This window comes from Rhizobium mesoamericanum STM3625 (assembly GCF_000312665.1).
GTDB classification, from domain to species: domain Bacteria; phylum Pseudomonadota; class Alphaproteobacteria; order Rhizobiales; family Rhizobiaceae; genus Rhizobium; species Rhizobium mesoamericanum.
In genome coordinates this window covers 2,425,554-2,523,930 of record NZ_HF536772.1, presented here as the reverse complement: position 1 = coordinate 2,523,930, position 98,377 = coordinate 2,425,554, and the positions used below count along the sequence as shown (strand labels likewise).

Sequence of the window (98,377 nt, the reverse complement as noted above, 5' to 3'; positions counted from 1 at the left end):
CGGGCGATCTTCGCAAGGAAGGTCGGCAGCATGCCGATGGTGGCCGGATAGACGGTGCCGATCCTGATCTGGCGCATGCGGCTGCCGCCGGCCGCCCGCGTCAGCTCGGTGGTCAGATCGACCTCGCTGAGGATGCGCACACAGCGATCGTAGAAGGTTTCCCCTGCCCTGGTCAGCTCCACCCGCCTCGTCGAGCGGATGAAGAGCGCACAGCCAAGCTCCCTTTCCAGTGCCATCACATGATTGCTGAGCGCCGGCTGGGCAATCCGCACCCTCGCTGCCGCCCGGCCGAAGTGCAGTTCCTCGGCCACCGCCTTGAAATAGGAGAGCTGACGCAATTCCATTCTGATCCTACCTGACAGGTGACTCAGATACTTTAACGTGCACGTGTATCCACAGGACGCAATACGCCCAGTGAGCAACATTGATGACACCAAGGATACAGTGTATTTATATTGAGACAGCGCATTCGTCAATACCCTGTATCGAAATAAATACGAGGTCACGTTTTTTGAACTCCACTCAAGCGCGGGCGGCTCGTGCAATACTGAAGCTTGGCGTACGGGAAGTAGCCGAGTTAGCTAAAGTGACCGCCAACACCGTAAGCCGGGTTGAACAAGACGATCCCGGTCCCCGCGGGCCACAACCGGTCACCATCGAGGCGATCAAACGGGTATACGAAGCACGAGGAGTCATTTTCTTCGATGAAGGCCCCGCTCCTAACGGAGGAGCGGGTGTCCGCCTCGCAACATAGAGCTATTTGGGTCGCCCTGAAGGGATGTGAACTCTCGGCCACTTCCAAAACACGCTTCACCGCTTGCGCGTACGGACCGCACCTACGAGAGTGAGAGTGATCGTGACGCCTCATGTGCAAGGCGATCGTGGCGTTCGGTTTTCAGGCTGCCTACTTGCTTTGCGCAGCTGATTCCGAAGTATGCAAATGAATGCAGACGATCTAGGCTGACCACGACCGTTTGAATTCTTTAGATACGACGAGACGCACGGCTCGACCAGACAAATCCTTCTCAGCGGGCAGACAAATACCTGCAAGGCCCGTGCCCGCAGATGATCTTATCTATTCCGGCATACGCCATGGTGAGCGGCAGTCGAGTGGCGATTCTGCACTGGCTGTGGCTTTCGCATCAGCCAGGCGCAGAACGCCTTATGCCCTAAATATGATCGCGAAGCGTATCGGCGATCATTACATTCAGGCTCTGCGCCTTAACTCCAAGGGTAGCTTCAGAATCGAAGGAATCGACAAGCAACGGGTTTTCGAACAGGTAGCTCATCTCGACCAGCTCATGCAAACCGAATGCTTCCATCTGGGCGTGCGAGTATGTGCTGACAGCGAACGGATTGAGTACCTCGCTCGCGCGCTTGAAAATGATTTCCGGGCGGGTTCGCCGAGTGGATCGCTGTTTGCCGACAGCATCGGCATTGCGCTAGCGGTTCGCCTGCTGGAACTTGAGGAAAAGGAGCCCGAAAGAACGAGCCGCTTATCCGATCTCCAACTGAAGCGTGTGTTGGACTTCATTGAAGCCCAAATTCAAACGCCGCTTTCCTTGGACACGCTGAGCAAGGTCGCGGGCGTTAGCAATTCACATCTCAGGACCTGGTTCAAAGCCGCGACAGGACAAACGGTTCATCGATATGTACTCCGTCGCCGGATCGAGAAGGCGCGGCTATTGCTGCTCGCTAGCGACTTCAGCATCAGTGAGGTTGCACATCTGACGGGGTTTGCTCATCAGTCTCATCTTGCTCATTGGATGCGCCGCGAAATCGGGGAAACACCTCGCCGTTTGAAGTGCACGCGATGCTGAGCGATGGCAAATCGAGGTCGGCTGACATCGAATCCGCGCTGTAAAACAACCTCCTTTCAGAGGGGGGCCAATCTCGCGGAATCTGTGGTTGTGCATAAGTGTGCCTAGCAGGCCCGAATCCGCTTCAGGTGCCCGTCAGGTTTGGGTGTCAGAGCGGCGATGCTGCAACCATCCTGCTTCGAGACCTTCATGACGACGACGATCGCTTCTCGCCAGTTTCCTCGCTCCGGGAAAGCAGCGCTATCCTTCGTTGTCCTGCTCTTTCTCATCATTGGCAGCTATGCTCTCTATTTGAAAGCCACGAACAACTTCCACACGGTCGTCGCGGGCGAAGTGTACCGCTCGTCGCAACCATCCCCGCAAGCTATGGTGGATTTCTCGAAGCGCTATGGGATAAAAACGATCATCGACCTTCGCGGCGGGACAAACAGCCAAAGATGGAACGCCGAAGTCGAACAAGCAAAGGCGCTTGGCATCGAGCATATCGATTTCCCAATGTCGGCCTACAAGGAGCTTTCTCCGGAGCGGGCGAAGGAATTGATCCAAGTCATGAAAGACGCTCCGAAGCCGCTGCTGATACATTGCCTCTCCGGTGCCGACCGGACCGGACTCGCATCGGCCCTCTATTTGGCTGCGATCAGCAAGACGGACGAGAAGGTGGCGGAAGGACAGATGTCGATCTTCTACGGCCACATCGCGCTGCCAATAAGCCGTGCCTTTGCCATGGATCGTACCTTCGAAAAGCTGGAATCCTTCCTTGGCTTCCGTGAGTCCTGATGTTCTCATAAAATAATCTGCAACATTGACCTGCTACCGGTGGACGCGCGAGATATTGCGTCGCAAAAATGATTCCAGCTTTCCAATTCGGGGCCAGGTAAATGTTCCAGTACGATCTCGTTGTTGTGGGTAGCGGCCCGGCAGGCCGCCGCGGCGCAATCCAGGCGGCCAAGCTTGGCAAGAAGGTTCTGGTCATAGAACAGGGAAAGCGCGTCGGCGGCGTTTCGGTGCACACCGGTACAATTCCCTCCAAGACCCTGCGCGAAACAGCACTCAATCTCTCCGGCTGGCGCGAGCGTGGCTTCTACGGTCGATCCTATCGCGTGAAGGAAGAAATCAGCGCCGATGACCTCCGGCGGCGCCTACTAATCACCCTTGATCACGAAGTCGAAGTGCTGGAACACCAGTTCGCCCGAAACCGCGTCCAGCACATCAGAGGCAAGGCAAGCTTTGTCGATCCGTCGACCCTCGAAATCGTCAAGGACGATGGCGAAATCCTCAAGGTCACCGGGGCGAGCATCCTGCTAGCGGTCGGCACGAAGCCGTTTCGCCCTGACGACATCCCCTTCGACAGCAAGACCGTACTCGACAGTGACGAACTGCTCGACATCGCGGAGCTACCGCGTTCGATGGCAGTCATTGGGGCTGGTGTCATTGGCATCGAATATGCGACGATCTTCAGTGCACTGGATACCGCAGTCACCGTGATCGATCCCAAATCAACAATGCTTGATTTCATCGACCGGGAAATCGTCGAAGACTTCACCTATCAGCTGCGCGATCGCAACATGAAAATCCTGCTCGGTACCAAGGCCGACAAGGTGACGCGCCTGGACAACGGCAAGGTCGAATTGAAACTCGATAACGGTCGCCACCTGGTGACAGACATGGTTCTGTTCGCCGCCGGACGCATGGGGGCGACCGATACGCTCAACCTTAAAGCTGCGGGACTCGAAGCTGACAGCCGTGGCCGCCTCAAGGTCAATCCGGAGACATTCCAGACCTCCGTCCCGAGCATCTACGCCGCAGGCGACGTTGTCGGCTTCCCGAGCCTTGCGTCCACATCGATGGAACAGGGCCGCATCGCTGCCCGCGTTGCCATCGGTGCGGTCGCGAAGGAGCCGCCGAAATACTTCCCCTACGGCATCTACGCCGTGCCGGAGATTTCCACCTGCGGCCTGACCGAGGAAGAGATGAAGGAGCGCGGTATTCCCTATGAATGCGGCATCGCGCGTTTCCGCGAAACTTCGCGCGGACATATCATGGGCCTAGATACCGGGCTCTTGAAGCTCATTTTCTCTTTGAAGACGCGCCGCTTGCTTGGCGTCCACATTGTCGGCGAAGGAGCAACCGAGCTGGTTCACATCGGCCAGGCCGTGCTGAACCTCAAGGGAACGGTCGAATACTTCGTCGAAAACACATTCAATTATCCAACGCTCGCCGAAGCCTATAAAATCGCCGGTCTTGATGCGTGGAACCGTATGGGCGACATCAAGTCAGAGCTTTGATTGCCTGGCCAGGCCGCAGGCTTTTGACAATTTACTAACGAAAACAGAAACCTGACATACGGCCGAAATTCATTCGGTCTGACTTATTTGTGTCGAACAGCACCGGTAAAACCTTCGCTTGTATAATCCGCCGCGTCTGGTAGCGTCCATTTCCGGGGATTCCTCTTACCAGTGAGAAGACGTGCAAGATCTGTCCAAGACCGCCGAACGGAGTTTCCAGCTCATCCTCATCAAGCCGTCGCACTACGACGATGACGGCTATGTGATCCGGTGGTGGCGGGCGATGATCCCGTCCAACTCCTTGGCTGCGATTTATGGGATCGCGTCCGATTGCGCTAAGCGCAAGGTCCTCGGCCCCAATGTCGCAATCGATATTACGGTCATCGACGAGACGAACACGCGCGTCAACATCCAGGCACTCCTCAAGCGACTTGAGCAGCACGACAATTTCGGGATGGTCGCCCTCGTTGGCGTTCAGTCCAACCAGTATCCGCGGGCTCTCGACATCGCGCGCCCCTTCCGAAAGGCTGGTGTTCCGGTTTCCATGGGCGGCTTTCACGTGTCGGGGTGTCTTGCCATGCTCGACGGCAAGGCGGTCGGCCTGGACGCATGTCGTGAGATGGGCATCTCGATGTTTGCCGGAGAAGCCGAAGGCCGACTGGACCGGGTGCTGCAGGATGCCGCCAGCGGCAAGCTTGAGCCGCTTTACAATTTCATGAATGACTTGCCGAGCATCGAAGGTGCAGCGGTTCCGTTCCTTCCGAAAGCCAATGTGGCCCAAACGCTTGGTCTCAGCACGAGCTTCGATGCGGGCCGTGGTTGCCCTTATCAATGCTCCTTTTGCACCATCATCAATGTGCAGGGCCGCAAGTCACGCTTCCGCTCGGCGGATGATGTCGAAAAACTTGTGCGGATGAACTGGGCGCAAGGCATCCACAAGTTCTTTATCACCGACGATAATTTCGCGCGCAACAGGGATTGGGAAGCGATCTTCGACCGCCTGATCGAACTCAGGGAGAAGGACGGCATTCCGCTTGGATTGATGATCCAGGTCGACACGCTCTGCCACAAGATCCCGAACTTCATCGAAAAATCCAAGCGCGCCGGCGTCACACGCGTCTTCATCGGGCTTGAGAATGTCAACCCCGACAACCTGACTGCGGCCAAGAAGAACCAGAACAAGATCACTGAGTACCGGAAGATGCTACTTGCCTGGAAAGCCCAGGGCATCATGACGCTTGCCGGCTATATTCTGGGCTTCCCGGCTGACACGCCAGAGACGATCCGACGCGATATCGCCATCATCCAGCATGAATTGCCCTTGGACGTGATTGAATTCTTCGTGCTGACGCCGCTGCCTGGCTCGGAGGATCACCAGACCTTGTGGAAGAAAGGCGTCGAGATGGACGCCGATCTCAACATTTACGATGTCGAGCACGTCTGTACTGCGCACCCGAAGATGAGCAAGCAGGAATGGGAAGACATCTACCAGGAGGCCTGGTCACTCTACTATTCGCCCGAGCACCTGAAGACACTGCTGCGCCGGGCCGTTGTCACCGGCGTGCCACTTGCCAGCTTGGTCAAGATGCTCGTTTCATTCGCGACAACCGTGCCGCTGGAGAACGTTCATCCGCTGCAGAGCGGGCTGCTTCGTCTCAAGCATCCCTCCGAACGCCGCCCAGGTCTTCCGAGGGAGCACGCGGTCACGTTCTGGCCGCGCTTCATCTGGGAAACCTTTACCAAGCACTTGAAGCTGGGCGCCACCATTGCAAGCCTCGCAACGAGCGCCTTCTTCATCTCACGCGACAAGAAATCGAAGACCTACATGGATCAGGCGCTGACACCAGTTGGTGAGCACGAGGACGAGACGCTCGAGCTCTTCACCAAGACGGCAGGCGGTCGGGCTGCGGTCTCGCATATACACAAGGTCGCCGAGCTGACCCACGCGCACAAAACCGCGCGACCCGCGGTCTGAGCTTCTAGCATAGCGGGCGGACGGTCTACCTCTTCCAAGCACAATGCTCGTCGCAAGTGACTGGCGTCGAGCGGGACCAAGGGAACGGTGCCAGGCGTCAAGCGTCGTTGCCCTATAATCCTGCATTCTTGTGTGAGGACGAGATCATCTTTCGCGGTTGTCTCGCTCAACGCGAGCGCAGAGCTTTCAGCGGTTCGCTGCAGCCTCAATGAATAAAGGGTTTTGCTTTTTTCGAAAGGAAAGCTCTGGCGAGGCACGAATCAACCGCATCGCCATTGCGGTGCTGCAACCATCCAATGACAAACAAGGCCGGAGCATCATATCCGATGCTCCGGCCTTCAAATGTATAAGCCCCGCACGAGGCGGGGCTTTGGTAATTTCGATTAGCCGAAGATTACTCGGCGCTGTCCTCGGAAGCCTTCTTCTTCGGAGCAGCCTTCTTCTTCGCAGCTGCGGCTTCTTCGCCTTCAGCAGCTTCTGCCTTGGCAGCAGCTTTCTTCTTCGGAGCAGCCTTCTTTGCTCCCTTCTCGGAGGCTTCGCCTTCTTCGTCGGCGAGCAGTTCTTCCTTGGTCACCTTCTTGTCCGTGACGTCAATCTCGGTCAGCAGATGGTCGATGACCTTTTCTTCGAAGATCGGAGCGCGGATAGAGGCGGCCGCACCCGGCTGGCTGCGGAAGAAGTCGAGGATCTGCTTTTCCTGGCCTGGATACTGACGCAGCTGTTCGTAGATCGCGCGTTGCATTTCGTCTTCGCTCACTTCAACGCCGGCCTTTTCGCCGATTTCGGAGAGGACGAGGCCGAGGCGAACGCGGCGCTCGGCGAGCTTCTTGTACTCTTCGCGAGCCTGCTCTTCCGTCGTGTCTTCGTCTTCGAAGGTCTTGCCAGACTGAGCGAGGTCGTTTGCGACCTGGTTCCAGATGCCATTGTATTCGGCGTCGACGAGCGAGGCAGGCGTCTCGAACTTGTACATTTCGTCAAGCTGGTCGAGGATCTGGCGCTTGACCTTCTGGCGGGTCATCGAGCCGTACTGCGACTCGATCTGGCCGCGGACGATTTCCTTCAGACGGTCAGCCGATTCAAGGCCGAGCTTCTTTGCCAGTTCGTCGTTGATTTCAATGTCGGCCGGAGCGGCAACGTCCTTGACCGACACGTCGAAGGTCGCTTCCTGGCCAGCCAGGTTCTTGGCCGGATAGTCGGCCGGGAAGGTAACGGTGATGGTCTTCTCGTCACCAGCCTTGCTGCCGACCAGCTGGTCTTCGAAGCCTGGAATGAAGCGGCCGGAGCCTAGAACGAGTTCAGCGCCCTGGTCGGTGCCGCCGTCAAAGGCAACGCCGCCGACCTTGCCGACGTAGTCCATCGTGATGCGGTCGCCGTTGGCAGCCTTGCCCTTCTTGGTTTCGTAAGAGCGGGCGCTTTCGGCAACCTTCAGAACCTGCTCGTTGACTTCCTCGTCGGAGATGTCGACAACTTCACGCGTGATCTTGATGCCCTTGTTGGACTTCAGTTCGATCGGCGGCAGAACTTCGTAGGAGAGCGTGAACTCGAAGTCCTTCTGAGCGGCGAGGATCTGTTCTGCCTCGTCCTTGTCTTCCGTCATCGCGATTTCCGGCTGCGTCGCGGACTTTTCGCCGCGCTCTGCAAGAATTGCGGTCGGCTGCTCGCGCACGAGTTCGTTCACGAGATCGGCCATGATGGACTTGCCATAGACCTTCTTGAGGTGAGCGACAGGAACCTTACCCGGACGGAAGCCATTGATGCGGACCTTGTCCTTCACGTCGGCAAGACGCTCATTCATCTTGACTTCCATGTCCTTGGCCGGGATTACGACCTTGATTTCGCGCTTCAGCCCTTCAGCGAGCGTTTCGATAACCTGCATGTCTTCCTACCTTCATTTCGTGGCGGCCGTGCCCAGACGCCGTTCGTTTCGATGAGCACGACGCCGGAAAATTGCCGGGCGTGGCTTATTCTCAATTCTTCTTCGTTCCACCCTTGCGGAACGGCGCTTTGCTGCCGGGTAATCGAGGGACACCGGTTCCGGTCCCCCCGCCTGCAAGCAAGCTTTTGGTGCGGGTAGAGAGACTTGAACTCCCACGCCTTGCGGCACCAGAACCTAAATCTGGCGTGTCTACCAATTTCACCATACCCGCGTTCTCAAAAACCGCATGCATATGCCTGCACATGAGGCCTTCCGGAGCGCGGCGTCTCTATATCACCCGATTTGGTAGAGGCAAAGGAAAAATGAAGGACAAATGACAGTGTTTTCGCCCGCACTCGCAAGCCTCCACACTCATTGGCTCTCAACTTAGTAAAGCGGCTCGTCGTAAGCGGGCCTGCCATCGACGATGAGGCTCCTTATCTGCGCTGTCCCATCCGAACCGACGCGAATAGCAATGGAGACGTCACCGCCCTGCCGGGCCTTCTCCAGGGCCGTCCCTTGCCCTTCAGGAACATAGTAGCGCTCAATCCCGTACTCGACGCGGATATGGTCGGCGGAATTGGGACCGTCACTATAGAAGGGTCTGCTGCGCACAACCACAGTCCCCGGCTCTTCTTTCAGGCGTTCGAAGGATGATTCGACAATGCCGAAAAAACCGTCCTCACCGGGCTTCAACCGCACCCAGAGGCTCTTCCTGCCTTGATCCTGCGGCACGCCACCAACAATCGACGCGACTGGGACCGAGGAGATATCGTAGTTCAGCACAACATAGTCTCCGCGTAAAAAGTCACGAGGATCGACGGGCGCAGTCTTCAGGAGAGCGTCAGCGCCGCTTCTCAAAATCGACGCGCGGCTCTCAATGACATAGCCGAGAATGGCGGTCTGCAGGGCTGCCACGATAATTGCGGCGACAACATAGCGACGCCCGGAGTTCTGCTTCGTGAAGATGCTCATCGGGTTGCCTCCAGGTTTCTCACGGCAAATCGCCGCTCGAGACGAATGACGATCCACGCAACGGCAGCGACGAAAAGCCCGGAGAACAAGAAGAGGCTCGAGGTGCCGAGAATCGATCCGACCGTCACCGATGCAAGATAGAGCATCTCGACGGCAAACGCCGTGTACGCAAGATAGCGCACCGCACCGTTGTTGCGCCCCTGAAGCGCTATCGCAAGCACCGCGGCCCCCAGCGTCGCGAGCGCCAATGCTACAAATTGCCAGCCATGCTCCAGTTCAACATGCAGGAGAGACAGACCAATCACGGTGACGAGGAATGTGTAGAAGGCGGGAGCGGAGCCGGCGCTCCTGATGAGCGTAAAACGTTGCGACAGTGGCAAACTGACAAGCACGAAAGCAAGCATGCCGCCGACGGCATAGGCGAGCGCGAGCCAGAAATTCTCGTTCACCGCATAGAGCCACGTAAGCCAACCGACCAAAAGCAGATATGCGAGGTGACGCACGCGGTCTGCTCCGGTAAAGCGCACGAGACCAATAACCACCGCTGCCATGAGCGGCACAATCCAAGGCTCGAGCCCGACCCATCGCATGTCATAGGTGTTGAGATAGGCGGCGAAGGTAGCCCAGGACAGAAAGCCCGCCACCGCGGCAACGACGCCGGACCGGAACAGAACCGCCGACACCACCGCGATGGCAAACCAGAGATACATCACTGTCAATTCGTCGCCCGAAAGCTGGTACATCTGCCCGACCAGCGAAATTGCCCCGCCAAAGGACAAGGTGCCAATCACGAGCAGTCCGCTCGCCGCGGCGATCGCGTTGCGCCTCAGCATGACCGCTGCACCGAGATGCACGGTCCAAATAACCGCAAAAATGACCGCGAGGCGCACAAGCCGCGGAATGGCCTCCCAGTTCGAGGCGACAACAAGCAGGATGGACGCCCCAAGCAGGATTGCCGCAAGGATCATCAAAACCTTGCCGAGGCTGAAGCTTGCCGGGCGGCCATCAAATTCACTCAGCAGCGTTAAAGCGGTTGCTTCCGGCAAAAGCCCCTTTTCGACCCAAACCGAAAGGTCTCGCTTTAATCGACCGCGGTACATGCCCTACTCCGTGCAAATGCGCGATGATGCGCTTGTCCCTGCTTTATAGCTAGTCGTGGAGCATCAGGGAAATATTCCCACACAAATTCCTCACTAGACAAAGTCGGGGCTCACATTAACCGATCAATAACAGCAAATCTCTAATATAAAGATTTCTACCCAGAGCCATGCGTCCAGTGCATCGCCATCATGTATATATTGCACTGCAAAATCCGCGAAGAGCGGTCTACATTACGTTTCAAAGAGCAGGGAATGGCGTCCTTGCCCCGGTCTTCCCGGAAGCCTTCGAAGATGATCTTCGTAACGAAATTCGGAGCTGCGCACTCCTCCTCCCAGCGCCCTCCGATGGACTGACAACACTCCTCCTCCCCAGTTGTCAGTCGCCTCAATGACGCCCACCGGATCCTCCCCCGGTGGGCGTTTGGTTTTCGGGGGCCTAGAGAACTACAATCCTGTTTCTGCAATGCAATCAGGGCATCGACCGCAACTTAACTCGCGAAGAAACGCGCGCATGAGAGGCGGCATCGTTCTATGAGAGGCACGATCGACGACCTCGACGGCAGTTGAGCCTTCTCCACCTGAGGCGCCATGTGTCCGATCGAACCGACTGGGGAAGCAAATATCGACTGCGCTCGCCTCGACGCCGCTCTGCCTATCGATTAATCACAAATTGACCAAATCGTCCGATCCACGGCCACAGACTTGCATAGAATGCATAGGTGCTCTGAAATCTTGTCTCTGTTACCGCTTCGCAGTGCAACATATATTCCGGGTCATCAAGTAGAGGTCAGCGCCGATTGGCGGCAGCTGGCAAATTCCAAGCCCTACGAAAGGGGATCAAAATGAACTTCGCACGCTCTTTCAACAACTGGCGCAAGTATCGTCAGACGGTTACCGAACTCGGCCGCATGACCAACCGCGAATTGCACGACCTCGGTATCGACCGCTCTGACATCCATCGCGTTGCTCGCGAGGCTTCTGCCCGCTAATCCAAGCGATCCGCTATCCTCCCAAGCAGATCGCCTTGCCAAAACGCCCGCTGCCCCTGGCAACGGGCGTTTTCTTTTGTCCGCCAACCAGCTTCCGCAACAGTTGCATTCACATTCCCCCCATTTTTGGCAGCGCTCAGAGAATAATCATTGCATCGGAAATGAGCATCGCATGCACAATTGCATAGCAGATGCCTTTTCTTTGCACTGCACAATACGAGAGGGAACATCTATATGAATGGCAACGATGAGACGGCGATGGCGCTGCTCTCAACGACCATTCTGAGGAAGATGAAGATGAACCCGATCCGCATTGCAAAGAGCTGGATGAGCTACCGCCGTACGCTTAGCGAACTTGGCAGCCTTTCCAACCAGACGCTCGCCGACATTGGCGTTAGCCGCTACGACATTCGCAATATCGCTTCCCGCTCGTTCCGCTAATAGCGGCGAGCGTGAAGCTTCCAAGACGGCGCCATTGGCGCCGTTTTTGATTCCGGGCCTTTCGCAGAGAACTGGCGCCGTCTAGCGATACGATCGCGAACCCAAATCCCGAAGAAAACTCGATAGCTGCAGCAGTGTGAACGCACGACAAGGCAGGATTTGATCTGAGCTGCCCTGTTGATACAGCGACCACACCGGTTCTTTAGGGTGGACTAATATTAACCATTATGAAACTATCCGGCCGCTTTCATAACGGAGACATGCCCAATGTGCCGATACAATCTTCGCATGGAAGACGGTTTGTGGACCGTCATCGATGCCACGACACAACGACCGGCCGAACTGAACGGCGTTCAGATGGCTCGGATGACGTGGCGCGAAGCATGCGACATGGTCGATATCCTGAACAATCTCGACCGATTAAGCTTCTTGTCAAAACGCTACGAAAGCTCGGCCAGTACCGTGGCTTAAGGATAGATGCGGCCGCTACGGCACGGCCCGGGCGGTTTCGAGGCTGAAACCGCCTCGGCATCGAGACCACCCGGCCGCTAGAGGTAAAGGGCCTTTATCTTCTGAACGGCGAAATCCACGAACGCACGTGTCTTGGCCGAGACATGCCTGCCCTCGATGTGGACGACGTGGATCGGCAACGGCTCCTCTTCAAACTCATCAAGTACTGTTTTCAGCCGACCGGCAGCAATATGTTCTGCCACCTGATAGGACAACGTCCGGGTCAGGCCCCAGCCGGTCACGGCTGCGGAGATCGATGCATCGACAGTATTGCAGTACATCCGCGGGTGCAGCTTGACCGGCGTATGGTTCGGCGCAAAGTGCCAGTCCAACGGTGCCGATGACCCTGTATTGACGATGGTTACGTGCCGGGTGAGGTCGGCCGGGATTGCCGGTTCGCCATGGCGCCCGAAGTAGGCCGGCGCCCCGCAGACAACGCGTCGCACGCTACCGACCTTTATTGCCCGGTGGACCGAATCCTGAAGATGGCCAATACGGATGGCGACATCGATGCCCTCCTCTACCAGGTTGACCATGCGATCGAAGAAGAGGACCCGTCCGGTGACGGCCGGGTGCATCGTGAGAAACTCGGTCACGATCGGGACGATATGGATCTGACCGAACAGCACCGGTGCAGTAATTGTCAGTATGCCTGACGCCGTTGAATGAGATCCACCAGCCGAGGCTTCCGCCTCGTCGATATCGCTGAGGATCCGTCTGCAGTCATCGGCATATCGGCTTCCCGAGGGCGTCAGCTTCACCGAGCGCGTTGAGCGCACGAACAGCCTCGCCCCTGTGGCCTCTTCCAGAAAGGCAACCGCGCGCGTGACAGCCGGAGGGCTCATGTGAAGTTGGCGCGCCGCCTGCGCAAAGCTCGCCGTCTCGGCGACCTTGACCAAAACCCTCATGCATTGAAGTCGATCCATAGTTTATTCCGTTCTCAGAAATAGTATCTTTCATACTATCATCATTAACCACACAATCTGAAACAATTATCGTCTGATCACCAACACGGAGATCAGCCTGATGAAACTCTATTCGCATCCGCTCTCGGGCCACGCCCACCGCGCCCGTCTCTTCCTCTCTCTTATCGGTGCCACGGCCGATATCGTGGACGTCGACCTGTCGGCGGGTGAGCACAAGAGCCCCGATTTCCTGGCGCTTAACCCATTTGGACAGCTGCCCGTGCTTCAGGACGGCGACGTTGTCATCAGCGATTCCAACGCCATCCTCGTCTATCTTGGCAAGAAGTATGCCTCAGAGGGATGGCTGCCGGAGGAGCCGGCGGCAGCGGCGGCAGTTCAACGCTGGTTGTCGGTCGCGGCGGGCGAAATCGCCTATGGCCCAGGCGCGGCACGTCTTGTGACCTTATTCGGAGCGAAATTTGACACCGAAGAGGTGATCGCGAGAGCTCATCGCATTCTTGGCCTTATCGACACGCATCTGGTCGGTCGCGAATGGGTCGCCACGACGCGACCGACGATCGCCGACGTCGCCCTTTACAGCTATATCGCCCGGGCGCCTGAGGGTAACGTCGACCGGTCCGCCTACCGTAACGTAACGGCCTGGCTCGAGCGGATAGAAGCGCTTCCCGGCTTTCAATCCTTCCAGAAATCACCCGTCGGCATTGTCGAGGCGGCTTGACGCGTTTGATCGCCGTGCCCGACCCAAAACCGTCATGGAGCCCGTCATGTCTACCGAGACACACAGCGCCACCCCCTCTCCCTGGCATGCCGGAGAGATAGCTCTGCAGCAAAAGGTCGGTGCCGCCAGTCGCATGGCCGAAGTGGGCGGCCGCGTGCTGCGAGATCACCTGATCGAGCAGCACCGCCAGTTCTATCCGCAACTGCCCTTCATCGTCCTCGGAACGGTGGATGCAGATGGCAACGCATGGGCGACACTTCGTGCCAATCGTCCGGGTTTCCTTCAGAGCCCTGACGTCCACACACTAAATGTGCGCCTTCGGCGTGACCTTATCGACCCGGCCGACGCGGGAATGGATGACGGCAAGGCCATCGCTATGCTTGGCATCGAACTCCACACGCGCCGTCGCAACCGGCTGAACGGCACCATACATCGGACCGAGCAGGATGGCTTCGATGTGTGCGTGGGGCAATCCTATGGCAACTGCCCAAAATACATCCAGCTGCGCGACTTCGAGTTCGCACGCGATCCAACGAAGCCCTCCGGGTACGACCCGGTCAGCTTTGACAAGCTGGACGGCCGTCCTGCCGAAATGATTGCCAAGGCGGATACATTCTTCGTTGCCTCGTACGTCGACCGCGATAAAGAAGGGCGTCAAATCGATGTTTCGCATCGCGGCGGCAGACCCGGATTTGTCCGGATTGGCGAGGATGACGTTTTGACGATCCCGGACTTTGCCGGCAACCTCTTCTTCAACACGCTCGGCAACATTCTTGCCAATCCGAAGGCGGGATTGGCCTTCGTGGATTTCGAAAACGGCGATCTGCTGCAGTTATCGGGCAACGCTGAGGTCATTCTGGAATCGCCTGAGATAGCCGCATTCCCGAGTGCGGAGCGGCTGTGGCGCTTTCGCCCGACGCGGATCATCTTCAGGCAGGCAGCATTGCCGCTTCGCTGGCGCTCGCGCGGGGATGGCCCATCTCCCATCCTTTGACGACTGGCAGTTGGGATGACGTCACCGCCCGGCGACATGCGATTGCGCTTGCGAGGAGGTGCGCTGTGACCAAGACGAACGCTCCGCCTGATCTGGTGTGGGGAGGTATCGGTGCCGGCATCGAGCCGTCGCCAATTCTTCGGTTTCCTGCGCCGGCTCAGCGTGGTAATCAGCCGCGCATGAACAAAACCTCTTCCCATTCTCCCATCCATGTGGTCGGCGGCGGGCTCGCCGGCTCAGAGGCGGCCTGGCAGATCGCAAATGCCGGTGTTCCTGTCGTCTTGCACGAGATGCGCGGCGTGCGCGGCACCGACGCCCATAAGACCGATGGCCTTGCCGAACTTGTGTGCTCCAACTCATTCCGGTCGGACGACGCGACCAGCAATGCGGTCGGCGTCATCCATGCCGAGATGCGCATGGCAGGGTCACTCACCATGGCGTGTGCCGACAAGCACCAGGTTCCCGCCGGTGGCGCGCTGGCCGTCGACCGTGACGGATTTTCCGACGCCGTTACCAAAGCAATCCACGAGCATCCGTTGATCACCGTCGTTCGTGAAGAGGTAACCGGTCTGCCGCCGAAGGAATGGGACCTCGCGATTGTTGCGACCGGCCCGTTGACGGCGCCTTCCCTTGCAACCGCCATCCAGGCCGAGACAGGTGCGGACGCGCTTGCCTTCTTCGATGCGATTGCGCCGATCGTCCATCGTGACAGCATCGATATGGATATCTGCTGGTACCAGTCGCGCTACGACAAGATTGGACCTGGCGGTACTGGCAAGGATTACATCAACTGCCCGATGAGCGAAGAGCAGTACAACGCCTTCGTGGACGCACTGATCGCCGGCGATACGGTCGGGTTCAAGGAATGGGAAGGAACGCCCTATTTCGACGGCTGTCTTCCGATCGAGGTGATGGCAGAGCGCGGCAGGGAGACGCTGCGTCACGGCCCCATGAAACCGATGGGCCTGACCAATGCGCATAACCCGACAGTCAAGCCATACGCCGTCGTTCAGTTGCGGCAGGACAATGCACTCGGCACGCTCTACAACATGGTCGGCTTCCAGACGAAGCTGAAGTATGCCGCCCAGGCAGAGATCTTCCGTATGATCCCGGGGCTCCAGAACGCCGAATTTGCCCGCCTCGGCGGCCTTCACCGCAATACCTACATCAATTCGCCGACGCTGCTTGACCCGTCGCTCACGCTCAAGTCGCGCAAGGGCCTGCGTTTTGCCGGACAGATCACTGGCTGCGAAGGCTATGTCGAAAGCGCCAGCGTCGGGCTGATGGCGGGCCGTTTCGCTGCTGCCGAGCGCAAAGGCGAAGCTCTGTCCCTGCCGCCCGCAACGACGGCGCTCGGCTCGCTGCTTGGCCACATCACGGGCGGCCACATCGTCAATGACGAGGAGCCGGGCAAGCGGTCCTTCCAGCCGATGAACATCAATTTCGGCCTATTCCCCGAGCTTGAGCCCGGATCAATCGTCAAACCCGAAGGCGTCAAGCGTTTCCGCGGCAAGGACAAAACCATCATGAAGCGGCAGCTGATCGCCAAGCGGGCACTTGCCGATTGTGCCCGCTGGCTCGGACAAGACGTCAAGCTCGCTGAAAGTGCGTGATTAAGCCGCAAGCATCAGCATTGTCCGGCTTGCCAGCGGTTGAAGGGTCTCGGTGTGGGTCGTAAATTCTCTATAGCGGACCTCGTCAAACTGCGTGACATCTATGGCAGCATTGTTTCAAGGCACGTCCATGCCAGACAGGGATTGGTGGTCTGCGCTCTGGCCTGATCCGAAAGGGTTACTTCGGCAGATTGGCATCCGGCAGGGCATGAGCGTTCTCGACCTTTGTTGTGGCGATGGCTACTTCACCGGCCCACTCGCAGCCCTGGTTGATGGAAATGTGGTGGCCCTTGATCTCGATCCCGCCATGATCGAGCTCGCAAAGGGCGAAGTTGAACGAAGAGGCGCGTCCGTTCGCCAGTGGATTTGCGCGGACGCCACTTCGCTCGCCGAACGCCTTGACGACCTGGTCGACTTTGTCTTGATCGCCAATACCTTCCACGGTGTTCCTGATCAGATCGGTCTTGCACGTTCCGTAAGGGCAGTTCTTCGGCCAAACGGGTTGTTCTGCGTCATCAACTGGCATCCGGTGCCTCGAGAGGAAACGGTCGTGTTGGGCAAGCCGCGCGGACCGCGGACTGAAATGCGCATGTCATCCGAGGCCGTCCGCACCATCGTTGAAACCGCTGGCTTTGCCATGGCGCGGATCGTCGATCTCCCGCCATATCACTACGCGGCCATATTTCAGGTAGCCTGAGAGCAGATTGGGGCCATGCGAGCCTGAGCTGGTGAGCACGGCATTGACCCGTGTCAGCAAAAGACGCAAGCAATAACCCTGCTTTGGTGCCTTGCGTCAAAGCCTCGGCATTCGTGATCGCAGGCCTCAACCGGCACCGTCTAGACCAGTGCAAGGCAACTCCTAATGCGCGATCGGTCCGTCGGCTTTCTTCCAGGCATCGATGCCGCCTTGAATATGAAAGGCGAGCGGAAGGCCGGCGTCGTGCGCTGCCTGCACGGCCATTGCCGATCGTTCACCAAACGCGCAGTAGAAGAGCAGCCTCTTGCGGGTCGAGCTTGCCAGCTCATGCAGCATCCCACCATCGCCGATGCTTTCCTCCAGAGACGGATAAGGGACGTGCAGAGAGCCCGGGATCGTGCCGTTTCGCTGCCGCTCGGCAGTCTCGCGTAGATCGATCAGCGCGACGTCGCCGAGGCCAACAACACTCAGCGCTTGCTGCGCGGTCAGCGCCCAGCCCTGGCGCATCACGTTGTCCTGGTTCATGCCGACCTTCATGTTGGCCGGAACGGCGACGTCCATCATCTTCGGGTTGGCCAGCTTCAGATTGTTCATCAGGTCGGCATATTCATCGGCGGACCTTACCTGCAGGCGCGGATTGAAAGCCTTTTCCTCACCGATGGTCGAGACTGTGTCACCCTTGTAGTCATGCGCCGGGAAAACCATGGTCGATTCCGGAAGCTTGAGCAGTCGACCGAAGATCGACTCGTATTGCGCCTTTGGATCGCCATTCTGGAAATCGGTCCGACCCGTGCCTCGGATAAGCAGGGTGTCGCCGGTGAACACACGGTCGGGCAAGACGAAACTATAGGAATCGTCCGTGTGGCCAGGCGTATAAATCACATCAAGCGCCAGACCCTCGATGGTCAGCTTGTCGTTGTCGGCAAGGCGCATCGAAACGACGTCGGCCTTCGTCTGTTCTCCCATCACGGTAATGCAGTGAGTCTTGTCGCGCAGGGCGCCAAGACCAGTGATGTGGTCGGCGTGGAGATGCGTATCCACGGCCTTCACCAGCTTCAGATCAAGCTCGTGGATGAGCTGAAGATAACGATCGACCCTTTCCAACACCGGATCGATGATGAGCGCCTCACCGCCCGTCCGGCTTGCGAGCAAATAGGAATAGGTACTCGACACCGGATCGAACAGCTGCCGGAAGATCATCCCCACCTCCTTGATGGCGGCCTGGTTAGCGATCGACTATCCGTGTGGCTGCGGCACGATCCGGATATAAGGCTTGGGCGCGCGCCACCCTTGCGGATACTGCTTCTTCGCATCGTCGTCGGAGACTGAGCCGGCGATGATCACGTCCTCCCCATTCTTCCAGTTCACCGGCGTTGCGACCTTGTGCTTGGCTGTAAGCTGAAGGGAATCGATGACCCGCAGCACTTCGTCGAAGTTACGGCCAGTGGTCATTGGATAGACCATGACCAGCTTGATCTTCTTGTCAGGCCCTATCACGAAAACGTTGCGGACGGTCTGGTTATCGGCCGGGGTTCGCTGTGTCGGATCGCCGGACACCAAAGCAGGCAGCATGTTGTAGCGCTTCGATACGGTATAATCGACATCCGCGATCATCGGATAGTTTGGACGATAGCCCTGCGTTTCCTCGATATCCTTCATCCAGCTGGCGTGACGTTCAAGCGGATCGACGGAAAGACCGATGATTTTCACACCGCGCTTGTCGAATTCAGGTTTGATCCGCGCCATGTAACCGAGTTCGGTCGTGCAGACGGGCGTAAAGTCCTTGGGGTGCGAAAACAGCACCGCCCAGGAATTGCCGATCCACTCGTGAAAATTGATCTTGCCTTCGGTTGTCTGGGCTTCGAAATCCGGAGCGGTATCATTGATTGCAAGCATCACGCACCTCCCATAGCGTTTGTGAATACAAACTCAAACTTTACCGGATGGACATAAATCTTGCGCCTATTTCAGACGGTAGGCAACGGCAAAACGGCCGTCTCCGGCATCACTCAAGGTGCGACCGATCGGAAGAGGATTACTGCCGTAACGTGAGGATAGGACCCCGGTTCGCGCTACTAGCCGTTCGAAGCCGTGGAGCCGTGGGAGGGCAAAGCCTTATCGCGGTCGGCCACATAGTTTCCGAGCAGCCAGAGGGAGACCTCTGATGCCTCTCTGGCGGATGCGAATTCGAACGTACCGTTCTGATGCGGGGCGTCGAGGAACTCGATGCCGAGGCCCCTGCCTGTTTCAGAGCTCAGGACACGTACCCTGCCCGGCTCGATGATGTGGCATGAATAGTGCCTCTGCATGTTGCGCATGAAGCCCGCCTTATTGTCATGCAGGCGCACGAACACAGCCTGGCCGTTGGCGGTTGCCTGCAACTGGCGGATCGCTTCGGTGGGGAAAGCCCGATTGAACTCGATGATCGCGAGGCCCGTGTCGTGAAGGCCATCTTCCTTGTTCTGCGCCGCCATGCGCGTCGAAACGAAGGCGATGACAATCACGACCGCGAATATAACGCACCAGACGATAATGCTCACATCGCTCTCCGATCAAAGCCGCAACGACGCCTTTATAGACCATGAGCCTTGCGCGAGTTTAAACACCGTCAGATTTTCTTGCGCATCAACGCGAGCAACATGCCCAACTGGCGCCTAAATTGCGACCGCTGTAGTTGACGCTCGAACAGGCCCGCGCCCACGCGCTGGGCGCTGACGAGAACCGGTTCTGCGAGAGCGACAGGAAGAAAGGCGGGGAACACGGCTTGCGGGATCGCAACCTTTCTCGCCTTGGCCAGATGATCACGGCCGAGCCCAGCAAAGGCTTCGATCGCGGCAGAGATACGCGGTTTGTCCTCGCCGGCGAGAAACGCATCACGATCGAGCCCGGTAGCGGCCAGGATTTCAAGCGGGATGTAGAGCTGGCCGCGGTGGCGATGTAACGGCATCAGAAGCAAGAGACCGGCGATGGCCTGCGCAACACCAGCGTGGCCAGCAGCTTCGGCCGTTCTCGCCGCCTCCTCCGGTGCAAGCACCAGGCTCGCCAGCTGAACGAGGGCAGATGCGGTCTCGCCGGCATACCCCTCCAGCGAGACGCGTGTCTCCATCGGATCGTCGTAGAGATCGAAGATGCGAGCATCGATCATGTCTACGAGGGTCTGCGGTGGCAGGCGGTGCGCTTCGATCGTCGATAGCAAGGCTGCGGCAATTGGATTTGCCTGGGTGGATCCATGCGCGCTCCCCTCTAGTAGGTCACGCCAATATTGCATTCGAACCTCGCCGGGAAGGGGCTCGTGCACCAGATCGCGAATGCGCGCAAGCTCGGCGTTGAAGGCATAGAGGGCCGCCAACGCGTTCCGTTTGCTTTCCGGCGACAAAAGGCAGGCCAGATAGCGATCACGGTCGTTGTCGCGAAGCGTCGCCAGGCAAATGTCCTGGCTCGTCAAAGACTGATCGGCCATTGTCAGACCGCGATCAATGCCGCGGCAACAGCGCGGGATTCCATGAGCATGATGTTGAAGGTGCGGACCGCCGCGCCTGTATTCATGGGGTCTGAGGAAATACCTGCGCCCTTCAGCGCGGACTTCAAATCCGCTGGGATCGGCCGCATATCGTTACCGGTGCCGATCAGCAGAACCTCGATCTCCCCTGCCTCATCCAGCACCTTTTGAAAGTTCTCGATCGACAGTGGCTTCGACAGATCCATGTCCCAGCCATAGATGCCGGACGGCAGGCAAAGGATCGACCCGCGATGGGACATGTCGGCGAAACGGAAACCGCCATTGCCGTAGGTATCGATCGGCGCGCGTCCGGGAAAATGCGCCTCACGGATTTCTATGCCTCTTGCCATATTCTCACACTGCCGGATTGCCGGAGTTCGCATCCGGCTCGGCCACTTTCTTATGTTGGTCGCTATCGACCACGTCCGGGCGGAGCTTGAAAGCGATCAGCACGGGCGCGGCTATGTAGATGGAGGAAAAGGTGCCGATGGCAACGCCAAACAGCATCACAAAGGCGAAGGGGCGCATCACCTCACCGCCAAAAAGGCAGAGCGCGAAAAGCGCAAGCAAGGTCGTTGCAGCCGTCAGAACCGTGCGCGACAGCGTCTGATTGATCGACGCATCGATCAGGATCGGCATCGGCATCTTGCGATAGCGCTTCAGATTCTCGCGCATCCGGTCATAGACGACGACGGTATCATTGAGCGAATAGCCGACGATCGTCAGGATGGCCGCAACGCTTGTCAGATTGAATTCCATCCCGGTCAACACGAAGAGGCCAAGCGTCAGAATGATATCGTGCAGTGTCGCGATGATCGCCCCGACCGCGAACTGCCATTGGAAGCGCAGCCAGATGTAAAGCAAGATGACAGCCAGCGAGCCAAGTATGCCCAAGGTCGCCGCCTTGGTAAGTTCGCCCGACACTGAAGGGCCGACAACCTCGACCCGCCGGATCTCGTAGTCGTCGCTCAACTCATCCCGCAGCAAGGTCATCGCAGACTGTTCGGCATTTTCGCCGCCGCCCTGCGCCTGGATGCGAACCAATGCCGTCGACGCGTCGGAGAGGCGGCGAGCTTCAATGTCCCCAATGTTCAAATCGGAGAGACGAGCGCGAATATCATCCGGGTCGACATTGCCTTGCTTCGCCTTGACCTCCACCAGCGACCCGCCGGCAAAATCAACGCCGAGATTGGCGCCGACAGTCGCAAAGCCGATCATCGCGAGGATCGAAAGCGCTGCCGATGCCGTGAAGGTGTAGCGCCGTATACCCATGAAGCGGATGTTGGCGTGATCAAAGATGCCCGTGTGGACGTCCCTCGGCAGATGCCGCGGATGCTTGCGGTGAAGCCAGGTGACGACAATCCAGCGTGTCAGCGTGAAAGTGGTAAAGACAGTCGTCAGAATTCCCGCCGCCAGCGTCACCGCAAAACCCCGAACGGTGTCACTGCCGAGATAGTAGAGAATGACCGCCGCTATGACGATCGTCACATTGGCGTCAAGGATCGTCAGGAATGCACGCGAAAAACCGTTATCGATCGCGTCGGCGAAGGAGTGACCGGCTTTCGCCTCCTCTCGGATACGCTCGTAGACGAGCACATTCGCATCGACGGCCATGCCTATGATCAAGACAATGCCTGCAAGGCCTGGCAGCGTCAGTGTTGCGCCGATCACGCTCAGCACAGCGAGAATCAGGAGGAGGTTCAGGACAAGCGAAATGCCGGCGATGATGCCAAGCTTTCGATAAAAGGCAAACATCAAGCCGGTGACAAGGATCGCGGCAACGAAGCCAGCGACCAGACCGGCGCGCTTCGATTCCGCGCCGAGGCTGGGGCTGACGGTGCGTTCCTCCACGGTCGTCAACGTCGCCGGCAGGGCGCCGCTTCGCAACATAAGCGCGAGATCGCGGGCCCCGTCCTCGCTGAAGCTGACCGGCACCTTTCCGGTGCCGTCCAGGATCGGCGCATTGATCAGCGGCGCGGCCATGACCTGATCATCGAAAAGTATGGCAAGGTGCCGACCGATGTTCTGGCGCGTCTTCTGCGCGAGTTGCTCGGTTCCTTCGTGATCCAGCTTATAGGCAATTGCGACCGAGTCCGTTTTCGCATCGGCAATCGCCTGGACATCAACAAGGTTCTTGCCTGTTACGAATTCTGTTCGATCAACGAGGTAGGGAATGGGCGGATCGTCCAACGAATAGAGCACCTCTGATGTCGCCGGCCAGCGACCGGCAAGGGCCTGCTGCCCCGACATGCTTTCATCGATCATACGAACCGACAGCCGGGCAGGCTCGTTCAGAATATTCTTCAGCCGCTCGACGTCGATCGAACCGAGGGCCTTGACGTCGATGCGGTCATCACCGTCGGTGCGAACGGAAAAATCCTTGATCCCAAGACCCGCAATGCGGCGCTCGACGAGCGGAACGGACTGTGCTTGCGCGGTCGCTATTCCTTCGTCGATGCTGTCGTTTGAAATTCGAAGCGTAAGCTGTGCGTCGTTGCCCTTCTCCAGGGAAACATTTTGGACCGAACGTCCAAACCAGCCGACCTTCGTGGTCGCCGTCAGTGCGTTCAAGGCTTTGACGGCAGCATCCACCTGGCCGGCATCGGTAATCTTGACGGTGATGTCCTGATCGTTGCCGGTCAGACCTGTGTAGCGAATGTTGGCTTCGCGCAACTTGCCGCGAACATCCGCGACTGCGCGTTCCAGCCGGTCCTTCACGATATCGGCGCGTTCGATCTGGAGAAGCAGGTGGGAACCGCCCTGCACGTCGGGTCCTGGTACGACGCGACTGTGAGCGAGCCACAAGGGCAGCAAGGAGCGCTGCCCCTCCGATAAAAGATTGGGGGCCGCGATGATCACGGCCACCACCACCAACAACCAGATCAGAACGGCACTCAAGCGGGAAAAACGACGCATTTTCTCTCGACTGTTTCCGACCCGACCAATCCGGTTCGTGGCTAGGTTTGCAATACTACGCGGCGTCCGCCTTGACCGGCTCGCCCTTGACGCGAACTTCCGAAATGCCGCTGCGGACAACGCGAACGCGAACGCCGTCTGCAATCTCCACTTCGAGTTCCTTGTCGTCAACAACCTTGGTGACCTTGCCGACGAGGCCGCCACCGGTGACAACCTGGTCGCCGCGACGGATCGCCTTCAGGGTCTCTTCGCGTTTCTTGGCTTGTGCGCGCTGCGGACGGATCAGCAGGAAGTACCAGACGACCATCAGCGGCACGAAAAGGATGATCATTTCAAAGCCAGAGCCGAACGGCGACGCAGCGCTGTCGGTGGCAGCCTGGGCAAATGCCGGGGTGATGAACATGCTAAACTCCTCAAAACTTTCCGGGGGCGGAACTCCGCCTTTTCTCGGGTGGCCGGACTATAATTATGGTCTTTGCGAATGCAACAGAAACAGCCGGAAACCGTACCGATTCCGCTGCCTCATAACCTTTCCGCTCGCAAAAGGCCATGCTACGCACCAGGCAAAAGACACGGGGTAGCCTGGCTACAACCAGAATTCAGGAGGAAGGCCCATGGCCGAAGATGCAAACCACGCCATTTTGACGGAGCTGCGCCGACTGACGGACGCGATCGACCGCTTGGCAGGCCCTGCGCCTGCAGTCAACGACTGGAGCGCGGCTGACTGCTTCGTCTGGGTCCCTGCCCGCCAGCATCTCCAGCCGGTTGCGAGGCCGAACCGCGTGGCACTCAAGCTGATCCGCGGCGTCGACCACGTACGCGACATCCTGCACGAGAATACGGTGCGCTTCGCCGAAGGCTATGCGGCCAACAATGTTCTCCTGTGGGGTGCACGCGGCATGGGCAAGTCGTCGCTGGTCAAGGCTGTTCACGAGGATGTGCGGCGCGAGAGTGGCGTATCGCTGAAGCTGGTCGAAGTGCATCGCGAAGACATTGCGAGCCTGCCGACACTGCTCGATCTTCTCAAGGATGCACCGCATCGCGTCATGGTCTTTTGCGATGACCTCTCGTTCGACCACGATGACACGGCCTACAAATCGCTCAAGGCAGCCCTTGATGGTGGTGTCGAGGGGCGGCCAGACAACGTGCTCTTCTATGCCACGTCGAACCGGCGCCATCTGCTTCCGCGCCACATGATGGAGAACGAACAGTCCACGGCGATCAATCCCTCCGAAGCGGTCGAAGAGAAGGTTTCGCTATCAGACCGGTTTGGCCTCTGGTTGGGCTTCCACAAGTGTAGCCAGGACGACTATCTGACCATGATCGATGGTTATGCAGACCATTTCAAGCTACCGATCGATCGCGAAAAGATGCATGCGGAGGCGCTGGAATGGGCCACGACCCGTGGTGCGCGTTCCGGCCGCGTCGCCTGGCAGTACATTCAGGATCTCGCGGGTCGGATGCGCATTCCACTCGACCGCTCATAATGACAAAAGCCCGGCTTTGAGGCCGGGCTTTTGAGCACCCTCGGACGCAGTACCTATTCGAGGAAAGTAATCGGGTTGACCGGTGTCGCATCCTTGCGGACTTCGAAGTGGACCTGCGGCTGCTTGACGTTGCCGCTCATGCCGGAGACGGCAACCGTCTGGCCGCGCTGGATCTTTTGACCACGGGTGACGCTCAAGGTATCGGCGTTGCCGTAGACGGTGACCGTACCGTCATCATGGCGCACGAGAACCGTATTGCCGAGTTCCTTCAGACCGTTTCCGGCATAGATGACGACGCCGTTTTCAGCGGCCTTGATCGGCGTTCCCTGCGGCACGGAGATATCTATGCCGTCATTGCGGCTGCCGTTGACGTTGGCGCCGTAGGCCGCAATCACTGCACCGCGAACCGGCCAACGATACTTGCCAATGCCGGTTGCCTCGGGTGCGGCCGACGCCACTTCCTTCTTGGCAGCCTCATCCACTGTCTCCGTGGCGACGGGAGCCTTGTAGGTTGCCGGTTGCGCAGCGGCAGTCGTCGTTGCGGAGGCGGGCTGTGCGACCTGCTTTTGTTCTGCCTTCGCTGGAATGGAGGCGGTTTTCATGCCGTCCTGCGAGGCGCCCGGAAGATTGAGTTCCTGACCGATGCGGATCGAACCAGCCGACAGGTTGTTGGCAGCCTTCAGATCGTCGATGCTGGTGCCCGTCGCCTTGGCAATCTTGGCAAGCGAGTCGCCAGGCTTGACGACATAGGTGCCGCCAGTGCCCTTCGGTCCCTTGCCCGCACCTGCCGCAAGCTTGCTTGACGGATCGGCATTTGCGACCGACTTGTCGCGGGCAGAACTCGCCCCCGGAACGACCGCAACGTTCTGCTCCTGCTGCTTGCCCGGTTGCGGCAGATGCTCACCCTTCGAGAGGTCGGCTGTCTGGGCGGCTGCCTTGGCGGCATTACCTCCGTTGAAGGTCGGGATCAGAATGATCTGACCTGGCTTGGCGGCAGCCGACGTTTTGAAGCCGTTGACACGCAGGATTTCCTTCTCCGGCACACCGTAGCGATTAGCGAGCGTCGCAATGCTTTCACCCGGGCGAAGCGTGACGGAGGGTGCGTTCGTTGCCGACCAGCCAGAAGCCTTCGGAGTCGTGCCGGTAACGATCGAATCGGTTGCCGTCTTCGGCGGAACGCGAATGGCCGCCGACTTCTTCGGGGCAGCGGCTGCAGGGAATGGCTGAGCGAGAGCGACCTGCCTTTCATGGGAGGGCGCTACTGGCGCCCCTGCGGAGGGTGCCGCAAGCTCGGTGCGCTGAACGGAGACAGGTGCGGAGGCCATGCGGGCGCTGGAGGCGCCGTAAGAGGGCTGGGCGGGATAAGGTTGGCTCATCGCCTGATTGGTCGCAGCGTAGCCGCCCTGCGCCAGATCGGCCTGCGGGACCGGATCGGCCTGCAGGCCACTCATGCTTCTGCGTGGGATTGAATTGGTCGTCATCTGATCCTGACCGGACGACGAGAAAAGACCACCGAAACGTGTCACATCGGAACTGCAACCCGTTGCTGCACTCGCCAGCAAAGCCGCTATCAGGACATTACCGGCAGACTTGCCTACTCTTGGCGAAAGACTGAAACGCATGACTCGACCCACTGATGACGCAACCATTTGTGGGTTTATTAAAGCGGGTTAGTATTACCACGCGGTTAAGGCACCGAAATCTACGCGATTTTTTTGAGAGATTGCTAACCATAGCGCATCTTCCAGGCGCCTCGCCTTAGAGTTGAGACGCGATACGAGGCACGATCGGGAGATAAGGCGAGTCGAACAGTTCCTCGCGCTCGAAGCGACTGCCCGTTTTTGTCAGCCGCACAAGGCGACACTCATTCTCGGAAATCATCAAAGGGGCGATCATCGAACCGCCGGATACAAGCTGGTCAGTGTAGAACCGCGGCATCGAGTTGAACGCGGCGGTGACCAGAATGCGGTCAAACGTCCCCTCACCCTGCAGGCCGGCACTACCGTCGGCCTGGCGAATGATGACGTTCCGCAGGCCGAGCGAGTCGATACGGCGCTGTGCACTTGCGGTAAGCGTCTTGTAGCGGTCGATCGTCAGCACGCGTTCGGCCATGCGCGCCATAACAGCGGACATGAAACCGCTGCCCGTGCCGACCTCGAGCACACGTTGCCCCGGCTTGATCTTCAGGTGGTGAAGCACCCTGACCGCGAAATCCACACCCTCGATGAAGGAGCCGCATTCGATCGGGATCGTGCGGCTGGAATAGGCCTGCTCGGCAAACTGAGGCGGCACGAACAATGACCGCGGTGTCTGCTCGACCGCAGTCAGCAGGTCCAGATCGGATACGCCCTCGGCTCTGAGCCGCAAGACGAGCGCCGCAAAACCTTCCTTCTCCACCAGCCGTGCCGTCAAAGTAATTTACTCCGTACCAGAAAGCGCCCGCGCCACGCGGTCCTGTACGGAATAATCAGTCAGATCCAGTTTCAAAGGCGTTACCGAAACCTTGCGATACTTCAGTGCGTGGATATCTGTACCTGCGACGAAGGCGCCGGCACGCTCGCCAAACCTCAGCCAATAGTAAGGAAAGCCGCGTCCGTCAGAACGCGCATCGACCTGCAGGTTGAATGCAAGCTTGCCTTGCGCCGTGACTTCCACACCCTCGACCTCTTCAGGCCGACAATTCGGAAAGTTCAGGTTCAGGAACGTGCCCTCTGGCAGGTCGAGCGATATCAGCTTGTCGAGAAGTGCCGGCGCGTGCGCCTCGCAGACCTCCCACGGGACGACCCTCGTGCCGTCCTGGTGCAGATAGGCCTGGCTCAACGCAAAAGAGCGGACCCCCTGCATGGTACCTTCGATGGCGCCGGCGATCGTGCCGGAATAGGTTACATCATCGGCAACGTTCGATCCCGAATTGACGCCCGAGAGCACGAGATCCGGTTTAACGTCCATGACCTGCCTGATGCCCATGATGACGCAGTCGGTCGGCGTTCCGCGCAGCGCGAAATGCTTGTCGGAAATCTTGCGTAACCGCAATGGTTCGGAGAGGCTCAGTGAATGCGCAAGGCCGCTCTGGTCCGTCTCCGGCGCGACAATCCAGACATCATCGGAGAGCGTGCGCGCAATCCGTTCCAGCGCCGCGAGGCCTTCTGCATGAATGCCGTCGTCGTTGGTAAGCAGAATGCGCATCGGCTCAGGCCGCCCGTTCGATCTTCTTCAATCCACCCATATATGGCAGCAGCACGTCAGGGATAGTCACAGAGCCGTCCTCGTTCAGGTAGTTCTCCAGGACCGCGATCAGGCAGCGGCCTACGGCCGTGCCCGAACCGTTCAGCGTGTGAACGAACTTCGTCGCCTTGTCTTCTTTGCCGCGATAGCGCGCATTCATCCGACGCGCCTGGAAATCACCGCATACCGAGCAGGACGAGATCTCACGATACGTGTTCTGGCCCGGCAGCCAAACCTCGAGGTCGTAGGTTTTGCGCGCGCCGAAGCCCATGTCGCCGGTGCAGAGCGTCATCGTGCGGAAATGCAGCCCAAGGCGCTTCAACACCTCCTCAGCGCAGGCCGTCATGCGCTCATGCTCGGCAAGCGAGCTCTCGGCATCGGTGATCGAGACGAGTTCGCACTTCCAGAACTGATGCTGGCGCAGCATGCCGCGTGTGTCGCGACCAGCAGAGCCCGCTTCCGAACGGAAGGACGGCGTCAACGCCGTGAAGCGAAGCGGCAGCTTCTCCTGATCGAGGATTTCGCCAGAGACAAGATTGGTCAGTGTCACTTCCGCCGTCGGGATCAACCAGCGGCCATCCGTCGTCTTAAACAAATCCTCCGCAAACTTCGGCAGCTGCCCGGTACCGAACATCGCCTCATCGCGAACCATCAGCGGCGAGCTGACTTCGGTGTAGCCGTGCTCGCTCGTATGCAGATCGATCATGAACTGACCGAGCGCACGCTCGAGCCGCGCCAGCGGCCCGGTCAGCACTGTAAAGCGCGATCCGGAGAGCTTGGCAGCACGCTCGAAGTCCATGTAGCCGAGCGCTTCCCCGATCTCGAAGTGTTCCTTCGGCGTATGGTTCCAGCGAGGCTTTTCGCCAACGACGCGGGCAACGGCATTGTCGTGCTCGTCCTTGCCGACCGGCACGTCGTCATGCGGGACGTTGGGAATGCGCGACAGCGCGTCGCTCAGTTCGTCCGTCGCCTGGCGCTCATCCTCTTCGGCGGCGGGAAGCAACACCTTCAGGTCGGCCACTTCAGCCTTCAGTTTTTCTGCAAGTTCGCTGTTCTTCTGCGCCATCGCAGCGCCGATTTCCTTGGAGGCGGCATTGCGGCGGGACAACATGTCCTGGACCTTCTGAATGGCCGCGCGGCGCTTTTCATCGAGCGCAACCAGACTTTCGGACAATGGCTCGGCACCACGCTTGGCAAGTGCCGCATCGAGCGCTTCGGGATTCTCACGGATCCATTTGATATCGAGCATCGTCGTTCCAGGTCGTTGTAAAAAAAGATAACCCGGCCAAAGCCTTGCTAGGCCTCGACCGGATGCTTGGAAGCGTTCATTGAGGGAGAGTGGTCAGACGTTGTCCGTCTTGGCAACGTCTGTGGTTCCTTCAGCCTCTTCGACCGCCTCGCGGGCACGCTGGCGCTCCACGAGTCGCGCCGCGTAGATGGAAATCTCGTAGAGAAGGATGGTCGGCAGTGCAAGGCCGATCTGGGACATCGGATCGGGTGGCGTCAGCACGGCTGCAACGATGAAGGCAAGCACAATCGCGAACTTGCGCTTCTCGGCCAGCCAATCCGAGCTCAGCAATCCGACACGCGCGAGAAGTGTCGTGATGACCGGAAGCTGGAAGACCAGACCGAACGAAAAGACCAGCGTCATGATCAGGCTGAGATACTCGGAGACCTTCGGAAGAAGCGAGATTGCGACATCGCCCTCGCCCGGCGCCTGCTGCATGGTCAGGAAGAACCACATGACCATCGGCGTGAAGAAGAAATAGACAAGCGAGGCGCCCATCAAGAACAGGATCGGCGACGCGATCAGAAATGGCAGGAAGGCGGCGCGCTCGTTCTTGTAGAGGCCAGGCGCGACGAACTTGTAGATCTGGGCGGCGATAATCGGAAACGCGATGACCAGGCCGCCGAACATGGCGACCTTCACCTGCGTGAAGAAGAATTCCTGCGGCGCTGTGTAGATGAGCTGCGCTTTTGACACATCGAGCTTTGCCCACACCACCGCCCATTTATAGGGATAGACCAGGACGTTGAAGAGGTGCTTGGCGAATATGAAGCAGACGATGAACGCCACGAAAAACGCACCAATCGACCAGATCAGCCGCGTACGCAGCTCCATCAGATGCTCGATCAACGGCTGCGGCTTGTCTTCGATTTCACCGCTCATGCCTCATCCTTCTTTTTCTTTGCTGCCGTCTTCTTCGGAGCGGCTGTGGCGGCAACTGTCGCAGGTTTCTTGGCGACAACCGTCTTCGTAGAACCCCGCTTGGGCTTCTCGACAGGGGCAGCGACCACTTTAGGAGCGGTCTCAGCCTTGGCGCGCGGTTTACGGGCCGCCTTAGGCTTCACCTGAACTGCCGCATCTTCCACGTGGGCTGCAGCGACAGGCGCCGGCGCGACGGAAGGCGGGGTTTGCGGCAGGCTCATCGACGGCTCGGGAACCGATACGGCAGCTGCCGGAACCTCGGTCTTGTTCTCGACCGTCGTCGCCTTCTGCAGGTCAGCCTTGATTTCATTACCCATCTGGCGAAGCGGGTTCATTGCTTCGCGCAGACTGTTGACGGGGTTCAGCTTCTGGGCATCCGCCAGCGTCTGACGGACTTCGTCCAGATCCGCCTCGCGTAAGGCCTCATCGAACTGAGCGCGGAACTCGCCGGCGACCTTGCGGGCGCGTTGGGTCATCTTGCCGAACGCACGCAGCATCGGCGGCAAGTCCTTCGGACCAACCACCACGATCAATACGACCGCGATGACAAGCAGCTCGGTCCAGCCAATATCGAACATTCAAGGCTCCTGAACGGGAAACGTGGGGGCTACGTCGCCCGGACGTGGATTACTTCGTTTCGTCGGCCTTGTGATCGACGGTCTTGGCAGTTGTGGACTCAGGCGCGTCTTCGTCGTTCATGCCCTTCTTGAAGCTCTTGATGCCCTTGGCGACATCGCCCATCAGCTCCGGAATCTTGCCACGGCCGAACAACAACAGCACGATGACCAGAACGATCAGCCAGTGCCACATGCTAAAAGAACCCATTACGCTAACTCCCTGTTGCGATGTTTCCAGATGTAAGAGCTTCCTACACCAATTCCAACATCAAAATTCCCCTTGGATTGTCGCTTAATGTCACGGCTTCGGCCTCTGTGACAAGAGACTACACATCCGAAAAACTGTGATAGGTACTGTTTTCGCAATGCGTGGCGAAACCAACAATCCGATTAGTCTTCGGACCCGCCGCCAGGCGCAAGCAGGCCGAGTTCCTCGAGATCGAGTTGCGTTATGGGATCTTCGTCCTCGGTCAACTCGTCGTTCATCATAGGCGATGGTATATTGAAATTGGCCGGTATGCGACCGGAGAGCAGCCCGGCTCCCTTCAATTCTTCGAGCCCCGGCAAGTCGCGCAGTTCTTCCAGGCCGAAATGGTCGAGGAAATCACGGGTGGTTCCGAGCGTGACCGGGCGCCCCGGCGTCCGCCGGCGACCGCGGAAACGAACCCAACCTGCCTCCATCAACACGTCGAGCGTGCCGCGAGAGGTTTGCACGCCTCGGATGTCCTCGATCTCGGCACGCGTCACCGGCTGGTGATAAGCGATAATCGCCAGGACTTCCAGGGCTGCACGCGACAGCTTCTTTGCCTCGTTCTCGTCCCGCCTGATGACGAAAGAGAGGTCGGCGGCCGTCCTAAACGCCCAGGCATCATCTACCTGGACGAGGTTGACGCCACGATGGGCGTATTGCTCTTTCAGGCGCAACATGATGGCGCGGACGTTGAAGGCGCGAGGCAAGCGCTCTGCAATAAAGCTTTCGGACACGGGCTGGGCAGACGCAAAAACCAGCGCCTCGGCAATGCGCTCCGCCTCGCTCTCCGCACGAACCTCGTCGTCTGAATCGTCCATCATTGCGCTATCGATGCGTTCGTCTTCCAGATCGGTCACGCCGGTCGCTCCTGTTCGACGACCTGCAGCGTTGCATGCTTCGGGCCTCGCCGCATGTAGAGGGGCTGGAAGGCTCCGTCCTGGCGGATTTCAAGTTTACCTTCACGGACAAGTTCGAGGGAGGCAGCAAACGCACTGGCAATTGCCGTGACCCTGTCTTCTGGCGAAGCCATGTAACGCAGGAGATAAGATTCGAGTACCGTCCAGTCGCCGATCTCGCCGATGATGCGGGTCAGAAGCTCGCGGGCGTCCGTCAGCGACCAGACATTGCGTCGAGCGATCGTCACCTGTGTCACCGCCTGACGCTGCCTTAGCGACGCATAGGCTGTCAGCAGATCGTAGAGGCTCGCATCATAGGCCGACTGATGCCGGTCGGGGATGTGCTCGGGTGCACCACGAGGAAAGATATCCCGCCCCAAACGGTTGCGGTTGACGAGACCGCTTGCGGCGTCGCGCATTGCCTCGAGGCGCTTCAGGCGGAAAGCGAGCGTTGCCGCCATCTCCTCGCCCGAAGGTCCGTCGTCCTTCGCCTGTTGTGGGATGAGCAGGCGTGATTTCAGATAGGCAAGCCAAGCGGCCATCACGAGATAGTCGGCAGCAAGCTCTATCCGTATCCGGCGTGCGCTTTCGATGAACTGCAGATATTGCTCAGCCAGCGCAAGAACAGAAATGCGGGACAGATCGACCTTCTGATTGCGGGCGAGATAGAGCAACAGGTCGAGGGGACCTTCGAAGCCGGCAACGTCGATTAGCAGCGCGGGATCGGAGCTCGCGCGCTCGGCACCGTTCTCCTGCCACAGCTTGTCCATCGGCGCTGCCGCCGTCTGTAGCCCTTCCGTGCCCTTCGTCGTCGTCACCATGCCCTGCTCCTATGGCAATCAGACTGTTGCAAACATCGCGTCGAATTCAGCGCGTAGCAAAGCCTCCTGCGCACTGTCTGCCGTTCGGAACCCCTCAAGCACCGCTTCTGCGCGCGACAGCGACTGGCCCTGCAACACCGGGACGTTTTCAACAACCTGTTGCATTTCGTTCATGTGGCCATTGCAATGCAGCACGATATCACATCCGCCGGCGATGATGTTGGCGGCACGCTCACCAATCGTCCCGGCAAGCGCGTTCATCGACGTATCATCGGAAAGCAACAGCCCTTTGAAGCCGATATGCTCGCGGATGATTCCGTCGATGACTTGACGAGAGGTCGTTGCCGGACGCTCAGGGTCGATGGCCGCAAAGACAACATGACATGTCATCGCCATCAATTCGTCCTTCATGGCAATGAAAGGCACGAAATCGTGCGCCTCGAGTTCGGCGCGCGCAACCGTGACAACCGGCAGCTCATGATGGGAATCGGCAAAACCGCGACCGTGGCCCGGCATGTGCTTCATCACAGGCAGAAGGCCGCCGGCTTTCAATCCTTCGGCCGCGGCACGCCCCATGGCCGTGACCGTTGCAGGATCACCGCCATAGGCACGGTTGCCGATCACGTTGCTGCTGCCTTCGACCGGAACGTCAAGCACCGGAAGGCAGTCCACATTGATGCCAAGGCCCGATAGATCGAAGGCGTGCAGCCGCGACATCAGCCACGCGGCGCGAAGGCCCTTTTGTCTGTCCTGCCGATAGATATCGCCAAGCTGTTGCCCGGAGGGATAATGCTGGAAGATCGGCGGACGGATGCGCTGGACGCGTCCGCCTTCCTGGTCGATGAGTACGGGCGCGTGCCAACCAACAGCGTCACGCATTTCTGCGACGAGGTCTTTGATCTGTTGCGGTTCGGAAATATTGCGCCCAAACAGAATAAAACCCCAGGGACGCTCGGCGTTGAAAAACGCCTTTTCTTCGGGAGTGAGAGAAAGGCCGCTACAGCCAAGGATCATCGCTTTTGATTCGGTCATACCCGAATCATAGAGGTGCCGGCCGGAAATACGAGCCGCGTCAACCGGCATTCACAAAAAAAGCGACGGATCAGAGGCCCGCCGCTTTGATTGAATACCTGCCGAAAACCTACTTCGAGATGAGGCAGCTGCCGCCTGCGGCACGGTACTTTTCGCAGATGGCCGCGGCTTCGTCCTTGGAGCTCGCAGGAATGCGAACGCGGTAGAACGTCCCCTTACCGGCTATCTCGGCCTTGCGGATCTCATAGCTGCGACCTGCTAGCACGCCTGCAAACTTCTTCGAAAGGCTCGCGTAAGACTTCTTCGCCTCTTCCTCGGAAGGAAGCGATGCGATCTGAACGCCGAAGCCACCAGCCCCAGCAGCAGCCGTCGGTTGGGCCTGGGTTGCCGCCGGCGAAACAGCGGCAACCTCCTTCGGCTTTGCGGCAACCTCCTTCGGCTTTTGTGCCGGAGGGGCAGCGGGCGCCTCAGCAGGTGCCTGAACCGCGTTTGTCGCTGCCGGGCGTGCTGCCGGAGCCGGCGCGGCGTCACTAACCGTCGAGCTCTTCACGGCGCGGACCGGCGGATCGACATTCGCCGGAGTGGCGGCAGCAGCCTTAGCCAGTGCGTTCTCGGAGGGTGCCTGTGCTGCCGTCGGCTTGGTTTCTTCAACAGGCGTCGAACGGATGTCGGCCGAGGCGACCTGGCCCGATGCGGGGAAATTCGCAGCGGTGCCGGCGGCCGGCTTTGCACCTGCCGTGACCTTCTGCGTCTGAACCGGCGTTGCCTTGGGCAGCGCAGGCGCCGCCTCGGGAGCAGGCTCGTCGCGGGCAACCAGAGTGCCGTCCGGCCGGACGATCATGGTGCGGACCTTGCGAGCGGAAACCGAAGGCGCCTGATCGGCGCTATCAGCTTCGTCAGCTGCGGCCGTATCCTGGCTCGGCAACAAACGCGGATCCTGGGTGTCACCGACAGGTGTCGCCATTGGCGGTGCGATATCGCTGTCGTTGTCCTCAGGCAACGTTTCTGGTGTCAACGTGCGCTGTACGACGTCTACCGGCTGCTCGTCACTGGATACCAGCGCCTTTTGCTTCGGCGCTTCCGCCGCGGCACCGCCGACGTTGTCATAAACGGCCTTGTCCTGGTTTGGCACGGTCTTGCCGCCGGGATTGTCCGGTACGACCTTGACCGGCTCCTTGTCCGCCGTGATCACACGTGGCTCGCCGGAAGCGATACCGAGGCCACCGTCCCGGGCGAGGAACGTGTAGCCGGCATAGGCGACGCCGCCGAAGACGACGATCGCTGCAGCTGCAGCCAGCATGCGCTTCATCGAGCGGGCGCGGCTCATATCCTCAGCTTCACTTGCCGACTGAATCTGCACCTGGGAAATGTTCTCGCGGCGCTGGACCGGTTCATTGACGCTCCGGCGGAAATCTTCTTCCAAGGCGCGTTCAAATTCGTCGAGGCTTTGCAACGGAACCTGCTTGGCAACTGGTGCTGCTGGCGCGGCACTTGCCGCAACGGAGAGCGGCGCACGGGTCCGCCATTCCTCGACGACCGGCTTAGCAGGTATTTCTGCCGGTTTGGCGGGTGTGAGAAGGTTGGCGATTTCAGCGTCGACGTCGAAATCGAAGTCGGAGGTCGCGACAACAGGTTCTGGCTGTTCGACCGGCGGCAGCACCGGCACGTGCATTTCTTCGACGGCTTCCGGATGATATTCCGCATCCGAGATCATAGACGGATCGAACGGAAGGTCGTCTCCTGCATCGGCCGAGAATGCAGGGGTAACGGGTGCCTTAGCAACGAACGCTGTCTCGTCCGAAACTGGATGGATCGGCGCGGAAGCAACGATGGGAGCTGGCGCCGGCTGGAAAGCGGGCGCTGGGGCGACCGGCTGTGGTCTAACTGTCTGGGTATGCTGTGCCTGAACTCTTGGCGGCTCGACTGCCTGCGGCTGCGCCTTTACTGGCTCAGCAAAGTCGAAATCGGCGAGTTCCAGCTCGATGCCTTCGAGATCGAGCTCAAAGTCATGACCGGCGAAAGGATCGTCACCTTCCGGTTCGGCTCTGGCCGTAGCGGCAACAGGCTGCTCGACTGGCTTCGGCAGCGGCGCCACGACGGGCGTGGCTGCGCGAGGCGGCTCGGGCGAGGTCGGCATCTCCGTGACTTCATCCGCAGGCGCGGTCTGGCGCTCGGGAACGGGGTAATGAGAGACGTCGGCGAGGAGTTCATCGATATCGAAGGTAATATCGTCGATCTCGGTAGGTGCAGCCTCGGTCAGCGCAGCATCGGCCTGAACAGCGCCATCATCCTTCGCGGCAGCAGCCAGATCGAAGGCGCTGTGATCGATGAGGGCTTCAACGACCGGCGCCTCCTCGCGCATCTCAGATGCGTCGGGGACCGCATCGGGTTCTTCGTGGCGATCGATTTCGGCCGGGAAGCCCGCAGCAACAGGCACCTCGAACGCAGCAACGCTCTCGGACGCAACAATAGTCGGCTCGGATGCCGGAGCAGCGATCGCTGCAGATGGAGCCTCATCACGGCGCGCCGGGTGGAAGTTTGCGATCGGCAGCCGAATGCTGGCGGCAGACCACTGGGGAGCCTTGACAGGCGCAACGGGCGCTGCCGGAGCAGGCGCCGCACCAATCGACATCTCGAGCTCTTCGATCAGATCACGAGCGCCACCGGAGACTGGCTCGCCCTCACGAGCGGCCGGTGCCCAAGCGGCAGGGGTCAGGTTGGACGCCACGTCAAAAGGCTGACGAACGAGCGGCTCGTCGGCAGCCTCAGGCTCAACGACAAGTTCGGGGACAAGTTCGGCTTCGGACACCGCAGTCGGCTGCGCATCCACTTCGACGGGCGCCTCATAGGCGACCGGGGCAACCGGTTGCTCTAAGGCGGGCTCAGGCAGACGATTGAAGGAAGCCTGGGACTGAGGTTCCTCGTAGCGCTCGAACTCGCGCAACAATTCATCCTCGAGATTGAACGCCGGCTCCTGTCGGGGGGCACCTTCGACAGTATTTGCTGCTACCCGCGGCTCAAAGCCAACGATGCGAGCAAGTTCCGCCAAAGGATCGTCGTCGGCAAAGAGGTCCGTATTCTTACGCGTGTCATACGCCCGCTGTTTGTCTGCCATACTCATCCCACTCGCAACTGCTAAGGTTTATGCCAGAGCATTGTGGGTAAATGGTGACGCTACCGCATCTCATCCGGCGCAGCGGTACCCGCAATGGCAAGTCCCGACTTCAAAACCGACGCAACGGCGTACACCAGCCCTAATCTGGCTATACTCGATTCTCGGTTCTTATCGTTAATAAATCGTAAGTCTACTTGATCCTTACCTTTATTCCAGTGCGCATGGAAAGAACTGGCCAGGTCGTAGAGATAAAATACGACGCGGTGAGGCTCCTGTGACTGTGCCGCAGACTCGACCAAGCGTGGAAACTCCGCAGCCTTCGCAACCAGCTGCAATTCCGCAGGATCCGAGATCCCCGCCACCGCTTTCGCGAGGTCGGAGGGGGTGACGTCGAGGTCCGGAAACGCCTCCTTCGCCTGCCGGAAAACAGACATGCAGCGTGCGTGCGCATACTGCACGTAGAACACCGGGTTATCCTTTGATTGCTCCGTTACTTTGGCGAAATCGAAGTCCAGCGGCTCGGAGCTCTTCCGGTACAGCATCATAAAGCGAACCGAATCGCGACCGACCTCTTCGACAACATCACGCAGCGTCACGAAGTCTCCCGAACGCTTCGACATCTTCACCGGCTCGCCGTTTCGGAACAGCTTCACGAGCTGGCAAAGAAGAACGGTCAGCTTTGCCTTGCCTTCCGAAACGCCCCGAGCCACCGCTTCCAGGCGCTTCACGTATCCGCCGTGGTCGGCGCCGAGAACATAGATCATCTCGTTGAAACCACGGTCGAATTTGTTTTTGAAGTAGGCAAGGTCGGCAGCAAAATAGGTGTAGGAACCGTCCGACTTGATCAGCGGACGGTCCATATCATCGCCGACTTCCGTCGAGCGGAACAGCGTCTGTTCACGGTCTTCCCAGTCCTCGGGCAACTGGCCTTTGGGCGGCGGCAGCGTGCCCTTGTAGACGTGCCCCTTGAACGTCAAATCGTTGATTGCCGTGCGGATCGCCGCAGCGCCATGCGCATGCAGCGTGCGCTCCGAGAAGAACACGTCGTGATGAACGTTCAGCGCGTCGAGATCCTCACGGATCATCGCCATCATCGCGTCGATGGTGCGATCCTTGACGAGAGGCATCCACTGATCTTCGGGCATGTTGTGCAGCTTGACGCCGTAGTCACGAGCCAGTGACTCACCAACGGGCACGAGGTAATCGCCAGGATAAAGACCGGGCGGAATCTCGCCGATCTTCTCGCCGAGCGCTTCGCGGTAGCGCAGAAAGACAGAGCGCGCCAGAACGTCAATCTGCGAGCCCGCGTCATTGATGTAGTATTCCTTGACGACATCGAATCCGGCAAAGGAAAGCAGGTTAGCCAGCGCGTCGCCGACGACGGCGCCGCGGCAATGGCCGACATGCATGGGCCCTGTCGGGTTTGCAGACACATATTCGACGTTGACGCGTTTGCCAGCGCCAATCGCCGAACGGCCGTAGTCCGTGCCGGTCTCGATGATCGAGGCAAGCAAGCGCTGCCAGTAGCCGACCGAGAGCCTGATGTTGATAAAGCCGGGGCCAGCAACCGAGACGTCCGCGATATCGACGTCTTCCTTCAACTTCTCAGCGATGATCTCTGCCAACGCGCGCGGATTGGTGCCGAGCGGCTTTGCCAGCACCATGGCGGCGTTGGTGGCGACATCCCCGTGGCTCGGGTCGCGCGGCGGCTCGATCGCGATGCGGCCGAAATCCACCTCGGATCGTTTCTCCCTGACCAGATCGATCTGTTCAAGGGTGGTTTTAATCCTGGCGTCGAAATCGGTAAAAAGGTTCATCGCACTCTTCCATGCATAGGCGCTTTGCCACAAGGCAGTTGTCCGGTCCCGGCCGGGCGACCGCTGCCTATCGCAAATCCGGAGTGCGGTCAAACAAACGCCTGTGAGCGCTGATCGCGTAGGTATCGGTCATCCCCGCCAGATAATCGCCGACATGGCGCGCCCTCGCCGCTTCGGCAAGACCCGCGATATGATCCACCCAATAGTGGCTCTGCATCTCCTTCGGATTGGCCATATAGGCGCCGAAGAGATCAGTCACGATCTGCGCGGCGCCAGCGCGGATGCGCATGATCTCAGGATGCCTGTAGATATGCTTGAACAGCATCGCCTTGATCTGCCGGTCGGTTTCGGACATTTTGTCGGAGAATGTCGCGATCACGCGATTGGCCTGGCGAATATCCGTTGGGCTCTTAGGCCTGATCACCGAAAGACCTTGTTGCGCGACGGAAATGACGTCCTCGACCATCCGCGTGATCTGCCGGCGCATGATCTCGTGGGTAAAGCGGCTGGGCTCGAGGTTCGGATAGCGTTCCCGCACTTCTGCCATCAGTCCCGCCAGAAACGGGATCTCCTCCAGCATGTCGAAGGTCAGATAGCCGGAGCGAAGTCCGTCGTCGATGTCATGCGTGTTGTAGGCAATATCGTCAGCGATTGCGGCGACCTGCGCTTCAAGGCTTGCATAGGTATCCAATTCCAGGTCGTGGATCTCGCAATAATCCAGGATAGGCTGCGGAACCGGCCCACGCGTGCCGGCGCCCTTCTTGGTCAGCAGCGGGCCATTGTGCTTGACGAGCCCTTCCAGGCTTTCCCATGTCAGATTGATGCCATCAAAATCGGCATAGCGGCGCTCCAGCTTGGTGACGATGCGCAGCGACTGGGCGTTGTGATCAAAGCCGCCGTAGGGCAGCAGCACCTCGTGCAGCGCATCCTCGCCAGTGTGACCGAAGGGCGTGTGGCCGAAGTCATGGACGAGCGCCACGCCCTCTGCGAGGTCTTCATCCAGCTTCAGTGCCCTGGCAAGGGCGCGAGCAACTTGGGCAACCTCGATGGTGTGTGTCAGGCGGGTCCGGTAGTGATCGCCGTCCTGGGCGATGAACACCTGCGTCTTGTGCTTCAGCCGGCGAAATGCCGTCGTGTGAACAATACGGTCACGGTCACGCTGAAAATCCGAACGGGTCGGGCTGAGGTCCTCGGGATAGAGCCTCCCGCGCGTCGACCAGGGATCGGCCGCATACGCCGCCCTGTCACTGTTGCCGTACCCCAATGCCTGCCTGTCAATCGTCATTCGTCACCGTTACCCGATATGCAGCCGCCCATTGACGCCGCCTTGCGCTCTTCATACCTATAGAGAGCATAAACGGCAAAGCGATGCTTTCGCAGTCATTTTGCCGGAACCTGCGCTTTCGTGGTATAGAGCGTAAGTAGCTTTAAAATCAGCCGTTTGAAAACAGCGGCCAACAGGTATTCTCTCCGGATCTTGACCCCGGCAGGAGCAAAAATGACGGACGTAAGTGTAACCCTTTCCGATGCTGCGGCAAAACGAATCGCGGCAATTGTCGGTACCGAGCCCGGCAAGAGCGCGCTGCGCGTTTCCGTGGAAGGCGGTGGCTGTTCGGGCTTTTCCTACAAGTTCGACCTCGCAGACGATGCGCAGGACGACGACACCGTCGTTCAAAAGAACGACGCCAAGGTGCTGATCGACAGCCTCTCGCTGGTCTATATGGCCGGATCCGAAATCGACTTCGTCGACAACCTCCTTGGTCAATCCTTCCAGATCAAGAACCCGAACGCTGTCGCAAGCTGCGGCTGCGGCACCAGCTTCTCGATCTAATCCAGATTAAAAGGTATCCACATCGAACCGGCCGAAGAAACCCTTGCGGCCGGTTTATGGTCTTGTCCGTGTTCGATGGAGCGCGATAGAAGAGACTGACGAAGCGGAACAGGACACCCATGAAGATCGCGACCTGGAACATCAACGGCGTTAAGGCGCGCATCGACAATCTCACGCAATGGCTGAAAGATTCCGATCCCGATATCGTCTGCCTGCAGGAGATCAAGACGATAGACGAGGCTTTTCCCAGGCTCGAAATCGAAGCGATGGGCTATCATGTCGAGACGCATGGCCAAAAGGGCTTCAACGGCGTTGCGATCCTTTCCAAGACCAAGCCTGATGAAGTCAGCCGCGGGCTGCCCGGCGATCCGCTCGACGAGCAGGCTCGCTTCCTCGAAGCCGTCTTTTCGCTGCCGGGCAGCCGCGTCGCGCGAGTCTGCTGCCTCTACCTGCCGAACGGCAATCCTGTTGACACCGAGAAATATAGCTACAAGCTCGCCTGGATGGAGCGACTGCGCTCATTTGCAGCCGAACGGCTGGCCTATGAGGAAATCCTGATCCTGGCCGGCGACTATAACGTCATACCGGAGCCTCATGACTGCTTCGATCCGAAGGTCTGGGAGAACGACGCGCTGTTCCTGCCGCAAACACGCCAGGCATTTCGTCGACTTGAGGGCCTTGGACTGACGGATGCCGTGCGCGCCACAACGGACGCCGTCCAACTCTACTCATTTTGGGATTATCAGGCCGGTGCCTGGCAGAAGAACAACGGCATTCGGATCGACCACCTGCTGCTTTCACCCGAGGCTGCCGATCGCATGACATCCTCGGCGATTGAGAAGCACGTCCGCGCCTGGGAAAAGCCATCGGACCACGTGCCTGTCGTGGCCTACTTCGATTTCGCAGCCTAAGGCTCGCGTGCGCCGTATCGTCAGATCGCTTGGCACAGCTTCCTTCAAGCGCCGTCAGTCAGCGCCGCTGACACTGATTTTGTGAGAAAGCGCAATGGCCGAGCGGCGGTCACTTTCGGTTGCAACGGAGAAAGCCTGCTCCTGTAGGGACTCCATCCAGCCACAGTCCTTCGGCTTGCAACGGTCGAGAGCGGCCGTCATCAGCGCAAGCCCGTTGGCTGCCTGCCCTTCCTGGAACAGGATATTGCCGAAGACGGCCATGGCGCCTGGATGGCCGCTCTTGCGCGCCTGGTTGAGCCACTTCTTCGCCTGCTGTGCGCTGGTGCTGCCGCCTTCGCCCGCCAACATCATTTGTGCCAGTTGGAACTGGGCTTCGGGTACACCGAATGTGGACGCAACCTGGAAGTAGAGCTGGCGCGCCTGGCTGAGATCGGTCTTAACGGGGCTGCCGGGAATACCGTGCTTGTAATAGTTGGCAAGTGACAGAAGCGCGTTGACGAAGAAGCCAGTATCCTCAGAGCCTGGCTCGACGCCCTGCTGCGCAATCTCGCTGTAGATCTTGAAGGCTTCGAAGTCGTCCTGTGCGACGCCATCGCCGTCGGCATACATATTGGCGAGCGCCCAGCGTGACCCAGTATGTCCCTTTTCCGCCGCGTATTTATAGGCTTCGACTGCTTCTTCCTTCTGACCGTTCTTATAGGCCTTAAAACCGAACTTGAAGAGATCGAAGGGACCGGATTCCTTCGAAACGCCTGACTTGATGTCGAACGCGCTGGCGGGCGATGCAATTGCCGCGCAACAGGCAATGGAAAGCCCCACGAACAGCAATCTGAAAGGTCTGAACTCGGACGTCAGCATTTCACTCGGTTTCTTTCGCGCTTCCCATCCGTACGACCTCTCGATCCTCGGATGCATTCCTCCCGGCGAGCGATCCCGCGGTGGGCTCAATGGCCCCCTTGCCCGCGTCGCATCCAGCCTTTCGCCCTCCATCGAGAGCCTCAATTCCAAGCGCATCGCTCCTGTCCACTCGCCGCCCGGCGAGACCCGCCCGCGATATAGTCTGCTTCACTCCCGCGACCCGGCTATTCGCCTTTCCGCCGTCACGAAAATGATAATCACCAATTGTGACCAAACCTGTGTCGATGTTACCGGAAGCGGATTCCGATGCCTCCGATCGATTTGAACTGGAGAAGAAAGAGAGGCTCGGTTGTGCAACGTAAGAGCGAAGTTCTGGGGAAGAACCGCCTTGCGAGACAAGGAATATGGAGCAAGCCGCGGCAGCGCTGCCGGAAGCTTCATCCATTGTGTCTGTACCCGTTACGAACTCGCTCATCGTACTCTTTTACACGCACCTTGTGCCTGTCATTCCCTCGCCCGCCTATAGCGCTGCGCCTTGTTTGTGGCGGGAAATGGACAATTTGGCCCTGAGATCATCTTACGCAAATGCTGGTAAAAAACTGTTGCTGAATCGTCACAAAACGAGACGCGGAAACGTCATGCTTAACGACCCGTACATAAAGAAAAGCCCGGCAATTTTGCCGGGCTGAACTGAGGCTCATCTTTGTAACTTAGAATTTCACCTTGATGCTGGTCGAGACAGCAGCCACAAGATCGTTGCCGTAGTCGTAGGAGACGTCGGTTCCATAGGCCACACCATCTTGTACGAGCACGCCTGATGAACCGCTCGTGAGTACGCCAAGCGCGCCGGCAACCCGCCATTCAATGTTGTCGTTCGGGTTATAGGCAGCGCCGACCCCGACCGTCCAGGTGTCGGTCTGCGAACCATAGCCGTGGCTGGTGCCGCGATCCCACGTCAGGCTGACAGCACCGGTCCACTGCTCATTGAACTTGTGGCCGATGCCACCACTAATGGTCCAACCGTCCTGATAGAGCAGATCAAGGGACGTCAGCTGGGTTCCACTGGTGGGCGTGCAGGCCCTGCCCTTTGTGACGGTGGGGCAAAGCGAGATGGACTGGAGCACACTCCAGTTTGTCCATTTTACCGACCCAAACGCTAGCCAGTCGGGCGCGATGCCGCTTTGAACCTTTAACTCCAATGAATCTGGAGCTTCCGCTTCACCAAAGACATTGGTGACGCGTCCGTAAGGCGGCACATTCAGGGGCGCGCGCGATCCTGTTGTCACCTGCGTCAGGTCAACCGTGCCGCTCAGGTTGTCGTACTTCACACGGCTGTTATAGACCAGGCTGGCGCGCATCGCATATTCCGGAATTTCATACGCGATACCGGTGCGCCATCCCCAACCATTGTCCTCGAGATCTAGCCGGCCGACACCCGTCCCGGTGCCAAACGCTATAGGTAACGTGCTAACCAGGCGCTCCTTGAAGCCTTCCACCTCCTGATAGAAGGCGCCGCCAATCAAGCGAAGCTGGCCGGGACCGACGTCGAACTTGTAAGAGCACGTGGTAGCGTAGTTGTGCGTCTCGATTTTGGTTTCAATGTTGTTGTTGGCGCCCGCCCAGTTGATGCCAGGATTTGTATGCGCGCCGAATGGTTCCGAATAGTCGAAGAGGCAGTCCACATCTTCGTATCCGGCCTTGAAGCCGACATAGGGGATCGCGTAGTTCTCTGTCTCATCCGCCGAGTTGGGTCTGCCATTGAGGTTACCGCCACCAGGAATGGACGTGTTCGTGTCCCTCACATTCTTGAGTTCGCGCTGCGGCATGACATAAATCACGGCCGCTTGCGCTGAAAAACGCGACTGATCAAACAGCAGATCGATATTGTAGCCGCCGCGATCAAGGCCGCCCGCGAAGGACGGCTGCGCCAGCGTTGAAATTAGAGCAAGCGATAGAACGCCGGCCGAAGTCATACGAGATGCCAAGGTGTCTCCCCCACTCAGGCAATTGCAACGGCCGGACTGTGCAGGCGATGCCGGTAAATGGCAACTTTGTGGCGGCTCGGGATTTGAAACTCGGCTAACGGAAGTTTTACGTAAAACATTGACGGGCACGTCAACGTTTCGACAATTTAGAACAAAATTCCACACATGGTAAAATAACCATCTGATTTAGGTCGACCATTCCATGGGAGCGCTCTCCTGTAACAGGGAAACAACACTCAAATTTTTCGCCAAACGGCTCAGGAAAACGTGTGGAATCAAGGCGTCCCACCCTCATCCCAGGCAAATCCAGCCCCCCGAAAATCAGACGAGCGACCGCAACAGAAAAAAGGCGCCCGATTCGACATCGGGCGCCATAAAAAAACATACTACTAGGCGTTGATTTTACGCGACCTCGGATACACGTGACAGTGCAACCCGCAAGCTCGCGATCTGGCCCTGCAGTTCCTCCAGGCGATCACGCTCGGCGGCGACTACCTCGGGGTTTGCGTTGGCGACGAACTTCTCGTTCGAGAGCTTGCCGTTGATGCGCGCGATTTCGCCATCGGTCTTGGCGATTGCCTTTTCGAGCCGCGCCTTTTCCGCACCAAGATCGATCAGCGTGCCGAGCGGCAGGCAGACGGTCGCTTCCGCGACGATGATCTGCGCGGCACCCTTCGGCGCCTCGCTGGCGAGTGAAATGCCGTCGACGCGCGCGAGGCGTTTGATGGCTGCATCATGGCGGACCAGCCGTTCGCGCGTCAGGCTATTGGCACCGACGACAACCAGCGGCGCAACTGCCGATGGCGGCACGTTCATTTCGGCACGAACCGACCGGATGCCCGAAACGAGATCGATCAGCCAGTTGATTTCATCGGCAGCAGCATCATCGGCATAAGACGGCGCCGGCCACTCGGCATGACAGACCAGCGTGTCGCGCTCAATGCCCTCGCCTGCGGTGTGCGCCCAGAGCTCTTCTGTCATGAACGGCATGAAGGGATGCAGGAGCTTATAGATTTCCTCCAGGATATAGGCGGCGCAAGCCTGCGCCTCCTTCTTTGCGCCGTCGTCCGTGCTGTTGAAGACCGGCTTCAGCAGCTCGAGGTACCAGTCGCAGACCTGGTTCCAGACGAAGCGATAGAGCGCCCCCGCCGCATCGTTGAAACGGTAGGATTCGAGGGCTTCCGTTACGTCACGTTCCGTACGGGCAAGCTCCGTTAGAATCCAGCGGTTGATTGTCAGCTCGGCGGCCTCGGGCACGAAATGCGGATCGCTCTGGGCGCCGTTCATCTCGGCAAAGCGCGTCGCATTCCAGAGTTTGGTGCCGAAATTGCGATAGCCGGCGATACGCGCCGGATCGAGCTTAACGTCACGACCCTGCGCTGCCATGATCGCCAGCGTGAAGCGCAAGGCGTCGGCGCCGTATTCGTCGATCAGTTCCAGCGGATCGATGACGTTGCCCTTGGACTTCGACATCTTCTGGCCGTTCTTGTCGCGAACCAGCGCGTGAACGTAGACCGTGTTGAAGGGCTCGACCGGAACGCCGTCCTCATCCTTCATGAAATGGAGGCCCATCATCATCATGCGGGCAACCCAGAAGAAGATGATGTCGAAGCCGGTAACCAGAACGTTAGTCGGATAGTAGCGTTCCAGTTCCGGCGTCTTGTCGGGCCAGCCGAGCGTCGAAAACGGCCAAAGCGCGGACGAGAACCATGTGTCGAGGACGTCTTCGTCTCGCGTCAGGATTTCACCCGGCTTGAAGTTTTCGAGCAAATCTTCGACATAGGCCTTCATTGGGCCTTCGTGCGACAGGTAATGCTGGATTGCCGCCTGCAGGGCTTCTTCCTCGGTCTTTTCGACGAAGACCTGACCATCCGGGCCGTACCACGCCGGAATCTGATGACCCCACCAGAGCTGGCGCGAGACGCACCAGGGCTGGATGTTTTCCATCCATTCGAAATAGGTCTTGTCCCAGCTGCGCGGAACGAGCTTGGTGCGGCCTTCGCGAACGGAAGCGATCGCCGGTGCTGCGAGCGTCTTGGCGTCGACGTACCACTGCTCCGTCAGGCGCGGCTCAATCGGAACGCCGCCACGGTCGCCATGCGGAACCATATGCTTGTGCGGTTCGACCTTGTCGAGAAGCCCACCTTCTTCAAAGATGCGGACGATGATCTTGCGTGCCTCGAAACGATCCTTGCCTTCGAGTTCGTCCCAGGCGCCGTGCAACGCTGCAGCATCCGGAATGCCTTCCAGGAAATCCTCGTTGTCCTTAAGCGTAATCCGCGCGTCGGCCGTAAGTACATTGACGATACGCAAGCCGGCGCGCTTGCCGACGTCAAAATCGTTGAAATCATGCGCCGGTGTCATCTTGACGGCGCCGGTGCCGGCAGTCGGATCCGGATAATCGTCAGCGACGATCGGAATGCGGCGGCCGACGATCGGCAGGATCACATGCTTGCCGACGAGCGGCTTGTAGCGCTCATCCTTCGGGTTGACGGCAACGCCGGTGTCGCCGAGCATCGTCTCCGGGCGAGTGGTCGCAACGACGATATAGTCGCGCGTTTCCCATTCCGTCGCCTTGCCCTCGTCGTCAAAGGCCACGGGATGCTGATAGGTGACGCCAGGTTCCAGCGGATAGCGGAAGTACCAGAGGTTTCCGTTGACCTCGTGTTGCTCGACCTCAATGTCGGAGATCGCCGTCAAAAGCTTCGGATCCCAATTGACCAAGCGTTTGTCGCGATAGATCAGGCCTTCCTTGTAAAGGCTTACAAAGACTTCGAGAACTGCAGCGGAGAGACCGTCGTCCATGGTGAAGCGCTCGCGCGACCAATCGCAGGAGGCGCCGAGGCGCTTCAGCTGATTGAAGATGAGGCCGCCCGATTCCGCCTTCCATTCCCAGACCTTCTCAATGAAGGCTTCGCGCCCCATATCGCGGCGACCCGGCAGCTGCTGTTCCATCAGCTTGCGCTCGACGACCATCTGCGTGGCGATACCGGCATGGTCCATGCCTGGCTGCCAGAGCACATCCTTGCCACGCATGCGCTCGAAGCGGACCATGATGTCCTGCAGCGTGTTATTCAGCGCGTGCCCCATGTGCAGCGAGCCAGTCACATTCGGCGGCGGGATCACGATGGTGAAGGTCTCGGCGCCCGGCTTGGCATTGGCGCCCGCGCGGAAGGCGTCCGCCTCATCCCATTTCGCAGCGATTTTCGGTTCAACGGCAGCGGAATCGTAGGTCTTGTCGAGCATTTGGGGACCAAAATCTGGAGGTTCTTAGATGCGGGTTGTAAATAGGATGGCTTCGGGCAAGTCAATAAAAAAGCCGCCCCGGAGACCGGAGCGGCTTTTGAGAAAAGGCGTTTCCGATCAGCGGCGCGGGCCGCGCGCCACGCGCTCAATCTCTTCGCGCACAAGACGCTCAACCAGGGTAGGCAGATTGTCATCCAGCCAGTCCCGCAGCATCGGGCGCAGCATATCTTCTGCGATCTCATCGAAAGACCGGCGCCCCGCTCCATCGACAGCCGCTGCAAGTTCCTCGAAGGAACGGGCTACCTGAAGGCCGGCATCATGCGAGAGCAATGCCGGCTGCTGCTCATCCTCAATGCGGCGCGGCAGTGTGTCTTCTACCATCGGCTCGGCAATGGCAGGAACGGAAACCTCGGTCGCCTGGACAACAGCCGGTCGCGGCTCCATGGAGATGGCAGCCTGAGGCATTTCGAACGGCACTTCCACGGGCGGGCGTACAGCGACGACTTTCGGCGCGGGAGCTGAAATGGGGGACGTAGCGACTTCAGTAGCCTGCGAGGCCCTTGGAGCGGGAGCTTCGCCAGTGGCTTCCTGCACTTCGGTTCGCGGTTCAGTGGCCCTTGCTTCGGCCTGCCGAAAGGCCGGCGGCACTTCACGCTGCAACTGAGCGGCGTTGCGCTCTGACGCCGCCCGGACGCGCGCTGCGACATCGGCCAGCGACATCGCACGTGGCTGCGCCTCCTGGTGGGGCGCCAAGCCTGCCGAATTGGCAGCGATGAAACGGGGATCGGGCTGAGCAACAGTCTCGGGGAATTCCACGCCAGCGTAGGTCTCATCCACTGTCAAATGGATGTCCGAATCGCGATCCTCTTCATCGGCGCCATAAACCGCCGGGAGCGACGCGGAGATCGCCCTGCCAGCACCTGGGTCATTGCTCTCGATGATCTGGCGGATCGACGCGAGAATCTCTTCCATGGACGGTTCACGCACTACACTTGGCTGAGCCATATCTATCCCCGTTATTCCGAAAACGACCGGATTGCGTGGAATGGGCATCCGAATCACCCATAGCTTAGGATAGCCGATGATTGAAAAAAATCATCGCGAATCAAATGAATGCCACCATGCACAGCTTTTCTGCCGTGCTTGCTTGGCATGCAAAAATTCGATGCGGATAGAGAAACGGGCACCGAAGGCGCCCGCTAAAAATCAGTGACTGCAGCTATCGATCAGAACACGAATTCGCGCGCCTTGGCAAAACCTGGAAGCGGCTTAACGGAGGCATTGAAGTAGACGTTTTCGGAAACGGTGCCGCGCTCGCTCACAAAAACCTTCGCACGAGCCGACCCGCCGTAACCCTGGACGGTGACCAAACGACCACCATCGCGAAGCTGCGACAGCAGGGAAGCAGGAACTTCCTCGACGGAGCCGCTGATAAAAATCAGATCATAAGGAGCACCCGACGGGCTGCCGCCATTGAGCGGGCCAGTGACAACAGACACGTTTGTGTAGCCGGCAAGGTTGGCCTTGGCTTCCGCCGCCAGCGTTTCGTCCTCTTCGACCGCAATTACCGTTCCGGCCAGCTGAGACAAAAGAGCCGATACGTAGCCGCTACCGGCACCGATCTCGAGCACGACGTCATCTTTCGTAACCGCCGCAAGTTGGAGCAGCTTTGCAAGCGGTGACGGCTGCATCAGATAACGCGCCGGCTTGCCGGACGCTGCCGAAAGGATTTCGACGTCACGATCGATATAGGCAAGCGCCTTCGCCTTCTCTGGAACGAAAGCCTCGCGGGGCACGGTGAGGAAGGCCGTCAGCACTGAATGCGAGGTGACGTCCGTTGTGCGGAGTTGGTTGTCGACCATGTTTGCGCGTGCTGATTCGAAATTCATCATGTCCTCTCGCTCGGTAGAAGCGGCTTTGTCTGGACGTCTCTTAATCTTAGCACACCCGCCTTTCAAGGCTTCGCGAATGCTTGCGGCAAGAATTCGGGGTGCTCGCGTCGCTGAAGGCGTACGGCCGCAATCGTTCATGGAACAAACGAACGCACTGTGATATTATTGCAACCGGAGGGATTAGGGAGGAGCCATGCCGAACATCATTGGATATCTCTCTTTGTTCGACGTCTTCATCATCGCAACTTTGCTTGCGATCTTCTGTTGCGGGCTTTTCGATGGCGAAACGAGCTGACTTCCACTCGCGATCGTCTCTCAGGTTGTTGTCAGTTTTTCGCAGGTAGTGTCGTTTCCCTGGAGCATCGGGCTAGATATGGCGATTAAACCACTTCTCCTGGGCACTTGTTTTATCTGCGTGCTGCTCGCGATCATACTCCTGATCCCCGCCGTAAGCGGCGGTGCGCCGAATGTCGCAACAAACCGGCGTCTCACCGATGCCATTCCTGCAGCGCACAAACTGGCCGCCAAGCCGTCCATACGCATTGCGGTCGTTTGGGATATCCCTAACGCTCGGACTCACTTCGGTATATTCGCCGTGAGGACTTTTTAGGCACGAACAAACGGCGAAACATATCTTTAAGCGCAAATATCAGTGGTCAAGCGCCACCTGTAGCTTTGCAGCGTCGACCTCGGAGCCTCCCCCAGCCCCTCCAAGGTCGGCAACCCGGCCGGGGCCACAAGAAGGCCGCGGCCGGGGCCGTCGTTTGGCTGCGGAAAGATATTGCCGCTCTGTTTCTCGTCCTGTCGATGCTGCTAAAGTTTGGGGAGAGGTGAGGGTCGAACTGGGAGAGGGCCAGCCATCGTGGCAGCCCTCTCCAGTATTGCTGGACTGAGAATGTTCCCCCGCCCTGCCTACCGTGGCAGATGGAGCTAATCAGGAAGTGGTCCGATACCTTTTAAAACCCCATCTTCTTGGTAGGCCAGCGAGGGAAACATAACCCTGTCATAAAGACCGGCCTAGACGGACCTAGGTCCTAGTCCAATTGGAGTAGGCGGGATTGCAAAGTCATGCGGTATTGCAGCGGTAATATCTGCATTCTTTAAGCAGAATTCCGGGACATGGCGGCCAGCACGAAACTCGCTGGCGGCAACCGAACCCGCCCTGAGGCTGGATCAGCACAGCTTGATCGGTCCGAAGGTAGGATAAATCCCGCCCCAAAATCGACAGCCAAATCAATGAGTTGTTGAAGTGAACCGGGGTTGGAGGCCTCGCCCGGAATTGAACCGGGGTACAAGGATTTGCAGTCCTCTGCGTCACCACTCCGCCACGAGGCCTCACGCGGTCGAATAATCAAACCGTGGCAGCCGTTTAGAACCATCCTAGAGAAATCGCAAGGGGGTTCATTCTGAATAATGTCCTTTTCCCGTTCTGAATAACCGTGCCGGATCGTTCTTCCACAGACTTGACGCTAGGACTTCGGGACGACGAGATATTGTGGCGGAGGTTGATGGTCGGTCGGGGCCAAATCCGGAATTGTTGTACTCTCGACGAACAGTCACCAGGCGGTGAGTGTGCTCCCGCTCCATCTCCTCATTGTGTTCTACGTCGGGACCATGGGTGGCGCAGGCTCAAGGAAGGTCATGCACGCGCCTCCCGAAATTTTTCACCTGTCGCGTATTGAAACGAAAAAACCGAGAAAATAAATCTTCGGCCGGCGCTGGACTTCAGTGCCACCCTTGTTGATCACCAACGTTTTCAGTGAGGTAGCGATGAACGCGAACTTTAATCGTCCCGTCTATTTGAAGGAGCGGGAAGGCCTGATTCGGGAGATATACTCTCTGGCGGACGCCATCGATTTTCTCGAAGACTGGCCGGAGAACGACCGAGACCTCGTGCATGAGGCAACCCTCAAGACCTGCTACATGGCCCACGACGGGCATAAGCCGCTTGAGGTGGCACGCGATGCAGTTCGAGCTTTTGGGAATAAGAAAGGTATCTTGATGAAGCCGCCTGCGGTTCAGCCGTGGATGATCAGGACACCCACCGGCGGTGGCCGCGTAGCGCCATAAGATAGCAGGGGACGATCGGAGGCCGTAAAAACGGCCTCCCTTGCGATAGCACTCGAGCAATGAAGGACGATCGTTTGGTTGAAGAGGGCGTGGTTTGTCATGGCGCCACCTCGTTGAACTTCGTTGCCTCGTTACTCTGAGCGGAAATCGACCGCTTGATGCCATGGTTCCGCGGGAGGCGCGCATGAGCGAAAGAGAATGCCTCATCGACTTAGCCCGTTGGATGGAAAAGCTGCAGCGCGAAATCGTATCGCCCGGGAGGTCGGTTGATGTTTCCTTCTTCAGCGGCTGCTCTTGGGGATCTCTTCATCGAACCTGATCTTTTCGCGTGCCGGGTCGTCGTTCAGGATTTCCTCCTCGGCATCGTCCGGCAGGGCTTCATCCGGCTCCATATTGGCCTCGTCGCGGCTGGGAACTGCGGACACCATCCCCTCACCCGGCAGATCGTCGCCCAGCGGGTATTCATCGGTCCGGTCTGGCAACGGAATTGGCTCGAGATCCATTTCCGGCGGGCTAGGCTTCCAAGTCGGCGACGGCATCGGCTCGGTATCTCGCTTGTCCTTTGGATCAGTCATTGTCTGGCTCCTTGTCTGTCGAGAAGCGAACCTGCTGCCATTGATAAGGTTCCATCGGGGAGGCTTACCGTTGCTGAGCCTTGAGGAGTGGATCGGTCGGCCCTGACGACGCCGCGATCCCGCCAAGCGTTCGTCGTCGCGTCTTTGAAAAATCGAGTGCAAGGGGTTAGCATTTCCGACCGGCATGCCCCGGTTTTTATGATCAACCATCAGTATGGCGAGTAGCATTGCTGCCGCGGGCCATAATACGGCTGATAGGTGTTGTCATATGCACGATAGGAGCGATAGCGACTGTAACACCAATCGACGTGCGAATTGCCGACCGGATACCCCTGTGGCTGTGCAATGAGGCCGCCAACGATTGCGCCTGCGGCAAGACCACCAATCAGCGCCCCGGCATCGTTGTAGTGATGTCGATAATAGCCATCGTGGTAATGGCCATAGTAGCCATTGTTGTAATGGTTGTAATGTCGATAGTAGTCGTTCCCGTGGTAGTCGCCGCCATAATGGCTATGGCGATAGCCACCGCAGCGGTAGATATTACACCGATCGTAGCCGCCGTAATTGCGACTATTCATCACGCCGGAGTCTCCGAACCCGCCACGGCTTTGAGCCGAATGCTCGTCGCCGGAATTTTCAGCTAAAGACGGTCCGATGCCAGACAGGGCCAACGCAATTGCGAACGACAGTACCGCAACCTTCTTCATTCCAGCACCTTCTCATTTCCTAAATATTCCGCCTGGGAACACTACCAGAATTAACGTTTGAAAGGGTTCCGAGTTCCCCTGCGGCAATTGCAACGCCCGACGAAAAGAGTGGGATCGGTGCAAATGTGACACTTTTATTGCAAGCCTCACTAATTTATGACGGGCTCCTAAAAATTCTCAAATGGATGGATGGAATGCTCAGCTGGTTTCGAAAACTTCTACCCCGGGAAGACCGGTTCTTTGACCTCTTTGCCCAGCATTCCCGAACAATCGTCGACGCGGCGGAAGCACTCAACGACCTGCTTGCAGGAAAAGATGCCGAGCGTCATTGCGATCGGATTATCGCGCTTGAAAACGATGCCGACAATATCACCCGCGAGGTGCTGCTTGCGGTTCGTCGCAGCTTCATCACGCCTTTCGACCGCGTCGATATCAAGGATCTGATCCAATCGATGGATGACGCGATTGACATGATGCACAAGACGGTCAAGACGATCCGCCTCTTCGAGCAGACCCAATTCGATCCGCGCATGCAGGAAATGGGCGCGGCAATCGTGCAGGCCGCTCATCTCATCGCCGAAGCGATCCCCCTCCTCGACCGCATCAGCGCCAACGCCCCTCGGTTGATGGCGATTGCCGAGGAAGTCACCCGCGTTGAAGGACGCTCCGATGAATTGCACGACAATGGCCTAAAGGACCTCTTCCTCCACCATGGCGCGTCAGATCCAATGGCCTATATCATCGGCAGCGAAATTTACGGCGAACTCGAGAAAGTCGTAGATCGCTTCGAGGACGTTGCCAACGAAATCAGCGGCATCGTGATTGAGAACGTTTGATGGATGCCGCCCTCGCCTTCCCGCTGCTGATTGCCCTGATCGCCATCGCACTGTTCTTCGACTTTCTTAATGGCCTACACGATACGGCAAACTCGATCGCAACGATCGTTTCGACGCGCGTGCTCCGGCCGCAATACGCGGTCGTCTGGGCAGCCTTCTTCAATTTCATCGCGTTCCTCTTCTTCGGTCTGCACGTAGCGGAGACCCTGGGAACAGGTATCATTGATCCCAACATCGTCACACCGCTGGTGATCTTCGCCGCACTGATGGGGGCGATCATCTGGAATATCGTCACTTGGGTCTTTGGCATCCCGTCCAGTTCCTCGCATGCGTTGGTGGGCGGGCTCGTGGGGGCCGGGCTTGCAAAAGTCGGCATCAGTTCAATCGTGTGGGGCGGGTTGCTGAAAACGGCAGGCGCGATCGTCATGTCGCCGCTGATCGGCTTTCTGCTGGCGCTCTTCCTGGTGCTGAGCGTCTCCTGGATCTTCGTCCGGCAGACACCCTTCGCCGTCGATCGGACATTTCGCGTCCTGCAATTCGTTTCCGCCTCCCTCTATTCGCTGGGCCATGGCGGCAATGACGCGCAGAAGACGATGGGGATCATTGCCGTGCTTCTGTATTCGCAGGGCTATCTCGGAGGAAGCTTCCACGTGCCCCTTTGGGTCGTGCTTTCCTGCCAGACGGCCATGGCGCTAGGGACACTCTTCGGCGGCTGGCGAATCGTCCATACAATGGGTTCTAAGATCACCCGCCTAAACCCCATGCAGGGATTCTGCGCGGAAACGGGCGGAGCGCTGACGCTCTTTGCTGCCACATGGCTTGGTATTCCCGTTTCCACGACACATACGATTACCGGCGCCATTATCGGCGTTGGCGCGGCGCGTCGCGTTTCGGCCGTCCGCTGGGGATTGGCAGGCAACATAGTCGTTGCCTGGGTGATCACGCTTCCGGCCGCAGCGCTTATCTCGGCGCTCTTCTATTGGATCGCAGGGCTGTTCAACTGATCAAGGGGCGGGTTTTCGCCGCTTCTCCCACCAGACTACGATACGTCGCCGTGTCCGACGGATGATATGCAAGTCGTGGGACAGCACGACAAATCCCAATGGGATCATCCAGAAGCCAAGGACCGGAAGGAATCCCAAAACACCACCTAGGATCAACAGAACGCCGATTGTCATTCTTGCAAGCCGCGATCGCGGAAGCGGAATGCTTATGGATCCAAGAACGAGGTGGCCGCTGGTGTGGTCGATGCCAAATCGCTTGGCGCGGGGTTTTCCAGTGGTATCATGTCCTTCAATCATCCACAGGAGATGGGGTTATACAAAGCGAATACAAGCGGATGTCATTTTTTTGAAAAAACCGCTTGGCAAATCGGGCAAGCATTTGTATTAGGCCACTCACACCGCGGCGAGCGGTGATCCCTGGTAGCTCAGCGGTAGAGCATTCGACTGTTAATCGACAGGTCGCCGGTTCGAATCCGGCCCGGGGAGCCAGTTTAAGATAAGCGCCTGCTTTTGTTGATATTCCAAAAGCGGGCGTTTTCTTTTCCGATAATCTCCCCTCCCTTGAAATTGACGTCGCGCGGTTGGCGCTGTGTATGCATAACTTACGCTGGTGCTGTGTGCTAGCGCTGCCCGATGAGCCACTCGAGCAAGTGCCAGGAACTTTCCTGGCTCTCGTCGGTTGGACCTGCGCAACAGTAATCGACAGGAATTGTTGCACGCTGGCCCCTTCTTCGGGTGCCAGCAAAAAGGGGCCCGGTGCTCTCAGCGCCGGGCCCCTTTTTTGATTAGTAAACGAAAAGGCTCGCCACTCGGAACAAGAGACGAGCCTTTCAGTAATGTCGATGCTGCCTGTCACGATAACCTATCCGTGACAGGCATAGAGTGGAACAATAAAGTTAAGACACTCCTAAAATATCTAGCCGACGCGTTGTTTGTGTACGCGCAGGTAGCGACCTCCCACGCCCTCTGGTCTACCAGGTGACCTTGATCGCTCTCGCGCGACGCGTCGTGCGGGAAAGACCTCGCCCGTCAGTAATTGCACGAGCGGCCGTCGCTCGGTCTGAAACCATCGTCGCAGGCTCGATTCATCGAATCTCCGGGTACATATCCTGACGCGGAGCCGTATGATGTCGGTATGTTCGAGCAGGCCGAAACGATCGCAGCAAGACTGATCAGCGCTCCGGCTGCTACAAATACCCGATATCTGCTCATCCATTTCTCCTTGCCAGGCGCCGTTTGTCACTGCAGGCCGCAATGTATCACGTCATCTGGCAGATGCGAGGGTATCACCGATAGATGATGACCTATCTTTGCGCAGCCGGTCTTTTGGCCAACAGACGCGGCTTTGCGCCTGCCATAAGGCGGGTGGGCGAGCCCATACATCCCATCATTCGTCGACCTTCCTGCGAAAATCGGCCGCAATGTGAAATTGTCACTGGTTAGAGACTTTGGTTTCGGGTTAGACTATGTGCTTGCCGAATGGCGCGAGCGCTTTTGGCCGGCCTGGAACGCGTTACCCAGTAGGCCTTGCGCGTTACCCAGTAGGCCTTGATGAGCGTTTCAAGCGGCTCTAGGAATTCTATTTATTCCATTGCGAAGCGGCTTCCGCGCTAAAAACATAGACGCCCGCACGGTCGTCTATGCGCGGAGTTGACGAGAGCGGATGGCGGCCAATTCGACAGATGACCTCCTGTCTGGCCGCCATCCGCCTCGTCCTTGCTTGGACGATTGATATTATTCCGCGGGATGCGGCATCACGGGAGGCGCGTGCTTGTCAAGCGGCCGCGCCCGCCAGCCGCTCGAGCGATTGATCAGCCGGAAATAGAGACCATACGGGAGGAGATTGACAAGTTTCATCATGTAGGTGACGCGCTTCGGAAAGGTAATCTCGAAGCTGCGGGACTTGAGGCCCGTCGAAATCTGCTCGGCTGCCTCCTCGACCGAGACCAGCGGCGGCAAGGGAAATTCGTTGTTTTTCGTTGCAGGCGTATCGGAAAAGCCCGTGGTGATGAGCTGAATGCGGATGCCCATCTTGTCGAGATCGAATTTCAGGCTTTCCGCCATGTTGATCAAGGCGGCTTTCGTGGCGCCGTAGGCTGCACTGGACGGCAGCCCACTATAGCCTGCAACGGATGAGACGATGGCGATCTGCCCCTGCCCCTTCGCCTTCATGTGCCGTATGGTCGGGACAAGGCAATTTACAACACCCTGCAGATTGACCGCGAAACTCTGCTGAAAATCAGCGAGCTTCAACTCCTGCGCATGGACGGGCAGACAGACGCCGGCGTTGAAGACCGCAAGGGCGAGTGCACCATGTCCATATTCGATGGAAGCCAGTACGTGCTCCATGTCTTCAGCGTCGGTGACATCGCCATCGAGCACAATGATGCTACCGGACAGGTCCGACGCCTCGGCTTGCAATTCAGCAAGCTCTTCATGGTCGCGAGCGGTGACGGCAACCTTATATCCTTCGTCGGCGAGTTTCAGTGCCATCGCGCGTCCAATTCCGGAACTCGCGCCGGAAATCCAAGCAATTCCATGTTCCGGATGAGCGACGAAATCTTGCATGGCACATATCCTCCGGGCAGTTCTCCGAACATCAAAACTGGTCCGGGAGTTCCTCGCCATCTCCCGGTTTCAACGCGATATCACGCCATTGTGGCTGCTTTCAGCCGATCAGGTCGCCGATGATTTGGCGGACGGAGCCTGTCAGCTTGATTGGCGCGTCGAGCACCGAAAACGCAATGCAGGGGCGGCCTTTCTCTGCGATGGGCCGATGGTCGACGCTCTCGTCGGCAACCGAGATATCGCCCCGTCCGAAACGGCCGCGACTGTCGTTGAATGCGCCATCCAGAACAAGGGTGAGTTCCATGCCCTTATGAGTGTGCGCGGGCAGCGCGCGCCCCGCCTTGATCCACATCAAGCTGACTTCGCAACCATCGATGTTGGTTGAGTATTGCTTGAAGCCCGGAAGCTTCGTTTTCCAGGGTAACGTGTCCAGGTCATAACCGACCAAATCGCGAATCGCTTTCGGGAGGAAACCTTTTCCCATCCGCAGATCCGTTGCTGTGCGGTTTTCGGCAGGCGGAGCGGAGGAGAAAACAGCCGCAAGCCGTCTGGTGCGGTCATCGATTGCAGCCTCAGGTATCTGCTCGAGAGCCTCGCCGGCGAGAGATTCGAGATCACTGACCAGCAAGCGATGATCCGGCTTTATTTCGAGATGCGATTCCACCAGCACCCGCGCCGGCTGAGGAAGAGATCCGGCGACGTAGTGCGCCATCAGGACATCGACCGTATCGACATGCTCACGAACCATGACGGTTTTCGGCTGTTTCCGTTTTAGAGATTGCTTTGTTGTCATCCGTACGTTGAAAGTCAATCTCCAGATCACAAGGATCACAACGGCTCCGGTTCAAGGGCGCCGGGAACACGATGAAGTGTAATTTTATCGTTGCGCTCAAAGGGATGGAATAGCATTTCTTGCCAACCTAGCCTTGTGAAGGGAAAAGACCGTTCCTAAACTAAGCGTTCAAAAGAGGCAGAGTCCATGACCGTCCACCCGTCCGTTCTAGAGGCAATCGGCAACACCCCCCTGATCAAGCTCAAGGGCGCATCGGAGGCGACCGGCTGCACTATTCTCGGCAAAGCGGAGTTTCTCAATCCAGGCCAGTCGGTCAAGGATCGCGCGGCGCTCTACATCATTCGCGATGCGGAGAAGAAGGGCTTGCTGAGGCCGGGCGGCGTCATTGTCGAGGGAACCGCTGGCAATACCGGCATCGGCTTGACCGTCGTTGCAAAGGCACTTGGCTACCGAACCGTCATCGTCATCCCGGAAACCCAGAGCCAGGAAAAGAAGGATGCCCTGAAGTTGCTCGGCGCCGAGCTCGTCGAGGTGCCCGCCGTTCCCTACAAGAACCCGAACAATTATGTGAAGGTGTCCGGACGGCTCGCCGAGCAGTTGGCGAAGACAGACCCTAACGGCGCCATCTGGGCAAACCAGTTCGACAACGTCGCCAACCGGCAGGCCCACATCGAAACGACCGCCCGCGAAATCTGGAACGATACCGAAGGCAAAGTGGACGGCTTCATTTGTTCGGTCGGATCGGGCGGGACACTTGCCGGCGTGGCAGCCGGCCTCAAGGCATTTAGCAAGGACGTCAAGATCGGCATAGCGGACCCCGACGGCGCCGCGCTCTACGAATTCTACAAGAATGGTGAACTCAAGTCGGCCGGCTCTTCAATCACCGAAGGTATAGGTCAAGGGCGGATTACGGCCAACCTGGAAGGCTTCACGCCCGATTTTGCCTATAGCATTTCGGATGCGGAAGCCCTGCCCTACCTCTTCGATCTCGTCGAGCACGAAGGTCTGTGCCTGGGTGGATCGACGGCGATCAACATCGCCGGCGCGGTGCGCCTCGCGAGGGAACTCGGCCCCGGCCATACCATCGTGACGATCCTTTGCGACTACGGCAACCGATATCAATCGAAGCTCTTCAATCCTGACTTCCTGGCCTCCAAGGGCCTACCCATTCCCGCGTGGCTCGCCAAGAAGCAAGACATACAGATCCCATACGAACCAGCAGCGTGAGACACCATGCCCGTCAATGCCCTCTATCGTGATGATTTCTATCTTTCGACATGCGAGGCGGTCGTAACCGCCATTCACGAAGACGGGGGCATCGAACTGGATCAGACCTGCTTCTATGCGACATCAGGCGGGCAGCCGGGCGATACCGGCTTTCTCGAGCGCTCCGACGGCAGCAAGATCACGCTCGGACAAACGAAGCATGGAGCAACCAAGGACATCGTCGTGCATGTGCCGCTCGAGGGCCAGGAGCAGCCGGCCGTCGGTGAAAAGCTGGTGCTGCACGTTGATTGGCCACGCCGTTACAAGCTGATGCGAATGCACACCGCCTGTCACTTGCTCTCCGTCGTCTGCTCCTATCCGATCACCGGTGCGGCTGTCGGCGAAGATGAGAGCCGTGTCGACTTCGACATGACCGAGACGATAAGCAAGGATGATGTCACCGAACAACTCATGGATCTGGTACGGCAAAACCACCCGGTTTACCTGCAGTGGATCACCGATGAAGAACTGGCGGCCAATCCCGGCATCGTCAAATCCAAGAATGTTCGCCCGCCGATTGGGTTAGGCCGGGTCAGCTTAGTCTGCATCGGCGAGAACTCGGCGATTGACAGCCAGCCCTGTGGCGGCACACATGTGTCCGAAACGCAGGAAGTCGGTCAGATTCACATTGCCAAGATCGAAAAGAAGGGCAAGGAGAACCGTCGCTTCCGAATTCGCTTCGGCGCTCCGGGCGACGAAGCCTAAAGCCCAGGGAGAGCAGAATGAGCGAAGAGAAGAGCCGTTTCGTTGTTTCGGCCGATTGGCTACAGGCGGAATTGGGCAAGCCGGATTTGCGCATCCTTGACGCGTCCTTCTATCTGCCTGCGCAGCAGCGCGATGCCGACGCGGAATACGCCGCCGGCCATATTCCAGGCGCCATTCGCTTCGATCAGGACAAAATAGCCGATCACTCCGTACCGCTGCCGCACACCATTCCCTCGCCCGAGCTTTTCGCAGCGGAGGTTGGCAGGCTCGGCATCGAAGAAAACGATCGTATTGTTGTCTATGACGGCATCGGAATGTTCGCATCACCGCGGGTCTGGTGGCTGTTTCGCGTCATGGGCGCGCGGCATGTGTACGTACTCGACGGAGGCCTGGACGGGTGGAAGTCGGAGGGGCGTCCGCTTGAGACAAGTGCACCTCATTACGAACCGAAGGTGTTCAAGCCAAGCTATGACGCCTCCAGAGTCGTCACTCTCGACACAATGCGGGACATTGTTGCGAGCGGCGCGCTACAGATCGCCGACGCCAGAAGTGCGGGCCGATTTGCAGCGCTCGAGCCTGAGCCGCGGGCCGGCATGCGCTCCGGCCACATGCCCGGTGCACGCAGCCTGCCATCGGGCCTCTTCGCCACTCAGGGTCGCTTCAAGTCGCTGCCGGAACTGAAGCAGACGATCGAGGACGCGGGCATAGATCTTTCCAAGCCCGTCGTTACATCTTGCGGTTCCGGCATCACCGCCGCAATCATTACCCTGGCGCTGGAGTCGCTCGGCCACACCGACAACAAGCTCTACGACGGCTCCTGGAGCGAATGGGGTGGTCGCGAAGACACGCCCGTCGTTACAGGCCCGCCAGAACCGGTCAAAGCCTGACGCGATGGTGAAGGCACCCTCTTCGTTAAAAGCCCATATCACCCGCCTCGAAATGACGGCACCGCCGAAGGCAAGCCTGCCGGTGCCGATCAACATCCAGACGGCGATCATGCGAGCACCCGATATTCCGCTCCCCTTCTACCGTTATCTCTACCGGCAAGTCGGGGCCCGGTGGCAGTGGGTGGATCGCTTGCGGATGGGTGACGAGGATCTTGCCAAGACGCTTCACGACAAGCGCAACAATATCAGCGTCCTTTACGTCAACGGCGCGCCCGCCGGCTTTTACGAATACTTCGTCGAGGATGAAGACACGATCGAACTCAGCCACTTCGGGCTCTTCGAACGTGCGCTAGGCCTGGGGATCGGAAAGTGGTTCCTGCTGCAGTCGCTCTACGCGATCTGGACGCTCAACCCCAAGCGGGTGACGACGACGACCAACAATCTCGATCACCCGCGCGCCTTGCAACTCTACCAGATGTTCGGCTTTTCACCGGTCTCCACCGGTTCGGGCATCGTCCGGCCTCTCAGCGACAAGGAACTTCTGGAGCTGTGCAAGAAGGACTGGTGATCCGGTCAGTTGGGCCCTCATCGAGGGCTTCGGCAGGAATCGGGTGGTTTCCATCTCGATAAAGGCGCATCTCATGGCAATCAGCAAGGAGATCCGCCATGACAGACATCCGCTTTTGCGCCATGCCCACCGCCGATGCCGAGAACCTCTGGAACGGCGGCAGGGACGCCTACGGCTTCTTGCCCGAGACAATGGTCTCCGACGGTCCAGGCCATCCCTGCCGTCATTGCCTGAAGAACATCGATGCAGGCCAGGAACTGCTGGTTTTTGCATACCGGCCGTTCCCCGAGCTTCAGCCTTATGCTGAGACCGGACCTATCTTCCTCCACAAGCAACCATGCGAGCGCTATGCAGCGGAAGAGGTTCTGCCGCCGGTTCTAACTAGTCCAGACTTCATCGTGCGTGGCTACAATACGGAAAACCGCATTGTCTACGGCACGGGCGCTGTGACACTGACACCCGATATCCGCTCCTATGCCACCCAGCTCCTGGATCGGCCGGACATCGCCTATGTGCACGTGCGCTCGGCACGCAACAACTGCTATCAGTGCCGTATCGATAGATGACAGCAAAAAGAGCCGGTCGCAGTAGATGCGACCGGCCCTGCCTCACGTAACGCGATGGGATTTACGCTACGTTCAGTACGCTTTCCGGCGCGTAGGCCTCATAGCCCAGAGCTTCGGCCACGGGCTTGTTGGTGACGCGGCCCTTGTGGATGTTCAGACCGTTCCTGAGGTGACGATCCTCCGCGATGGCTCGCAGCCCACGGTCGGCAAGCGCCAAGCCATAAACCAGCGTCGCATTGTTCAGGGCATGTGCCGAAGTGACCGGCACAGCGCCCGGCATGTTGGCGACGCAATAATGCACCACGTCATCGACAACGTAGGTCGGCTCGGAATGGGTCGTTGCATGCGAGGTCTCGAAGCAACCGCCTTGGTCGATGGCGACATCAACGATCACGGAACCACGCTTCATGCCCGACAGCATTTCTCGGGTGACAAGCTTCGGTGCGGCGGCTCCCGGAATAAGCACAGCGCCAATGACGAGGTCGGCCGTAAATACTTCTTCTTCCAATGCCTGAATGCTGGAATAGCGGGTGTGGACTCGACCGCCAAAGATGTCGTCGAGCTGACGCAGGCGCGGAAGAGACTTATCGAGGATACTGACGTCGGCACCAAGGCCTGCGGCCATCCTGGCTGCATGCAAGCCGACGACGCCGCCGCCGATGACCGCAACCTTGGCCGGCAGCACGCCGGGCACGCCGCCGAGCAGGATGCCAAGGCCGCCATTGGCCTTCTGCAGCGCGGTCGCACCCGCCTGGATCGACAGGCGACCGGCGACCTCGGACATCGGCGCCAGGAGCGGCAGGCCGCCGCGATCATCCGTCACGGTCTCATAGGCAACAGCGGTGACGCCTGATGCAAGCAGACCTTTGGTTTGTTCCGGATCGGGGGCGAGGTGGAGATAGGTATAGAGAATCTGGCCATCACGAAGCTGCGCCCACTCGGAGGGTTGCGGCTCCTTGACTTTCACGATCATGTCGCACTTTTCGAAGATTTCCTTGGCCGAGGCGGCAATCTTTGCGCCAGCGGCCGCGTAGGCGGCATCATCGGCACCAATGCCAGCGCCTGCCTTGGTTTCAACCCAGACCTCGTGGCCATGGGCGACATATTCACGAACGGATGCAGGCGTCAGGCCGACACGATATTCATGGTTCTTGATTTCCTTCGGGCAACCGACACGCATTGGGCGTTCCTCTCTTTTGTCCGCTTGGCGGAGTGTTTTAACGAGGAAATCCAACCACCACGGCCGCGAAATGTCCTTGCAAAGAAGGTTTGCGCCGACGCTGGTTTTCGAAGATTATTGCAAATTCACGAAAATAATCGAAGGTCCTTCGAATGTCCGAACTAGACGCCATCGATCATGCGATTCTCAAGGCGCTTCAATCCAACGCCCGCATCACCAATGCCGATCTTGCCGCCAAGGTCGGCTTATCGCCATCGGCCTGCTCTCGCCGCCTTGATATTTTGGAAAAGAGCGATGTTATCAGCGGTTATCACGCGCACGTCTCTCACAAGTCACTCGACTACAAGATGATCGCGGTGGTGCATATCTCCCTATCGGGTCAGTTTGCAAAGACGCTTTCGGAATTCGAGGCCGCCGTTAAGCGCTGTCCGAACGTTCTTGTCTGCTATCTGATGTCAGGCGAATACGACTACATTCTCCGGGTTGCCGCCCGCGATCTCGAGGACTACGAGCGCATCCATCGCGACTGGCTCTCGGCGCTTCCGCATGTCGTTAAGATCAATTCCAGCTTTGCCCTGCGGGAAGTCATCGACAGACCAAATGTCGGGCTTTGACTGAAGAGCCAAAAATCAGCAGACAGTTCTTGCATCGGCGTGGCGGCTTCGTTACCCCTTGCCTGTTCCCCCCGCAGCAAGACGCGCGCATGAAATCCAAGTCCCAAGGCTATATCTTCGTTCTGCTTGCGATCACCATCTTCTCGCTGCAGGACGGCATCTCGAAGCATCTGGCATCCGCCTACCCGCCCGTCTTTGTCACCATGATTCGCTACTGGGCCTTCGCAGCCTTCACCATTGCGCTTGCCAGCAGGATACGAGGTGGTTTGAAGCAGACGGCCAAAACAAGGAGGCCCCTGTTGCAGGTGATCCGGGGCGTTTTGCTGGCCGCCCAGGTTGTCGTCGTTATCAACTGTTTTGCGCTGATCGGCCTTGCCCACTCGCAGGCAATCTTCTCGGCGACCCCAATTTTGATCGCGCTTCTCTCGATGCCGATTCTTGGAGAGCGGGTCGGCTGGCGTCGCTGGACAGCTATTGGTGCGGGTCTCATCGGCGTGCTGCTTATCCTGAAGCCGGAAGGCGAATTCTTTGACGTCAGGCTCCTGCTTGCCGTCTTTTCCTGCTTCCTCTTCGCCTTTTACGTCATCGCCACGCGCCTCGTCAGCAGGGACGATTCGGCCACGACGAGCTTCTTCTATACGGGCGTCGTGGGCGGCATCACCATGTCGCTGATCGGCCCCTTCTATTGGACTTGGATGGCGGGCTGGGATTGGGGATGGATGGCGCTTGTCTGTCTAACCAGCATATCGAGCCACTATTTTCTCATTCGCGCCTACGACATGTTGGATGCAGCGGCAGTTCAACCGCTGACATATCTACAGCTCGTCTATGCATCGATCATCGGCGTATTTATCTACGGTGAGAAGCTGAGCCTGAACATGATCGTCGGCTCCGCAATCGTCGTCGCGGCGGGGATTTTCACCGTATGGCGGGAACAGGTCGTTGCACGCAGGTTGCGTCCGCAACAGGAGCCTCGGCAATTTTAGATCGAGCTATTAAAGCATTCTCAACGTTCGCCCCATAGAATTTATCTGTATGTTTCTGGTGGAGCGTAACATGCAACGCAATCTGAATATCATTACCCGCAAGGCTGAACGTCGGTCCTGCCGCATATTCGGTAAAGTCCGCTATCTCACCAAGGAAGTGGATGCTCGCATCCTTGACATGTCGGTTACCGGCATGGCGGTTGAAATCCGGGCGCCGATTCATGCCGCGTCCGGCAGCCGTGTACAGATTCTTGCTGACGATCTCGGCACGCTACAGGGCATCATCCGTTGGAGCCACAATGGCCGTCTGGGAATTCAGTTCGATCCGAACTCCAATGCCCGTGCGCAAGTGGCGTCATACTTCCGGTTCTTCCATAAGGAAATAAAGCCAGTCCTGACGCGGTAATCGCCCTGTCATTTTCAGGGTTTACTCCTTCGCAAATCACCATAATCTCGCCTGTGGGCCGGGGGATGCGTGATTTTCGAAGGAGTTTTCATGTCTGCCATTTTCGATCTGCGGCCGATGACCCGCCGCTCTCTGCTTGGGGGCATTGCTGCCACATCTGCACTCGTCCTGCTTCATCCCTTCAGTGCACGCGCAGCCGCCAACCAGGCACATCTGCGGCTGATGGAAACGACGGACATTCACGTCAACGTCTTTCCCTACGACTACTACGCCGACAAGCCGAACGATACGATGGGCCTGGCACGCACCGCGACGATCATCGACAATATCAGAGCGGAAGCCGCCAACTCGCTGCTGGTTGACAACGGCGACGTGCTGCAAGGTAATCCGATGGGCGATTACATGGCCTATCAGCATGGCATGAAGGACGGCGATGTGCATCCCGTCATCAAGGCAATGAACACGCTCGGCTATACGGTCGGCACGCTCGGCAACCATGAATTCAATTATGGCCTCGATTTCATGTTCAAGGTGCTGAACGGGGCGAACTTCCCGTTCGTCTGCGCGAACCTGACAAAGGGCCAACTTGCGTCCGACCCGGCGAAGGACGAGCTGTTTTTCAAGCCTTACATCATCGTCGAAAAGACCATCAAGGATGGTGCCGGTAACGAAGGCCCCGTCAAGATCGGCTTCATCGGCTTCGTCCCGCCGCAGATCATGCTTTGGGACATCAAGAACCTCGAAGGCAAGGCCGAGACGCGTGACATCGTCGAGGCCGCCAAAGCCTGGGTGCCTGTCATGAAACAGGAAGGCGCAGATATCGTGATCGCGCTGTCCCATTCCGGCATCGATGGCGCGGCCCCATCCGAGAAGATGGAGAATGCATCCCTGCATCTCGCCACAGTCGAGGGGATCGACGCGATCTTCACCGGGCACCAGCATCTTGTCTTCCCCGGCCCCAAATCCTGGGACGGCATTCAGAACGCCGATCCGGTGAAAGGCACATTACACGGCAAACCCGCGGTGATGGCAGGCTTCTGGGGCTCCCATCTTGGCCTGATCGACCTCCTGCTGGAGAAGGACGGCAAAGGCTGGAAGATTGTAGACTTCACCTGCGAAGCCCGACCGATCTACCACCGCGATGACAAGAAGAAGGTCGTTGCCGACGTCGCGGACAAAAAGGACGTTATCGAGGCTGCAAGGGCCGAGCACGAGGCAACGCTCTCCTATGTGCGTACCCCGGTCGGCAAGACCTCGGCCCCGCTCTACTCCTATTTCGCGCTTGTTGCCGACGACCCCTCCGTTCAGATCGTTAGCCAGGCACAGACCTGGTACATCAAGCAGATGTTGGCCGACACAGAATACAAGGACCTACCGGTGCTTTCCGCGGCGGCGCCGTTCAAGGCCGGCGGCCGGGGCGGCGCGGACTACTATACGGACGTGCCCGCCGGCGACATAGCGATCAAGAACGTCGCTGACCTCTACCTCTATCCCAACACCGTCCAGGCCGTCGCCATTACTGGCGAGCAGGTAAAGAACTGGCTGGAAATGTCAGCCGCCATGTTCAACGAAGTGAAACCGGGATCGAAGGACGCGGACCTGCTAAACAACGCCTTCCCATCATACAACTTCGATGTGATCGATGGCGTCACCTATCAAATCGACCTATCGCAGCCACGCAGGTTCGACGATGACGGCAAGTTGGTCAATGCCGATTCAAACCGCATCCAAAACCTGCAGTTTGACGGCAAGCCCATTGATCTCACGCAAAAATTCGTCGTCGTCACCAACAATTACCGTGCGGGCGGTGGTGGCAAATTTCCGGAAATCGCTGCCGACAAGGTCATCTTCCAGGCGCCCGATACGAATCGCGACGTCATTGTCCGCTTTGTCCATGAAGAAGGCACGATCAATCCCTCCGCCGACGGGAACTGGACATTCAAACCACTGCCGGGAACAACAGCCGTCTTCCAGAGTGGTCCGAAGGCCAAGCAATTCCTCGCGGACGTTAAAAACGTCAAGATCGAGGATGCCGGCGAAGGCACCGACGGCTTCTCGAAGTTCAGGCTGATACTCTAGATGTGAGCCTTCGGGCGGTTGTCTGTTTAGAGCGGAAATGGAGGGCGCGAGAATCCGCGTCCTCTTACTCGGCGGCAATCGGCAAATCAGGTGGCGACAGTTCAGCCAATTCAGCCGCGAAATCGGCCTGCTTGGGACATTGCTCGAGCCTCACGCGAAACGCATCGATCATCCAACTCGCTGCCGGACCCGGTGGGCTAGCGGTCCGTCTCATGGCATAGATTGGATATTCTCCCTGCTCGAAGGCCGGCAAGTCGAGGTGGACCAAAGCACCGCTTTGCAGATCGTTGCGAATAAGTGAGGCGGGCAAGCCGCCCCAACCAAGCCCGCCGCGAATGAGGGAATGCTTCGTTGCAACGTCGCTCACCCGCCATGTCTTGTAGGAAAGCACATTAAAGTCACGGCCCTTTGTTAAGCCCGATGCATCCGTGACCACCAACTGCGTCTCCTCACGGACATCCGCGAGGGTCAATGGTCTGCCGAACTTCGCAAGCGGATGATCATGTGCGGCAACGGGCGTCATGAAGGATTGGCCTATTTGTTCTGCAACAAGCGCGTCGTGCTGTTTGAGCAGAGCGCCACCGATGCCTATCGTTGCCTTGCCGCTCAAGACGAGATCCATCACCACACCGAGTTCACCCACCGTCAGATTGAGCGCCACGGACGGAAATTTGTCACGGAACCCGCGCAGCACGTCGACGACCACATGCGATGGCACCATGACGCTTATTGCCACGGAGACCTCGGCCTCCAGCCCTTCCTTCAGCCCTTTCACGCGGGCCCGCATGACTTCGAGGTCCGAGACAAGGCGCCGCGCATCTTCGAGCAAGGCCTTGCCCGCTTCCGTGAGCTTCGGCTGCCTTGCGCCGGAGCGCTCGAAGAGAGACACCTCCAATTGAGCTTCGAGGTTGGCGATCGTGTAGCTGATGACCGATTGAGCACGGTTTAGCGACCGCGAAGCGGCTGAAAAGCTCCCGGTTTCCGCAACGGTGAGGAACACCTGCAACTGGTCCAGTGTGGGGTTCGGAAGCATCTTCCATCCAATCTATCGATGATTTTGATCGACATTATCACAGTTTTTTCGATAGTCAGCCAGCCCTATTTTCTGCCTCGAAACAGCGGCTCGAAGCTCCCTACAAGAGACGCTACCCCCCAATTCGAGAGGAAATTCAATCATGTCGTCCATTCTGCTCCTGACTTCCAGCCCGCGTGCAGAGTCGCTTTCCACCACGATCGCCGCCGATCTCGTTGAAAAGATCAAGGCTCAGCAGCCGGGAAGCACAGTTGTTCGCCGCGACCTCGCCGCCAACCCGCTTCCGCATATCGACGATCTCTTCACCGCCGCTATCCGCACGCCCGCAGACGCCCGCACCGTCGAACAGGCTGAGGCCGTAAAGACGTCCGACGCTCTTGTTGCGGAACTCCTTGCCGCCGATACGATCGTCATCGGCACCGGTCTCATCAACTTCAACATCTACTCGTCGCTGAAGACCTGGATCGACAACGTCGCCCGCGCCGGCCTCACCTTCAAGTATACCGAAAGCGGTCCGGTTGGCCTTGCCACCGGCAAGAAGGTCTACGTCGTGCTTGCCTCCGGGGGTGTCTACTCGCAGGGCCCTGCAGCCGGCATGAACCACGCTGTTCCGTACCTGAAGTCGGTGCTGGGCTTCCTCGGCATCACCGACATCGAAACGATCTACGTCGAAGGCGTCGCCTTTGGTCCGGAAGCTGCCGAGAAGGCAATTGGCGCTGCCAAGGCCCGTGCCGAGGAAATCGCCCTCGCCGCTTAACGGCTCTCTAAACTGATTTGAAACGGCCGGTCCTCACCGGCCGTTTTCATTTGTACTAAGGTCGTTTACGAACGCCTTCACGGTATCGAGTATCTCGCCGGCTAAGGCTTCTTCGTTCGAGATCCGTGCGAGGCCCAGCGCGCCGGTCATGAGGCAGGATGTGATAATCGCCTTGCGGCGCGCTTCCGCTGCGTCCCCAACGTCCATCCGCGCCTGCATTTTGCGTATGTTCGACTTTATTTGATCAGTCGCCAGCGACCGACATTTCTCGCCGCTGCGGGCAATATCGGCCGTGAGCGCCGCGAACGGGCACCCCCCGGCCGTGTCGTCCCGGTGTTCCCTGCTCAGGTATGTCGCCGCGTACTCCTGCAGCGTAATGTCCTCCGGCGCACGCCCTTCCGAGCGAACTTTCGCAGCCCAAGCGCCGAAGGCCGATTGCATCGCCTCTGCCACCAGTTCGTCGCGCGACGCGAAATGCTTATAGAAGCCACCGACCGTCAGGCCCGCCTCCTTCATCAGATCCGCGACGCCGACGCCTTCCAGCCCTTTCTCGCGCAAGCGCTTCGAGGCGATTTCGACGATCCTCTCATGCGTCTTGCGTTTATCCTGCTGTGAGTGGCCCATGAAATTTTTCTCCCGTCATCGATTGACTTATCAAGATTACAATCGTAATCCTTCTAGATGTCGATCATAATCCAGATCGCGATGGTTTCCAAGAGGAAGTGGCATGAAAGAGGCCGCACCGGTTGAGAGAACGGATCACCGAGATGCAGATAATGATCGAGGGACAGTCACACCTCCCGGCTCTCTCGGCCTATCCCATAGGGTTCGGAAAATCTTAACGGCGGCAAGAACCGAAGGGGCGGCCAGGCGATCTGCCCGGCGGATGGTAAGACTTCGCCGATCGGTGCGAATGCCGGTCGAAACGTAACCGAAGCCAAGGGAAAGCCACTTAAATCCAGGTGTTTTGTCCCTTGCTTTCTTTGATGGAGTTATTCAATGCGCCTGCAGAACAAGGTCGCCCTCATCACGGGCGGAAACAGCGGTATCGGTCTTGCCACTGCCAAGGTCTTCCTTGACGAGGGGGCCAAGGTGATCATTACCGGCCGTAATCCCGAGACCCTTGCGGCCGCCGAGAAGGCTTTGGGCAGCAACGTACTCACGCTGAAGCTCGACGTCACCGATGTATCTGCCACGGAACTGGCTTTTGCGGAAGCCTCTGCCAAATTCGGGAAGTTTGACGTGCTTTTCGCAAATGCCGGGATAGGCGGCGCCACTCCGCTCGGCGCGACGTCGCTGGAGCAGTTTAATGCCATCATCAGCACGAACCTTACGGCTGTCTTCTTTACGGTCCAAGCCGCACTGCCGCATCTGAACGACGGCGGCTCCGTTATCCTCAACGGATCGGTGCACGCGGTGCTTGGTGCACCAGGATGGTCGGCCTATGCTGCTACGAAGGGTGCGGTACGTGCCATGACCCGCAACATGGCTTCCGAGCTTGCACCACGCGGCATCCGCGTCAACCAGGTTACGCCGGGCGGCACCAGAACACCGATCTGGCAACCAATGGCGTCGACGGCAGATGCAATGTCCGCGCTTGAGGCCAGGCTGGGCGGTATGAGCCCGCTTGGACGCATGAGCGAAGCGGAAGAGATTGCCAAGGCTGCGCTCTATTTTGCCTCAAATGATTCGAGCAATGTCACAGGGATCGAAATTGTGGTCGATGGCGGTACGACGAGCGCACCTTCAGGCGCCAAGATGTTCCGCCCCGGTTAAACGCTAGCCGGTCTTCACAAGCCCAGGCTTGCCAACAACGCAATTGCGTCCGCCCTTTTTTGCCTGATAAAGTCGTTCATCCGCGGTCGAAAGGACAGTTGTGAAGCTTGCGCCGTCAGTGTCGGCTGTCGCCACACCGATGCTGACGGTAACGGGCTTGCCATCCGGCGTCTTGACGCTGCTCGCTATCGTCCAGCGCAAGCGTTCGGCAAGACGAATCCCCTCGGCATGGTCGGTTGCCGGGCAGACCGCGACAAACTCCTCGCCACCAAAACGGAAGACACGGTCAGCCGATCGCAAAATGGTCCCGAGGCGAAGCGTGATCGCCTTCAACACCTCATCTCCCTGCAAATGCCCGAAGCGATCGTTGACGTCCTTGAAATGGTCAGCATCCAGAATAATCACCGTAGCGAACTGGCCTTGCCGCAAGGCTTCGCGCACCATAACTGGCGCTTCCATCTCCATACGTGTGCGATCGTAAACACCTGTTAGAACGTCCCTGCCCGTCCGATTCAGCAGATCGTTGTAACGCTCGCGGAAGGTCAGGTCGCTGAAGATATCGCTAATCGGTCGCACGCTTGCCGGAATACCACTGCGGCGGATCCAAATCTCGTAGATGGCAAAGAGCCCTGTGTAGATGCAGACGGCGAACATTTTTGCTCTCCACCCGTCCCAAAAGGCGGAGGCCGGAATATCAAGGAAATAGTGCAATGCACCGAAGAACCCGATCTGGTCGAAAGTCAGGAGGACGAAGCCACAGATCATGAAGCGTAAAATGATCCTGCGCCTCAGATAGCGGCCAAGGCGCTCGTACAGGAGGATGATGCCAATGGAGTCGAGATAGAGGAGCGTTGTGCCCCAGACCATGAGCCAGCCCATTTCCTTGAGGAAATCGACGTTCGCGCCGTCGCCGCGCGGGAGATCGATCGGGGTGTGAAACTGGAGCAGCCAGGCCACAGCTACCGTCAGGATGTTGCCTAGAAACAGCCCGTAGATCGGTTGGCGAACCGTAGCGGCATCCTCTTGCAGGTACAGCATCAGAATCATCATCAGCTTGCCGGTGAAAAACACCGACGACCCGGGCGACGCAGCGCCGAATGGCAACGCCACGTAAAACACTGCCGCAAGGTAAGTTTCCATGAAATGCATAACGCCGAGGGCAGTGAGAAACACACCCAGGCCGAGGCGCTGGCGGAAATGCAGCAGCGTTACCATGAGCGTGAAATAACCAACGGCCTCAATGGCAAACAGCAGTAGGTTAACGGCTTGCATCAGGCGCCTCTCGGGTCAGCGCCAGAGACCGCGCCCTGCCAGGAACCAGCGGCGTCAAACATGGGTGGCTGTCTGTGTGTGGTGTAAGGCACGTGGCTGTCCTGCAAGGCTCCAGACACCAAGATTCTTCGCAATTCTTTAAGATTGCGTGAGGATTAGTGCCGTGAAGTTAGCCACCGGAGAAACGGTGTCGGGAGCTGGTCAGACCTGGCGTACCTTTGCACCATCGTTAAATAACGATGGTCCGTTCTGATCGATGATCTGCTGTGCCTTACGCACCGTGCACTCGATCGCATCGTCGGAGGACCCGAACATGTCGGCGCGAATGAAATTGCGCACGAGGACTTCCCCACCTACCGTCTTCTCGATCCGGCCCGCAAGGCGATATTGACCACCCTCTTTCTGCGGCTCGGCGTAGATCGTGCACTCACCGTAGAGCTGCGGCTCGGAAGAGACGCCTGCCGGAGCGTCGGCAGATTTGCCGCCGCCTGAAAACATTGAGAAAATATTGGAGAAGATCGAAGCCATACTCCGCCTTTATCATGGCAGCTCGTGCCGGAAAAGTTAAATGATCAGGTTTGCGAGGATCTCGTTTTCGGTAATGTCCTCGAAACCGATGGCGGCTTTCTCGAAGTTCGCGATGAGCTGCGCGAAATTCTCCGGCGCCTTGGTTTCGATGCCGATCAGCACCGAACCGAAGTTGCGTGCCGTCTTCTTGAGATATTCGAAGCGGGCGATATCGTCATCGGGACCAAGCAGGTTCAGGAAGTCGCGCAAAGCGCCCGGTCGCTGCGGCATCCGCACGATGAAGTACTTCTTCAAGCCGGCGTAGCGCATGGCGCGCTCCTTGACGTCTGGAAGGCGCTCAAAATCGAAGTTGCCGCCGGAAACGACGGCTACGATAGTCTTGCCCCTCAACACTTCCGGATCCAGCGCAGCGATCGCGGTCAACGACAAGGCCCCTGCCGGCTCAAGAACAACGCCCTCCACATTCAGCATCTCGCCAATGGTAACGCAGATCGCGTTCTCCGGCATCAGCATGACCTGCTCGGTCGGGAACCTTGCCAGGGCCGCGAAGTTCAGATCGCCGATCCGTGCCACGGCTGCACCGTCGACGAAATTATCAACCTTGGTGAGTGTCACCACGCGCCCCGCCTCAATGCTTCGCTTCAGGCTCGGCGCTCCCGCCGGCTCGGTAAAGATGAAGCCGGAACCTGGCATAACGCCCTCGAGATAGCTGGTGATGCCAGCCGCGAGGCCACCGCCCCCCACAGGCATCACCACCAAATCAGGTACCGTTCCCTCAGGCAGCTGTTGCAGGATTTCCGCAGCGACCGTCGCCTGACCCTCGATGATATCGGCATGGTCGAACGGTGGCACCATCACTCCGTCGATCGCTTCAACGTGATCGCGGGCAGCCTGGTAGCACTGGTCGAAGAAGTCTCCTGTCAACTTGATGGTGATGAATTCCGCACCAAAGATGCGTGTCTTGTCGATTTTCTGCTGCGGCGTCGTTACCGGCATGAAGACAACACCGGGCACACCGAAATAGCGGCAGACGAAGGCGAAGCCCTGGGCATGGTTGCCGGCCGAGGCGCAGACGAAGGTCTTGCCGCCTGCCCCTTGGGCGATCGCCTTGCGGAAGAAGTTGAATGCTCCGCGGATCTTGTAGGAGCGCACGGGCGACAGATCTTCGCGCTTTAGCCAGATGTCGGCGCCATAACGAGCCGACAAGTGCTCGTTCAGCTGCAGCGGCGTTGCTGGAAAGAGGCTGCGCATGGCCTCCTCGGCGCTCTCCACGTCTTGTCTGGTCACGGTTGTTCGTCCATTCCTGTTTTCGCTCTCGCTATCGCACAAGAGGGCGGAGCGAGAAAAGGCCTACATCCGCCAATATTGTCTACTTCAAAGGTCACCTTTCAAGATCGGAGCTCCAAAGCTGATCGGGTAACGCAATTGTGCGCTATCAATTTGCTCGTGATGCGGCTAAATCGCCGCGATGATCTCAAGTAAATTCGCCAAACCGGCTGCCTGGGTGCTTCTCGCGGCTATTATTTTCGTCACGCTGTCGCCGATCGGACTGCGGCCGCATACCGTGACGTCGGTCAATCTCGACCGCGCGCTCGCCTACTTATTGGTCGGCTTCATGTTCGCCGTCGCCTACCCCCGGCGTTGGCTCACGGTAATTGTTTTTTTGATCTTTGGCTCATTGGCCATCGAATATCTGCAATATCTGTCGCCGACGCGCCATGCACGCCTGCACGACGCTGCGGTCAAGATCGTCGGCGCATCCGCCGGAGTGTTTGCCGGTTACCTGTTGAACAGGGCCCGGATCGCCAAGTCCACAGCAAGTCCTTCGCGAGCGTGACGTGACGCGTTAGCGCTCCTTTGTAATGGGTGCGGCTAGGCTGGACGGCGTTATTCAATAGTAAGCAAGAACGGAGGACGTCCGGGCGACCTTTTTCGAGGCCGCAGCGGCGTCCCGGCTCTGCCAATGCGGCTGTTGTAACCTCTTTGCTCGGCAGCGAAAGCCCAACAGCGCGCGCTAACCACAACACTTGCCAGCAGCAGCCGAGCCGCAGCATGCCGCTGCTTGCACCTGCTCCGCGAGCCACCGGTCACGCGGCTTGCAGCTTGCAGCACGGGGAATGAGGTCGACGCGCACTACGTCATCGCTGACAACAGGAGTTGACGCGCAGTAAAGCTGCATCGGCCGGATCCCATCGCTTACCTCGAACGTCAGTTTCGCCGAGCCATCGAGCTTCACATGGTCGGAAACCTTGCGGATAATCGCGGCAAACTTTCCGGCCGCCATATGGGTGCGGTCGCCTTCCTCGACGTCCCACAGCTGCACGAAAATCTCCGCCCATGCTTCCGGGTTGGCCCCGCAGTCGAGCGCCGAAAACTGTCCGGCTTTGACTTCGGTGACATGGTAGCCCGGCTTTATCGAACGGCCGTCGTAACGGAACACCAGAGGCAGATCGCGGGATGCGGAGAGGGCTTCAAGCAGAAGACCAAGACTGATATCCGTGGACAGGGTCTTGTCGATCGCATTCATCTGGAGTACTCCTTGTTTCAACATTTCAAGGATTGTTGAATTATGGATGAACGTCAAGCCCTCGCTTCGTTTGGCGCGCTCTCACAAGAGACCCGCCTACAGATTGTCCGCATGCTCGTGGTTGCCGGTCCCGACGGCATGGCGGCGGGCACGATTGCAGAAAAGCTCGAAGTCTCGCCCTCAAATGTCTCCTTCCATCTGAAAGAGTTGGATCACGCAGGCCTCGTTAGGCAGCAGCGGGAGGCCCGTTCGATCATCTATACTGCCAATTATGATGCACTTGGCGGCCTCGTGCGCTTCTTGATGGAAGACTGCTGTGCGGGCCATCCGGAAATCTGCGCACCGGCCGTTGAAGTCGCCGCCTGCTGCATACCGACCGAAGGCAAGCTTCAATGAACGGTCCCGGGCTTTCAATGGCTGCGGTTGCAGCTAACGCCGAAGATTTGCGGGATACATTAATGGCGGCGCACCTGCCGACCGATGATCTGGCGGAAGACGGGCGTCACTTCTTCCGGTTTTCGCAGGGCCGTGAAACCGTTGGCTTCGGCGGGCTGGAACTCTACGGGGCAAGCGCGCTATTGCGCTCCGTTGTCGTGATCTCCGACAAGAGGGGCTTGGGTTTCGGTCACGCTATCGCGTTGGACCTGCTCGCTGCGGCCCATGAGAATGGCGCCGACACCGTCTATCTGCTGACCGATAGCGCTGCGCCCTTCTTTCACGAGCTGGGTTTTCGTTCCATCGCCCGTAACGAAGCGCCCGCCGCCATTCTGGCGACGCGGCAGGCTGCAGCGCTCTGCCCAGCATCGGCGGCCTTGATGGTGCGGAGCCTGCCAGCATGAGGGTCGAGCCGTTCCCGCTCTCGCGCCGCCTCGCGTCAGAAGCGATCGGCACGGCTTTACTGGTCGCGACCGTCGTCGGTTCCGGCATCATGGCCGACAGACTGACGAGCGACACGGCGCTCGCGCTGCTCGCCAATACGCTGCCGACGGGTGCGATCCTTGTCGTGCTTATCACCATCCTCGGTCCGATTTCCGGCGCGCATTTCAATCCCGTTGTCTCGATGGTCTTTGGGCTGCGCCGCGAGCTGCACGCCGCTTCTGTTCCTGCCTATATCGGCGCACAAATCCTTGGTGGTGTTGCAGGGACGATGCTCGCGCATGCGATGTTCGATGTGCCACTAATGCAAGCTTCGGCAACCGTACGGACTGGCGGTGGGCAGTGGCTCTCGGAAGTGATGGCGACCTTCGGTCTCATACTGGTTATCCTAACCGGCCGCAGATTTCACGCCGATGCCGTAGCATGGCTGGTCGGCCTCTACATTACCGCCGCTTACTGGTTTACAGCGTCCACCTCATTTGCCAATCCGGGCGTCGCTATGGCCCGCTCGCTGACGAATACGTTCGCTGGCATCCGCCCGGTCGATCTGCCGGGCTTCATCGTCGCGGAAGTCCTTGGTGCCTTGCTGGCGTTGATGGTTGCAGGTTGGTTGCTGATGGATGCCCGCAATCCTCAAACTCTCACTGAGACGGAAGCCACGCCATGACCATGGAAGTCACCATCTACCACAATCCCGATTGCGGCACGTCGCGCAACACGCTCGCGATGATCCGCAATGCAGGCATCGAACCTGTTGTCATCGAATATCTGAAAAATCCGCCGAGCCGCGAAGAACTCGTCAAGATGATTGCGGATGCAGGTTTGACCGTGCGCGAGGCAGTTCGCGAAAAGGGTACCCCCTATGCCGAACTCGGCCTCGACAATCCCGATCTTACCGATGACCAGTTACTCAGTGCCATGTTGAAGGACCCGATCTTGATCAACAGGCCGTTCGTCATCACGCCCATCGGCACACGGCTGGCTCGGCCCTCGGAAGTTGTTCTGGATATCTTGCCCGATACGCACAAAGGCCCGTTCGCCAAGGAAGACGGCGAGCAGGTTCTCGATGCCCACGGCAAACGCCTTGTCTGAACGAGTGCCGCTTCTCGCCGTGCTTGCGCTCGGCGTCACACAAATCATCGGCTACGGCACTCTCTATTACAGCTTCAGTATCCTTGCCCCCGACATGGCCATTCACTTTGCGTGGCCGAGCGAATGGGTCTTCGGCGCGCTCTCGGCAGCTCTTCTGGCCGGTGGGCTCACAGCTCCCTGGCTGGGAGTGATGTTCGATAGGGTCGGTGCGGGCCGGGTGATGACCATTGGTTCCCTTGCGGCTGCTGCTGCTCTCACCGCCTGCGCCTTTGCGCCTAACAAGGCTGTCTACGTTGTAGCGCTCGTCGCTGTCGAGGTCGCTGCCAATCTGGTCCAGTACGGCGCGGCTTTTGCGCTGCTTGTGCAAATCCGACCGCAGGTCGCATCTCGCAGCATCACCTATCTAACCCTCATTGCTGGCTTTGCCTCGACAATATTCTGGCCGATCACCACCGCGCTGCATGCATATCTCAGCTGGCAGAACGTTTACTTAATCTTCGCCGTGCTTAACCTCGTCATCTGCGCTCCGATCCATGAATGGCTGTCTCGGGGACGGCGCCGCATGCGCCGGACAGCACCGGCTCCGACCGATGCTCCGCATGTGGACGGAAATTTACCGCTTGGACGCCGACGGCTCGGCTTTGCCATCATGGTCGCGGGTTTTTCGCTGATGTCGCTCGTCAGCTCGGCCATGCTGGTGCACCTCGTGCCGCTGCTGTCCGGTCTTGGACTTGGTGCAACCGCCGCCCTTGTCGGGACGCTGTTCGGGCCGTCGCAGGTTGGCAGTCGGCTGATCAACATGGTCTTCGGGAAAAACCTGCCAGCACTTCATCTGGCCGTGATTGCCGCGATGCTTATTCCGGGCGGCGTCGTAGTTCTTCTGCTTTCGGCTCCATCCGTGCCGGGGGCCATGGCCTTCTCAGTGATCTTCGGCATGGGTAACGGCCTGTTCAGCATCGTCACCGGCACGCTGCCCCTGCAGCTTTTCGGCAGCGATGGCTACGGCAAGCTACAGGGGAAGATAATGGCGGCACGGCTCATCCTTTCCGCCGTCGCGCCGTTTGTCCTCGCCTTCGCGATGAAGAATTTAGGCGTCACATCGTCGCTCGGCATTACCGCCGCACTCGGTGGGCTTTCGATCGTCGCCTTGATTTCCATCGCAACATTGCGGTGAGACCGCGCCCGTATGTACAGCGGCGAGCGAACGCACAAAAAAAATGCGCTCGGTTCAGTAGACCCTCGCGTAGGCCCACGACCTTCTGCCTTCGGCCTAACGGAAGCTGCTTTATTCAATATTACGAAATAATTTCAAGATGGTGCGAGCGACGGGGATCGAACCCGTATGACCGAAGTCGAGGGATTTTAAGTCCCTTGCGTCTACCAGTTTCGCCACGCTCGCGCAGGCTCCTCCTTCAACGACTGATGCGATTCAGTCAAGAGCTACGCGGTGTTTCTCAAGAATTGCGAAGCTAGGCGAATAGAATAGCACCGGCAACGGTGGGTTTGAGCCGAAAACAAGGAACGGGCATCCCCTGGTAGAATAGGGAATTCATAATTGTTCAATCTGGAAGGGAAACAAATATAATGATAGCATCATATAAGCCATCCTCGGGGCGAATACGACAATTCTACAGTCAGCATCTTGGTAAAAATGCGCACCGACCCTTCCGCAAGCGGTGCAATAAATCGACTGCCTAGGTTCAAAGGGAAAACGAGTATATTGGGCCCGCTTCGACGGGAGGAACCAGCGGGAGCAGCCAACTTAATGCAGCAATAGGAATGAAGATGAAGCGCTGCCAGCACGGGCGGTAACGTCCGTTCTTCGTATTTTTCTTGGCTTCAAAAAAGGAGTTATGAAATGAAGAGCAACCTTGGCATTTACAGTCTCTTCGCCTTTACAGTTGCATCAATCTTCTGGGCGCAGACGCCTGACGTTCTCGCCCAGGAGCCTCGAAAACCGAACATCCTGTTCATCGTGTCTGACGACACCGGGTATGGCGACCTCGGCCCCTATGGCGGTGGCGAGGGGCGCGGCATGCCGACGCCCAATATCGACAAGCTTGCCAGCGAGGGAATGACCTTCTTCGACTTTTATGCGCAGCCGAGCTGCACGCCCGGTCGCGCGGCCATACAGACCGGCCGCATCCCTAACCGAAGCGGCATGACTACCGTTGCTTTCCAAGGCCAAGGTGGCGGATTGCCGGCCGCTGAATGGACACTCGGCTCGGTCCTGAAACGCGGCGGTTACCACACCTACTTCACTGGAAAGTGGCATCTCGGCGAGGCCGACTACGCATTGCCGAATGCCCAGGGCTATGACGAGATGAAATACATCGGGCTCTACCACCTGAATGCCTATACCTACGCGGATCCGACCTGGTTTCCCGACATGGATCCGGAACTGCGTGCAATGTTCCAGAAGGTCACGAAGGGCGCGCTGTCCGGCAAGGCCGGTGGGCCGGTGACGGAGGACTTCAAGATCAACGGCCAGTATGTTGACACGCCCGTGATCGACGGCAAGGAGGGGGTGGTCGGTATTCCTTTCTTCGACAGCTATGTCGAGAAGGCCGCTCTCGAGTTTCTCGATGACGCCGCCAAAAGGCCGGACGAACCGTTCTTCATCAACGTGAATTTCATGAAGGTGCATCAGCCCAACATGCCGGCCCCGGAATTCGAGCACAAGTCGATGTCGAAGTCGAAATATGCCGACTCGATCGTCGAGCTCGACGCCCGCATCGGCCGGATCATGGACAAGCTGCATGAGACGGGAATGGACCGCAATACGCTTGTCTTTTACACGACAGATAACGGCGCCTGGCAGGACGTCTATCCGGATGCGGGATACACCCCCTTCCGCGGAACGAAGGGTACCGTCCGCGAGGGCGGCAACCGGGTTCCGGCGATTGCCGTCTGGCCGGGTAAGATCAAGCGTGACGTCAAGAACCACGAACTCATTGGAGGGCTCGACCTGATGGCGACATTCGCCTCAGTTGCCGGCGTGCAGCTTCCCGACAAGGATCGCGAGGACAAGCCCATCATCTTCGACAGCTTCGACATGACGCCTGTCTTGGAGGGAACGGGGAAATCGCCGCGCAAGTCGTGGTTCTATTTCACAGAGAACGAACTCTCTCCCGGCGCCATACGTGTCAACAATTACAAGTTCGTCTTCAATCTGCGTGGTGACGACGGTCACGCGTCGGGCGGCCTTGCGGTTGATTCCAACCTGGGTTGGAAGGGGCCGGAAAGCTATGTTGCCACCGTCCCTCAAGTGTTCGACCTCTGGCAGGACCCGCAAGAGCGCTATGACATCTTCATGAACAACTTCGCCGAACGCACCTGGATGGGCGTCGTCATGAGTGAGGAGCTCAAGAAGATCATGGCGACGTACGTCAAGTATCCCCCAAGGAAGCTTCAAAGTCTTGGATACGACGGCCCCATCACGCTGTCGGACTATGAGAAATTCCAGTGGGTGCGAGACGCTCTTGCGAAGGAAGGCGTGAACATTCCCATGCCGACCGGCAATTAGGACGACGCTCAACGCTGGCGGCCCAGACCATTACTGGGCCACTCGCTCGCGTGTTTCCACGATCCTGGAGTAGAATCCATGTCCGCTTTCAGTGAACTCCGCAGATCGGCACTCAATGCGGTGCTGTCCGTCGTCGTCGCACTTCTCCTAGCGCCCTCCGCGCACGCACAGAACGACCCGCTGCCATCATGGAACGACACCGCTCCGAAGGCGGCCATCCTCTCCTTCGTCGAGAAAGTGACAAAGCAAGGTTCGCCCGAATTCGTCCCCGAACCAGAGCGCATCGCCGTCTTCGACAATGACGGGACGCTGTGGGTCGAGCAACCAATGTACACCCAGCTCGCCTTCGCCTTGGACCGCGTCAAGACGCTCGCGCCACAGCATCCGGAATGGAAGGACGTACAGCCGTTCAAGGCGGCACTTGAAGGTGATATTAAGACACTGGCAGCATCGGGCGAAAAAGGCCTCCTGGAGATCATCCTAGTCACCCATACGGGGATGACCACCTCCGAATTCGAGAAGGTCGTCACCGACTGGCTTTCGACGGCACGCGACCCAAAATTCAAGCGACCCTACACGGAGCTCGTGTACCAGCCGATGGTCGAACTGCTTTCCTATCTGCGTGCCAACGGCTTCAAGACCATCATCGTGTCGGGGGGCGGCGTCGAATTCGTGCGGCCATGGGCGGAGAAGGTCTACGGCGTTCCGCCGGAGCAGGTCATCGGCTCCTCGATCAAGACCCAGTTCAAAATGCAGGACGACACACCGACCCTTTACCGTCTGCCTGAGATCAACTTCATCGATGACAAGGCCGGCAAGCCGGTCGGGATCAATCAGGAAATCGGCCGCCGTCCCATAGCAGCTTTCGGCAACTCCGACGGCGACCTTGAAATGCTCCAGTGGACGACCATGGCAGGCGCACCCGCGCGGCTCGGCATGCTCGTTCACCACACGGACACAGAGCGCGAGTATGCATACGACCGCGACACCGAATTTGGCCGTCTTGACAAGGCGCTCGATGCGGCCCCGATTGCCGGCTGGACCGTCATCGACATGAAGGCCGACTGGAAGCAGATCTTCAAGGACTAGAAGTGGGGTCTCTACGGGCGGAAAGCGTTGGAGATGACCTGTGACATCAGTCTTCAGCGTTCACCAAAGCTGACGGCTTCCTGCCCGTCAAACTTGGCATATGGGTCCGATCCTCGTCGCTCGCACAATCAGGCAGCGCTCGAGTCATATCAGACGGCAAGCGGCACTTGCTCTTTATCATCGCTTGCGAATGTGCTTGTATGCGCGCGCCAGAAGGTCCGCGGTTGGGGCTGCGCATAGTTGTAAGCTGTCTTGTGGGAGTAAGGCGATGGTTTACGATTGGGATGGCACGAGAACGCGACGTCTCAAACTGTTCCGGGCGGGAACAGCATTCATGATCGCAATTGCGGTTCTCGGAATACCGCTTCTTTTCTACGCAGCGAAGCTGCACGACCTCTACGGCTGACGCAGTCAGCAACTCTTCGCTGAGTGCGAGCGGGCGCGACCCCGAGGGCCGCGCCTTCCGGCAATGGAGCCAATTAGCCCAGCTTGGCCGCGATCTTGGCGACGTGCGCACCCTGATACCTGGCCGCTTCCAGTTCGATCGCGGAAGGCTGGCGGGAACCGTCTCCATCGGTGATAGTGGATGCGCCATAGGGCGAACCGCCCTTGATTTCATCAAGGCCCATCTGGCCTTGGAAAGCGTAGGGAAGTCCCGCGACGATCATGCCCTGATGCAGGAAGGTGGGGATGAAGCCGAGGATCGTGGACTCCTGGCCCCCGTGTTGCGTCGCCGAGGACGTGAAAACGGAGCCGACCTTGCCAACCAGTTTGCCGGCAAACCAGAGGCTACCAGTCTGATCCCAGAAATTCCGCATCTGCGACGCAACGGTTCCGAAGCGCGTGCCGGCACCAACGATAATGGCATCGTAATCAGCAAGTTCATCGACAGTGGCAATCGGCGCAGCCTGGTCCATTTTGTAGTAGGACGCCTTAGCAACCTCGTCTGGAACCAGTTCCGGAACGCGCTTGACAACGACGTCGGCGCCAGTCGACCTTGCGCCTTCAGCGACGGCATATGCCATGGTTTCGATGTGGCCGTAAGCCGAATAGTAGAGCACGAGTACCTTCGCCATTTACTTATCTCCATCAGGAATTTGCGTTTGAATTCGTAAGCGGTGGAAACTTAGCAGCGCGCTCTCATCAACATAGCCCCACGTGGCAGAACGCACTGTTCAACGGCCATAGACGAAAAAGACGTGGAGCCCGTTGCGTGACCTAGCGGCGGCGACATGGTTTGCAAGACCGGCGAAGGACGCTACCTATGTGGGGACTCAAATGTTCGGAAATTTCCAATGACCAATGAGACAATTGTCACCGCCGCCATGCTTGCAATCGGCGACGAACTTTTATCCGGCCGCACCAAGGACAAGAATATCGGCCACCTCGCCGATATGCTGACGCTTTGCGGCATCGATCTTAGAGAGGTCCGTATCGTCGGCGACGAGGAGATTGCGATCGTCGAGGCTCTGAACGCACTGCGCGCAAAATACGATTACGTCTTCACGTCGGGAGGCATCGGGCCGACCCATGACGACATCACCGCCGATGCCGTCTCGGCGGCGTTCGGGCTGCCTTGCGAATACGATGCTGACGCAATGACTCTACTCAGCGAGATGTATGCGCGCCGGGACCTCGAATTCACCGATGCGAGAAAGAGAATGGCTCGGATGCCAAAAGGCGCGCGCCACATCCGTAACCCGGTCTCCACCGCACCCGGTTTTGTTATAGGCAACGTTCACGTCATGGCAGGTGTCCCGCAAGTCTTTCAGGCGATGGTCGACGCAATCATCCCGACATTGCGCACCGGCTCGCGCGTGCTCTCGCTCGCCATCTCCTGTCCGTATGGCGAGGGCGACATCGGTACGCCGCTGGCTGCGATCCAAAAAACTCACCCCGAGACGAACATAGGTTCCTACCCCCGCTATATCGGGCAAGCGTTCTCAACAGAAATCGTCGTGCGCGGCCGCTCGCAAGCTGCCGTCGACGCGGCGGGAGCCGACGTGCGTGCCATGATCGAGACCATTCGCCAGGCAAAGGAGGTAGCTGAAAACCGCTCGGCGGAGGCCTAGTATGGAGGAGATCCTCCTCGCCGTTGATATGCATCAAGGAACCGGCGCCCATGCCGGCGCATTCTCGTTGAAGATTAGCGGATTTTATCCCTGCAAGGAGAATTGCCTATGTCTTACAAGACCATACTTGCCATTCTCGATACGGTCGAAAACACCAGGGTCGTAGCCGATTTTGCTTTTGCAATTGCCGCGCAGTCCAATGCCCATGTCATCGGCCTTCATGCGGAAACTGTCGCCGTCGTACCCCTTGTAGCGCCGATGGAGATACCCGACCCCGTCGCCGTGCAGGCGCTCCAGGACATGGCGCGCTCCCAGACCGTCGAAATCGAGCGCATCTTCCGCAGGAGGGCAGAAATGGAAGGGGCTTCCTTTGAATGGCGCAGTTTTACCTCATCCGCGGGCTACGGTACGGCGCCGCTGATCGAGAGCGCCCGTAGCGCCGACCTGTTGATCGTCTCGCAGGCGGATCCGTCAAAGTCCTCTGACAGTCACGTGGATGTCGACAACTTCCTCTTCGAAAGTGGCCGCCCGGTCTTGATGATCCCCTTTGTGCTGCGCCAACCGAAACCGATCAAGCGGGTGCTCATTGCATGGAACGGCTCGAAGGAAGCCGCCCGCGCCACCTTTGATGCCCTACCGATTCTGCAGGCCGCTGACGAAGTCGAGGTCTTCTCGGTTGATCCTGTCGACAACGCGCTCCAATCTGCAGCTGTGGCAGGCGCGGAGATTGCAGGTGCCCTAGCGCGTCATGGTGTCAATGTGACATTGGCAACGTCGCAAAGTGCAGAGAAGTCGGCATCCAGCGTAATCGAAAACCGCCTTTCCGATAGCAGCATCGACCTCCTGGTCATGGGTGCATACACTCATTCGCGCCTCTGGCAGATGATCTTCGGCGGCACCACGAGAACGCTACTGCAATCGATGACGGCGCTTACGCTGCTGTCACGATAAGAAGACGAGGGACTTGCGTTTTGTCCCCGGAGTCCGTTAATTGCGGCGACCGATGACGAGTTCCGACTTCGGTCCTCCTATCGCGCAGTCTCGGCTGCGCGATTTGCGTTTGACCAATCGCGGAATGCTTGTCCGGCCGCCGGCGAACGGCGTGTCATCATTCATGCCGCGGAGCAAATCATGTCCCTTCCAGATAAAGCCTTTCCCGTTTCCTGGGATCAATTCCACCGCGATGCGCGAGCCCTCGCCTGGCGCCTTGCTGGTTTGAAGCGCGACTTCAAAGCAATCGTCTGCATCACGCGTGGCGGCCTCGTGCCGGCGGCGATCATCTCGCGCGAACTTAACATCCGGCTGATCGAAACGGTCTGCGTCGCCTCCTACCACGACTATGTGAACCAGGGCGAAATGATGTTGTTGAAAGGCATCGCACCAGAGCTGACCGCTGACGAAGGTGAAGCCGTCCTCGTCATTGACGATCTGACCGACACCGGCAAGACGGCCTCTGAAGTTCGCTCGATCCTACCCAAAGCACACTTTGCCTGCGTCTACGCAAAGCCTCAGGGCGTGCCCACGATTGATACGTTCGTTACGGAAGTCAGCCAGGACACCTGGATCTACTTCCCTTGGGATATGGGGTTCACCTATCAAGAACCGATCTCCAAGACCGGCCGCGGCTAAAGGCCGGACGCCGGGGGGAGAAAACGGCGCACCCAATTTAGGATTGTCCCAATCTTCGTTTAACTAATGGATTGGATTCCGCTATCGCGCCGCCCTCTCAGACCTTATCCTTCTCGGCAATAGTCCAGCGCGGCAATCACGTCGCGCTGTGACTGGGTTGGAAGGCTAGTCGCGGGCGTTGGAACGGATATGATGCTTTGGCGCTACGTCGGGACAGTTGCCGCTTTTGGGCTCAACCTTTGTCTCTCGCCTTTGGCTGCTTCGGCGGAACCGGCCTATGTTTCCGTGGTACGGGAATATGTCGAGACCGTTGTCAAACCGATGGTGAATACGCCTATCGTCCGGAAGGCGATTGAGGACCAGAACGCCAAGTTCGGCAATATCACCGATGGGAATATCCAGGTGCTCGACAATACGTACCGCTCCGAGGTGCAGAGCGGCGGCTGGGAGATGGTCCGGCGCCTGCTCAACAAGCCGGTGTCGCGATACCTCAAAACCAAACAGGATGATTCGCAGGGCATCATTGTTGAATTTTTCGTGACGGATCGTCATGGCCTCAACGTCGGTCAGGGCACGATGACCACTGACTATTGGCAGGGCGATGAGGACAAGTTTCTGAAAACATTCGCAAAAGATTCGGACGAGGTATTTATCGACCGGGCTGAGCGCAATGAGCAGACACAATTACTGGAAGCGCAGGCAAGCTTTGTCATCAAGGATGAAAGCGGACAGCCTATAGGGATCGCAGCCGTGACGATTGCGATCGACGCATTGTGATCGAAATTGGCTCGACGAATCGGTTGCCGCATTTGGCCGGCAAAAGCTGCAACCAAATCAACACGGTCGCAACTTTTCTTAGATTTTTTAGGCTCTGGAGCGGCGAAAGCGCGCAACCCATTGAATTTCTTGAACGACTTTCTTTTCCCCAGTCTCCACAGACCGATCCACAATATGTTGTGGTGAACACTTCATTAAAAACAACCCCTTGACGGAATCGCCTGTTTCCAACTTAATAGGATTCGATGTTGCGACGGCAGTTGGGCCGGAATTAACGAGGCCGGTTCCCTCCAAAAAATCGAGCGTAGAATCAACGTGTTGCGTCCATGAAGGGCGATCGCGATGAGGAGTTTCGTGCGCGATTTTTATCTTCCGAAAAAGTGACATCCGGGGGCTGGCGATAATAAGCTGTTAGCACTATATTTAGTGTTTGCAGCCAGGATCACCACAAGATACAGGAACAATCATCTCCGGATGACACTCCTGTGATTATACGGAAACGAAAACTGGCTGCGCTTCTCACGGCGCTGCCGGAGGTGGAAACTTGCGCCTTGGTCGACGGGGACGAGGCGCGCAACTAGAGGTTAGAGAAATGCGCATAGAACGCCGTTTCACGAAGGCAGGACAGAGCGCTTACGCGGACATCGAATTCCGCAAAGCGACGAGCGAGATCAAGAACCCCGACGGGTCGATCGTATTCCGCCTCGAGAATATCGACGTTCCGGCGCAGTTCTCGCAGGTCGCAGCCGACATTCTGGCGCAGAAGTATTTCCGCAAGGCCGGTGTTCCCGCGAAGCTGAAGAAGGTCGAGGAAAACGACGTTCCTTCCTTCCTCTGGCGTTCGGTTGCTGACGAAACAGCTCTGAAGGATGTTCCGAAGGACCAGCAATACGGTTCCGAAACCGACGCCCGCCAGGTCTTCGACCGTCTCGCCGGCACCTGGACATACTGGGGCTGGAAGGGCGGCTATTTCTCGTCCGAGGAAGATGCCTCTGCCTTCAAGGACGAACTTGCCTACATGCTGGCCACCCAGCGCGTTGCGCCGAACTCCCCGCAGTGGTTCAACACCGGCCTGCACTGGGCCTACGGCATCGACGGCCCTGGCCAGGGTCACTTCTACGTCGACCCCTTTACCGGCAAGCTGGTGAAGTCGAAATCTGCCTACGAGCATCCGCAGCCGCATGCCTGCTTCATCCAGTCCGTTGAAGACGATCTTGTCAACGAAGGCGGCATTATGGACCTGTGGGTCCGCGAAGCTCGCCTCTTCAAATACGGCTCCGGCACCGGCTCCAACTTCTCCTATCTTCGCGGCGAAGGAGAAAAGCTTTCGGGCGGCGGCCGTTCTTCTGGCCTGATGAGCTTTCTGAAGATCGGCGACCGCGCCGCCGGCGCCATTAAGTCGGGAGGCACCACGCGCCGTGCGGCAAAGATGGTGGTCGTCGACATCGACCATCCGGATATTGAGGAATATATCAACTGGAAGGTGAAGGAAGAGCAGAAGGTTGCCGCTCTCGTCACCGGCTCCAAGGTCGTCGCTAAGCATCTAAAGGCAATCATGAAAGCCTGCGTCAACTGCGAAGCTGACAACGGCGATTGCTTCGACCCGAACAAGAACCCTGCCCTGAAGCGCGAAATCCGCGCTGCCAAGAAGGATCAGGTTCCTGAAAACTATATTGGCCGCGTCATCCAGTTCGCCCGCCAGGGCTACAAGGACATGGAATTCAAGACCTATGACACGGACTGGGATAGCGAAGCCTACCTCACCGTATCAGGTCAGAACTCCAACAACTCGGTCTCGATCAAGGACGACTTTCTGCGCGCTGTTGAAATCGACGGCGACTGGCAGCTGAAGGCCCGCAAGGACGGCAAGGTCATGAAGACCCTGAAGGCACGCGACCTTTGGGAGTCGATCTCCTACGCCGCATGGGCCTCGGCCGATCCAGGTCTACACTTCAACACAACGATGAACGACTGGCACACCAGCCCGGCTGCCGGCCCGATCCGCGCATCCAACCCGTGCTCGGAATACATGTTCCTCGACGACACGGCTTGCAACCTCGCCTCGCTGAACCTCATGCAATTCAAGGATGTGGCCACCAAGCGCATCAACATCGCCGACTACGAGCATGCTGTTCGCCTGTGGAGCGTTGTTCTCGAAATCTCCGTGATGATGGCACAGTTCCCGTCGAAGCGGATTGCCGAGCTCTCCTACGAATATCGCACGATCGGCCTCGGCTATGCCAACATCGGCGGCCTGCTGATGTCCTCGGGCATTCCCTATGACAGCGACGAAGCTCGCGCCATCGCCGGCTCGTTGACCGCGATCATGACCGGCATCTCCTACGCCACCTCGGCTGAGATCGCCTCCGAGCTCGGACCGTTCCCGATGTTCACGCCGAACCGTGAGAACATGCTGCGCGTCATCCGCAACCACCGCCGCGCCGCTTATGGCGAGACGTCTGGCTATGAAGGGCTTTCGATCAACCCGGTTGCCCTCGTTCACTCCGAGAACCCGGACCAGGATCTGGCTGCCCACGCCAAGAGCGCCTGGGACAAGGCTCTCGCGCTCGGCGAAAAGCACGGCTACCGCAACGCCCAGGCAACGGTGATTGCACCGACAGGCACGATCGGCCTCGTAATGGATTGCGACACAACAGGCATCGAGCCTGACTTCGCGCTGGTGAAGTTCAAGAAGCTTGCCGGCGGCGGCTACTTCAAGATCATTAACCGCGCTGTTCCCGAGGCGCTGCGGACGCTCGGCTATTCCGAGAGCCAGATCGCCGAGATCGAAGCTTACGCTGTCGGCCATGGCAATCTGAACCAGGCGCCGGCCATCAACCCGTCGACGCTGAAGGCCAAGGGCTTCACCGACGAGAAGGTTGACGCCGTCAATGCAGCGCTGAAGTCTGCCTTCGACATCAAGTTCGTCTTTAATCAGTGGACGCTCGGCACTGACTTCTTGAAGGGCACACTGAAGGTTTCCGACGAGCAGCTCGCGGACATGAGCTTCAACCTGCTCGACCACCTGGGCTTCTCCAAGAAAGACATTGAGGCTGCGAACATTCACGTTTGCGGTGCGATGACGCTGGAAGGTGCACCGTTCCTGAAGAACGAACATTTGCCCGTCTTCGATTGCGCGAACCCCTGCGGTAAGATCGGCAAGCGTTACCTCTCGGTCGACAGCCACATCCGCATGATGGCTGCCGCCCAGCCGTTCATCTCGGGGGCGATCTCCAAGACGATCAACATGCCGAACGACGCGACGGTCGACGATTGCAAGAGCGCCTACATGCTCTCGTGGAAGCTCGGCCTCAAGGCCAACGCCCTCTATCGCGACGGCTCCAAGCTCTCGCAGCCACTGAATGCCTCGCTGATCGAGGACGAAAGCGACGAGGACGCGGTCGAGGAACTGCTGCAGCAGCCGGTTGCGGCCCAGGCCGTCACGATTACCGAAAAGATCATCGAGCGTGTTGTCGAGCGCGTCACCCGCGAGCGTGAGAAGCTGCCGAATCGTCGTCAGGGCTACACCCAGAAGGCCGCTGTCGGCGGACACAAGGTTTATCTGCGCACGGGCGAATTCGGCGACGGCCGCCTCGGCGAAATCTTCATCGACATGCACAAGGAAGGGGCCGCTTTCCGTGCGATGATGAACAACTTCGCGATCGCAATCTCGCTTGGCCTGCAATACGGCGTGCCGCTCGAAGAATACGTGGAGGCTTTCACCTTCACCAAATTCGAGCCGGCCGGCGTCGTCATCGGCAACGACGCGATCAAGAACGCCACGTCGATCCTCGACTACGTGTTCCGCGAACTAGCCGTTTCTTACCTTGGCCGCCACGATCTGGCGCATGTCGATACGTCGGACTTCTCGAACACGGCGCTTGGCAAGGGCATACAGGAAGGCAAGACCAACCTCGTCTCGACTGGCTGGACGCGTGGCTACAAGCCAACGCTGGTAGCAGGCAACGAGCGTCAGGCGGGCGGTGAACCGAAGGGGGCGGCTACGGCACCCCCAGCGCGTGCCTCTTCTGGTGCTACGGTGACCTCCTTTGCCGGTGCTGCCGCCCGCAAGATCGAACCGACCATTGCTATCTCCAGCTCCGAAATCGTCGCCTTCAAGCGCGACTACGAGGAGCGGGCAAAGGAACTGGCCGAAGAGATCGCCGAGGAAGTGATCGAAGAAGTCGTGACCGAGGCCCAGCAGCAGGCAACCGCACTCTTCTCCGACAAGGCAGCCGCTGATGCGGCATCGGCGAAGACGGAAGCTAAGAAGGTCGAAGCCGAACGCCGCGCTCGCTCCATCATGCAGGGCTACACCGGCAACATGTGCTCCGAGTGCCAGAATTTCACGATGGTTCGCAACGGCACCTGCGAGAAGTGCGACACGTGCGGCGCAACGAGCGGCTGCAGCTGATTGGGTCGCTGAGATGTATGGATAGGCTCAACTGAAATAGCACGAACTCCGATACTCCGAGTCACGAACACGCGCATTGAAGAGTCACGATTAACTGGAATAGCACGGGCCTAACCAGACTGATGGTGCCACGACGCGCGGCACCATCAGTTAGGATCGGAAACGGGACTTTGCCGAATGTGAGCCATCTGTGAGGCAAACATTCAGTTGAAGATCAGCCCGGCCGGGACGGTCTTTGTGTTGCGTCCAACGAGAAAACCTCCGGGAGTAGGTTGATTGGATTCGTCCAGCCTAAAACTCCCCAACAAAAACCAAAAGATAGCTCCGCGACCATTCACAGAGCTTACGAGGCCAGTCCCCTCAGCTCCGCTAGGGCTGCATAAAGGCCTGAATTTCCTCGGTCGTGACCTTGCCGTCCTTGTTCGCATCCACGCTGTCGAAGATCCGCTTGTGGATCGCCGTCACCTCTTCGAAGGACAGCGCACCGTCTCCGTCGGCGTCGGCGATCGCGAACATGAACTTCATCATGTGCGCGCGCATCGCCATCATCGGCATGCCGCCCATCATTCCCGACGGCATGACCATGTTCCGCCCCATCATTCCGGGCATCATGCCGGATCCTCCAGGCATGGCTCCCTCGCTCTGTCCTGCACCTCCGTCATCCGCGTCTGACGGCGGGGCTGCCTGCGCTGACGCCGCAGGATGATGGGGGTCAGCTTCGTTCGTTTGTGCGAGCACTATACCAGTTCCGCCGATCGCGATCAGCGCCGCCAGCACGGCCGTCTTTGGCAATCTTGTCGTAGTCATGTCCATTCTCCTTTGGATTGTCTCCTCTTCGACCTGCGTCGTCCATTCCACGTGGGACAGGCATCCCACAGATCGGATCCCTGGGGCCCCGGCCTAGTTGATAGACGAGTGGCGCGCTCGCAGGGAGTTGCCGGTAACGCTGACGGAGGACAGCGCGATGACGGTGGTGGCGTTCTCGGGCTCCAGCGTCAGACCACAGATCGAACAGGTGCCGGGACCGATCTGCCGGATTTGCGGATGCATCGGGCACGTGTAGATGATTTCATCCTTAGGCTTTGGTCCGATGCCCGCTTGGATGCCAGGCTTCTCTTCGCCGTGACGATGATGATAATGGGCGTGGCCTTCGCATATATAATGATCAGTCATGAAACGCTCCTCCCCGATGGCTTCCGGCTGCATCCGTTCCGTGGCCGAACCTCGGAAGGAAACGCGGAACCGTTCTGGCATAGGCGTCCCACGCCGCTCCGAATTCGGCCCGCGAGACCTCCTCCTCTCGCTTCGCAAGACGCACGTAGACCCAGACCAGCACCGGGAACATGGCGAGCGTCACCAGGGTCGGCCACTGCAGCAGGAACCCTATCATAATGATGACGAAGGCGTCGTATTGCGGGTGTCGGACGCGGGCGTAGGGTCCTCTGGTCGCCAAGCGATGCTCGCGTTGGGCGGCGTAGAGCACGTGCCAGCTCGAGGCGAGCAGCCAGAAGCCCGAGATGATCAGAATGTTGCTCGTGAGATGGAATGGCCCGAAATGCGGGTTGACGCGCCAGCCGAACATCATCTCCAGCAGGTGGCCGGCGTCGTGCGACCAGAAGTCGACGCCGGGAAACTGTCGGCCAAGCCAGCCGGACAGCAGGTAGATGGTGAGCGGGAAGCCGTACATCTCTGTAAAGAGCGCGACAACGAAGGCGGAGAAGGCGCCCAGTGAGCGCCAGTCCAGTTTCGTCTGAAGTCTTGTGAAGCTCGCGGCGAAGACGATGAACACCACGGAATTGATGATCACCAGGCTCCAGAGGCCGTAGGCCGGGGTTTCAGACATCGTCGCTCTCCTTGCGCCACCGTTGGTTCATGCCCGCCTGGTGGCCGGCATGGTCGTGACCGGAATGGACGGAATGACCGCCATGGCCATGATGCATGAAGAGATGCATCAGCGGACAGGCCAGGATGAGCAGCCACGGCAGGATGCCGAGAACGTGCACGCGGTGCTCGTAGGCGATAAGCCCCAGAGCGATTACGACGAAGGCGATGAAGACGGTCCGGCTGTAGGTGCTCCAGGCATGTGGGGGATAGTTGTCGTTCATGAGAATGCCTTGGTCGAAGGAGTTCGGGAAGGAGCGCGTGGTCCATCGGACCGCGTCAGCCGATTCCGTCTTTGGTCACGTTGGCGGCGGCCATATGCGAGGCTTCGCTCGCTGCTCAGCCGAAAGCCGGCTGATGAAATTGAAGATCGCAGCGATGGAGGCTCCCGCATAGGCGCCGTAGACGACGCTTTGAATAAGGCCCAAAGCCAGGCTTTGAGGATCGAAGCCCGTCAGACCGAGATAGAACTGCAGCCATGGCCTATGAAGACCCCAGTCGGGGGCAATGAGACCAAGCAACATGCACAGCAGAAACGAGATGGAGGCGAAGGCGGCAAGCGTCGCGCCAAGCACCGGAACCGAAACATGGGCCGGAGTCGCCGGGGATGTCTGGGAATGCATATGCAAGATTGTGTTCGCCATGGAACAATCCTCCGCCAGGCTGCGTACGCAGCCACCTTAACGAAAGAACAATGAACCTGTCGGCCTCGTTCTTCTTTGATTTGAATCAAACATCGCCCCGGCCTCCGACGCGCAGGAAGGCGGTTTTCTCTTCCCGATGCCACGTACTCACGCGTCGCCTACCCCGAGTCGGGCTGTGCTTTCGGAGAATCGACCGCTCTAGGCAGCCGGGCATTTGACCTAAACGCTTGATCTCACGGCAAAACCATCACTTCGGAGATCTTGGAAGGAGTATTCGAGGGCCTGCCTTCATGACGTTTTACCTAGCGGCAATGCCGACACGACTTTGATACGCCTTGCAAACGACGATCTCATCCTCTTCGTCTTCGTCTTCGTCTTCGCCGACACGCGAACCCAAACGATCCTTACGACAAGCGAATCGAGCTTCCGAAAGCCATCAGAGAAGATATGGGCGAGGCAGACCGGGCTCCTTCCGGGTCGTAGCTTTCACCCACCTCGACGACGATCACATCTGCGGCGCTCGGGATTTCCTCTGGTTTGATCGCGCGACCCTTTTCCAAGTGAGTGATCGACCAAAGTTCCATGAGATGTGGGTTCCTGCCGACGCTCGGAGATGCTGCTGCGGTTGCGATCATGCGGGGGAGTGCATAGCGTATCGGGCGCGCAACCTTCAGAAATGCGGTTGTTTCCGCATGATTTGCAAGGCGCGTCTTAGGTCGCCGCAAAGGACCACCTGGGTCACGGCACGAGCACGGCTGCCCCATTGATGCGCCCGGCCCGCAAGTCGGCCAGCGCGTCATTGGCACGCTCCAACGGATATGCGGTGGTGACGGTTCGGATGCTTGCCTGTCCCACGAGTTCGAAGAATTCTCGAGCATCGTCGCGTGTCAGATTGGCTACCGATACGATGCGGCGCTCTCCCCACAGGAGTCGATAGGGCATGGCCGGTACATCGCTCATGTGGATGCCCCCGCAAACGACGGCGCCACCTTTACAGACCGCCGCCAGGGCTTTTGGAACCAGCTCACCTGCCGGCGCAAATATGATAGCCGCATCCAGTTGCACCGGTGGCATCTCGTCCGAGAAACCGGCCCAGGTGGCGCCCAATTCCCGAGCGAAGTGGCTTGCCGCCTCGTCCCCCGGACGGACAAAAGCAAAGACGTCCTGCTTTCGCCACCGGCAGACCTGCGCGAGAATGTGAGCCGCAGCGCCGAAGCCATAGAAACCGATCGTCTTTCCTTCTCCCGCCATTTTCAATGATCGCCATCCGATCAGACCCGCGCAAAGAAGAGGCGCGGTTGCGACGGGCTCCCAATTGTCCGGCAGAACGAAGGCGTAATTTGCGTCAGCCACGACGTGCGTCGCAAATCCGCCGTCGAGCGTATAGCCGGTAAAGCCGGGTGCGTCGCAGAGGTTTTCGGTTCCGGCGAGACAGAATGAGCACCGTCCGCACGTGTGCCCAAGCCACGGCACGCCCACCCTCCAACCCCCAAGGCCTTTCGAGACGCCGTCGCCGACGGCGACCACGCGACCGACGATCTCATGTCCGAGCACCAGAGGCAGCTTCGGATTTGGAAGGTCGCCATCGAACACGTGAAGGTCCGTGCGGCAGACCCCGCAGGCTTCCACCGCTATCAAGACCTGACCTGCGGAAGGACGTGGGTCTGGCGTCTCCACAAGACGCAGCGGAGTCCCGAACCTTTCCAGGACCATCGCCTTCATGTCTTCCTCCTTGTCGACACCCGGTCAATCCTCCCAATCAATCCGCACGCCGAAGCTTGCCGCCTTGACCTAGATCAACAACTTCGACCGCACCGGCGGATAAACTTAAGGATGGCTCCCGCATCATGGGGCCACAGTAGGAGGAGGATAGCAGGATGAACCACATAGTCATGGACGCCAAAAACAAGGACGCATGGGCGTTCGCCGTGTGCGCGCCCATCCCTCCTGCCAGAAAGCACGAAGGCGACATCCTGCTTGAACGGGCCGACGACGATCATTGGGTCGTCACGATGATCTCGCCGCGGGCTCTCGACTGGGCGACAAGGGAGTTCTGCTGTCCGCTTCGCGCCTGCTTCTCCGGAAGCATGCGGTTGGACATGATGAGCGCCGATCGCCTGTTAAAGCAGGCTCGCGTCCAGGGGTTCAAGACGGAGTTCGTCGGACTTGACGGGATGGACGTCTTCTAGCGCCCGACGGACACACGCCCCCTACGTCGAGAACCGGACGGGCTAAGCGGCGCCTTTATCCCATGCCCGCCTCGGGATGGGCGCGAACGGCCCGGGCACCGCATCTGCAGAAGCAGCAAACCATGATCTGACGGATCGAATGCTTGTTGCATTGCAGGGTTCCGGTACCGAGTTTGATTGGGAGTTCAATGAAGAAGCTGTCCATCGGTTCACTCGCCCGGAGATTTTAGCACCATTTGGGAACGACGTGCGAGGGTACTGCTGATCGATCCAAATGCGGATCGCATCGATTTTGACAAGCATCAAAGAAACTTTCCAAGAACGCGATATGATCGGGGCTATCGAGAAGGAGGCAGTGCGATGAGCATCAAAACCGTTATGTGCGTCTTTGACGTCGACCGCTGGGACCAAGACCTCAAGTCGGCGATAGAGTTTTGCGAGGCGCAGGGCGGCCACATGACCGCTCTCGTGATTTGCATCGGGGCCGTTCCAGCGATCGCCACCTACGAAGCGCTATCCACGACCTGGCTCGAAGGCCAACAAAGGGAAATCGACCGCCTCGCCGAGGAGACGAAGGCAGTACAAGAGACCCTGGAAAGGACCGAGCTCTCTTTTGACATCCAGGAGATCTACACAGAGTTCGCATGGGCTGAGAGAGACATTGCTCAGCATGCACTTTACGCCGATCTCGTCCTTGTCGGAGCGCAAGCTGCTGGCAACGAGGATCTTCAGAGACGTATCGTCGATGGCGCGCTGTTCGAATCTCCGACGCCGATCCTGATCAACCCACGCACGCAGGCTGTGAGCTCGTTTCCAAAGTCTATCCTGCTCGCTTGGGATTCCAGCGACGAGGCAGCGCGTGCCACGCGCCAGTCCATGGAATTCCTGAAGGGCTGTGATGCCGTGCACGTCACGATCGTAGACCCTGTCGCGAGAAGCTGGGAGAACGGCGAAGAGCCCGGATCCGATATCGCCATGTTCCTCGCCCGCCACGGCGTGAAGGTCGAGGTTGATCGGGTGGCTAGCGGCGGACGCCGCGTGGATGAAACCTTGCGCCAACACGCGACGGACGTAGCAGCCGACATGGTGGTCATGGGTGCCTACAACCACCCGCGGATACAGCAGCGCTTATTTGGAGGCGTCACACGTTCGATGCTGAAGGACAGCCAGACCCCGCTCTTCCTTTCGCGGTAGTGCATACTTTTGGCGGCCCTGTCGTTCGACTTGGCCACTAGAAGCGATGAGCGTCATGTTCGCGTCTGGGAGGGCGTCATGAAACCACAGTTCCATCTGCCATTGACCACGCGTCCGGAAGCGAGTTCCTTCGCGATCATAGAGAACGCCGTCCAGTTCTCCTTGCATCAGGGTGCCGATCTGGTCGCCAGCCTGGCTGCCGCGCGGCGCCATGGCCACGAAGCGGCCGACACATATTCAGACGACGACGAGTTCCAGGCGGACCGCTTTGACCGGGACGTTGCTGCTCAGCTCGTCAGGCATTTGCGCCAGCGGGCCGAACGCGTGGGTCTCGACATAAGGCTTGTTCCCACTGATGCCCAGGCGATGTCGACGACTATCCCGCTGGCGGAATTTTCCCGCGCCTACGACGTTACGATCCTGGAAAACACCGAGCTGGCGAGGCCGATCATTGAAAGCCTCGTCTTTGACAGCGGTCGCCCGCTGCTTCTCGTCCCGTCGGGAGACTTCTACGGTCGCATCGACAACATCGCGATCGCGTGGGATGGGAGTGCAACGGCAGCCCGCGGGGCTTCCAGCGCATATCCGATGATCCAATCGGCCACGAAAGCAACCGTGATACGCGTGGGCGCTGCGGCTTTCCGGAACTGCGATCTCATTGATCGCTACGTGGACGCGCTGGGGCATTCAGGACTCGAGGTTGCGTTGGCGGCTGTGCACAGCGACGGAGAAGACGTCACCACCATCATCCAGGACACTGCCATAGAGTGCCATGCCGATCTTCTTATCGCTGGTGCCTATGGGCACACCAAGCTGCGCGAAGCCCTGGTCGGCGGAGTGACACGCGGCCTACTCGACAACCTTCGGATACCGGCCCTGTTGTCCCACTAAAGCGGGCCTCCGTTATTGAGATTCCCACGTCCTCAAGTCGAGCCTCCTGTTCCTCTCGCTGTATCCGCCGAAGGTGGCGAAGTTGGTGGCGATCGACGGTGATGGTGAGGCAAAAGTGCGATGTCCAATGTGGTTGCAAGCCGATCGGCCAAAATCACCGTGGGAATTTTAAAATCAGAACCTTGATGCAAATCAATTCGCGTCCTCATGGGTCGCGTATATATGTTCTGGCTTTGCGGCCTAGTGCGCAGAGCGTGAAATGGAGGATAGCATGATCAGATCATCTCTGAGTGCGCCCGTTTTTGTTGCGTTCTTCGTTAGCCTTGTAATTCCGGCTCACGCCTCTGGCCCGACCGTCGTTAGGGCTGAGCTGTGGAACAAGCCAGATGGTTCGCAGGGCGTCACACTAAGCACTGATCACGTCAAACCGGGCAAAGTTCAGTTCCAGGTAAAGAACGCGTCCACCGACGAAGATCACGAACTGTTGCTCGTCATGACAGACCTCGCCCCAGCGGACTTTCCGACTGATGCAAGCGGAACGCGTGTCGATGAAGACAAGTTCAAGGGTCTCAAAGAACTCGGCGATGTGCATCCGGGCAAGTCGCGCAATACCACCTTGACCCTCAAAGCCGGTAAATACGTGCTGTTCTGCAACGAACAGGGGCACTTCAATGCGGGAATGTACACTGCTTTCACGGTTGAACCTTAGGCTCCATATGACAGACGCAGTGCTGCGTCGGCCACGCCATGCCCCCGATCGAGGTCTTTCCAATTCTGGTCAGCAAAACGCTGCCATTGGCCATGCCACCGAGCGCTCCGTTTTGAGTCTAGGTCA

General features: G+C 58.5%; 95 protein-coding genes, 4 tRNA genes and 2 pseudogenes. 48 read left to right on the top strand and 53 right to left on the bottom strand.

The annotated features are described in order from the left end of the window. Positions 1–344 (bottom strand): LysR family transcriptional regulator (locus BN77_RS34765; RefSeq protein WP_040677097.1); only part of this gene is annotated, 344 nt, incomplete at its 3' end. 831 nt (positions 345–1,175) lie between these two features. Here BN77_RS34765 and BN77_RS12425 point away from each other — a divergent pair. The 4 genes from BN77_RS12425 (at position 1,176) to BN77_RS12410 (ending at position 6,080) form a co-directional block, all read left to right on the top strand. Further along, complete coding sequence (locus tag BN77_RS12425) at positions 1,176–1,820, top strand: AraC family transcriptional regulator (RefSeq protein WP_007532249.1); 645 nt, start codon at positions 1,176–1,178, stop codon at positions 1,818–1,820. Positions 1,821–1,979: 159 nt separating this feature from the next. Beyond that, on the top strand, positions 1,980–2,597 hold the full coding sequence (locus tag BN77_RS12420; RefSeq protein WP_007532246.1) for a dual specificity protein phosphatase family protein: 618 nt from the start codon (positions 1,980–1,982) through the stop codon (positions 2,595–2,597). Positions 2,598–2,698: 101 nt separating this feature from the next. Then, a complete protein-coding gene (sthA, locus tag BN77_RS12415; protein WP_007532245.1) occupies positions 2,699–4,105 on the top strand; it encodes a Si-specific NAD(P)(+) transhydrogenase in 1,407 nt (468 codons plus the stop codon). Between the two features lie 181 nt (positions 4,106–4,286). Next, entirely contained in the window at positions 4,287–6,080 is a 1,794-nt protein-coding gene (locus BN77_RS12410; protein ID WP_007532243.1) for a B12-binding domain-containing radical SAM protein, read from the top strand. 394 nt (positions 6,081–6,474) lie between these two features. On the opposite strand, the gene tig is transcribed toward BN77_RS12410, so the two are convergent. The 4 genes from tig to BN77_RS12390 all read right to left on the bottom strand — a co-directional run bounded on the left by tig (position 6,475) and on the right by BN77_RS12390 (position 10,070). After that, positions 6,475–7,956: a trigger factor gene (tig, locus tag BN77_RS12405; RefSeq protein WP_007532242.1), complete on the bottom strand. Its 1,482-nt coding sequence runs from the start codon at positions 7,954–7,956 to the stop codon at positions 6,475–6,477. Between the two features lie 186 nt (positions 7,957–8,142). Further along, positions 8,143–8,227, bottom strand: a tRNA-Leu gene (locus BN77_RS12400). 155 nt (positions 8,228–8,382) lie between these two features. Beyond that, on the bottom strand, positions 8,383–8,970 hold the full coding sequence (locus BN77_RS12395; protein WP_007532239.1) for a GDYXXLXY domain-containing protein: 588 nt from the start codon (positions 8,968–8,970) through the stop codon (positions 8,383–8,385). Continuing rightward, the gene (locus BN77_RS12390; RefSeq protein ID WP_007532238.1) at positions 8,967–10,070 is read right to left on the bottom strand and encodes a DUF2157 domain-containing protein; all 1,104 of its coding nucleotides are present in this window, start codon (positions 10,068–10,070) and stop codon (positions 8,967–8,969) included. The genes BN77_RS12395 and BN77_RS12390 overlap by 4 nt, the downstream gene beginning before the upstream one ends. 842 nt (positions 10,071–10,912) lie before the next feature. Between BN77_RS12390 and BN77_RS32080 the strand changes: the two genes are divergently transcribed. The 3 genes from BN77_RS32080 to BN77_RS12380 all read left to right on the top strand — a co-directional run bounded on the left by BN77_RS32080 (position 10,913) and on the right by BN77_RS12380 (position 11,971). Then, the gene (locus BN77_RS32080) at positions 10,913–11,059 is read left to right on the top strand and encodes a DUF1127 domain-containing protein (RefSeq protein WP_007532236.1); all 147 of its coding nucleotides are present in this window, start codon (positions 10,913–10,915) and stop codon (positions 11,057–11,059) included. Positions 11,060–11,356: 297 nt separating this feature from the next. Continuing rightward, on the top strand, positions 11,357–11,500 hold the full coding sequence (locus BN77_RS12385; RefSeq protein WP_081593574.1) for a DUF1127 domain-containing protein: 144 nt from the start codon (positions 11,357–11,359) through the stop codon (positions 11,498–11,500). Between the two features lie 267 nt (positions 11,501–11,767). After that, complete coding sequence (locus tag BN77_RS12380) at positions 11,768–11,971, top strand: hypothetical protein (RefSeq protein WP_007532232.1); 204 nt, start codon at positions 11,768–11,770, stop codon at positions 11,969–11,971. Between the two features lie 77 nt (positions 11,972–12,048). Here BN77_RS12380 and BN77_RS12375 read toward each other — a convergent pair whose 3' ends face one another. Next, entirely contained in the window at positions 12,049–12,936 is an 888-nt protein-coding gene (locus BN77_RS12375) for a LysR family transcriptional regulator (protein WP_007532230.1), read from the bottom strand. Positions 12,937–13,036: 100 nt separating this feature from the next. Here BN77_RS12375 and BN77_RS12370 point away from each other — a divergent pair, with 100 nt between their 5' ends. The 4 genes from BN77_RS12370 (at position 13,037) to BN77_RS12355 (ending at position 16,958) form a co-directional block, all read left to right on the top strand. Next, positions 13,037–13,654, top strand: coding sequence for a glutathione S-transferase family protein (locus tag BN77_RS12370; protein WP_007532228.1), 618 nt, complete (start codon positions 13,037–13,039; stop codon positions 13,652–13,654). A gap of 46 nt (positions 13,655–13,700) precedes the next feature. Next, entirely contained in the window at positions 13,701–14,648 is a 948-nt protein-coding gene (locus BN77_RS12365) for a pyridoxamine 5'-phosphate oxidase family protein (protein WP_007532226.1), read from the top strand. A gap of 179 nt (positions 14,649–14,827) precedes the next feature. After that, a complete protein-coding gene (gene trmFO / locus BN77_RS12360) occupies positions 14,828–16,261 on the top strand; it encodes a methylenetetrahydrofolate--tRNA-(uracil(54)-C(5))-methyltransferase (FADH(2)-oxidizing) TrmFO (protein ID WP_040677735.1) in 1,434 nt (477 codons plus the stop codon). A gap of 130 nt (positions 16,262–16,391) precedes the next feature. Then, positions 16,392–16,958 (top strand): class I SAM-dependent methyltransferase, encoded by a 567-nt coding sequence (locus BN77_RS12355; RefSeq protein ID WP_244426176.1) that lies wholly within the window; start codon positions 16,392–16,394, stop codon positions 16,956–16,958. 162 nt (positions 16,959–17,120) lie between these two features. Here BN77_RS12355 and BN77_RS12350 read toward each other — a convergent pair whose 3' ends face one another. The 7 genes from BN77_RS12350 to yajC form a co-directional block, all read right to left on the bottom strand. After that, the gene (locus BN77_RS12350) at positions 17,121–18,158 is read right to left on the bottom strand and encodes an MBL fold metallo-hydrolase (protein ID WP_007532221.1); all 1,038 of its coding nucleotides are present in this window, start codon (positions 18,156–18,158) and stop codon (positions 17,121–17,123) included. 36 nt (positions 18,159–18,194) lie between these two features. Continuing rightward, positions 18,195–18,854: a peroxiredoxin gene (locus BN77_RS12345; RefSeq protein ID WP_007532219.1), complete on the bottom strand. Its 660-nt coding sequence runs from the start codon at positions 18,852–18,854 to the stop codon at positions 18,195–18,197. A gap of 179 nt (positions 18,855–19,033) precedes the next feature. Beyond that, positions 19,034–19,498 (bottom strand): hypothetical protein, encoded by a 465-nt coding sequence (locus tag BN77_RS12340; protein ID WP_007532217.1) that lies wholly within the window; start codon positions 19,496–19,498, stop codon positions 19,034–19,036. A gap of 68 nt (positions 19,499–19,566) precedes the next feature. Continuing rightward, positions 19,567–20,418: a phytoene/squalene synthase family protein gene (locus tag BN77_RS12335; RefSeq protein WP_007532215.1), complete on the bottom strand. Its 852-nt coding sequence runs from the start codon at positions 20,416–20,418 to the stop codon at positions 19,567–19,569. Positions 20,419–20,420: 2 nt separating this feature from the next. Continuing rightward, the gene (locus BN77_RS12330) at positions 20,421–20,807 is read right to left on the bottom strand and encodes an Mth938-like domain-containing protein (RefSeq protein ID WP_007532213.1); all 387 of its coding nucleotides are present in this window, start codon (positions 20,805–20,807) and stop codon (positions 20,421–20,423) included. Positions 20,808–20,811: 4 nt separating this feature from the next. Then, positions 20,812–23,373, bottom strand: coding sequence for a protein translocase subunit SecDF (gene secDF, locus BN77_RS12325; protein WP_007532211.1), 2,562 nt, complete (start codon positions 23,371–23,373; stop codon positions 20,812–20,814). 55 nt (positions 23,374–23,428) lie between these two features. Then, positions 23,429–23,776, bottom strand: a complete 348-nt coding sequence (yajC, locus tag BN77_RS12320; RefSeq protein ID WP_007532209.1) for a preprotein translocase subunit YajC — start codon at positions 23,774–23,776, stop codon at positions 23,429–23,431. A gap of 211 nt (positions 23,777–23,987) precedes the next feature. Here yajC and BN77_RS12315 point away from each other — a divergent pair, with 211 nt between their 5' ends. Beyond that, on the top strand, positions 23,988–24,860 hold the full coding sequence (locus BN77_RS12315; RefSeq protein ID WP_007532207.1) for an ATP-binding protein: 873 nt from the start codon (positions 23,988–23,990) through the stop codon (positions 24,858–24,860). 53 nt (positions 24,861–24,913) lie between these two features. Here BN77_RS12315 and BN77_RS12310 read toward each other — a convergent pair whose 3' ends face one another. From BN77_RS12310 to BN77_RS12250, 13 genes are all read right to left on the bottom strand, one after another. Further along, the gene (locus tag BN77_RS12310; protein ID WP_007532206.1) at positions 24,914–26,482 is read right to left on the bottom strand and encodes a LysM peptidoglycan-binding domain-containing M23 family metallopeptidase; all 1,569 of its coding nucleotides are present in this window, start codon (positions 26,480–26,482) and stop codon (positions 24,914–24,916) included. Positions 26,483–26,618: 136 nt separating this feature from the next. Continuing rightward, complete coding sequence (locus tag BN77_RS12305; protein WP_007532204.1) at positions 26,619–27,272, bottom strand: protein-L-isoaspartate(D-aspartate) O-methyltransferase; 654 nt, start codon at positions 27,270–27,272, stop codon at positions 26,619–26,621. A gap of 6 nt (positions 27,273–27,278) precedes the next feature. Further along, on the bottom strand, positions 27,279–28,046 hold the full coding sequence (gene surE / locus BN77_RS12300) for a 5'/3'-nucleotidase SurE (protein ID WP_007532202.1): 768 nt from the start codon (positions 28,044–28,046) through the stop codon (positions 27,279–27,281). A 4-nt stretch (positions 28,047–28,050) separates the two neighbouring features. Next, positions 28,051–29,334 (bottom strand): serine--tRNA ligase, encoded by a 1,284-nt coding sequence (gene serS / locus BN77_RS12295; RefSeq protein ID WP_007532200.1) that lies wholly within the window; start codon positions 29,332–29,334, stop codon positions 28,051–28,053. Between the two features lie 93 nt (positions 29,335–29,427). Beyond that, complete coding sequence (gene tatC, locus BN77_RS12290; RefSeq protein ID WP_007532198.1) at positions 29,428–30,255, bottom strand: twin-arginine translocase subunit TatC; 828 nt, start codon at positions 30,253–30,255, stop codon at positions 29,428–29,430. Next, positions 30,252–30,872, bottom strand: coding sequence for a Sec-independent protein translocase protein TatB (gene tatB / locus BN77_RS12285; protein WP_007532196.1), 621 nt, complete (start codon positions 30,870–30,872; stop codon positions 30,252–30,254). Before tatB ends, tatC begins: the two co-directional genes overlap by 4 nt. 49 nt (positions 30,873–30,921) lie before the next feature. Next, positions 30,922–31,119 (bottom strand): twin-arginine translocase TatA/TatE family subunit, encoded by a 198-nt coding sequence (locus tag BN77_RS12280; RefSeq protein ID WP_007532194.1) that lies wholly within the window; start codon positions 31,117–31,119, stop codon positions 30,922–30,924. Positions 31,120–31,301: 182 nt separating this feature from the next. Further along, complete coding sequence (gene scpB, locus BN77_RS12275; RefSeq protein WP_051177182.1) at positions 31,302–31,982, bottom strand: SMC-Scp complex subunit ScpB; 681 nt, start codon at positions 31,980–31,982, stop codon at positions 31,302–31,304. Between the two features lie 32 nt (positions 31,983–32,014). Beyond that, the gene (locus tag BN77_RS12270; protein WP_040677733.1) at positions 32,015–32,875 is read right to left on the bottom strand and encodes a segregation and condensation protein A; all 861 of its coding nucleotides are present in this window, start codon (positions 32,873–32,875) and stop codon (positions 32,015–32,017) included. Positions 32,876–32,896: 21 nt separating this feature from the next. Further along, positions 32,897–33,910: a beta-N-acetylhexosaminidase gene (nagZ, locus tag BN77_RS12265; protein ID WP_208856433.1), complete on the bottom strand. Its 1,014-nt coding sequence runs from the start codon at positions 33,908–33,910 to the stop codon at positions 32,897–32,899. Positions 33,911–34,019: 109 nt separating this feature from the next. Next, positions 34,020–37,025, bottom strand: coding sequence for an SPOR domain-containing protein (locus BN77_RS12260; RefSeq protein WP_007532186.1), 3,006 nt, complete (start codon positions 37,023–37,025; stop codon positions 34,020–34,022). A gap of 59 nt (positions 37,026–37,084) precedes the next feature. Further along, on the bottom strand, positions 37,085–38,842 hold the full coding sequence (argS, locus tag BN77_RS12255) for an arginine--tRNA ligase (protein ID WP_007532184.1): 1,758 nt from the start codon (positions 38,840–38,842) through the stop codon (positions 37,085–37,087). A gap of 67 nt (positions 38,843–38,909) precedes the next feature. Continuing rightward, positions 38,910–40,127: a deoxyguanosinetriphosphate triphosphohydrolase gene (locus BN77_RS12250; protein ID WP_007532182.1), complete on the bottom strand. Its 1,218-nt coding sequence runs from the start codon at positions 40,125–40,127 to the stop codon at positions 38,910–38,912. Between the two features lie 213 nt (positions 40,128–40,340). Between BN77_RS12250 and erpA the strand changes: the two genes are divergently transcribed. Both erpA and xth read left to right on the top strand, forming a co-directional pair. Beyond that, positions 40,341–40,673 (top strand): iron-sulfur cluster insertion protein ErpA, encoded by a 333-nt coding sequence (gene erpA / locus BN77_RS12245; protein WP_007532180.1) that lies wholly within the window; start codon positions 40,341–40,343, stop codon positions 40,671–40,673. 119 nt (positions 40,674–40,792) lie between these two features. After that, positions 40,793–41,584: an exodeoxyribonuclease III gene (xth, locus tag BN77_RS12240; protein ID WP_007532178.1), complete on the top strand. Its 792-nt coding sequence runs from the start codon at positions 40,793–40,795 to the stop codon at positions 41,582–41,584. Positions 41,585–41,638: 54 nt separating this feature from the next. On the opposite strand, the gene exoR is transcribed toward xth, so the two are convergent. From exoR to BN77_RS12200, 6 genes are all read right to left on the bottom strand, one after another. Continuing rightward, positions 41,639–42,442: an exopolysaccharide production regulator ExoR gene (exoR, locus tag BN77_RS12235; protein WP_007532176.1), complete on the bottom strand. Its 804-nt coding sequence runs from the start codon at positions 42,440–42,442 to the stop codon at positions 41,639–41,641. Positions 42,443–43,152: 710 nt separating this feature from the next. Continuing rightward, positions 43,153–44,427 carry an OmpP1/FadL family transporter gene (locus BN77_RS12225; RefSeq protein ID WP_007532173.1) on the bottom strand — a complete coding sequence of 425 codons (1,275 nt, stop codon included), beginning with the start codon at positions 44,425–44,427 and terminating at the stop codon, positions 43,153–43,155. Between the two features lie 402 nt (positions 44,428–44,829). Then, positions 44,830–47,673 (bottom strand): valine--tRNA ligase, encoded by a 2,844-nt coding sequence (locus BN77_RS12220; protein WP_007532172.1) that lies wholly within the window; start codon positions 47,671–47,673, stop codon positions 44,830–44,832. A 117-nt stretch (positions 47,674–47,790) separates the two neighbouring features. Beyond that, entirely contained in the window at positions 47,791–48,678 is an 888-nt protein-coding gene (locus BN77_RS12215) for a PopZ family protein (RefSeq protein ID WP_007532171.1), read from the bottom strand. 221 nt (positions 48,679–48,899) lie between these two features. Beyond that, the gene (locus BN77_RS12210; protein ID WP_007532170.1) at positions 48,900–49,565 is read right to left on the bottom strand and encodes a protein-L-isoaspartate O-methyltransferase family protein; all 666 of its coding nucleotides are present in this window, start codon (positions 49,563–49,565) and stop codon (positions 48,900–48,902) included. 1,261 nt (positions 49,566–50,826) lie between these two features. Then, positions 50,827–50,900, bottom strand: a tRNA-Cys gene (locus BN77_RS12200). Positions 50,901–51,335: 435 nt separating this feature from the next. Between BN77_RS12200 and BN77_RS12195 the strand changes: the two genes are divergently transcribed. Next, the gene (locus BN77_RS12195) at positions 51,336–51,635 is read left to right on the top strand and encodes a DUF982 domain-containing protein (RefSeq protein ID WP_007532168.1); all 300 of its coding nucleotides are present in this window, start codon (positions 51,336–51,338) and stop codon (positions 51,633–51,635) included. 281 nt (positions 51,636–51,916) lie between these two features. On the opposite strand, the gene BN77_RS12190 is transcribed toward BN77_RS12195, so the two are convergent. Together BN77_RS12190 and BN77_RS12185 are read right to left on the bottom strand one after the other, a co-directional pair. Then, positions 51,917–52,210, bottom strand: a complete 294-nt coding sequence (locus tag BN77_RS12190) for a hypothetical protein (protein ID WP_007532165.1) — start codon at positions 52,208–52,210, stop codon at positions 51,917–51,919. Between the two features lie 209 nt (positions 52,211–52,419). Further along, entirely contained in the window at positions 52,420–52,917 is a 498-nt protein-coding gene (locus tag BN77_RS12185; RefSeq protein ID WP_007532163.1) for a BA14K family protein, read from the bottom strand. A 194-nt stretch (positions 52,918–53,111) separates the two neighbouring features. Here BN77_RS12185 and BN77_RS12180 point away from each other — a divergent pair, with 194 nt between their 5' ends. Together BN77_RS12180 and BN77_RS12175 are read left to right on the top strand one after the other, a co-directional pair. Then, complete coding sequence (locus BN77_RS12180) at positions 53,112–53,753, top strand: DUF47 family protein (RefSeq protein WP_007532161.1); 642 nt, start codon at positions 53,112–53,114, stop codon at positions 53,751–53,753. Further along, positions 53,753–54,757, top strand: a complete 1,005-nt coding sequence (locus BN77_RS12175; protein WP_007532160.1) for an inorganic phosphate transporter — start codon at positions 53,753–53,755, stop codon at positions 54,755–54,757. The genes BN77_RS12180 and BN77_RS12175 overlap by 1 nt, the downstream gene beginning before the upstream one ends. Here the strand turns inward: BN77_RS12175 and BN77_RS34760 are convergent, their stop codons facing one another. Next, the gene (locus BN77_RS34760; RefSeq protein ID WP_081593543.1) at positions 54,758–55,054 is read right to left on the bottom strand and encodes a hypothetical protein; all 297 of its coding nucleotides are present in this window, start codon (positions 55,052–55,054) and stop codon (positions 54,758–54,760) included. A 117-nt stretch (positions 55,055–55,171) separates the two neighbouring features. Between BN77_RS34760 and BN77_RS12170 the strand changes: the two genes are divergently transcribed. Beyond that, a tRNA-Asn gene (locus BN77_RS12170) sits at positions 55,172–55,246 on the top strand. A gap of 540 nt (positions 55,247–55,786) precedes the next feature. Here the strand turns inward: BN77_RS12170 and BN77_RS34755 are convergent. Beyond that, on the bottom strand, positions 55,787–55,969 hold the full coding sequence (locus BN77_RS34755; RefSeq protein WP_081593542.1) for a hypothetical protein: 183 nt from the start codon (positions 55,967–55,969) through the stop codon (positions 55,787–55,789). Positions 55,970–56,162: 193 nt separating this feature from the next. Here BN77_RS34755 and BN77_RS34750 point away from each other — a divergent pair. Further along, positions 56,163–56,411: pseudogene (locus BN77_RS34750) on the top strand (SAM-dependent methyltransferase); the annotation flags it as partial. An 80-nt stretch (positions 56,412–56,491) separates the two neighbouring features. Here BN77_RS34750 and BN77_RS12165 read toward each other — a convergent pair. Together BN77_RS12165 and BN77_RS12160 are read right to left on the bottom strand one after the other, a co-directional pair. Next, the gene (locus BN77_RS12165) at positions 56,492–57,325 is read right to left on the bottom strand and encodes an SDR family NAD(P)-dependent oxidoreductase (RefSeq protein ID WP_007532151.1); all 834 of its coding nucleotides are present in this window, start codon (positions 57,323–57,325) and stop codon (positions 56,492–56,494) included. A gap of 100 nt (positions 57,326–57,425) precedes the next feature. Then, positions 57,426–58,073 carry a ChrR family anti-sigma-E factor gene (locus BN77_RS12160; protein ID WP_007532149.1) on the bottom strand — a complete coding sequence of 216 codons (648 nt, stop codon included), beginning with the start codon at positions 58,071–58,073 and terminating at the stop codon, positions 57,426–57,428. A gap of 231 nt (positions 58,074–58,304) precedes the next feature. Here BN77_RS12160 and BN77_RS12155 point away from each other — a divergent pair, with 231 nt between their 5' ends. The 5 genes from BN77_RS12155 (at position 58,305) to BN77_RS12135 (ending at position 62,110) form a co-directional block, all read left to right on the top strand. Continuing rightward, complete coding sequence (locus BN77_RS12155; protein WP_007532147.1) at positions 58,305–59,345, top strand: cysteine synthase A; 1,041 nt, start codon at positions 58,305–58,307, stop codon at positions 59,343–59,345. A gap of 6 nt (positions 59,346–59,351) precedes the next feature. Next, entirely contained in the window at positions 59,352–60,089 is a 738-nt protein-coding gene (locus BN77_RS12150) for an alanyl-tRNA editing protein (protein WP_007532145.1), read from the top strand. A gap of 17 nt (positions 60,090–60,106) precedes the next feature. Further along, positions 60,107–60,976, top strand: coding sequence for a 3-mercaptopyruvate sulfurtransferase (gene sseA / locus BN77_RS12145; protein ID WP_007532143.1), 870 nt, complete (start codon positions 60,107–60,109; stop codon positions 60,974–60,976). Positions 60,977–60,980: 4 nt separating this feature from the next. Further along, a complete protein-coding gene (locus BN77_RS12140; protein WP_007532140.1) occupies positions 60,981–61,544 on the top strand; it encodes a GNAT family N-acetyltransferase in 564 nt (187 codons plus the stop codon). Positions 61,545–61,642: 98 nt separating this feature from the next. Then, the gene (locus tag BN77_RS12135; RefSeq protein WP_007532138.1) at positions 61,643–62,110 is read left to right on the top strand and encodes a DUF1203 domain-containing protein; all 468 of its coding nucleotides are present in this window, start codon (positions 61,643–61,645) and stop codon (positions 62,108–62,110) included. Between the two features lie 61 nt (positions 62,111–62,171). Here the strand turns inward: BN77_RS12135 and ald are convergent, their stop codons facing one another. After that, the gene (gene ald / locus BN77_RS12130; protein ID WP_007532135.1) at positions 62,172–63,290 is read right to left on the bottom strand and encodes an alanine dehydrogenase; all 1,119 of its coding nucleotides are present in this window, start codon (positions 63,288–63,290) and stop codon (positions 62,172–62,174) included. Positions 63,291–63,442: 152 nt separating this feature from the next. Between ald and BN77_RS12125 the strand changes: the two genes are divergently transcribed. The 4 genes from BN77_RS12125 (at position 63,443) to BN77_RS12110 (ending at position 67,375) form a co-directional block, all read left to right on the top strand. Next, the gene (locus tag BN77_RS12125; protein WP_007532132.1) at positions 63,443–63,904 is read left to right on the top strand and encodes an Lrp/AsnC family transcriptional regulator; all 462 of its coding nucleotides are present in this window, start codon (positions 63,443–63,445) and stop codon (positions 63,902–63,904) included. Between the two features lie 89 nt (positions 63,905–63,993). Further along, positions 63,994–64,890, top strand: coding sequence for a DMT family transporter (locus BN77_RS12120; RefSeq protein WP_007532130.1), 897 nt, complete (start codon positions 63,994–63,996; stop codon positions 64,888–64,890). Between the two features lie 70 nt (positions 64,891–64,960). Continuing rightward, entirely contained in the window at positions 64,961–65,296 is a 336-nt protein-coding gene (locus tag BN77_RS12115; RefSeq protein ID WP_007532128.1) for a PilZ domain-containing protein, read from the top strand. Between the two features lie 90 nt (positions 65,297–65,386). Continuing rightward, positions 65,387–67,375, top strand: a complete 1,989-nt coding sequence (locus tag BN77_RS12110; protein ID WP_007532126.1) for a bifunctional 2',3'-cyclic-nucleotide 2'-phosphodiesterase/3'-nucleotidase — start codon at positions 65,387–65,389, stop codon at positions 67,373–67,375. Between the two features lie 64 nt (positions 67,376–67,439). On the opposite strand, the gene BN77_RS12105 is transcribed toward BN77_RS12110, so the two are convergent. Next, positions 67,440–68,408, bottom strand: a complete 969-nt coding sequence (locus BN77_RS12105; RefSeq protein WP_007532124.1) for a LysR family transcriptional regulator — start codon at positions 68,406–68,408, stop codon at positions 67,440–67,442. Between the two features lie 142 nt (positions 68,409–68,550). Here BN77_RS12105 and BN77_RS12100 point away from each other — a divergent pair, with 142 nt between their 5' ends. Continuing rightward, positions 68,551–69,165: an FMN-dependent NADH-azoreductase gene (locus tag BN77_RS12100; RefSeq protein ID WP_007532121.1), complete on the top strand. Its 615-nt coding sequence runs from the start codon at positions 68,551–68,553 to the stop codon at positions 69,163–69,165. Positions 69,166–69,198: 33 nt separating this feature from the next. Here the strand turns inward: BN77_RS12100 and BN77_RS12095 are convergent, their stop codons facing one another. Continuing rightward, positions 69,199–69,789, bottom strand: coding sequence for a TetR/AcrR family transcriptional regulator (locus BN77_RS12095; protein ID WP_007532119.1), 591 nt, complete (start codon positions 69,787–69,789; stop codon positions 69,199–69,201). 375 nt (positions 69,790–70,164) lie between these two features. Here BN77_RS12095 and BN77_RS12090 point away from each other — a divergent pair, with 375 nt between their 5' ends. Continuing rightward, positions 70,165–70,941: an SDR family NAD(P)-dependent oxidoreductase gene (locus BN77_RS12090; protein ID WP_007532116.1), complete on the top strand. Its 777-nt coding sequence runs from the start codon at positions 70,165–70,167 to the stop codon at positions 70,939–70,941. Between the two features lie 3 nt (positions 70,942–70,944). Here the strand turns inward: BN77_RS12090 and BN77_RS12085 are convergent, their stop codons facing one another. The 3 genes from BN77_RS12085 to ilvA form a co-directional block, all read right to left on the bottom strand. Continuing rightward, the gene (locus BN77_RS12085) at positions 70,945–72,216 is read right to left on the bottom strand and encodes a GGDEF domain-containing protein (protein ID WP_208856458.1); all 1,272 of its coding nucleotides are present in this window, start codon (positions 72,214–72,216) and stop codon (positions 70,945–70,947) included. A 198-nt stretch (positions 72,217–72,414) separates the two neighbouring features. Then, positions 72,415–72,741: an HlyU family transcriptional regulator gene (locus BN77_RS12080; protein ID WP_007532112.1), complete on the bottom strand. Its 327-nt coding sequence runs from the start codon at positions 72,739–72,741 to the stop codon at positions 72,415–72,417. 36 nt (positions 72,742–72,777) lie between these two features. Then, positions 72,778–74,028 (bottom strand): threonine ammonia-lyase, encoded by a 1,251-nt coding sequence (gene ilvA, locus BN77_RS12075; protein ID WP_007532110.1) that lies wholly within the window; start codon positions 74,026–74,028, stop codon positions 72,778–72,780. A 181-nt stretch (positions 74,029–74,209) separates the two neighbouring features. On the opposite strand from ilvA, the gene BN77_RS12070 reads away from it, so the two are divergent. Beyond that, positions 74,210–74,578, top strand: a complete 369-nt coding sequence (locus BN77_RS12070) for a VanZ family protein (protein WP_007532108.1) — start codon at positions 74,210–74,212, stop codon at positions 74,576–74,578. Between the two features lie 177 nt (positions 74,579–74,755). Here the strand turns inward: BN77_RS12070 and BN77_RS12065 are convergent, their stop codons facing one another. Next, positions 74,756–75,268, bottom strand: coding sequence for a DUF6428 family protein (locus tag BN77_RS12065; protein WP_007532106.1), 513 nt, complete (start codon positions 75,266–75,268; stop codon positions 74,756–74,758). Positions 75,269–75,310: 42 nt separating this feature from the next. Here BN77_RS12065 and BN77_RS12060 point away from each other — a divergent pair, with 42 nt between their 5' ends. From BN77_RS12060 to arsK, 5 genes are read left to right on the top strand one after another with little or no spacing between them, the layout of a single operon-like run. Continuing rightward, on the top strand, positions 75,311–75,664 hold the full coding sequence (locus BN77_RS12060; protein WP_007532104.1) for an ArsR/SmtB family transcription factor: 354 nt from the start codon (positions 75,311–75,313) through the stop codon (positions 75,662–75,664). 17 nt (positions 75,665–75,681) lie between these two features. Next, a complete protein-coding gene (gene arsN2 / locus BN77_RS12055; RefSeq protein ID WP_040677725.1) occupies positions 75,682–76,107 on the top strand; it encodes an arsenic resistance N-acetyltransferase ArsN2 in 426 nt (141 codons plus the stop codon). Then, positions 76,104–76,811 (top strand): aquaporin, encoded by a 708-nt coding sequence (locus BN77_RS12050; protein WP_007532102.1) that lies wholly within the window; start codon positions 76,104–76,106, stop codon positions 76,809–76,811. Before arsN2 ends, BN77_RS12050 begins: the two co-directional genes overlap by 4 nt. Further along, a complete protein-coding gene (gene arsC, locus BN77_RS12045; RefSeq protein WP_007532101.1) occupies positions 76,808–77,236 on the top strand; it encodes an arsenate reductase (glutaredoxin) in 429 nt (142 codons plus the stop codon). The genes BN77_RS12050 and arsC overlap by 4 nt, the downstream gene beginning before the upstream one ends. Next, entirely contained in the window at positions 77,211–78,410 is a 1,200-nt protein-coding gene (gene arsK / locus BN77_RS12040; protein WP_040677083.1) for an arsenite efflux MFS transporter ArsK, read from the top strand. Before arsC ends, arsK begins: the two co-directional genes overlap by 26 nt. Positions 78,411–78,550: 140 nt before the next feature. Here arsK and BN77_RS12035 read toward each other — a convergent pair. Further along, positions 78,551–78,635, bottom strand: a tRNA-Leu gene (locus tag BN77_RS12035). A gap of 459 nt (positions 78,636–79,094) precedes the next feature. Between BN77_RS12035 and BN77_RS12030 the strand changes: the two genes are divergently transcribed. The 3 genes from BN77_RS12030 (at position 79,095) to BN77_RS34120 (ending at position 82,257) form a co-directional block, all read left to right on the top strand. Next, positions 79,095–80,762, top strand: coding sequence for an arylsulfatase (locus tag BN77_RS12030; protein WP_007532098.1), 1,668 nt, complete (start codon positions 79,095–79,097; stop codon positions 80,760–80,762). A 78-nt stretch (positions 80,763–80,840) separates the two neighbouring features. Continuing rightward, a complete protein-coding gene (locus BN77_RS12025) occupies positions 80,841–81,851 on the top strand; it encodes an HAD family hydrolase (protein WP_007532097.1) in 1,011 nt (336 codons plus the stop codon). Between the two features lie 268 nt (positions 81,852–82,119). Continuing rightward, complete coding sequence (locus BN77_RS34120) at positions 82,120–82,257, top strand: hypothetical protein (protein ID WP_167540365.1); 138 nt, start codon at positions 82,120–82,122, stop codon at positions 82,255–82,257. A 73-nt stretch (positions 82,258–82,330) separates the two neighbouring features. Here BN77_RS34120 and wrbA read toward each other — a convergent pair whose 3' ends face one another. Next, positions 82,331–82,927, bottom strand: a complete 597-nt coding sequence (gene wrbA / locus BN77_RS12020) for an NAD(P)H:quinone oxidoreductase type IV (protein WP_007532095.1) — start codon at positions 82,925–82,927, stop codon at positions 82,331–82,333. Positions 82,928–83,146: 219 nt separating this feature from the next. On the opposite strand from wrbA, the gene BN77_RS12015 reads away from it, so the two are divergent. The 5 genes from BN77_RS12015 to BN77_RS11995 all read left to right on the top strand — a co-directional run bounded on the left by BN77_RS12015 (position 83,147) and on the right by BN77_RS11995 (position 90,743). Continuing rightward, a complete protein-coding gene (locus tag BN77_RS12015) occupies positions 83,147–83,923 on the top strand; it encodes a competence/damage-inducible protein A (RefSeq protein ID WP_007532093.1) in 777 nt (258 codons plus the stop codon). A gap of 108 nt (positions 83,924–84,031) precedes the next feature. Beyond that, positions 84,032–84,874, top strand: coding sequence for a universal stress protein (locus BN77_RS12010; protein ID WP_007532091.1), 843 nt, complete (start codon positions 84,032–84,034; stop codon positions 84,872–84,874). A 180-nt stretch (positions 84,875–85,054) separates the two neighbouring features. Further along, entirely contained in the window at positions 85,055–85,552 is a 498-nt protein-coding gene (gpt, locus tag BN77_RS12005) for a xanthine phosphoribosyltransferase (RefSeq protein WP_007532089.1), read from the top strand. A 189-nt stretch (positions 85,553–85,741) separates the two neighbouring features. Further along, complete coding sequence (locus BN77_RS12000) at positions 85,742–86,329, top strand: hypothetical protein (protein ID WP_007532087.1); 588 nt, start codon at positions 85,742–85,744, stop codon at positions 86,327–86,329. Positions 86,330–86,921: 592 nt separating this feature from the next. After that, positions 86,922–90,743 carry a vitamin B12-dependent ribonucleotide reductase gene (locus BN77_RS11995; RefSeq protein WP_007532084.1) on the top strand — a complete coding sequence of 1,274 codons (3,822 nt, stop codon included), beginning with the start codon at positions 86,922–86,924 and terminating at the stop codon, positions 90,741–90,743. 369 nt (positions 90,744–91,112) lie between these two features. Here BN77_RS11995 and BN77_RS11990 read toward each other — a convergent pair whose 3' ends face one another. The 6 genes and pseudogenes from BN77_RS11990 to BN77_RS11960 form a co-directional block, all read right to left on the bottom strand. Beyond that, positions 91,113–91,550: an EF-hand domain-containing protein gene (locus tag BN77_RS11990; protein WP_007532083.1), complete on the bottom strand. Its 438-nt coding sequence runs from the start codon at positions 91,548–91,550 to the stop codon at positions 91,113–91,115. A gap of 165 nt (positions 91,551–91,715) precedes the next feature. Then, a pseudogene (locus tag BN77_RS35525) lies at positions 91,716–91,916 on the bottom strand (heavy metal-binding domain-containing protein); the annotation flags it as partial. Next, on the bottom strand, positions 91,909–92,586 hold the full coding sequence (locus tag BN77_RS11980; RefSeq protein WP_007532079.1) for a methyltransferase family protein: 678 nt from the start codon (positions 92,584–92,586) through the stop codon (positions 91,909–91,911). The pseudogene BN77_RS35525 and the gene BN77_RS11980, both read right to left, overlap by 8 nt. Further along, entirely contained in the window at positions 92,579–92,848 is a 270-nt protein-coding gene (locus BN77_RS11975) for a DUF2933 domain-containing protein (protein WP_007532077.1), read from the bottom strand. Before BN77_RS11975 ends, BN77_RS11980 begins: the two co-directional genes overlap by 8 nt. Before the next feature lie 75 nt (positions 92,849–92,923). Beyond that, positions 92,924–93,268, bottom strand: coding sequence for a hypothetical protein (locus tag BN77_RS11970; protein ID WP_007532075.1), 345 nt, complete (start codon positions 93,266–93,268; stop codon positions 92,924–92,926). A gap of 738 nt (positions 93,269–94,006) precedes the next feature. Further along, on the bottom strand, positions 94,007–94,990 hold the full coding sequence (locus BN77_RS11960; protein ID WP_007532070.1) for a zinc-dependent alcohol dehydrogenase family protein: 984 nt from the start codon (positions 94,988–94,990) through the stop codon (positions 94,007–94,009). A gap of 155 nt (positions 94,991–95,145) precedes the next feature. Between BN77_RS11960 and BN77_RS11955 the strand changes: the two genes are divergently transcribed. From BN77_RS11955 to BN77_RS31400, 4 genes are all read left to right on the top strand, one after another. Next, positions 95,146–95,457 carry a hypothetical protein gene (locus BN77_RS11955; protein WP_007532068.1) on the top strand — a complete coding sequence of 104 codons (312 nt, stop codon included), beginning with the start codon at positions 95,146–95,148 and terminating at the stop codon, positions 95,455–95,457. 360 nt (positions 95,458–95,817) lie between these two features. Continuing rightward, complete coding sequence (locus tag BN77_RS11950) at positions 95,818–96,651, top strand: universal stress protein (RefSeq protein ID WP_007532063.1); 834 nt, start codon at positions 95,818–95,820, stop codon at positions 96,649–96,651. A gap of 78 nt (positions 96,652–96,729) precedes the next feature. Next, positions 96,730–97,542 carry a universal stress protein gene (locus BN77_RS11945; RefSeq protein ID WP_007532061.1) on the top strand — a complete coding sequence of 271 codons (813 nt, stop codon included), beginning with the start codon at positions 96,730–96,732 and terminating at the stop codon, positions 97,540–97,542. A 271-nt stretch (positions 97,543–97,813) separates the two neighbouring features. Continuing rightward, entirely contained in the window at positions 97,814–98,251 is a 438-nt protein-coding gene (locus BN77_RS31400) for a hypothetical protein (protein WP_007532059.1), read from the top strand. Positions 98,252–98,377 lie beyond the last annotated feature (126 nt).

Bases quoted from the DNA above. Each gene is read 5' to 3' on its own strand.
- BN77_RS12160 (WP_007532149.1), bottom strand. From the start codon at position 58,073: ATGGTTCGTGAGCATGTCGATACGGTCGATGTCCTGATGGCGCACTAC.
- BN77_RS12095 (WP_007532119.1), bottom strand. From the start codon at position 69,789: ATGGGCCACTCACAGCAGGATAAACGCAAGACGCATGAGAGGATCGTC.
- nagZ (WP_208856433.1), bottom strand. From the start codon at position 33,910: ATGACCGAATCAAAAGCGATGATCCTTGGCTGTAGCGGCCTTTCTCTC.
- arsN2 (WP_040677725.1), top strand. From the start codon at position 75,682: ATGGCTGCGGTTGCAGCTAACGCCGAAGATTTGCGGGATACATTAATG.
- BN77_RS12135 (WP_007532138.1), top strand. From the start codon at position 61,643: ATGACAGACATCCGCTTTTGCGCCATGCCCACCGCCGATGCCGAGAAC.
- BN77_RS12380 (WP_007532232.1), top strand. From the start codon at position 11,768: ATGTGCCGATACAATCTTCGCATGGAAGACGGTTTGTGGACCGTCATC.
- trmFO (WP_040677735.1), top strand. From the start codon at position 14,828: ATGAACAAAACCTCTTCCCATTCTCCCATCCATGTGGTCGGCGGCGGG.
- BN77_RS12310 (WP_007532206.1), bottom strand. From the start codon at position 26,482: ATGCGTTTCAGTCTTTCGCCAAGAGTAGGCAAGTCTGCCGGTAATGTC.
- sthA (WP_007532245.1), top strand. From the start codon at position 2,699: ATGTTCCAGTACGATCTCGTTGTTGTGGGTAGCGGCCCGGCAGGCCGC.
- BN77_RS12070 (WP_007532108.1), top strand. From the start codon at position 74,210: ATGATCTCAAGTAAATTCGCCAAACCGGCTGCCTGGGTGCTTCTCGCG.
- BN77_RS12345 (WP_007532219.1), bottom strand. From the start codon at position 18,854: ATGCTTGCAATCAATGATACCGCTCCGGATTTCGAAGCCCAGACAACC.
- BN77_RS12155 (WP_007532147.1), top strand. From the start codon at position 58,305: ATGACCGTCCACCCGTCCGTTCTAGAGGCAATCGGCAACACCCCCCTG.
- arsK (WP_040677083.1), top strand. From the start codon at position 77,211: ATGCCCACGGCAAACGCCTTGTCTGAACGAGTGCCGCTTCTCGCCGTG.
- ald (WP_007532135.1), bottom strand. From the start codon at position 63,290: ATGCGTGTCGGTTGCCCGAAGGAAATCAAGAACCATGAATATCGTGTC.
- tatB (WP_007532196.1), bottom strand. From the start codon at position 30,872: ATGTTCGATATTGGCTGGACCGAGCTGCTTGTCATCGCGGTCGTATTG.
- BN77_RS12220 (WP_007532172.1), bottom strand. From the start codon at position 47,673: ATGCTCGACAAGACCTACGATTCCGCTGCCGTTGAACCGAAAATCGCT.
- BN77_RS12175 (WP_007532160.1), top strand. From the start codon at position 53,753: ATGGATGCCGCCCTCGCCTTCCCGCTGCTGATTGCCCTGATCGCCATC.
- BN77_RS12050 (WP_007532102.1), top strand. From the start codon at position 76,104: ATGAGGGTCGAGCCGTTCCCGCTCTCGCGCCGCCTCGCGTCAGAAGCG.
- BN77_RS12120 (WP_007532130.1), top strand. From the start codon at position 63,994: ATGAAATCCAAGTCCCAAGGCTATATCTTCGTTCTGCTTGCGATCACC.
- BN77_RS11995 (WP_007532084.1), top strand. From the start codon at position 86,922: ATGCGCATAGAACGCCGTTTCACGAAGGCAGGACAGAGCGCTTACGCG.
- gpt (WP_007532089.1), top strand. From the start codon at position 85,055: ATGTCCCTTCCAGATAAAGCCTTTCCCGTTTCCTGGGATCAATTCCAC.
- BN77_RS12315 (WP_007532207.1), top strand. From the start codon at position 23,988: ATGGCCGAAGATGCAAACCACGCCATTTTGACGGAGCTGCGCCGACTG.
- tig (WP_007532242.1), bottom strand. From the start codon at position 7,956: ATGCAGGTTATCGAAACGCTCGCTGAAGGGCTGAAGCGCGAAATCAAG.
- BN77_RS12215 (WP_007532171.1), bottom strand. From the start codon at position 48,678: ATGGCTCAGCCAAGTGTAGTGCGTGAACCGTCCATGGAAGAGATTCTC.
- BN77_RS34120 (WP_167540365.1), top strand. From the start codon at position 82,120: ATGGTTTACGATTGGGATGGCACGAGAACGCGACGTCTCAAACTGTTC.
- BN77_RS12335 (WP_007532215.1), bottom strand. From the start codon at position 20,418: ATGGCCGATCAGTCTTTGACGAGCCAGGACATTTGCCTGGCGACGCTT.
- BN77_RS12080 (WP_007532112.1), bottom strand. From the start codon at position 72,741: ATGGCTTCGATCTTCTCCAATATTTTCTCAATGTTTTCAGGCGGCGGC.
- BN77_RS12390 (WP_007532238.1), bottom strand. From the start codon at position 10,070: ATGTACCGCGGTCGATTAAAGCGAGACCTTTCGGTTTGGGTCGAAAAG.
- yajC (WP_007532209.1), bottom strand. From the start codon at position 23,776: ATGTTCATCACCCCGGCATTTGCCCAGGCTGCCACCGACAGCGCTGCG.
- BN77_RS12025 (WP_007532097.1), top strand. From the start codon at position 80,841: ATGTCCGCTTTCAGTGAACTCCGCAGATCGGCACTCAATGCGGTGCTG.
- BN77_RS12350 (WP_007532221.1), bottom strand. From the start codon at position 18,158: ATGATCTTCCGGCAGCTGTTCGATCCGGTGTCGAGTACCTATTCCTAT.
- BN77_RS12330 (WP_007532213.1), bottom strand. From the start codon at position 20,807: ATGGCAAGAGGCATAGAAATCCGTGAGGCGCATTTTCCCGGACGCGCG.
- BN77_RS12140 (WP_007532140.1), top strand. From the start codon at position 60,981: ATGGTGAAGGCACCCTCTTCGTTAAAAGCCCATATCACCCGCCTCGAA.
- tatC (WP_007532198.1), bottom strand. From the start codon at position 30,255: ATGAGCGGTGAAATCGAAGACAAGCCGCAGCCGTTGATCGAGCATCTG.
- secDF (WP_007532211.1), bottom strand. From the start codon at position 23,373: ATGCGTCGTTTTTCCCGCTTGAGTGCCGTTCTGATCTGGTTGTTGGTG.
- erpA (WP_007532180.1), top strand. From the start codon at position 40,341: ATGACGGACGTAAGTGTAACCCTTTCCGATGCTGCGGCAAAACGAATC.
- xth (WP_007532178.1), top strand. From the start codon at position 40,793: ATGAAGATCGCGACCTGGAACATCAACGGCGTTAAGGCGCGCATCGAC.
- BN77_RS11990 (WP_007532083.1), bottom strand. From the start codon at position 91,550: ATGACTACGACAAGATTGCCAAAGACGGCCGTGCTGGCGGCGCTGATC.
- BN77_RS12150 (WP_007532145.1), top strand. From the start codon at position 59,352: ATGCCCGTCAATGCCCTCTATCGTGATGATTTCTATCTTTCGACATGC.
- BN77_RS34760 (WP_081593543.1), bottom strand. From the start codon at position 55,054: ATGATTGAAGGACATGATACCACTGGAAAACCCCGCGCCAAGCGATTT.
- BN77_RS12110 (WP_007532126.1), top strand. From the start codon at position 65,387: ATGTCTGCCATTTTCGATCTGCGGCCGATGACCCGCCGCTCTCTGCTT.
- arsC (WP_007532101.1), top strand. From the start codon at position 76,808: ATGACCATGGAAGTCACCATCTACCACAATCCCGATTGCGGCACGTCG.
- BN77_RS12115 (WP_007532128.1), top strand. From the start codon at position 64,961: ATGCAACGCAATCTGAATATCATTACCCGCAAGGCTGAACGTCGGTCC.
- BN77_RS12180 (WP_007532161.1), top strand. From the start codon at position 53,112: ATGCTCAGCTGGTTTCGAAAACTTCTACCCCGGGAAGACCGGTTCTTT.
- BN77_RS31400 (WP_007532059.1), top strand. From the start codon at position 97,814: ATGATCAGATCATCTCTGAGTGCGCCCGTTTTTGTTGCGTTCTTCGTT.
- BN77_RS12355 (WP_244426176.1), top strand. From the start codon at position 16,392: ATGCCAGACAGGGATTGGTGGTCTGCGCTCTGGCCTGATCCGAAAGGG.
- BN77_RS12125 (WP_007532132.1), top strand. From the start codon at position 63,443: ATGTCCGAACTAGACGCCATCGATCATGCGATTCTCAAGGCGCTTCAA.
- BN77_RS12165 (WP_007532151.1), bottom strand. From the start codon at position 57,325: ATGCAAGATTTCGTCGCTCATCCGGAACATGGAATTGCTTGGATTTCC.
- surE (WP_007532202.1), bottom strand. From the start codon at position 28,046: ATGCGCATTCTGCTTACCAACGACGACGGCATTCATGCAGAAGGCCTC.
- BN77_RS12395 (WP_007532239.1), bottom strand. From the start codon at position 8,970: ATGAGCATCTTCACGAAGCAGAACTCCGGGCGTCGCTATGTTGTCGCC.
- serS (WP_007532200.1), bottom strand. From the start codon at position 29,334: ATGCTCGATATCAAATGGATCCGTGAGAATCCCGAAGCGCTCGATGCG.
- BN77_RS32080 (WP_007532236.1), top strand. From the start codon at position 10,913: ATGAACTTCGCACGCTCTTTCAACAACTGGCGCAAGTATCGTCAGACG.
- BN77_RS11950 (WP_007532063.1), top strand. From the start codon at position 95,818: ATGAGCATCAAAACCGTTATGTGCGTCTTTGACGTCGACCGCTGGGAC.
- BN77_RS34755 (WP_081593542.1), bottom strand. From the start codon at position 55,969: ATGAGCAGATATCGGGTATTTGTAGCAGCCGGAGCGCTGATCAGTCTT.
- BN77_RS12195 (WP_007532168.1), top strand. From the start codon at position 51,336: ATGAACGCGAACTTTAATCGTCCCGTCTATTTGAAGGAGCGGGAAGGC.
- BN77_RS12420 (WP_007532246.1), top strand. From the start codon at position 1,980: ATGCTGCAACCATCCTGCTTCGAGACCTTCATGACGACGACGATCGCT.
- BN77_RS12065 (WP_007532106.1), bottom strand. From the start codon at position 75,268: ATGAATGCGATCGACAAGACCCTGTCCACGGATATCAGTCTTGGTCTT.
- BN77_RS12385 (WP_081593574.1), top strand. From the start codon at position 11,357: ATGAACCCGATCCGCATTGCAAAGAGCTGGATGAGCTACCGCCGTACG.
- BN77_RS11980 (WP_007532079.1), bottom strand. From the start codon at position 92,586: ATGTCTGAAACCCCGGCCTACGGCCTCTGGAGCCTGGTGATCATCAAT.
- BN77_RS11955 (WP_007532068.1), top strand. From the start codon at position 95,146: ATGAACCACATAGTCATGGACGCCAAAAACAAGGACGCATGGGCGTTC.
- BN77_RS11970 (WP_007532075.1), bottom strand. From the start codon at position 93,268: ATGGCGAACACAATCTTGCATATGCATTCCCAGACATCCCCGGCGACT.
- BN77_RS12190 (WP_007532165.1), bottom strand. From the start codon at position 52,210: ATGACTGATCCAAAGGACAAGCGAGATACCGAGCCGATGCCGTCGCCG.
- BN77_RS12000 (WP_007532087.1), top strand. From the start codon at position 85,742: ATGATGCTTTGGCGCTACGTCGGGACAGTTGCCGCTTTTGGGCTCAAC.
- BN77_RS12370 (WP_007532228.1), top strand. From the start codon at position 13,037: ATGAAACTCTATTCGCATCCGCTCTCGGGCCACGCCCACCGCGCCCGT.
- BN77_RS12365 (WP_007532226.1), top strand. From the start codon at position 13,701: ATGTCTACCGAGACACACAGCGCCACCCCCTCTCCCTGGCATGCCGGA.
- BN77_RS12375 (WP_007532230.1), bottom strand. From the start codon at position 12,936: ATGGATCGACTTCAATGCATGAGGGTTTTGGTCAAGGTCGCCGAGACG.
- scpB (WP_051177182.1), bottom strand. From the start codon at position 31,982: ATGATGGACGATTCAGACGACGAGGTTCGTGCGGAGAGCGAGGCGGAG.
- BN77_RS12260 (WP_007532186.1), bottom strand. From the start codon at position 37,025: ATGGCAGACAAACAGCGGGCGTATGACACGCGTAAGAATACGGACCTC.
- sseA (WP_007532143.1), top strand. From the start codon at position 60,107: ATGAGCGAAGAGAAGAGCCGTTTCGTTGTTTCGGCCGATTGGCTACAG.
- BN77_RS12100 (WP_007532121.1), top strand. From the start codon at position 68,551: ATGTCGTCCATTCTGCTCCTGACTTCCAGCCCGCGTGCAGAGTCGCTT.
- BN77_RS12060 (WP_007532104.1), top strand. From the start codon at position 75,311: ATGGATGAACGTCAAGCCCTCGCTTCGTTTGGCGCGCTCTCACAAGAG.
- BN77_RS12210 (WP_007532170.1), bottom strand. From the start codon at position 49,565: ATGATGAATTTCGAATCAGCACGCGCAAACATGGTCGACAACCAACTC.
- argS (WP_007532184.1), bottom strand. From the start codon at position 38,842: ATGAACCTTTTTACCGATTTCGACGCCAGGATTAAAACCACCCTTGAA.
- BN77_RS12010 (WP_007532091.1), top strand. From the start codon at position 84,032: ATGTCTTACAAGACCATACTTGCCATTCTCGATACGGTCGAAAACACC.
- BN77_RS12030 (WP_007532098.1), top strand. From the start codon at position 79,095: ATGAAGAGCAACCTTGGCATTTACAGTCTCTTCGCCTTTACAGTTGCA.
- exoR (WP_007532176.1), bottom strand. From the start codon at position 42,442: ATGCTGACGTCCGAGTTCAGACCTTTCAGATTGCTGTTCGTGGGGCTT.
- BN77_RS11975 (WP_007532077.1), bottom strand. From the start codon at position 92,848: ATGAACGACAACTATCCCCCACATGCCTGGAGCACCTACAGCCGGACC.
- BN77_RS12015 (WP_007532093.1), top strand. From the start codon at position 83,147: ATGACCAATGAGACAATTGTCACCGCCGCCATGCTTGCAATCGGCGAC.
- BN77_RS12280 (WP_007532194.1), bottom strand. From the start codon at position 31,119: ATGGGTTCTTTTAGCATGTGGCACTGGCTGATCGTTCTGGTCATCGTG.
- BN77_RS12185 (WP_007532163.1), bottom strand. From the start codon at position 52,917: ATGAAGAAGGTTGCGGTACTGTCGTTCGCAATTGCGTTGGCCCTGTCT.
- BN77_RS11960 (WP_007532070.1), bottom strand. From the start codon at position 94,990: ATGAAGGCGATGGTCCTGGAAAGGTTCGGGACTCCGCTGCGTCTTGTG.
- BN77_RS12250 (WP_007532182.1), bottom strand. From the start codon at position 40,127: ATGACGATTGACAGGCAGGCATTGGGGTACGGCAACAGTGACAGGGCG.
- BN77_RS12090 (WP_007532116.1), top strand. From the start codon at position 70,165: ATGCGCCTGCAGAACAAGGTCGCCCTCATCACGGGCGGAAACAGCGGT.
- wrbA (WP_007532095.1), bottom strand. From the start codon at position 82,927: ATGGCGAAGGTACTCGTGCTCTACTATTCGGCTTACGGCCACATCGAA.
- BN77_RS12105 (WP_007532124.1), bottom strand. From the start codon at position 68,408: ATGCTTCCGAACCCCACACTGGACCAGTTGCAGGTGTTCCTCACCGTT.
- BN77_RS11945 (WP_007532061.1), top strand. From the start codon at position 96,730: ATGAAACCACAGTTCCATCTGCCATTGACCACGCGTCCGGAAGCGAGT.
- BN77_RS12425 (WP_007532249.1), top strand. From the start codon at position 1,176: ATGATCGCGAAGCGTATCGGCGATCATTACATTCAGGCTCTGCGCCTT.